This is a genomic window from Ruegeria sp. YKSD163, from assembly GCF_059612905.1.
On sequence record NZ_JBXWRM010000002.1, the window covers coordinates 166316 to 279691 of the forward strand.

105 protein-coding genes and 2 riboswitches (2 of these 107 only partly in view) are annotated in these 113376 nt (G+C 65.1%); of the genes, 64 read left to right on the forward strand and 41 right to left on the reverse strand.

Features of this window, described 5'->3' with window-relative positions:
- The 11 genes from AC2FNA_RS03635 to AC2FNA_RS03685 all read right to left on the reverse strand — a co-directional run.
- Positions 1-253, reverse strand: the beginning of a protein-coding gene (locus AC2FNA_RS03635) for an NADH-quinone oxidoreductase subunit D (RefSeq protein ID WP_234139054.1). The gene continues 962 nt to the left of window position 1, outside the view; the window shows 253 of its 1215 coding nt (coding positions 1-253); its start codon is at positions 251-253; its stop codon lies off the left edge, out of view.
- A gap of 78 nt (positions 254-331) precedes the next feature.
- Positions 332-469 carry a hypothetical protein gene (locus tag AC2FNA_RS03640; RefSeq protein ID WP_496824530.1) on the reverse strand — a complete coding sequence of 46 codons (138 nt, stop codon included), beginning with the start codon at positions 467-469 and terminating at the stop codon, positions 332-334.
- Position 470: 1 nt separating this feature from the next.
- Entirely contained in the window at positions 471-644 is a 174-nt protein-coding gene (locus tag AC2FNA_RS03645) for a hypothetical protein (RefSeq protein WP_496824532.1), read from the reverse strand.
- Between the two features lie 3 nt (positions 645-647).
- Positions 648-1250, reverse strand: coding sequence for an NADH-quinone oxidoreductase subunit C (locus tag AC2FNA_RS03650; protein ID WP_496824533.1), 603 nt, complete (start codon positions 1248-1250; stop codon positions 648-650).
- A 12-nt stretch (positions 1251-1262) separates the two neighbouring features.
- Positions 1263-1796, reverse strand: a complete 534-nt coding sequence (locus AC2FNA_RS03655) for a NuoB/complex I 20 kDa subunit family protein (protein WP_030003237.1) — start codon at positions 1794-1796, stop codon at positions 1263-1265.
- Entirely contained in the window at positions 1787-2152 is a 366-nt protein-coding gene (locus AC2FNA_RS03660; protein ID WP_011048485.1) for an NADH-quinone oxidoreductase subunit A, read from the reverse strand. Before AC2FNA_RS03660 ends, AC2FNA_RS03655 begins: the two co-directional genes overlap by 10 nt.
- 191 nt (positions 2153-2343) lie before the next feature.
- Positions 2344-3126, reverse strand: a complete 783-nt coding sequence (locus tag AC2FNA_RS03665; protein ID WP_496824535.1) for a crotonase/enoyl-CoA hydratase family protein — start codon at positions 3124-3126, stop codon at positions 2344-2346.
- Positions 3127-3192: 66 nt separating this feature from the next.
- On the reverse strand, positions 3193-4047 hold the full coding sequence (locus tag AC2FNA_RS03670; RefSeq protein WP_496824537.1) for a hydroxymethylglutaryl-CoA lyase: 855 nt from the start codon (positions 4045-4047) through the stop codon (positions 3193-3195).
- Between the two features lie 65 nt (positions 4048-4112).
- Complete coding sequence (locus tag AC2FNA_RS03675; RefSeq protein ID WP_496824539.1) at positions 4113-6050, reverse strand: acetyl/propionyl/methylcrotonyl-CoA carboxylase subunit alpha; 1938 nt, start codon at positions 6048-6050, stop codon at positions 4113-4115.
- 112 nt (positions 6051-6162) lie between these two features.
- Positions 6163-7767, reverse strand: coding sequence for a carboxyl transferase domain-containing protein (locus AC2FNA_RS03680; RefSeq protein WP_234183176.1), 1605 nt, complete (start codon positions 7765-7767; stop codon positions 6163-6165).
- A complete protein-coding gene (locus AC2FNA_RS03685) occupies positions 7764-9296 on the reverse strand; it encodes an AMP-binding protein (protein ID WP_496824541.1) in 1533 nt (510 codons plus the stop codon). Before AC2FNA_RS03685 ends, AC2FNA_RS03680 begins: the two co-directional genes overlap by 4 nt.
- Before the next feature lie 167 nt (positions 9297-9463).
- Here AC2FNA_RS03685 and AC2FNA_RS03690 point away from each other — a divergent pair, with 167 nt between their 5' ends.
- Positions 9464-10069, forward strand: coding sequence for an OmpW/AlkL family protein (locus AC2FNA_RS03690; RefSeq protein ID WP_496824543.1), 606 nt, complete (start codon positions 9464-9466; stop codon positions 10067-10069).
- A gap of 60 nt (positions 10070-10129) precedes the next feature.
- Here AC2FNA_RS03690 and AC2FNA_RS03695 read toward each other — a convergent pair whose 3' ends face one another.
- The 3 genes from AC2FNA_RS03695 to AC2FNA_RS03705 all read right to left on the reverse strand — a co-directional run bounded on the left by AC2FNA_RS03695 (position 10130) and on the right by AC2FNA_RS03705 (position 13374).
- The gene (locus AC2FNA_RS03695) at positions 10130-11293 is read right to left on the reverse strand and encodes an isovaleryl-CoA dehydrogenase (protein ID WP_496824544.1); all 1164 of its coding nucleotides are present in this window, start codon (positions 11291-11293) and stop codon (positions 10130-10132) included.
- A 154-nt stretch (positions 11294-11447) separates the two neighbouring features.
- On the reverse strand, positions 11448-12638 hold the full coding sequence (locus AC2FNA_RS03700) for a DegT/DnrJ/EryC1/StrS family aminotransferase (RefSeq protein ID WP_496824546.1): 1191 nt from the start codon (positions 12636-12638) through the stop codon (positions 11448-11450).
- A gap of 73 nt (positions 12639-12711) precedes the next feature.
- Positions 12712-13374, reverse strand: coding sequence for an HAD-IA family hydrolase (locus AC2FNA_RS03705; RefSeq protein WP_496824548.1), 663 nt, complete (start codon positions 13372-13374; stop codon positions 12712-12714).
- A 118-nt stretch (positions 13375-13492) separates the two neighbouring features.
- Between AC2FNA_RS03705 and glmU the strand changes: the two genes are divergently transcribed.
- A complete protein-coding gene (glmU, locus tag AC2FNA_RS03710) occupies positions 13493-14845 on the forward strand; it encodes a bifunctional UDP-N-acetylglucosamine diphosphorylase/glucosamine-1-phosphate N-acetyltransferase GlmU (protein ID WP_234169429.1) in 1353 nt (450 codons plus the stop codon).
- Between the two features lie 76 nt (positions 14846-14921).
- Positions 14922-15608: a DNA alkylation repair protein gene (locus AC2FNA_RS03715; RefSeq protein WP_496825039.1), complete on the forward strand. Its 687-nt coding sequence runs from the start codon at positions 14922-14924 to the stop codon at positions 15606-15608.
- On the opposite strand, the gene AC2FNA_RS03720 is transcribed toward AC2FNA_RS03715, so the two are convergent.
- Positions 15596-16048, reverse strand: a complete 453-nt coding sequence (locus AC2FNA_RS03720) for a hypothetical protein (protein ID WP_496824551.1) — start codon at positions 16046-16048, stop codon at positions 15596-15598. The two genes, AC2FNA_RS03715 and AC2FNA_RS03720, sit on opposite strands and share 13 nt — an antisense overlap.
- Positions 16049-16139: 91 nt before the next feature.
- On the opposite strand from AC2FNA_RS03720, the gene moaA reads away from it, so the two are divergent.
- The 8 genes from moaA (at position 16140) to AC2FNA_RS03760 (ending at position 25495) form a co-directional block, all read left to right on the forward strand.
- Positions 16140-17147 carry a GTP 3',8-cyclase MoaA gene (gene moaA, locus AC2FNA_RS03725; RefSeq protein ID WP_496824553.1) on the forward strand — a complete coding sequence of 336 codons (1008 nt, stop codon included), beginning with the start codon at positions 16140-16142 and terminating at the stop codon, positions 17145-17147.
- A 3-nt stretch (positions 17148-17150) separates the two neighbouring features.
- Positions 17151-18449, forward strand: a complete 1299-nt coding sequence (locus AC2FNA_RS03730) for a 3-deoxy-D-manno-octulosonic acid transferase (protein ID WP_496824554.1) — start codon at positions 17151-17153, stop codon at positions 18447-18449.
- Complete coding sequence (locus tag AC2FNA_RS03735; RefSeq protein WP_496824556.1) at positions 18449-19504, forward strand: glycosyltransferase family 4 protein; 1056 nt, start codon at positions 18449-18451, stop codon at positions 19502-19504. The genes AC2FNA_RS03730 and AC2FNA_RS03735 overlap by 1 nt, the downstream gene beginning before the upstream one ends.
- Positions 19505-19632: 128 nt before the next feature.
- The gene (locus AC2FNA_RS03740) at positions 19633-20622 is read left to right on the forward strand and encodes a BMP family protein (RefSeq protein WP_496824558.1); all 990 of its coding nucleotides are present in this window, start codon (positions 19633-19635) and stop codon (positions 20620-20622) included.
- A 42-nt stretch (positions 20623-20664) separates the two neighbouring features.
- Positions 20665-22182 carry an ABC transporter ATP-binding protein gene (locus AC2FNA_RS03745; RefSeq protein WP_496824559.1) on the forward strand — a complete coding sequence of 506 codons (1518 nt, stop codon included), beginning with the start codon at positions 20665-20667 and terminating at the stop codon, positions 22180-22182.
- Entirely contained in the window at positions 22182-23252 is a 1071-nt protein-coding gene (locus AC2FNA_RS03750) for an ABC transporter permease (RefSeq protein ID WP_496825040.1), read from the forward strand. The genes AC2FNA_RS03745 and AC2FNA_RS03750 overlap by 1 nt, the downstream gene beginning before the upstream one ends.
- Positions 23252-24193: an ABC transporter permease gene (locus AC2FNA_RS03755; RefSeq protein ID WP_234163107.1), complete on the forward strand. Its 942-nt coding sequence runs from the start codon at positions 23252-23254 to the stop codon at positions 24191-24193. The genes AC2FNA_RS03750 and AC2FNA_RS03755 overlap by 1 nt, the downstream gene beginning before the upstream one ends.
- Positions 24194-24202: 9 nt before the next feature.
- The gene (locus tag AC2FNA_RS03760; protein WP_496824561.1) at positions 24203-25495 is read left to right on the forward strand and encodes an amidohydrolase family protein; all 1293 of its coding nucleotides are present in this window, start codon (positions 24203-24205) and stop codon (positions 25493-25495) included.
- 63 nt (positions 25496-25558) lie between these two features.
- On the opposite strand, the gene AC2FNA_RS03765 is transcribed toward AC2FNA_RS03760, so the two are convergent.
- The 6 genes from AC2FNA_RS03765 to AC2FNA_RS03790 all read right to left on the reverse strand — a co-directional run bounded on the left by AC2FNA_RS03765 (position 25559) and on the right by AC2FNA_RS03790 (position 33505).
- Positions 25559-26722, reverse strand: coding sequence for a M20 aminoacylase family protein (locus AC2FNA_RS03765; protein ID WP_496824563.1), 1164 nt, complete (start codon positions 26720-26722; stop codon positions 25559-25561).
- A gap of 21 nt (positions 26723-26743) precedes the next feature.
- Positions 26744-27913 (reverse strand): M20 aminoacylase family protein, encoded by a 1170-nt coding sequence (locus AC2FNA_RS03770; protein WP_496824564.1) that lies wholly within the window; start codon positions 27911-27913, stop codon positions 26744-26746.
- A gap of 14 nt (positions 27914-27927) precedes the next feature.
- Positions 27928-29091 (reverse strand): M20 aminoacylase family protein, encoded by a 1164-nt coding sequence (locus tag AC2FNA_RS03775; protein ID WP_496824565.1) that lies wholly within the window; start codon positions 29089-29091, stop codon positions 27928-27930.
- 29 nt (positions 29092-29120) lie between these two features.
- Complete coding sequence (locus AC2FNA_RS03780) at positions 29121-30287, reverse strand: M20 aminoacylase family protein (RefSeq protein ID WP_496824567.1); 1167 nt, start codon at positions 30285-30287, stop codon at positions 29121-29123.
- Between the two features lie 164 nt (positions 30288-30451).
- The gene (argE, locus tag AC2FNA_RS03785; RefSeq protein ID WP_496824569.1) at positions 30452-31618 is read right to left on the reverse strand and encodes an acetylornithine deacetylase; all 1167 of its coding nucleotides are present in this window, start codon (positions 31616-31618) and stop codon (positions 30452-30454) included.
- Positions 31619-31621: 3 nt separating this feature from the next.
- Entirely contained in the window at positions 31622-33505 is a 1884-nt protein-coding gene (locus AC2FNA_RS03790; RefSeq protein WP_496824570.1) for an ABC transporter ATP-binding protein, read from the reverse strand.
- Positions 33506-33791: 286 nt separating this feature from the next.
- Here AC2FNA_RS03790 and AC2FNA_RS03795 point away from each other — a divergent pair, with 286 nt between their 5' ends.
- The 4 genes from AC2FNA_RS03795 to AC2FNA_RS03810 all read left to right on the forward strand — a co-directional run bounded on the left by AC2FNA_RS03795 (position 33792) and on the right by AC2FNA_RS03810 (position 38783).
- Positions 33792-35492 carry a peptide ABC transporter substrate-binding protein gene (locus AC2FNA_RS03795; protein WP_496824572.1) on the forward strand — a complete coding sequence of 567 codons (1701 nt, stop codon included), beginning with the start codon at positions 33792-33794 and terminating at the stop codon, positions 35490-35492.
- Between the two features lie 96 nt (positions 35493-35588).
- Positions 35589-36596, forward strand: a complete 1008-nt coding sequence (locus AC2FNA_RS03800; RefSeq protein ID WP_496824573.1) for an ABC transporter permease — start codon at positions 35589-35591, stop codon at positions 36594-36596.
- On the forward strand, positions 36589-37500 hold the full coding sequence (locus AC2FNA_RS03805) for an ABC transporter permease (RefSeq protein WP_496824575.1): 912 nt from the start codon (positions 36589-36591) through the stop codon (positions 37498-37500). The genes AC2FNA_RS03800 and AC2FNA_RS03805 overlap by 8 nt, the downstream gene beginning before the upstream one ends.
- Positions 37501-37709: 209 nt before the next feature.
- The gene (locus tag AC2FNA_RS03810) at positions 37710-38783 is read left to right on the forward strand and encodes a YeeE/YedE family protein (protein WP_496824577.1); all 1074 of its coding nucleotides are present in this window, start codon (positions 37710-37712) and stop codon (positions 38781-38783) included.
- Here the strand turns inward: AC2FNA_RS03810 and AC2FNA_RS03815 are convergent.
- From AC2FNA_RS03815 to AC2FNA_RS03835, 5 genes are all read right to left on the reverse strand, one after another.
- Positions 38719-39999 carry a DUF3422 family protein gene (locus AC2FNA_RS03815; protein ID WP_496824579.1) on the reverse strand — a complete coding sequence of 427 codons (1281 nt, stop codon included), beginning with the start codon at positions 39997-39999 and terminating at the stop codon, positions 38719-38721. The genes AC2FNA_RS03810 and AC2FNA_RS03815 overlap by 65 nt on opposite strands.
- Positions 40000-40188: 189 nt before the next feature.
- Positions 40189-41622 (reverse strand): NAD(P)(+) transhydrogenase (Re/Si-specific) subunit beta, encoded by a 1434-nt coding sequence (locus AC2FNA_RS03820; protein ID WP_234138934.1) that lies wholly within the window; start codon positions 41620-41622, stop codon positions 40189-40191.
- A gap of 14 nt (positions 41623-41636) precedes the next feature.
- Positions 41637-43208, reverse strand: a complete 1572-nt coding sequence (locus AC2FNA_RS03825) for a Re/Si-specific NAD(P)(+) transhydrogenase subunit alpha (RefSeq protein ID WP_496824581.1) — start codon at positions 43206-43208, stop codon at positions 41637-41639.
- Positions 43209-43338: 130 nt separating this feature from the next.
- Complete coding sequence (locus AC2FNA_RS03830; protein WP_496824583.1) at positions 43339-43788, reverse strand: methyltransferase family protein; 450 nt, start codon at positions 43786-43788, stop codon at positions 43339-43341.
- Positions 43789-43976: 188 nt separating this feature from the next.
- The gene (locus tag AC2FNA_RS03835; protein ID WP_496824585.1) at positions 43977-44924 is read right to left on the reverse strand and encodes an MBL fold metallo-hydrolase; all 948 of its coding nucleotides are present in this window, start codon (positions 44922-44924) and stop codon (positions 43977-43979) included.
- 120 nt (positions 44925-45044) lie between these two features.
- Here AC2FNA_RS03835 and AC2FNA_RS03840 point away from each other — a divergent pair, with 120 nt between their 5' ends.
- Together AC2FNA_RS03840 and kynU are read left to right on the forward strand one after the other, a co-directional pair.
- Entirely contained in the window at positions 45045-45797 is a 753-nt protein-coding gene (locus AC2FNA_RS03840) for an SDR family NAD(P)-dependent oxidoreductase (protein WP_496824587.1), read from the forward strand.
- Between the two features lie 227 nt (positions 45798-46024).
- Entirely contained in the window at positions 46025-47218 is a 1194-nt protein-coding gene (gene kynU / locus AC2FNA_RS03845; protein WP_496824589.1) for a kynureninase, read from the forward strand.
- Positions 47219-47225: 7 nt separating this feature from the next.
- Here kynU and AC2FNA_RS03850 read toward each other — a convergent pair whose 3' ends face one another.
- The gene (locus AC2FNA_RS03850) at positions 47226-47804 is read right to left on the reverse strand and encodes a TetR/AcrR family transcriptional regulator (protein WP_496824591.1); all 579 of its coding nucleotides are present in this window, start codon (positions 47802-47804) and stop codon (positions 47226-47228) included.
- Between the two features lie 112 nt (positions 47805-47916).
- On the opposite strand from AC2FNA_RS03850, the gene AC2FNA_RS03855 reads away from it, so the two are divergent.
- The 3 genes from AC2FNA_RS03855 (at position 47917) to AC2FNA_RS03865 (ending at position 52904) form a co-directional block, all read left to right on the forward strand.
- Positions 47917-48381 carry a (2Fe-2S)-binding protein gene (locus tag AC2FNA_RS03855; RefSeq protein WP_496824593.1) on the forward strand — a complete coding sequence of 155 codons (465 nt, stop codon included), beginning with the start codon at positions 47917-47919 and terminating at the stop codon, positions 48379-48381.
- A gap of 3 nt (positions 48382-48384) precedes the next feature.
- Complete coding sequence (locus tag AC2FNA_RS03860) at positions 48385-50625, forward strand: xanthine dehydrogenase family protein molybdopterin-binding subunit (protein WP_496824595.1); 2241 nt, start codon at positions 48385-48387, stop codon at positions 50623-50625.
- A 200-nt stretch (positions 50626-50825) separates the two neighbouring features.
- The gene (locus tag AC2FNA_RS03865; protein WP_496824597.1) at positions 50826-52904 is read left to right on the forward strand and encodes a Hint domain-containing protein; all 2079 of its coding nucleotides are present in this window, start codon (positions 50826-50828) and stop codon (positions 52902-52904) included.
- A 305-nt stretch (positions 52905-53209) separates the two neighbouring features.
- Here the strand turns inward: AC2FNA_RS03865 and AC2FNA_RS03870 are convergent, their stop codons facing one another.
- Entirely contained in the window at positions 53210-53851 is a 642-nt protein-coding gene (locus AC2FNA_RS03870; protein ID WP_496824599.1) for a TetR/AcrR family transcriptional regulator, read from the reverse strand.
- A 137-nt stretch (positions 53852-53988) separates the two neighbouring features.
- Between AC2FNA_RS03870 and dctP the strand changes: the two genes are divergently transcribed.
- From dctP to AC2FNA_RS03900, 6 genes are all read left to right on the forward strand, one after another.
- Positions 53989-54975 carry a TRAP transporter substrate-binding protein DctP gene (gene dctP / locus AC2FNA_RS03875; RefSeq protein WP_496824600.1) on the forward strand — a complete coding sequence of 329 codons (987 nt, stop codon included), beginning with the start codon at positions 53989-53991 and terminating at the stop codon, positions 54973-54975.
- A gap of 75 nt (positions 54976-55050) precedes the next feature.
- Positions 55051-55569, forward strand: a complete 519-nt coding sequence (locus tag AC2FNA_RS03880; RefSeq protein ID WP_496824602.1) for a TRAP transporter small permease — start codon at positions 55051-55053, stop codon at positions 55567-55569.
- Between the two features lie 3 nt (positions 55570-55572).
- On the forward strand, positions 55573-56877 hold the full coding sequence (locus AC2FNA_RS03885) for a TRAP transporter large permease (RefSeq protein WP_496824604.1): 1305 nt from the start codon (positions 55573-55575) through the stop codon (positions 56875-56877).
- 15 nt (positions 56878-56892) lie between these two features.
- Complete coding sequence (locus AC2FNA_RS03890) at positions 56893-57702, forward strand: nitrilase-related carbon-nitrogen hydrolase (protein WP_496824606.1); 810 nt, start codon at positions 56893-56895, stop codon at positions 57700-57702.
- A 251-nt stretch (positions 57703-57953) separates the two neighbouring features.
- The gene (locus AC2FNA_RS03895) at positions 57954-58241 is read left to right on the forward strand and encodes an FAD-dependent oxidoreductase (protein WP_496824608.1); all 288 of its coding nucleotides are present in this window, start codon (positions 57954-57956) and stop codon (positions 58239-58241) included.
- A gap of 12 nt (positions 58242-58253) precedes the next feature.
- Positions 58254-58439 (forward strand): hypothetical protein, encoded by a 186-nt coding sequence (locus AC2FNA_RS03900; protein WP_496824610.1) that lies wholly within the window; start codon positions 58254-58256, stop codon positions 58437-58439.
- A gap of 201 nt (positions 58440-58640) precedes the next feature.
- Here the strand turns inward: AC2FNA_RS03900 and AC2FNA_RS03905 are convergent, their stop codons facing one another.
- Together AC2FNA_RS03905 and AC2FNA_RS03910 are read right to left on the reverse strand one after the other, a co-directional pair.
- Positions 58641-59420 carry a gamma-glutamyl-gamma-aminobutyrate hydrolase family protein gene (locus tag AC2FNA_RS03905; RefSeq protein ID WP_496824612.1) on the reverse strand — a complete coding sequence of 260 codons (780 nt, stop codon included), beginning with the start codon at positions 59418-59420 and terminating at the stop codon, positions 58641-58643.
- Positions 59421-59554: 134 nt separating this feature from the next.
- Positions 59555-61702 carry a malate synthase G gene (locus AC2FNA_RS03910; protein WP_496824614.1) on the reverse strand — a complete coding sequence of 716 codons (2148 nt, stop codon included), beginning with the start codon at positions 61700-61702 and terminating at the stop codon, positions 59555-59557.
- 220 nt (positions 61703-61922) lie between these two features.
- On the opposite strand from AC2FNA_RS03910, the gene pepN reads away from it, so the two are divergent.
- From pepN to AC2FNA_RS03930, 4 genes are all read left to right on the forward strand, one after another.
- On the forward strand, positions 61923-64475 hold the full coding sequence (pepN, locus tag AC2FNA_RS03915; RefSeq protein WP_496824615.1) for an aminopeptidase N: 2553 nt from the start codon (positions 61923-61925) through the stop codon (positions 64473-64475).
- Between the two features lie 3 nt (positions 64476-64478).
- Positions 64479-65219: an SDR family oxidoreductase gene (locus AC2FNA_RS03920; RefSeq protein WP_496824617.1), complete on the forward strand. Its 741-nt coding sequence runs from the start codon at positions 64479-64481 to the stop codon at positions 65217-65219.
- Positions 65219-65659 (forward strand): hypothetical protein, encoded by a 441-nt coding sequence (locus tag AC2FNA_RS03925; RefSeq protein ID WP_496824619.1) that lies wholly within the window; start codon positions 65219-65221, stop codon positions 65657-65659. Before AC2FNA_RS03920 ends, AC2FNA_RS03925 begins: the two co-directional genes overlap by 1 nt.
- A 175-nt stretch (positions 65660-65834) precedes the next feature.
- On the forward strand, positions 65835-67067 hold the full coding sequence (locus AC2FNA_RS03930; protein WP_496824621.1) for a hypothetical protein: 1233 nt from the start codon (positions 65835-65837) through the stop codon (positions 67065-67067).
- Here the strand turns inward: AC2FNA_RS03930 and AC2FNA_RS03935 are convergent.
- On the reverse strand, positions 67049-67912 hold the full coding sequence (locus AC2FNA_RS03935) for an NAD-dependent epimerase/dehydratase family protein (RefSeq protein ID WP_496824622.1): 864 nt from the start codon (positions 67910-67912) through the stop codon (positions 67049-67051). The two genes, AC2FNA_RS03930 and AC2FNA_RS03935, sit on opposite strands and share 19 nt — an antisense overlap.
- Positions 67913-68053: 141 nt before the next feature.
- Here AC2FNA_RS03935 and gatB point away from each other — a divergent pair, with 141 nt between their 5' ends.
- Together gatB and AC2FNA_RS03945 are read left to right on the forward strand one after the other, a co-directional pair.
- Positions 68054-69565: an Asp-tRNA(Asn)/Glu-tRNA(Gln) amidotransferase subunit GatB gene (gatB, locus tag AC2FNA_RS03940; RefSeq protein ID WP_496824624.1), complete on the forward strand. Its 1512-nt coding sequence runs from the start codon at positions 68054-68056 to the stop codon at positions 69563-69565.
- Between the two features lie 221 nt (positions 69566-69786).
- Complete coding sequence (locus AC2FNA_RS03945) at positions 69787-70254, forward strand: DUF4177 domain-containing protein (protein WP_496824626.1); 468 nt, start codon at positions 69787-69789, stop codon at positions 70252-70254.
- Here AC2FNA_RS03945 and AC2FNA_RS03950 read toward each other — a convergent pair.
- On the reverse strand, positions 70251-70505 hold the full coding sequence (locus tag AC2FNA_RS03950) for a BolA family protein (RefSeq protein ID WP_496824628.1): 255 nt from the start codon (positions 70503-70505) through the stop codon (positions 70251-70253). The genes AC2FNA_RS03945 and AC2FNA_RS03950 overlap by 4 nt on opposite strands.
- A gap of 143 nt (positions 70506-70648) precedes the next feature.
- On the opposite strand from AC2FNA_RS03950, the gene AC2FNA_RS03955 reads away from it, so the two are divergent.
- From AC2FNA_RS03955 to cobT, 3 genes are all read left to right on the forward strand, one after another.
- On the forward strand, positions 70649-71269 hold the full coding sequence (locus AC2FNA_RS03955; protein WP_496824630.1) for a J domain-containing protein: 621 nt from the start codon (positions 70649-70651) through the stop codon (positions 71267-71269).
- A 255-nt stretch (positions 71270-71524) separates the two neighbouring features.
- On the forward strand, positions 71525-72511 hold the full coding sequence (cobS, locus tag AC2FNA_RS03960; RefSeq protein WP_234138904.1) for a cobaltochelatase subunit CobS: 987 nt from the start codon (positions 71525-71527) through the stop codon (positions 72509-72511).
- Positions 72512-72583: 72 nt separating this feature from the next.
- Positions 72584-74461: a cobaltochelatase subunit CobT gene (cobT, locus tag AC2FNA_RS03965; protein WP_496824632.1), complete on the forward strand. Its 1878-nt coding sequence runs from the start codon at positions 72584-72586 to the stop codon at positions 74459-74461.
- Positions 74462-74556: 95 nt separating this feature from the next.
- Here the strand turns inward: cobT and AC2FNA_RS03970 are convergent, their stop codons facing one another.
- A complete protein-coding gene (locus tag AC2FNA_RS03970; protein ID WP_496824634.1) occupies positions 74557-74733 on the reverse strand; it encodes a hypothetical protein in 177 nt (58 codons plus the stop codon).
- Positions 74734-74872: 139 nt separating this feature from the next.
- Here AC2FNA_RS03970 and AC2FNA_RS03975 point away from each other — a divergent pair, with 139 nt between their 5' ends.
- Positions 74873-76063, forward strand: a complete 1191-nt coding sequence (locus AC2FNA_RS03975) for an alpha/beta hydrolase (protein ID WP_496824636.1) — start codon at positions 74873-74875, stop codon at positions 76061-76063.
- Between the two features lie 6 nt (positions 76064-76069).
- Positions 76070-77257 carry an alpha/beta hydrolase gene (locus AC2FNA_RS03980; protein WP_496824638.1) on the forward strand — a complete coding sequence of 396 codons (1188 nt, stop codon included), beginning with the start codon at positions 76070-76072 and terminating at the stop codon, positions 77255-77257.
- A gap of 4 nt (positions 77258-77261) precedes the next feature.
- Here the strand turns inward: AC2FNA_RS03980 and AC2FNA_RS03985 are convergent, their stop codons facing one another.
- Positions 77262-77630 carry a hypothetical protein gene (locus tag AC2FNA_RS03985; protein ID WP_496824640.1) on the reverse strand — a complete coding sequence of 123 codons (369 nt, stop codon included), beginning with the start codon at positions 77628-77630 and terminating at the stop codon, positions 77262-77264.
- Between the two features lie 109 nt (positions 77631-77739).
- Here AC2FNA_RS03985 and AC2FNA_RS03990 point away from each other — a divergent pair, with 109 nt between their 5' ends.
- Positions 77740-79530 carry an aminopeptidase P family protein gene (locus tag AC2FNA_RS03990; protein WP_496824641.1) on the forward strand — a complete coding sequence of 597 codons (1791 nt, stop codon included), beginning with the start codon at positions 77740-77742 and terminating at the stop codon, positions 79528-79530.
- Between the two features lie 83 nt (positions 79531-79613).
- Positions 79614-79958, forward strand: coding sequence for a DUF427 domain-containing protein (locus AC2FNA_RS03995; protein ID WP_496824643.1), 345 nt, complete (start codon positions 79614-79616; stop codon positions 79956-79958).
- A gap of 36 nt (positions 79959-79994) precedes the next feature.
- On the opposite strand, the gene AC2FNA_RS04000 is transcribed toward AC2FNA_RS03995, so the two are convergent.
- A complete protein-coding gene (locus tag AC2FNA_RS04000; RefSeq protein ID WP_496824645.1) occupies positions 79995-80747 on the reverse strand; it encodes a class I SAM-dependent methyltransferase in 753 nt (250 codons plus the stop codon).
- 65 nt (positions 80748-80812) lie between these two features.
- On the reverse strand, positions 80813-81775 hold the full coding sequence (locus tag AC2FNA_RS04005; RefSeq protein WP_496824647.1) for an NAD(P)-dependent oxidoreductase: 963 nt from the start codon (positions 81773-81775) through the stop codon (positions 80813-80815).
- 218 nt (positions 81776-81993) lie between these two features.
- Here AC2FNA_RS04005 and AC2FNA_RS04010 point away from each other — a divergent pair, with 218 nt between their 5' ends.
- The 8 genes from AC2FNA_RS04010 to cobJ all read left to right on the forward strand — a co-directional run bounded on the left by AC2FNA_RS04010 (position 81994) and on the right by cobJ (position 91231).
- Positions 81994-82878 carry a LysR substrate-binding domain-containing protein gene (locus tag AC2FNA_RS04010; protein ID WP_496824649.1) on the forward strand — a complete coding sequence of 295 codons (885 nt, stop codon included), beginning with the start codon at positions 81994-81996 and terminating at the stop codon, positions 82876-82878.
- A gap of 72 nt (positions 82879-82950) precedes the next feature.
- A riboswitch (cobalamin riboswitch) is annotated at positions 82951-83173 on the forward strand.
- 94 nt (positions 83174-83267) lie between these two features.
- Positions 83268-83642 carry a DUF1636 family protein gene (locus AC2FNA_RS04015; RefSeq protein ID WP_496824650.1) on the forward strand — a complete coding sequence of 125 codons (375 nt, stop codon included), beginning with the start codon at positions 83268-83270 and terminating at the stop codon, positions 83640-83642.
- 3 nt (positions 83643-83645) lie between these two features.
- Entirely contained in the window at positions 83646-84701 is a 1056-nt protein-coding gene (cobW, locus tag AC2FNA_RS04020) for a cobalamin biosynthesis protein CobW (RefSeq protein ID WP_496824652.1), read from the forward strand.
- A gap of 9 nt (positions 84702-84710) precedes the next feature.
- Positions 84711-88004 carry a cobaltochelatase subunit CobN gene (cobN, locus tag AC2FNA_RS04025; RefSeq protein WP_496824654.1) on the forward strand — a complete coding sequence of 1098 codons (3294 nt, stop codon included), beginning with the start codon at positions 84711-84713 and terminating at the stop codon, positions 88002-88004.
- A complete protein-coding gene (locus AC2FNA_RS04030) occupies positions 88001-89128 on the forward strand; it encodes a ferredoxin-like domain-containing protein (RefSeq protein WP_496824656.1) in 1128 nt (375 codons plus the stop codon). Before cobN ends, AC2FNA_RS04030 begins: the two co-directional genes overlap by 4 nt.
- On the forward strand, positions 89128-89757 hold the full coding sequence (locus tag AC2FNA_RS04035; RefSeq protein ID WP_496824658.1) for a precorrin-8X methylmutase: 630 nt from the start codon (positions 89128-89130) through the stop codon (positions 89755-89757). The genes AC2FNA_RS04030 and AC2FNA_RS04035 overlap by 1 nt, the downstream gene beginning before the upstream one ends.
- The gene (locus AC2FNA_RS04040; protein WP_496824660.1) at positions 89754-90482 is read left to right on the forward strand and encodes a precorrin-2 C(20)-methyltransferase; all 729 of its coding nucleotides are present in this window, start codon (positions 89754-89756) and stop codon (positions 90480-90482) included. The genes AC2FNA_RS04035 and AC2FNA_RS04040 overlap by 4 nt, the downstream gene beginning before the upstream one ends.
- Entirely contained in the window at positions 90479-91231 is a 753-nt protein-coding gene (cobJ, locus tag AC2FNA_RS04045) for a precorrin-3B C(17)-methyltransferase (RefSeq protein WP_496824661.1), read from the forward strand. The genes AC2FNA_RS04040 and cobJ overlap by 4 nt, the downstream gene beginning before the upstream one ends.
- Here the strand turns inward: cobJ and AC2FNA_RS04050 are convergent.
- Complete coding sequence (locus AC2FNA_RS04050; RefSeq protein ID WP_496824662.1) at positions 91204-91956, reverse strand: cobalt-precorrin-6A reductase; 753 nt, start codon at positions 91954-91956, stop codon at positions 91204-91206. The two genes, cobJ and AC2FNA_RS04050, sit on opposite strands and share 28 nt — an antisense overlap.
- Here AC2FNA_RS04050 and cbiE point away from each other — a divergent pair.
- The 9 genes from cbiE (at position 91955) to AC2FNA_RS04095 (ending at position 98800) form a co-directional block, all read left to right on the forward strand.
- Positions 91955-93154 carry a precorrin-6y C5,15-methyltransferase (decarboxylating) subunit CbiE gene (gene cbiE / locus AC2FNA_RS04055; protein ID WP_496824664.1) on the forward strand — a complete coding sequence of 400 codons (1200 nt, stop codon included), beginning with the start codon at positions 91955-91957 and terminating at the stop codon, positions 93152-93154. The genes AC2FNA_RS04050 and cbiE overlap by 2 nt on opposite strands.
- Entirely contained in the window at positions 93151-93519 is a 369-nt protein-coding gene (locus AC2FNA_RS04060; protein ID WP_496824666.1) for a cobalamin biosynthesis protein, read from the forward strand. The genes cbiE and AC2FNA_RS04060 overlap by 4 nt, the downstream gene beginning before the upstream one ends.
- Positions 93516-94310: a precorrin-4 C(11)-methyltransferase gene (gene cobM, locus AC2FNA_RS04065; protein ID WP_496824668.1), complete on the forward strand. Its 795-nt coding sequence runs from the start codon at positions 93516-93518 to the stop codon at positions 94308-94310. The genes AC2FNA_RS04060 and cobM overlap by 4 nt, the downstream gene beginning before the upstream one ends.
- Positions 94297-95619 carry a cobyrinic acid a,c-diamide synthase CobB gene (locus AC2FNA_RS04070; RefSeq protein WP_496824669.1) on the forward strand — a complete coding sequence of 441 codons (1323 nt, stop codon included), beginning with the start codon at positions 94297-94299 and terminating at the stop codon, positions 95617-95619. The genes cobM and AC2FNA_RS04070 overlap by 14 nt, the downstream gene beginning before the upstream one ends.
- Positions 95616-96344 (forward strand): uroporphyrinogen-III C-methyltransferase, encoded by a 729-nt coding sequence (gene cobA / locus AC2FNA_RS04075; RefSeq protein ID WP_496824671.1) that lies wholly within the window; start codon positions 95616-95618, stop codon positions 96342-96344. The genes AC2FNA_RS04070 and cobA overlap by 4 nt, the downstream gene beginning before the upstream one ends.
- Positions 96337-97080: a precorrin-6A synthase (deacetylating) gene (gene cobF, locus AC2FNA_RS04080; protein ID WP_496824673.1), complete on the forward strand. Its 744-nt coding sequence runs from the start codon at positions 96337-96339 to the stop codon at positions 97078-97080. The genes cobA and cobF overlap by 8 nt, the downstream gene beginning before the upstream one ends.
- A gap of 43 nt (positions 97081-97123) precedes the next feature.
- A riboswitch (cobalamin riboswitch) is annotated at positions 97124-97334 on the forward strand.
- 35 nt (positions 97335-97369) lie between these two features.
- Positions 97370-97540, forward strand: a complete 171-nt coding sequence (locus AC2FNA_RS04085) for a CbtB domain-containing protein (protein ID WP_234138881.1) — start codon at positions 97370-97372, stop codon at positions 97538-97540.
- Positions 97541-97543: 3 nt separating this feature from the next.
- Positions 97544-98242 (forward strand): CbtA family protein, encoded by a 699-nt coding sequence (locus AC2FNA_RS04090; RefSeq protein ID WP_496824675.1) that lies wholly within the window; start codon positions 97544-97546, stop codon positions 98240-98242.
- Positions 98243-98305: 63 nt separating this feature from the next.
- Positions 98306-98800, forward strand: a complete 495-nt coding sequence (locus AC2FNA_RS04095) for a hypothetical protein (protein WP_496824677.1) — start codon at positions 98306-98308, stop codon at positions 98798-98800.
- On the opposite strand, the gene AC2FNA_RS04100 is transcribed toward AC2FNA_RS04095, so the two are convergent.
- The 3 genes from AC2FNA_RS04100 to AC2FNA_RS04110 are packed head-to-tail and all read right to left on the reverse strand — an operon-like array spanning position 98788 to position 101011.
- The gene (locus AC2FNA_RS04100; RefSeq protein WP_496824679.1) at positions 98788-99144 is read right to left on the reverse strand and encodes a DUF1636 family protein; all 357 of its coding nucleotides are present in this window, start codon (positions 99142-99144) and stop codon (positions 98788-98790) included. The two genes, AC2FNA_RS04095 and AC2FNA_RS04100, sit on opposite strands and share 13 nt — an antisense overlap.
- Positions 99145-99199: 55 nt before the next feature.
- A complete protein-coding gene (locus AC2FNA_RS04105) occupies positions 99200-100150 on the reverse strand; it encodes a LysR substrate-binding domain-containing protein (RefSeq protein WP_496824680.1) in 951 nt (316 codons plus the stop codon).
- A 33-nt stretch (positions 100151-100183) separates the two neighbouring features.
- The gene (locus AC2FNA_RS04110; RefSeq protein ID WP_496824682.1) at positions 100184-101011 is read right to left on the reverse strand and encodes an aspartate dehydrogenase; all 828 of its coding nucleotides are present in this window, start codon (positions 101009-101011) and stop codon (positions 100184-100186) included.
- Positions 101012-101124: 113 nt separating this feature from the next.
- Between AC2FNA_RS04110 and AC2FNA_RS04115 the strand changes: the two genes are divergently transcribed.
- On the forward strand, positions 101125-103224 hold the full coding sequence (locus tag AC2FNA_RS04115) for a xanthine dehydrogenase family protein molybdopterin-binding subunit (RefSeq protein WP_496824684.1): 2100 nt from the start codon (positions 101125-101127) through the stop codon (positions 103222-103224).
- Positions 103221-104174 carry a dihydrodipicolinate synthase family protein gene (locus AC2FNA_RS04120; RefSeq protein ID WP_496824685.1) on the forward strand — a complete coding sequence of 318 codons (954 nt, stop codon included), beginning with the start codon at positions 103221-103223 and terminating at the stop codon, positions 104172-104174. Before AC2FNA_RS04115 ends, AC2FNA_RS04120 begins: the two co-directional genes overlap by 4 nt.
- A gap of 75 nt (positions 104175-104249) precedes the next feature.
- On the opposite strand, the gene AC2FNA_RS04125 is transcribed toward AC2FNA_RS04120, so the two are convergent.
- Complete coding sequence (locus AC2FNA_RS04125) at positions 104250-105800, reverse strand: acetolactate synthase large subunit (RefSeq protein WP_496824687.1); 1551 nt, start codon at positions 105798-105800, stop codon at positions 104250-104252.
- A gap of 128 nt (positions 105801-105928) precedes the next feature.
- Here AC2FNA_RS04125 and AC2FNA_RS04130 point away from each other — a divergent pair, with 128 nt between their 5' ends.
- The 6 genes from AC2FNA_RS04130 to AC2FNA_RS04155 form a co-directional block, all read left to right on the forward strand.
- A complete protein-coding gene (locus AC2FNA_RS04130) occupies positions 105929-106402 on the forward strand; it encodes a DUF302 domain-containing protein (RefSeq protein WP_496824688.1) in 474 nt (157 codons plus the stop codon).
- Positions 106403-106475: 73 nt separating this feature from the next.
- Complete coding sequence (locus AC2FNA_RS04135; protein WP_496824689.1) at positions 106476-108095, forward strand: thiamine pyrophosphate-binding protein; 1620 nt, start codon at positions 106476-106478, stop codon at positions 108093-108095.
- Entirely contained in the window at positions 108082-109275 is a 1194-nt protein-coding gene (locus AC2FNA_RS04140; RefSeq protein ID WP_496824691.1) for a CaiB/BaiF CoA transferase family protein, read from the forward strand. Before AC2FNA_RS04135 ends, AC2FNA_RS04140 begins: the two co-directional genes overlap by 14 nt.
- 176 nt (positions 109276-109451) lie before the next feature.
- The gene (locus tag AC2FNA_RS04145; protein WP_496824693.1) at positions 109452-110822 is read left to right on the forward strand and encodes a tetratricopeptide repeat protein; all 1371 of its coding nucleotides are present in this window, start codon (positions 109452-109454) and stop codon (positions 110820-110822) included.
- A gap of 27 nt (positions 110823-110849) precedes the next feature.
- Positions 110850-112076: an OpgC family protein gene (locus AC2FNA_RS04150; RefSeq protein ID WP_496824695.1), complete on the forward strand. Its 1227-nt coding sequence runs from the start codon at positions 110850-110852 to the stop codon at positions 112074-112076.
- A protein-coding gene (locus AC2FNA_RS04155; protein WP_496824697.1) for an OpgD/OpgG family glucan biosynthesis protein crosses the window boundary here: on the forward strand, positions 112073-113376 show its 5' portion. It continues 196 nt past the right edge of the window; 1304 of the gene's 1500 nt are visible here — the first part of the coding sequence; it begins with the start codon at positions 112073-112075; its stop codon lies beyond the right edge, outside the window. Before AC2FNA_RS04150 ends, AC2FNA_RS04155 begins: the two co-directional genes overlap by 4 nt.

The following is a 113376-nucleotide window of genomic DNA, read 5'->3' on the forward strand; positions in this document are numbered from 1 at the left end:
TCGGCGCCACATAGTCGAGCCGGTCGAAATAGGGCAGGTTTTGCAGGTAGGTGCGGCTTTCCATCAGCTTTTCGGTGCCGCGATGCAAAAGGCCGATATGCGGATCGCAACGTTCGACGATCTCGCCGTCCAGTTCCAGCACCATCCGCAGCACGCCATGCGCCGCCGGGTGCTGGGGGCCGAAGTTGATGTTGAAGTTGCGGATCTTCTGCTCGCCTGTCAGCGCGTCCTCGAAGCCCTTGCCGCCATCCATCATCTGTCTCTCCTGTCCGGGCGCCCTGCCCGGCTTGTCGTGTCGTACCGGCCCCATCGGGCGCGGCCCATGCGGGCGTCAGCGACGCGCCCGCGAATTCCGTTTTGCCGTGGCCCGCACGCGGGCCCGTTTTGCCTGCGCCGCCTTGGCCGCAGCACCCGCCAGGGCCAGTCCCAGCGCCGCCAGCGCGGCCAGTTCCCCCAGGATCGTCAGCATGTCAGCGGCGCTCCATCTCTTGCAGCTTCATGGCCATGATCCAAAGCAGCACGATGACCACCGGTGAGATCACGCAGGCAAAGGCCCAGTTCCGGTTGATCCCGAAATGCGGCAGCAGCTTGATCATCGGGATGATCGTCGCGACCGCCAATGCAATCCAGATCAGGAACTCCATGGCTTAGCCCTCTTTCTTCTCGTCTCCCGGAAGGATGTAATCGGCGCCTTCCCACGGGGACATGAAATCGAACTGCCGATATTCCTGCACCAAGCTCACGGGTTCATAGACAACCCGCTTTTCCGCCTCGTCATAGCGGACCTCGGTATAGCCGGTGGTTGGGAAATCCTTGCGCAGCGGATAGCCCCGGAACCCGTAATCCGTCAGGATGCGACGCAGGTCCGGGTGGCCGGTGAACAGGATGCCGAACATGTCGAACACCTCGCGCTCGAACCAGTTGGCCGAGGGATGCACACCGGTGATCGAAGGCACCATATCCTCTTCGCGGATCGAGACTCGCAGGCGGATGCGCTGGTTCTGGTACATGCTGAGGAAGTGATAGACCACGTCGAAACGCTTGGCCCGTTCGGGATAGTCCACGGCGGTGATATCGACCAGCGTCGAGAAGCGGCAGCTGCTGTCCGAGCGCAGGAAATCCACGAAATCGACCAGGTTCGACGGCGCCACATCGACGTTCAACTCGTCATAGGTCACATCCCAGGACAGGATGCAGTCGGCGCGTTTCAGCTCCAGATGGGTGCCCAGTTCTCTGAGTGCGTCGCTCATTTGGCTCTCTCCTCAGCGCACGATGGTGCCGGTGCGGCGGATCTTGCGTTGCAGCTGCAACAGACCGTACAGCAGCGCCTCGGCGGTCGGCGGGCAGCCCGGCACGTAGATATCCACCGGCACGATCCGGTCGCAGCCACGCACCACGGAATAGCTGTAATGATAATAGCCACCGCCATTCGCGCAGGAGCCCATCGAGATCACGTAGCGCGGCTCGGGCATCTGGTCATAGACCTTGCGCAGCGCGGGCGCCATCTTGTTGGTCAGCGTGCCGGCTACGATCATTACGTCCGACTGGCGCGGCGACGCACGCGGCGCGATGCCGAACCGTTCGGCGTCATAGCGCGGCATCGAGGTATGCATCATCTCGACCGCGCAGCAGGCCAGACCAAAGGTCATCCAGTGCAGCGACCCGGTGCGCGCCCAATTGATGATGTCCTCGGTCGAGGTCAGCAGGAAACCCTTGTCCTGCAACTCGGCGTTCAGGGCCTGGGTGGCGACTTCCTTGTCGACGCCCGCGGTGTTGGCACCCGTCATCACTGCCATTCCAGCGCCCCTTTCTTCCATTCATAGGCAAAGCCGATGGTCAGCACGCCCAGGAACACCATCATCGACCAGAAGCCCACATCGCTCATGTCCTTGAAGCCGACGGCCCAGGGAAACAGGAAGGCGATTTCCAGGTCGAAGATGATGAACAGGATCGACACCAGATAGAACCGGACATCGAATTTCATCCGCGCGTCATCGAATGCGTTGAAGCCGCATTCATAGGCGCTGACCTTTTCGGGATCGGGATTGCGGACCGCCAGCACGACGGCGGCGAGAATCAGGACAAGTCCAAGGCCAGCGGCGACGGCCAGAAACACCAGGATCGGGAGGTATTCCCGCAACAGCTCTTCCACGAGTGGCTCCTTTCCTGCGCGCCCGGTCGGGGACGCGCCGTCAATTGGCGTGTTGACTGGACCTTCTCTACCCGTGCCCGCTCAGAGGGTCAACTGAACGAACGCGTCCTGCCGCGCATATTTCGACGCAGCAGGTATCGGTTTTCAGGCATATTTTCGGTCAGGCACTGGTGATCGACAGGAGATCAAACCTAAGTGTTCCATGCAGGTTTGCGCTTGTCGAAAAAGGCGCCGATTCCCTCGCGGGCCTCGTCGGTCTCCCAGCGGTCGACCAGCGCCCGGATGGTGCGGTCGATGACGGCATCGTCGACGCGCGGTCCCAGATCGCGGATCAGCGCCTTGGCCGAGGCGACGGCGCCGGGCGCGCAGGCCAGATAAGGCGTGACCTCGGCCTCGATCGCGGCGGCAAGATTTTCGGCAGGCACCGCGCGGGCGAGCAGACCCAGTTCCACCGCTTCGGCGGCCCCGAACAGGCGCCCCGACATGAAGACGCGGCGCGCGCGCGCCTCGCCCATGCGGGCGATGACATAAGGGCCGATGGTGGCGGGGATGATGCCTAGCCGGGTCTCGGTCAGGCCCATCTTGAGCGTGTCGACACCGATCGCGATATCGCAGACGCTGGCCATACCGACGCCGCCGCCAAAGGCATTGCCCTGCACCGCGCCGATCAGCGGCTTGGGCAGGCTGTTGAGCGACTGCAGCATCTCGGCCAGCTTGCGCGCCTCGACAAAGCGGGTTTCGGCATCGGCGGCCATCTGCGCCTGCATCCAGCCCAGATCGCCACCGGCGCAAAAGCTTTTGCCCGCGCCGGTCAGCACCACGACCCGTACCGCGTCGTCAGCGGCCAGTTGCGCTGCGGCGGCGCTGAGATCGGCCAGCATCTGCGCCGACATGGCATTGTGTTTCTCCGCCCGGTCGAGCGTCAGGGTGGCGACCCCGCGCGCGTCGGTGTCGATGGTGATGGTTTCGTACATGACCTCTCCTTCAGAACCGTTTTCCGGCACGGAAAACGGGCCGGAATTCTTGCAGAATTCCGGGTCTCACCCGGTGCGCATGGCGCGTGCCATCTCTGCCGCTTCGGCGATCACATCCATGTCGAGCCCGGTCTGGTAGCCCAGCCGCTCCAGATGCGCCGCGACCGCCTCGGTCGCCACATTGCCCGCCGCGCCCGGCGCATAGGGGCAGCCGCCCAAGCCGCCCACTGCAGCATCGAAAACCCGCACGCCCAGCGCCAGCGAGGCGTCGATATTGGCCAGCGCCCGTCCCGCCGTGTCGTGGTAATGCCCTGCCAGCCGCGAGACCGGCACCCGCTCGCGCACCGCCAGCAGCATGCGCGCGATCTTGTCCGGGGTCGCCTGCCCGATCGTGTCGCCCAGCGAGATCTCGTAACAACCCAACGCGAACAGCCGGTCGGCCACCTCGGCCACCTTCTCGGGCGCCACCGCGCCATCATAGGGGCAGTCGGTCACGCAGGACACATAGCCCCGCACCGGCAGGTCGATATGGCGCGCGGCCTCGAGAATCGGTTCGAACCGTGCGATGCTCTCTTCGATGGTGGCGTTGATATTGGCCTTGGAAAAGCCCTCGGATGCCGAGGCAAAGACCGCAATCTCGTCTGCACGCGCCGCCAGCGCATCTTCATATCCGTGCATGTTCGGGGTCAGCGCCGCATAGCGCACCCCCTCGGCGCGGGCGATCCCGGCCAGCACCTCGGCAGACCCGGCCATCTGCGGCACCCATTTGGGCGAGACGAAGCTGGCCACTTCGATCCGGCGGAACCCGGCCCGGCTGAGGCAATCGACCAGCGCCACCTTCTCGGCCACCGGAATCTCGCGTTTCTCGTTCTGAAGCCCGTCGCGCGGCCCCATCTCGAAGATTTCGACCCAATCGCCCATCGCCGCACTCCTGTCCCGTTGCGCTCAGTTCACCTGCCCCACCGCCGCATGTCCGCGGCGGCGCGTCAAGCCTCTTCCTCTTCCAGACGCACCAGCGCGGCACCGGCCTCGACCTGGGCGCCGGCCTCGGCCAGAACCTCGGCCACCACCCCGTCACGGGCAGCCAGCAGCGAATGTTCCATCTTCATCGCCTCCAGGATGGCGAGGCGGTCACCCTCCTTCACCGTCTGGCCGGCGCTGGCAAAGACCGCCTTGACCAGGCCCGGCATCGGCGCCAGCACCACGTTTGTATCACCACCGGCACTGCTGTCGCGCTCTAGCGGGTCGATGATGTCGAAGGGCAGGCCATAGCCGTCGAACACGGTGGCCACGCCCCCCGCGACCGACACATCGGGCATCGCCCGCCCGCCGATGCGCCAGCGCCCGTCGCGCCGTTCGGCCACCACCTGATCCGCGCCGATCTGCCAGAGCTGGCGGTAACGTCCCTCGACCTGCACATCGACGGCAATCTCCTCGCCCTGCCAGCCAAGCGTGATCGCCCGGTGCAGCGGCGCCCAGAGGGTAAAGCCCTGCTCGGCCTGATCCACGGCCAGGCCCAGCACCGCCATGGCGGCGGCGGCCACATGGCGCGGCTCGGGCGCGGGGGCCGCGACCAGCGCGTCGATATCGCGCCCGATCAGGCCCGTATCCACATCGCCAGCGGCAAAGCCCGCATGCCGGGTCAGCGCACCAAGAAAGGCCAGGTTGGTGACGGTGCCGCCCACCTGCGTCCCCGCCAGCGCCCGGTCCAGCCGTGACAGCGCCACCGCGCGGGTGGGCCCGTGCACGATCACCTTCGAGATCATCGGATCGTACCAGGGGCTGATGGTGTCGCCCGCGCGCACGCCGCTATCGGCGCGGCAGCCTTCGGGAAAGGCCAGATGGCTGAGCGTGCCGGTGGCGGGCAGAAAGCCCTTGGGCACATCCTCGGCATATAGCCGCGCCTCAAAGGCATGGCCGGTGATGCTCAACTCCTCCTGCCGGGCGGGCAGGCTCTCGCCCGCAGCGACACGCAGCTGCCATTCCACCAGATCGACGCCGGTGATCGCCTCGGTCACCGGATGTTCGACCTGCAGGCGGGTGTTCATCTCCATGAACCAGAACCGGTCGGCGCGCAGCCCGTCGGAGGCGTCGACGATGAATTCCACGGTCCCCGCGCCCTTGTAGCCGATGGCCTCGGCGGCGCGCACGCCCGCCTGCCCCATCGCGGCGCGCATGTCCTCGGTCATGCCGGGCGCGGGCGCCTCCTCGATCACCTTCTGGTGGCGGCGTTGCAGCGAGCAGTCGCGTTCGAACAGATGCACCGCATGGGTGCCGTCGCCGAATACCTGCACCTCGATATGGCGCGGCTTGGACACGAATTTCTCGACCAGCACCGCGTCATTGCCAAAGGCGGTTCTGGCCTCGCCCCGGGCGCTGTCGAGCGCGGCGGCGAAATCCTGCGGACGCTCGACCAGGCGCATGCCCTTGCCGCCACCGCCCGCGACCGCCTTGATCAGCACCGGATAGCCGATGGTATCGGCGGCGCCCGCCAGATGTTCGGGGTCCTGGTTGTCGCCGTGATAGCCGGGCACCACGGGCACGCCCGCCTCGTGCATAAGCGCCTTGGCGGCGTCTTTCAGGCCCATCGCCCGGATCGCGCTGGCCGAGGGACCGATGAAGGTAAGCCCCGCCGCCTCCACCGCGTCCACGAAATCGGGATTTTCTGACAGGAAGCCATAGCCGGGATGAATGGCCTGCGCACCGGTTTCCAGCGCGGCAGCGATGATCACATCGCCCTTGAGGTAACTGTCGGCGGGGGCCGGGCCGCCGATATGCACCGCCTCGTCGGCCATCGCCACATGTTTGGCGCCGGCATCGGCATCGGAATAGACCGCGACACAGGCGACGCCCATGCGCTGCGCGGTTTCCATCACGCGGCAGGCGATCTCGCCGCGATTGGCAATCAGGATCTTGTCGAACATGGGGTCGGTCCTTTTGACTCAAGGGTCGGTTCGGGGGCGATGTCCGTCGCCATTGGGATCGACCCAATGGTGCGGCTACTGCGCCCCCGGAATATTTCCTGCGAAACGAGGATCACATCCGGAACACGCCGAACCGCGTATCCTCGATTGGGGCATTCAGCGCAGCGCTGAGCGACAGCGCCAGCACATCGCGGGATTTGCGCGGGTCGATGATGCCGTCATCCCAAAGCCGGGCACTGGCATAGAGCGGATGCGACTGGCGCTCGAACATTTCCAGCGTCGGGCGCTTGAATTCAGCCTCTTCCTCGGCCGACCAGCTGCCGCCCTGCCGTTCGATCCCGTCGCGCTTGACGGTGGCGAGCACACCTGCCGCCTGCTCGCCGCCCATCACCGAAATGCGGCTGTTCGGCCAGGTCCACAGGAAGCGGGGCTGATAGGCCCGCCCCGCCATGCCATAGTTGCCCGCCCCGAACGAGCCGCCCACCAGCATGGTGATCTTGGGCACGCTGGTGGTGGCGACCGCCGTCACCATCTTGGCGCCGTGGCGCGCGATGCCTTCGTTTTCATATTTGCGGCCCACCATGAAACCGGTGATGTTCTGCAGGAACACCAGCGGGATCTTGCGCTGGCTGCACAGTTCCACGAAATGCGCGGCCTTCTGCGCCGCCTCGCTGAAGATCACGCCGTTATTGGCGATGATACCGATCGGGCAGCCCTTGAGATGGGCAAAGCCGCAGACAATGGTCTCGCCAAAGCGCGGCTTGAACTCGTCAAAGCGTGAGCCGTCGACAAGCCGCGCGATCACCTCGCGGATGTCATAGGGGGTTTTCAGATCGGCTGGCACCACGCCCAGGATCTCCTCGGGGTCATAAGCCGGTTCCTCGGGGCTGGCCCAGTCCACCGTCAGCGGCTTGCGGCGGTTGAGCGAGCGCACGGCGCGCCGCGCCAGCGCCAGCGCGTGGGCGTCATCCTCGGCCAGATAATCGGCCACGCCCGACAGGCGCGTGTGCACGTCGCCGCCCCCGAGGTCTTCGGCGCTGACCACCTCGCCCGTCGCGGCCTTGACCAGTGGCGGGCCGGCGAGAAAGATGGTGCCCTGTTCCTTGACGATGATGGTGACGTCCGACATCGCGGGAACATATGCGCCGCCTGCGGTACACGAACCCATCACAACCGCGATCTGCGGGATGCCCTTGGCGCTCATCCGCGCCTGGTTATAGAAGATGCGGCCAAAGTGGTCGCGATCCGGGAACACCTCGTCCTGGTTGGGCAGGTTGGCGCCGCCACTGTCCACCAGATAGATGCAGGGCAGGTTGTTTTCCTCGGCGATCTCCTGCGCGCGCAGGTGTTTCTTGACCGTCATCGGGTAATAGGTGCCGCCCTTTACGGTGGCGTCGTTGCAGACGACCATGACCTCCTGCCCCTCGACCCGGCCAATGCCCGCGACGACACCGGCGGCAGGGGCCGCGTTGTCATACATGTCATGGGCGGCGGTGGCGCCGATTTCGAGGAAGGGCGAGCCTGCGTCGAGCAGGTTGGCCACCCGGCGGCGCGGCAGCATCTTGCCCCGGCTTTCGTGGCGGGCCCGCGATTTCTCGCCGCCACCCAGGCGCGCGGCCTCGGCCGCCGCCCCGATCTGCGCCAGCGCATCCAGATGCGCGGCGCGGTTCGCCTTGAAGCCCTCGGAGGCGGGCATGGCCTTGGATGTGAGTTTCATGGATTGGCCTCCAGTTCTGCCGCTGCGCGGCGCTTCAATTCCTTGCGGATCACTTTGCCTGTCACCGTCATCGGCAGCGCCTCCAGAAACGCCACCTCGCGCGGGTATGAATATTGGGCAAGCCGGTCCTTGACCCAGGCTTGCAGCTCTTCGGCACTGGCCCGGGCGCCCGGTTTCAGCACCACATAGGCCTTGACGATCTCGGTCCTGAGCGGGTCGGGCTTGCCCACCACGCCCACGGTCGCGACGGACGGGTGGGTCAGCAGACAATCCTCGATCTCTGCCGGGCCGATGCGGTAGCCGGCCGAGGTGATCACATCATCCTCGCGCCCGACAAAGCGGAGGTAGTCGCCCTCCCACACGCCCCGGTCGCCGGTCACCAGCCAATCGCCCCGGAACTTCTCGGCGGTGGCCGCCGGGTTGCGCCAGTATTCCAGCAGCATCGAGGCCGAACCGCGCCGCACGGCGACATCGCCCTCGCCCGTTGTGGGTTGGCCCGTGTCGTCGATCACCGCCACCTCGTGCCCCGGCACCGGCTTGCCGATACAACCCGGACGCACCGGGAAATCAGCGGCGCAGGAAGACACGGTCATGTTGCATTCGGTCTGGCCGTAGAATTCGTTGATCGTCAGGCCAAAGGCACGCTCACCCCAGGCCAGCATCTCGGCCCCCAAGGGCTCGCCGCCCGAGGCGACCGAGCGCAGGCCGGGAAGTGCCTGATCCGCCGCCTTGAGCATGCGAAGCGCGGTGGGCGGAAAGAACACGTTCCTGACCCCGCCCCGCGTGATCACATCGGCGCAGGCCCCTGCGCTGAACTTGTCCAGCCGCGCCGCCACCACCGGAATGCCCAGCGCCAGCCCCGGCATCAGCACGTCAAAGAGACCGCCAATCCAGGCCCAGTCGGCAGGCGTCCACAGGCAATCGCCCGGGCGCAGGTGGTTGTGGCTGATCGAAACGCCCGGCAGGTGCCCGGTCAGCACCCGATGGCCATGCACCGCGCCCTTGGCCCGGCCCGTGGTGCCCGAAGTATAGATCAGCACCGCCGGATCATCGGGCCTTGTATCGGCCTGCGGCACCGGTTCGCCGGGCAGCCCGATCTCGGCCGCCATCAACGGGGTCGCCAGATCGCCCAGCAGGGCGGCGCCCTCGGCATCGGTCAGCACCAGACGGGCGCCGGAATCCTCCAGACGGCTGCGCAGCGCGTCCTGCTGGAACAGCTTAAACAGCGGCACCGAAATGGCACCGATATGCCAGAGCGCCAGATGCGCCGCCGCGCACCAGGGCGATTGGCTGAGCAGCACGCCGACCCGGTCGCCCGGCGCCACGCGCGGCAGCAGCGCCCGCGCCAGCCCCTGCACCATGCCCGTCAGATCACCATGGGTGATGTCGCGTCGCGCGGGTCCGGTCAGGTCGATGATGGCCAGCGCGTCGGCAGGTTGCGACAGGCATTGCCGCGCCATGTTCAGACGCTTGGGCAGGTCCCAGCCGCCATCAGGGCGCAGACCCGGTATGCGCACGGAGAATGTCATAGGAACCGACCCCACAAAATCCCTTCTAAAGAAGGGCTTTGAAACGTGCTTCTCAAATGAACGTAATTGGTTACGGGGTGAAATTCGCCTGTATCTTGATCCAGATCAGGGAATTTGCATATGTCCGTGCTCAAAATTGGAGCGTCACTTAAAACAAAGGTACCCACATGACACGTATCGCTGCTGCCTTGGCGCTTTCCACAGCTCTCGTCACCCTTGCCGGACCACTCGCGGCCCAATCTCAGGGCGATTGGACCGTAGGTGTCGGGGTGGGCTATGTGAACCCCAAATCCAACAACGGCACCCTGGCCGGTGGCGCGGCCACCGTCGACGACAACACCCAGGGGATCTTTACCGTCGAATACTTCATCCGTGACAATCTGGGTATCGAGTTGCTGGCAGCCACGCCCTTCAAGCATGACGTCTCGATCAGCGGTATCGGCTATGCCGGGACCGTCAAGCACCTTCCGCCCACCCTGTCGCTGAACTATCACTTCCCGACCAATTCGGCGTGGAAGCCCTATCTGGGTATTGGTGTGAACTACACCACCTTCTTCGAGGAAAGCTCGCCACTGGGCACGCTCAAACTGGATGACAGTTTCGGTGTCGCGATCAACGCGGGCCTCGATTATCAGATCAGCGACCGGGGCGCGCTGCGTCTGAACGCACGCTGGATCAACCTCGAAACCGACGCCACCCTGAACGGTGCCGCAATCGGCACGGCCGAGATCGACCCGCTGGTGATCGGCGTCCAGTACGTGCATCGGTTCTGATCCCTCCTCGGCAAGACAGGCGGCCCGCAAGTTCCCTCGGCTTGCGGGCCGTTTGTGTTCTCAGAGCACCGTGTTCATCAGTTCGCGGCCGATCAGCATGCGGCGGATCTCCGAGGTACCGGCGCCGATCTCCATCAGCTTGGCATCGCGGAAGATGCGGCTGACCGCGCTGTCCGACAGGAAGCCCGCGCCGCCCATGGCCTGCACCGCCTGATGCGCCTGCACCATTGCCTGTTCGCTGGCATAGAGACAGCAGGCAGCGGCGTCCTGACGGGTCACATCGCCCCGGTCACAGGCCTTGGCCACCTCGTAGATATAGGCACGGGCCGAATTCATCGCCGTGTACATGTCGGCGATCTTGCCCTGCATCAACTGGAACGAGCCGATCGGTTTGCCGAACTGCTTGCGCTCGGCCATATAGGGCATGATCTCGTCCAGACAGGCGGCCATGATGCCGGTGCCGATGCCAGCCAGCACCACGCGTTCGTAATCGAGACCCGACATCAGCACGGCAACGCCACGCCCCTCCTGGCCCAGCACGTTTTCAAACGGCACTTCGACATCCTCGAACACCAGCTCGGCGGTGTTCGAGCCGCGCATGCCCATCTTGTCGAAATGCTTGGAGGTCGAGAACCCCTTCATCGACTTTTCGATCAGAAAGGCGGTGATGCCCTTGCTGCCGGCCTCGGGGTCGGTCTTGGCATAGACCACCAGCGTATCGGCGTCTGGGCCGTTGGTGATCCAGTACTTGTTGCCGTTCAGACGGTAGTGGTCGTTGCGCTTTTCGGCGCGCAGCTTCATCGACACCACGTCCGACCCAGCGCCCGCCTCGGACATGGCCAGCGCGCCCACATGCTCGCCCGAGACCAGGCCCGGCAGGTATTTGCGCTTTTGCTCGTCATTGCCGTTCAGCTTGATCTGGTTGACGCAGAGGTTGGAATGCGCGCCATAGCTGAGGCTGACCGAGGCGCTGGCGCGCGCGATCTCTTCGACCGCGACCACATGCGCCAGGTACGACATGCCCGCGCCGCCGAACTCCTCGGGCACGGTGATACCCAACAGGCCCAGCTCGCCCATCTCGCGCCACAGCTCGTTGGGAAACTCGTTGGTCTGGTCGATCTCGGCGGCCATCGGGCGGACCCGCTCCTGCGCCCAGCGATGCACCATGTCGCGCAGCGCGTTCACGTCCTCGCCCAGATCGAATTGCATGGTAGCTGCGAACATCGCGCTCTCCTCTCCGCATTAATGAACAACTGTTCAATAAAGCCGATACCAGCGTTTTCCCCACCCGTCAACGATTCCTGCATATGAAGTAGAACAGCAAAGGCGCCGCCCCTTGTGGGACAGCGCCTTTACGGCTTTGCGGCGTTTCGCGACGTCAGGACTGGTGGACCGTCCCCACCTCGGCCCGGATGATGCGCGCGATGAGGTCGCAATCCTCGAGGCTGAAGGTCAGCGGCACCCGCATGTCGACGATCCCGGCCAGCACCCGGTCGCTGGCAGGCATCGGCGCACTCTCGGCATAGCGCCAGCTGTCATAGCGCGAAGTAAAGCCCACAGGCTCGGGCGTGCCGAACCATTTCAGCTCGACCCCGCGGCCAGCGCAACGGTGCAGCACCTCCTGCACCTTGTCCGCTGCCCAGTCGAGCAGCAGGAACTGGATGGACGAGCCGACATAGGTCTCGGCCTCGGGCCGCTCGATCACCGTGAGGCCAGGTGTGCCGCGCAGCCCCGCCTCGATCCGCTGATAGCGTTCGTTCCAGCGTGCCACCTGCGCATCCAGCGCACGCAACTGCGGCCGCAGGATGGCGGCGCGCAGATTGTCCATCCGGCCCGAGATATTGGGGGTGTGGTACTTGATGCGCTCGAACACCTCGGGCCCCGGCGCCGCCAGATGGCGCTCGTACAACATATAAGAGCCCGAAAGCATCACCGCCCGCGCCGCAATCTCTTCGTCATCAGTGACCAGCAGACCACCCTCGCCCGAGTTCACGTGCTTGTAGGTCTGGCAGGAATAGCAGCCGACCGCGCCCTGCCGGCCCGAAGGCACACCGTTCCACGCCGCGCCCATCGTATGGGCGCAATCCTCGATCACGGTGATCCCGGCATCGTCGCAGATCTGCATCAGCCGGTCCATGTCGCACAGATGCCCGCGCATGTGGCTCAGCATCAGCACCCGCGCCGCGCCTGCCTTGGCGGCCAGATCGTCAAGGTCGATGGTCAGGCTCTCGGTCACGCCCACAAACACGGGCCGCGCGCCCACCGAGGCGATGGCGCCGGGCACCGGCGCGAGCGTAAAGGCATTGGTCAGCACCGCATCGCCGGGCCCCACCCCCGCAGCGCGCAACGCGGTGGCCAGCGCATAGCCGCCCGAGGCCACCGCCAGGCAATAGCGCGCGCCGGTCTGGGCGGCGAATTCCTGCTCCAGCAGGGCGGTCTCGCCCAACTCGCCCTTGGCCAGATTGTACCGGTGCAACCGGCCATGACGCAGCACCGCCAGTGCCGCCTCGATCGCCTCGTCCGGAATGGGTTCCTGCTGGGTGAAACTACCCGAGAATATCTCTGTCATGGCTGGTATCTGAGGCGGCGCCCGACAGGTGGTCAAGAGCCGAGATGCAGTTTTGCAAAGGCCAAATCGGGTTTTATCCGATCAGCCGGCTCACCACCTGCGGCAGGTCCTCGAACCGGTCCAGCAGTGCCTCGGGTTCCAGCGCCGCCATATCGGCCCCCGAAGGGCCGAAGGTCACAAGGATCGAGGGTACACCTGCGGCGCGCGCGGTGTTGCGGTCGGTATCGCTGTCGCCCACCAGAACGCAGGCCGCCGGATCGCCCCCCGCCGCCCGCGCGGCGGCGCGCAGCGGTTCGGGATCGGGTTTGCGCACCGGCAGCGTATCGGCACCGATCAGCGCCGCAAAGGTCTCGCGCACCCCCAGCCGTTGCAACAGCAGATCGGCCAGCGCCTCGGGTTTGTTGGTGCAGATGCCGACGCCATATCCCCGCCTGCGCAGGTCCTCGACCGCCTCCATCGCGCCGGGATAGAGGAAACTGTGATGGTCGATCGCCGCGCGATAGGCCTCCAGCAGCACCGGGTAATAGCGGTCAACGGTGGCCGCGTCATAGACGCCCGCGCGCTCCAACCCGCGCGTCAGCATCATCCGCCCACCCCGGAGCGCGATACCCGCATCCTGCCCCGGCACCAGCACATCGCCCAGCCCCATGTCGCGAAAACAGTGATTGGCCGCGGCCAGCAGATCACCCGAGGTATCGGCCAGCGTGCCGTCCAGATCGAAGATCACCGTACGCATACCGCCCCTTTCCGGGCGGTGCTCCGCCCTGTCCATCTTTACCCGCCCGCACTATCGCTTGCGCCTGTGGTCCCAGCGGATAAAACGGGCGCCAGGAAAACTAAAGAGAAAACGCATTATGAGCACTGCATTGGTCATTCTCGCCGCAGGCAAGGGAACCCGGATGAAATCCGATCTTCCCAAGGTTCTGCACCCCATCGCCCACGCCCCTATGCTGGTTCATGCCATGCGCGCGGGCGCCGTGCTGGAGCCTGAGCGCACCGTGATCGTAGCCGGTCATGGCGCCGAAGCCGTGCGCGCCGCCGCTCTGGCCGAGGACGAGGGCGCAACGGTTGTCCTGCAAGAGGAGCAGCTGGGCACCGCCCACGCGGTCGATCAGGCCCGTGCCGCGCTCGAAGGGTTCGCGGGTGATGTGGTCGTGCTCTATGGCGACACGCCCTTTCTGCAACCCGACACGCTGGAGCGGATGCTGGCCGCCCGCAAGACCCACGACCTGGTCATCCTCGGGTTCGAGGCCGCCGACCCCGCCCGGTACGGTCGCCTCGTGATGCAGGGCGACAGCCTGGAGCGGATCGTCGAGTTCAAGGACGCCACCGAAACCGAGCGCGCGATCCGCTTCTGCAACTCGGGCCTTCTGGCGTGCAACGCGGAAACCCTGTTCGGCCTCATCGCTGCGGTGGGCAATGACAATGCCTCGGGCGAGTATTACCTGACCGACGTGGTCGAGATCGCGCGCAAACAGGGGCTGGCGGTGACCGCGGTGGCCTGTGACGAGGCGCAGACGCTGGGCGTCAACTCGCGCGCCGATCTGGCGGCGGCGGATGCCATCTTTCAGGAGCGCGCCCGGGCCGAGTTACTGGATCTGGGCGTTACGCTGATGGCGCCGGACACCGTTTATCTGGCCGCCGATACGGTTATCGGACGCGACACGGTGATCGAGCCCAACGTGGTGTTCGGCCCCGGCGTGACGGTGGAAAGCGGCGCCACCATCCGCGCCTTCTCGCATCTCGAGGGCTGCCATGTCAGCCAAGGCGCGGTGGTCGGCCCCTATGCCCGCCTGCGCCCCGGCGCCGAACTGGCCGAGAATGCCCGCATCGGCAATTTCGTCGAGATCAAGAATGCCGAGATCGGCGAGGGCGCCAAGGTCAACCACCTGACCTATATCGGCGATGCCAGCATCGGCGCGAACAGCAATATCGGTGCCGGGACCATCACCTGCAATTATGACGGCGTGATGAAGCACCGCACCACCATCGGCGCCAATGTCTTTATCGGCTCGAACACGATGCTGGTGGCGCCGGTCACCCTGGGCGACGGCGCGATGACCGCGACCGGCACCGTGGTCACCCGCGATGTGGAACCGGACGCGCTGGCCGTTGCCCGCACCAAGCAGGAGAACAAGCCCGACCGCGCGCGCAAGCTGTTCGACATGCTGCGCGCCAAGAAGGCCCGCAAGCAGAAAGACACCTGACGCGCCTCTGCCTGCGACAGGTTCACGACAACCGGCGCCCGCGCCGGTTGTCACTACCCCAGCCGTGGAGGACACCATGCTCAGCCCCTATCTCGACCGGATCCGCGCCCATGCCGACCCCGAACGCGCCGCCGAGATGGCCGCCTATCACAAGGCTCCGCGCGTCTATCTGGGGGTCGCCAACCCGGTGCTGAACGATCTAAGCCGGGACTGGCGGCAACAGTTGGCTGTTCCCGACCGGGTGGCGCTGGCCAAGGCGCTTTGGCAGACCGATATCCACGAGGCGCGGGTGGCCGCAGCCAAGCTTTTGACCCAGGCTCGCATCCGCCCCGACGACGCGGTCTGGGACCTGCTGCTGTCATGGCTGCCCGATTTCGATGCCTGGGCAATTGCCGATCATGCGGCGATGGCGATGCAGAAACGGCTGTTGGCCGATCCGGCGCGGCTGGACCAGGTCGAGGGCTGGATCCGCTCGGACCATATGTGGACCCGGCGCGCCGCGCTGGTGGCCACCCTGCCCTGGGCCAAGATGAGCAACCCCAAACCCGCCGATACCGCCGCGCGCGACCGTATCCTGGGATGGGCGGCGGGCTATGTGCCCGACCGAGACTGGTTCATCCAGAAATCCGTGGCCTGGTGGCTGCGCGACCATTCTAAGCACGATCCCGAAGCGGTGCGCGCCTTTCTGGCCGAACACGGCCCCGCCATGAAGGCATTTGCCCGCAAGGAGGCGGGCAAATACCTGAGGGCTCAGTTGGAATAGACGTCAAGCTCGACCAGTTCGTCGATCGGCGCCAAGAGCGCCCGCATCGCGTCAAGCGACAGGCGGCTGCCGCTGCCCGGATCGCCTCCTGCAGGAATCAGCGTGACATGGGCGGTGGCGCCGGTCTTTCGCACCACCACGCGGCCGTTGCGCTCCTGCTCGACCAGCGCGGTCTCCATCCAGCGGCCCGGAATCGTCGGATCGCCCAGACCGGCCACGGTCTGGCGCGCGCCCTCCCATCCGGGAAGGATGTCGGCAGGTGGCGCGGCGGTTTCGGCCTCGGGCGTTGCGGCCTCGACCGCCTCTTCAGGCGCGGTTTCGGCCTGCGGCGCGGCGGTGGTTTCCGGGGCCTTGTCGCCCCCGAACAGCTTGTCGGTGGTGGCGCGCACACGGTCACAGCCCGCCAGCGCCACGAGGGAAATCAGAACCAGGTATCTCATGGCCCGACCCTAGCGCCAGAGAGCGGGCCTGCGCCAGCCCAAACCCACATCGCCCTTGCCGCTGGCAGCGACCCGCTTTACCTATGTCGCCATGACAGCTCCACTGATCGACCCTTTCGCGCGCGCCATCACCTATCTGCGTGTTTCCGTCACGGACCGCTGCGATTTTCGCTGCGTCTATTGCATGTCGGAAAACATGACCTTTCTGCCCAAGAAAGAGCTGCTGACGCTTGAAGAGCTGGACCGCATGTGCTCGACCTTTGTGCGCATGGGAGTGGAGAAGCTGCGCATCACCGGAGGCGAGCCGCTGGTGCGTCGCGAGATCATGACCTTTTTCAACGGCATGACCCGGCATCTGGACAGCGGTGCGCTGAAAGAACTGACGCTGACCACCAATGGCTCGCAATTGGAACGCTTTGCCGATCAGCTTTATGCCGCAGGCGTGCGCCGGGTGAATGTCTCGCTTGATACGCTGGACGATCAGAAATTCGCCGACATCACCCGCTGGGGCCGCCTGCCGCAGGTGCTGCGCGGCATCGACGCGGCCCAGCGCGCGGGCCTCAGGATCAAGATCAACGCGGTCGCGCTCAAGGGCTTCAACGAGGAAGAACTGCCGCGCATCACCGAATGGTGCGCCGAGCGTGACATGGACCTGACCTGGATCGAGGTCATGCCGATGGGTGATATCGGCAACGAGAACAGGCTGGGCCAGTTCTGGTCGCTCAAGGACGTGCGCGCGGAGTATGAAAACCATTACCGCGTCACCGACCTGTCCGAACGCACCGGTGGCCCGGCGCGCTACGTGCGGCTGGAGGAGACCGGGCAAAAGATCGGCTTCATCACACCGCTCAGCCATAATTTCTGCGAAAGCTGCAACCGGGTGCGGCTGACCTGCACCGGTGAGCTGTATATGTGCCTCGGCCAAGAGGACATGGCCGATCTGCGCAAGCCTCTGCGCGACCACCCGGGCAGCGAGGAGCCGCTGGAACAGGCGATCCGTGCCGCCATCGGGCTGAAACCCAAGGGCCATGATTTCGACTATTCCCGCCAGCAGGTCGACGGCAGGATGTCCCGGCATATGAGCCACACGGGCGGCTGACGCATGTCCGGCCCCGGCCTGACGCCGACCCCGCTCTATCATCTGTACCGCGCGGCCTCGTCGGTGCTGGTTCCGTTTGCATGGCGCGCCGTCCGCAAAAAGCTGAGCCGCGCCGATGTGCCGCTGGAGCGTCAACACGAAAGGCTGGGCCATGCCAGCCTACCACGCCCGCCCGGGCAACTTGTGTGGTTCCATGCCGCCAGCGTCGGCGAAAGCCTGTCTGTGCTGCGACTGATCACCCGCATGGGCGAGCGCCTGCCAAACCTCGAATTCCTGATCACCTCGGGTACGCCCACCTCGGCCGATCTGATCGCGCGGCGGATGCCGCCGCGCTGCCGCCACCAGTTCGCGCCGCTCGATGGGCCCGGCCCGGTGGCGCGGTTCTATCGCCACTGGCGCCCCGACGCGGCGGTGTTCGTCGAAAGCGAGCTTTGGCCGCGCATGATCGTCGAGGGTGCCCGCGAGGGCGTGCCGCTGGCCCTCTTGAATGCCCGCCTGTCCGAGAAATCGGTACGCGGCTGGCAACGTTTCCCGGATACAGCGCGATTCCTGCTGGACCGTTTCCGCCTGTTCCTGACCCAGAACCAGCAGACCGCCGACAACCTGATCGCCATGGGCGCCGACCCGGCGCGGGTCACGCCCGGCACCAACCTCAAGGCTATGGCGGGGCCGCTGCCGGTCGATGCCGCCCTGCTGACAGAGATGCGTGCCGCCATCGGCCCCCGCCCGGTCTGGGTCGCCAGTTCCACCCATCAGGGTGAGGAGGAGGTGGTGCTGGAAGCACATCGCCAATTGCTGGCCGACCACCCTGAACTGTTGCTGCTGTTGATCCCGCGCCACCCCGAGCGCGGCACTGAAGTGTCGGCGCTGATAACAGGTGCCGGACTCACCTCCGCCCGCCGCAGCAGCGGCGAGCGGATCACCTCCACGACACAGATCTATCTGGCCGACACGCTGGGCGAGACCGGCACCTGGTACGCGCTTTGCCCGCTGGTCTTCCTCGGCGGCTCGCTGCGCGAGATCGGCGGCCACAACCCGTTCGAACCGGCCCAGGCGGGCGCGGCGGTGATCACCGGGCCGGGCTATTTCAACTTTGCCGAAACCTATCAACCATTGATTGCGAGCGGTGGCGCCATAGAGGTGACAGGCGCCGCTCCGCTGGCCCGAGCCGTCCGCCGCTGGCTTGACGATGCAGAGGCGTTTGACACCGCCCGCACCCAGGCCCGCGCGCTGGTCGCCGCGCAAGAAACCGCGCTTGAGGGTGTCATCGACACCCTGACAACCCGGCTGGGACTGGACTGATGCCCGATCTCTTCGTCACCAATTTCAACCGCAACTTCACCGGCGTCTCGGCCACGGCGGCAAATGTGATCCGCCAGCAGGTCCAAAGCCACGATCTGGCGCTGGTGGGCCACGCCCTGCCCGGCTGCCCCGCACCGATCAGCGCCCGCGCCGCGCGCGCGCTCTCACGCACGCCACCGCCGGGCAAGCCCTTTGCCATCTGGCATGTGCGCCGCAACCCCGAAATGCACACCGCGATCTGGGCGCGCGACGTGCTGCGCCTGCCGATCCGCATCGTCTTTACCTCGGCCGCGATCCGGCGGCATTCGGCCTTTCCGTGCTGGCTGATCAGCCGGATGGACGCGGTAGTGGCCACCTCGGACGCAGCGGCAAGCTTTGTCCCGCATGTGCGCGCAGTGGTGCCCCATGGCGTCGATACCGACCGCTTCACCCCCGCCCCCGACCGCCCCGCCGCCTGGGCGGCGCAGGGCTATGGCGGCGACTTCGGCATTGCCACCATCGGGCGGGTGCGCCCGGAGAAGGGCACCGACCTGTTTGTCGAAGCGATGCTGCGCCTTTTGCCTGATATGCCGGGCGCGGTGGCGCTGGTGGTGGGCCGCGCCACCAAGGAGCATCAGAAATTCGCCCTGACCCTCAAGGACAAGGTGCAGCGCGCCGGCATGATCGACCGCATCCGTTTCATCGACGAGGTGCCGCCCAACCGCCTGCCGGACCTGATGCGCGCCCTATCGCTGGTGGTGCAACTGCCGCGATACGAGGGATACGGCATGGTCCCGCTCGAAGCGATGGCCTCGGGCGTACCCTTTGTCGGCTCGGACACCGGATTCTTTCGCGAATTCTCGGCCCAGGGCCGTACCGGGCGGGTGGTACCGCTTGAAAACGCGGCCCAGGGGGCCGAGGCCGCCCGCGCCCTGCTGGCCGACGAGGATGTCCACGGTGCCGCCGCCCTTGCCGCCCGTGAAATCGCGGTCGAGAATTTCAGCGCCGCGCGCGAGGCCGCGGGGATCGAGGAAGTCTATCAACAGCTCTGGTCGCAGGCTGCCCCCAAGGCCTGACCCGGCCAGATGCGCAAACCGGAGGCAGGACGGCCGAATTCAAGCCCGGTTTACCAACGTGCCTGCGTGAAAAAATTGACTAATCGGTAAAATAATGCTCCGCTTCCTGAAAAAAGCAGGAGAGGATCATGAAGAACACATCAATCACGCGCAGGGTCATGCTTGCTGCGGCCGTCGCAGCCTCGGCGCTGATGACGGCGGGGGCCGCCGCCGCCGAAAAGGTCAAGGTCGCGGCCATCTACACGCTGCCGGTGGAACAGCAGTGGATCAGCCGCATTCACAAGGCGCTGAACACCGCCGCCGACCGCGGCGATATCGAATATGCCTTCTCGGAAAACGTCGCAAATACCGATTATGAAAGGGTAATGCGCGAATATGCCGAACAGGGTGCCCAACTGATCGTGGGCGAGGTGTTCGGTCTGGAACGCGCCGCGCGCAAGGTGGCCAAGGACTATCCCGACACCGCCTTTCTGATGGGATCGTCCTTCGGGCCGGTGGCACCGAATTTCTCGGTCTTCGACAACTGGATCCACGAACCCAGCTATCTGACCGGCATGGTGGCCGGGGCCGCCACCGAATCGAACGTGATCGGCATGGTCGGGGGCTATGCCATCCCCGAGGTGAACCGGCTGATGCATGCGTTCATGGACGGCGCGCGCTCGGTCAATCCCGATGTCAAGTTCATCGTCAATTTCATCGACAGCTGGTATGATCCGCCCAAGGCCAAGGAAAGCGCCTTTGCCATGATGGATGCGGGCGCGGATGTGATGTATGCCGAACGCTTCGGCGTCTCCGATGCCGCGGTCGAGCGCGGCGTTAAGGCGGTCGGCAACGTGATCGACACCTCGGGCGACTATCCCGGTACCATCATCGCCTCGGCGCTGTGGCACATGGAGGCCACCATCGACAAGGCGATCGAAAACGTCGCCGGAGGCAGTTTCGAGGCTGCCGATTACGGCCAGTACAGCTTCATGGCCTATGGCGGCGGCTCGCTGGTGATGGACGAGAGCCTGGTCGCGCCGGAAACCGTCACGGCGGTCAAGGCCAAGGAAGCCGAGATTCTGGATGGTCTGTTCCGTGTTAACGTGAACGATGACCGCCCGGTCTCGGACAACTGATGAAAGCAGGGCCGGCGGGCGCGACCGCCGACCCGTTTCCCCATGACAGATAGAACGGTTCTCAGGCTGAACGGGCTCAGCAAGCGCTTTGGCCCGGTGGTGGCCAATGACGATGTCAGCCTGTCGCTGGCGCGCGGCGAGGTGCTGGCGCTGCTGGGCGAAAACGGCGCGGGCAAGACCACGCTGATGAACATGCTGTTCGGGCATTACCTGCCCGACGCGGGAACGGTCGAGGTGGCGGACGAGGCCGGGCATCTTGCGCCCCTGCCGCTGGGCCATCCGCAGGCGGCGCTGGCCGCCGGCGTGGGCATGGTACACCAGCATTTCACCCTGGCCGAGAACCTGAACGCGCTCGACAACATCACGCTGGGCGCCGAGCCGCTGCGTGCGATCCGCCGCGACCGGCGCGGCGCGCGGACGCGGATCGAGGCGATCATGACCCATAGCGGGCTCAAGGCACCGCTGAACGTGCCGGTGGGCCGCCTTTCCGTGGGCGAGCGACAGCGGGTCGAGATCCTCAAGGCGCTTTATCGCGATGCCCGTATCCTGGTTCTGGACGAACCCACCGCGGTGCTGACCCCACAAGAGGCCGATACGCTGTTTGCCAGCATCAAGGCGATGACGGCCGAGGGCCTGTCGGTGATATTCATCTCGCACAAGCTGCGCGAGGTGCTGGCCTTTTCCGATCGGATCGCGGTGCTGCGCCATGGGCGCAAGGTGGGCGAGATGGCCACGTCCGAGGCCGACGAGGCGGCGATTGCCCGCATGATGGTGGGCGCAGACACGCCCCGCATCGCGCGCAGCGCCATGGCGCCGGGTGCCCCGGTGCTGCATTTGCAGGGGGTGTCGGTCGCGGGCCGGTCCCAGCGCGACAGCCTGAAACAGGCCGATCTGACCGTACATGCCCATGAAATCCTGGGTGTTGCCGGCATCTCGGGCAACGGGCAAAGCGCGCTGGCCAACGTGATATCGGGCCTTTCGGTCCCCACCGCAGGGCATATCCGGGTGGATGGGAGCGAGATCCCCCGCCCCTCTCCCGCCAGGATGGTGCGCGCCGGTGTCGGGCGCATCCCCGAGGACCGCCATCACGAGGGCATTGTCGGCGCAATGAGCGTGGCCGAGAACATGGTGATCGAACGGCTGGACGACCCGCAGGTGCAATCGCGCGGGCTGCTCCGGCGCGAGGCGATCGCGACCCATGCCGACGAACTGGCCCGTGCCTATGACGTGCGCGGTCCGGGCGTCACGGCACCTGCGCGGCTGCTCTCTGGTGGCAATATCCAGAAACTGATCCTGGCGCGGGTGTTCGAACGCGCGCCCCGCCTGATCCTGGCCAACCAGCCGACACGCGGTCTGGACATGGGGGCGGCGGCCGAGGTCGGGCGGCGCCTGCTCGAGGCGCGCGAACGCGGCGCCGGGATCGTGCTGATCTCGGAGGATCTGGACGAAATCCTGGGCCTAGCCGACCGGGTGGTGGTGATCCGCGACGGCCAGATCGTCGAGACCGGCAGCCATGACCGCGAGCGGATTGGATTGATGATGGCAGGAGAGGCGGCATGATCCGGATTGAACCGCGCCAAAACAGGTCGCGCACCATGGACCTGGGTATTCCGGTGCTTTCTGCCGTGATCGCGCTGGCCTTTGCGGCCATTCCGCTGATGGCGGCGGGCGCCAACCCGATCGCCGCCTATGGCGAGATGGTCAAGGGCGTCTTTGGCTCGGTCTTTGCCGTGTCCGAAATGCTGACCCGCGCGACACCGCTGATCTTTACCGGGCTGGCCGCCGCCCTGGCCTTTCGCGCCAAGCTCTGGAACATCGGGGCCGAGGGTCAGCTCTACCTCGGTGCGATGGCGGCGGTGGCGGTCGGCGCCGGCTGGCTCGACCTGCCGGGGCTGGTGCTGGTGCCGCTGATCGTGATCCTTGGCGCTGCGGCCGGGGCGGCGGGCATGGCGGTGCCGACCTACCTGAAATCGCGCTTTGGCGCCGACGAGGTGGTGACCACGCTTCTGTTGAACTTCATCATCCTGATTTTCCTGCAAATGATGCTTGAAGGACCGCTCAAGGATCCGATGGGGCTGGGCTGGCCGCAATCGGCGCCTATCCTCGACCAGGGCATGCTGCCGCCACTGATGGACCGGATGCGGGTGCATTCCGGGCTGATCCTGGCGCTGGTTCTGGCCGCGGTGGCGCAGTTCATGCTGGCGCGCTCGGTCTGGGGGTTCCGGCTGCGCGCGGTTGGCGAGAACGCTGCCGCCGCCCGCCATGCCGGGATCAACGTGAACCGTTCGCTGTTTGGCGTGGCGATCATCTCGGGCGGACTGGCCGGGCTGGCGGGCGTCAGCGAGGTCGCGGGCCTCAAGGGCTATCTGACCGCCGATCTGTCGCCCGGTTTCGGTTATACCGGCATCGTGGTGGCCATGCTGGCGGGCCTGTCGCCGGTGGGGGTTGTCATCGCCGCCCTCTTCATCGCCTCGGTCTTTGTCGGCGCCGACAGCATGAGCCGGGCAATGGGCGTATCCTCGTTCCTGGCCGATCTGGTGGTGTCGATGTCGCTGCTCTGCGTTCTGGTGGGCGGCTTCATCGCCCGCTACCGGATCATCCGCTCGGGCACGGGAAGGGCCGCGTCATGATGGACATCTTGAACATCCTGCTCAGCGAAAGCTTCTGGGCCGCAAGCCTGCGGATCGCGACCCCGTTGATATTCGGCGTGCTGGGCGCGCTGATCTGTGAACGCGCAGGCGTGCTGAACCTTGGTATCGAGGGGATATTCGTGGTCGGCGCCATGTGCGGCTGGATGGCAGTCTGGCTGGGCGCGGGCCTGTGGGGCGGCGTGTTGGTGGCGGCACTGGCCGGGGCCTTTTTTGGCCTGTTGCACGCGATCCTGACCGTTCCGCTGGGCCTGTCGCAACATGTCTCGGGCCTTGGCATCACCCTGTTTGCCACTTCGGTCAGCTATTTCACCTATCGCACCGCGCTGCCCAATGTCTCGTCGCCGCCCCGGATCGAGCCGTTTCAGCCGCTGGACCTGCCGGTGCTGTCCGATCTGCCCTTCCTCGGGCCGGTACTGTTTCAGCAGACCGCGCTGACCTGGCTGGCACTGATGATGGTGGGACTGGTCTGGTACGTGCTGAACCGCACCGCGCTGGGGGTGGCCATTCAGGCGGTGGGAGACAATCCCGACAGTGTCGATGCGCAGGGCCTGTCTGTCTATGGGCTGCGGATCGGTGCCATCGTGGCGGGCTCGGCGCTGATGGCGCTTGGCGGCGCCTTCCTGACGATGAGCGCGTTCGACGCCTTCTTTTTCGGCATGGTCAACGGGCGCGGCTGGGTCTGTATCGCGCTGGTGATCTTTGCCAGCTGGCGACCGGGCAAGGCGCTGTTCGGGGCGCTCCTGTTTGGCGCCTTCGATGCGCTTCAGGTCCGGTTGCAGACCGAGATGGGCGCGCTGGTGCCGGGACAGGTGTTCCTGATGGCCCCCTATATCCTTTCGATCATCGCCCTTGTCATCGCCGCGCGCTCTGCCGACTATCCGCGCGCATTGCTGCAACCCTGGTTCAAGGGCCAACGATAGGAGCCTGCCATGTTCGACCTGATCGTCAAGAACGCCAATCTGCCCGACGGGCAGAGCGGCGTCGATATCGCCTGCAAGGATGGCCTGATCGCCGCCGTCGAACCCGGTATCACCGCAGAGGCGGGCACGGTACTCGAGGCGGCCGGCAATCTGGTCTCGCCGCCCTTTGTCGATCCGCATTTTCACATGGACGCAACCCTGTCGCTGGGCACGCCGCGCATGAACATCTCGGGCACGCTGCTGGAGGGGATTGCGCTGTGGGGTGAGCTGAAGCCGATCCAGTCGATCGATGACATCATTGCCCGCGCCCTGCGCTATTGTGATCTGGCGGTGGCCAAGGGGATCGGCGCGATCCGCAGCCATGTGGACACCTGCGACGACGAATTGAAAGGCGTGCAGGCCCTGCTCGAGGTGCGCGAGCGGGTCAAGGACCGGCTCGACCTGCAACTGGTGGCCTTTCCCCAGGACGGGGTGCTGCGCGACCCGACCGCGATGGCCAACACCGTACGCGCGCTGGACATGGGCGTCGATGTGGTGGGTGGCATCCCGCATTTCGAGCGCACCATGGCCGATGGCGCCGAAAGCGTGCGCCTCTTGTGCGAGATTGCCGCCGAACGCGGGTTGATGGTCGACATGCATTGCGACGAGAGCGACGATCCCCTGAGCCGCCATGTCGAGACGCTGGCCTATGAGACCCGGCGTCTGGGCCTTCAGGGCCGTGTGGCGGGTTCGCACCTGACCTCGATGCATTCGATGGACAACTACTATGTGTCCAAGCTGATCCCGCTGATGGTCGAGGCAGGCGTTCATGCCATTCCCAATCCGCTGATCAACATCATGTTGCAGGGGCGGCATGACAGCTATCCCAAACGGCGCGGCCAGACCCGCGTGCGCGAGCTGCGCGATGCGGGCATCACCGTGGGCTTCGGCTCGGATTGCGTGATGGACCCGTGGTATTCGCTGGGCCGCGCCTGCATGCTCGACGTGGCCTTCATGGGGCTGCATGTGGGGCAATTGTCCAGCCGCGCCGACATGGATTGGTGCTTTGACGCGGTTACTGTCAACTCGGCCCGGATCATGGGTCTCGACGGTTATGGGCTGGCCAAGGGCTGTCATGCGAATTTCGTGCTGTTGCAGGCCCGCGACCGGATCGAGGCGATCCGCCTGCGCGCCCATCGCCTGGCCACCATCCGCAAGGGCGCGTTGATCTGCCGCTCGGCTCCGGTAACCCACGAACTGGCTGGAACGGATGGCTGGTCGGGACTGGACGAGACCGCATTCGCACCTCCGCAGACCGGGTAACGATCTGGGTGGCACGCGCCTTGCGAGGCTATGGGAGAGGCGGCGCCTCTCCCTGTTTCTTGCTCAGGCAGCGGGCATCCGCTGTTCGACGATCTCGGCCCACCAGCTGCATCCCGCCGGAATGGCCTCGTCGTTGAAGTTGTATTCGGGGTGATGCACCATCGCGGTGTCGCCGTTGCCGACCAGAATATAGGCGCCCGGGCGCTCTTCGAGCATATAGGCGAAATCCTCGCCGCCCATGACCAGCGCCGCCTCCTCGCAGCCGCCCGACACGTCGCGCGCCACCTTGGCGGCGAACTCGGTCTGCTCGTCCGAGTTCACCATCACCGGATAACCCCGGATATAGCGGATATCCGCGGTACCGCCGAAAGTGGCCGCAATGCCCGCGCAGATCTCGTGAATGCGCTTCTCGGCCAGATCGCGCATTTCCTTTGACATGGTGCGTACCGTGCCCTTGATCTGCACCCGCTGCGGGATCACGTTGAACGCCTTGGACGAGGTCTCGAACGAGGTGACCGAGACCACCACCTGATCGATCGGGTCGGCGTTGCGGCTGGCGATGGTTTGCAGCGCCAGCACCGCCTGAGCGGTCATCACCGTGGTGTCGATCGTGTCATGCGGCTTGGCCGCATGGCCACCGCGCCCCTCGAACGTAATGTCGAACTGATCGGTAGCGGCAAAGAAGGCACCGGGCCGGATTGCGAAACTGCCCACGGGGGCACCCGGCCAGTTGTGCATGCCGTAGACCTCCTGGATGTTCCAGCGGTCCATCATGCCATCCTCGCACATCTCGCGGCCACCGCCGCCGCCCTCTTCGGCGGGCTGAAAGATCACCACCACGGTGCCGTCGAAATTGCGGGTCTCGGCCAGGTATTTTGCCGCGCCCAACAGCATGGCGGTATGACCGTCATGGCCACAGGCATGCATGGCATTGGGCGTCTTCGAGGCATAGTCGAGCCCGGTCTGCTCATGGATCGGCAGCGCGTCCATATCCGCGCGCAACCCGATCACCTTGCCCTTGCTGTCGCTCTTGCCCTTGATGATGCCGACAACGCCGGTGCGGCCGATGCCGGTGACCACCTCGTCACAGCCGAACTCTTGCAGTTTTTCGGCAACCAGCGCGCTGGTCCGGTGGGTTTCGAACAGGATTTCCGGGTTTTCATGGATGTCCCGGCGCCATTCGGTGATCTCGGATTGCAATTCTGCAAAGCGGTTCTTGACGGGCATGGTGTTTCCTCTTGCGTCACATCAGGGGTTAAGCGGCATCCGCTGCTCGGCCAGCGTGGCGAACCAGCTGCATCCGGCGGGGATGGCCGCGTCGTTGAATTCGTAGGCGGGGTGGTGCAGATCGGCGCTATCGCCATTGCCCAGAAAAATGAAGGCGCCGGGGCGTTCGGCCAGCATGTCGGCAAAGTCCTCGCCCCCCATCACCGGGTCGATCTCCAGCGGCGCCTGGCCGGTCACCGCCCGGGCCGCCTCGGCGGCATGGGCTGTCCCGGCTGCTGGGTTGCTGGTGACCGGCACCAGCTGCATGTAATTCAGCTCGGCCGTTGCGCCATGCGCCTCGACCGTGGCGCGGGCCACCTCGGCGATGCGGGTGCGGATCAACGCTTGAACCTCGGGGTGCAGGTAGCGCACGGTGCCCTTGATCATCGCACTGTCGGCGATCACGTTATGGGCGTTGCTGTCGGTGCGCAGCGAACAGACCGACAGCACCGCCGGTTTCATCGGATCGACATTGCGCGCCACCACCTGTTGCAAGGCCACGGTCAGCTGCGCGGCGGCCAGCGTGGCATCGGCGGTCAAATGCGGCATCGCGCCGTGCCCGCCCCGGCCCTGCACCCGGATTTCAAAGAAATCCACTGCCCCCATCATCGGCCCTTCACGCAGGGCGAACTGGCCCGCCGGCAGGCCGGGCCAGTTGTGCAGGCCATAGACCTCGGTTACGCCGTGCTTGTCCATTACCCCGTCGGCGAGCATCGCCTTGGCGCCGCCGCCGCCCTCTTCGGCGGGCTGGAACAGCAGCACCACGGTACCGTCGAAATTGCGGGTCTCGGCCAGGTATTGCGCCGCGCCCAGCAGCATTGCGGTATGACCGTCATGGCCGCAGGCATGCATCTTGCCCGGATGGGTCGAGGCATGCGGCAGCCCGGTCGCCTCGGTAATCGGCAGCGCGTCCATATCGGCGCGGAACGCCATCACCCGGCCCGAGGTGCTTTGGCGCCCGCGTATGAGGCCAACAACCCCGGTCTGCCCGACGCCGGTTTCCACAGCATCGCAGCCAAAGGCGCGCAGACGATCGGCCACCAGCGCGGCGGTGCGGTGCTCTTCGAACCGGATCTCGGGATGGGCATGGATGTCACGGCGCCATTCGGCGATCTGATCCTGCAACTCGGCAAATCGGTTTCTGACCGGCATCGGCTGGGTCCTTCTCAGGCGGCGGGCATGCGACGTTCGACCATTTCGGCGAACCAGCTGCATCCGGCCGGGATGATCTCGTCGTTGAAATCGTATTCAGGGTGATGCAACCCGGCGCTGTCGCCATTGCCGATCATGATGAAGGCGCCGGGACGCGCCTCTAACATAAAGGAGAAATCCTCGCCCCCCATCACCATGCGCGCCTCGCCACAGCCGCCCGAGACCGCCGTGGCCACCTCGGCGGCAAAGCGGGTGGGCTCTTCGGCGTTCACCGTCACCGGCACGCCGCGTTCGTAGTTCACCTCGGCCTTGCCGCCAAAGGTGGCAGCCACGCCCTGCACCACCTCGCCCAGACGCCGTTCAATCAGGTCGCGCATCTCACCCGAATGGGTGCGCACCGTGCCCCGGAGGGCGGCGGCCTGCGGGATCACGTTGAAGGCCTTGGACGAGGTCTCGACCGAGGTGACTGACAGAACCGCCTGCAGGATCGGATCGATATTGCGCGACACCACGGTTTGCAGCGCCACGATCATCTGCGACAGCATCACCGTGGTATCGACAGTGTCATGCGGTTTGGCCGCATGGCCGCCGCGCCCTTCGAGATGGATTTCGAACGTGTCGGCAGCGGCCAGCAGCGGACCGGGCCTTATCTTGAACTGACCGGCAGCCAGGCCCGGATTGTTGTGCATGGCATAGACCTCCTGCACGCCGAACCGGTCCATCATGCCGTCCTTGACCATCGCCTCGGCGCCATTGCCGCCCTCTTCGGCGGGTTGGAAGATCACCACCACCGAGCCGTCGAAATTGCGCGTCTCGGCCAGGTATTTGGCCGCACCCAGCAACATCGCGGTATGGCCGTCATGGCCGCAGGCATGCATCGCACCGGGGATGGTCGAGGCATGCGCCAGCCCGGTCTGTTCCTGCATCGGCAGCGCATCCATATCGGCGCGCAGCCCCACAACCCGGCCCGCCGTATCCGCCTTGCCCCGGATCACGCCGACAACGCCGGTACGGCCGATTCCGGTGACCACCTCGTCACAGCCGAATTCGCGCAGCTTGTCTGCCACCAGCGCGCTGGTCCGGTGCGTTTCATACAGGATCTCGGGGTGCTGGTGGATGTCCTGCCGCCAGCCCGCGATTTCCTCATGCATCTCCGCCAGACGGTTCTTGATCGGCATCTTGTTCTCTTCCTTGTCTTTATTACCGCTCAGCGCGCGGGCATGCGGCGTTCGACCATCTCGGCATACCAGCTGCTGCCCGCCGGGATCGCCTCGTCATCGAAATTATAGGCCGGGTGATGGCATTGCGCCGTGTCCCCGTTGCCAAGGAAGATATAGGCGCCGGGCCGTTCTTCCAGCATATAGGCGAAATCTTCGCTGGGCATGATCGGGTCGACGGCATCATCGACCGCGCCTGAAACGGCAAGCGCCGCCTCGGCCGCATATTGCGTTTCGGTCTCGCTGTTGATGGTGGCGGGATAGCCGGGGGTCCAGACCACCTGCGCCGTGGCACCATAGGCCGAGGCGATATCCTCGGCCACGCGGCGCACCCGCGCCTCCGCCAGGGCACGGTATTCGGGATCAAGCGTGCGCACCGTCCCGCACAGCCGCGCGGTATGGGCGATGATGTTCGAGGCGACGCTGTCGGTTTCGAAGGTGCCGACGGTCAGCACCACACGCTTGATCGGGTCCACGTTGCGCGAGACGATGGAATGCAGCGAAACCACGATCTGCGAGGCCACCAGCGTGGTGTCGATGGCGTCATGCGGGGCGGCGGCATGGCCGCCCTTGCCGGTCACCACGATCTCGAACTCGTCGGACGAGGCCAGCAGCGCCCCGGGCCGGATCGCGAACTGCCCGACCGGCAGGCCCGGCGTGTTGTGCATGCCGTAGACCTCCTGGATGTTCCAGCGGTCCATCATGCCGTCCTCGCACATCTCGCGGCCCCCCGCGCCGCCCTCTTCGGCGGGCTGAAAGATCAACACCGCCGTGCCGTCGAAATTGCGGGTCTCGGCCAGGTATTTGGCGGCACCCAGCAGCATGGCGGTATGCCCGTCATGACCGCAGGCATGCATCTTGCCCGGCACGGTCGAGGCATAGTCAAGCCCGGTCGCCTCGGTAATCGGCAACGCGTCCATATCGGCGCGCAGGCCGATCACCTTGCCCGCCGTGTCGGTCTTGCCCCTGATGGTGGCGACAACCCCGGTGCGCCCGATGCCGGTGGTGATGTCATCCACACCGAATTCACGCAGACGCTCGGCCACAAATGCGGCGGTCTGATGCACATCGAACAACAGCTCGGGATGGGCATGCAGATGCCGGCGCCATCCGGTGATTTCTTCTTTCATGTCCGCAAGACGGTTCTTGATCGGCATTTATTGCTCTCCTTGCCGGATACATCCGGGCACCTGACACAAACGAAAACGCCGCGCCCCGGATATCCGGGGGCACGGCGCGTGAAAACGGGGCTTGGCGGCTGCGCCGGTGCGCCGACCTGTTGGGGTCCATCCTGTTGCGCCCGGTCGCACCTGCATCGCCGTTACTCCGACAATCGGTCGAGTAATCGCGCCATGAAACCATGACCCGCCTCGAACTGGGCGACGGTGATGAACTCGTTGGGCTGATGCGCCTGGGCGATGTCGCCGGGGCCGCAGATCACGGCGGAGTAACCCGCCTCCTGGAACTGTCCGGCCTCGGTGCCATAGCTGACGACATGACCCGCATTGTCGCCGGTCAGGGCGCGCACCAGCATCTCGGCCTCGCCCTCCGGTTCGGGGACCAGCGGCGGCACGTGGAACTGTTCGGAGAGATCAATCCGCGCCTCGGGATGCACCGCCTGCATCTGCGCCTCGACCTCGCGCACCGCCTCGAAATAGGCGTCGCGCCACCGCTCCTTTGCCTCGCCGGGCACGATGCGAAAATCCATCGCAAAGCGGCAGTCCTTGGCGGTGATGTTATGCGCGGTTCCACCCGAGATCATGCCCACATGGCAGGTGGTCCAGGGCGGATCGAACATCGCCGCCAGCGCCGAAGGCGTCGCCGCGCGGTTTTCGGCATTGCGGTGATTGGCCCAGTCGATCAGCGGCGCGGCGGCCATGATCGCGTTGACCCCGGTATGCATGATCGAGCTGTGCACCTCGAAGCCGACAACACGGGTGTCATAGCCAAAACCGCCCTTGTGCCCGGTCACCGCCTGCATCATCGACGGCTCGCCCACGATCACGGCGCTGCCCTTGGGCAGGTGGTTCTGCATCTCGACGATCATCGGCGGCGCGCCGGTACAGCCGACCTCCTCGTCAAAGCTGAGCGCCAGTTGCAGAGGGCGTTTCAGATCGCGATAGCGCCCCTCGACCAGCGCCCAGATCGCCAGCGCATCGAACCCCTTCATGTCGCAGGTGCCGCGCCCGAAATACTTGCCGTCGCGCTCGACCACGGTGAACGGATCGCTGTCCCAGGGCTGGCCATCGACCGGCACCACATCGGTATGGCCTGAGAGCACCACGGCTCCCTCTTCCCAAGGGCCGACATGGGCAAAGAGCGCCGCCTTGTGCGGCTGGTCGGGATCAACCCAGCGATGGGCGGTGATGCCGTGCCCGGCCAGATAGGTTTCGACCCAGCCCACCAGCGGCAGGTTGGTATCGCGGCTAACGGTCGGAAAGGCGACAAGCGCTCCCATGATCTCGACCGGCGACAGGCGTTCAGTCATGGGTCAGTGTCCGCCCTGCCCCGCATGCGACAGAGCGGCCGCATTGATCGAATCGCGGTCGACCGTATAGCCCGCCCATTCGCCATCCAGCACGTAATGGCCCGGCTCGACCTCGATATAGCGCGAGGGATCAGGGTCGTAGCCGATCGGATGGATCGGCGAGGGAATCGGTTTGAAGTTCAGGTCCTTCTCGGACTTGCGTCGGCGCGGGTCGGCGATCGGCACCGCCTTCATCAGGGCCTGGGTATAGGGATGCTGCGGGTTTTCGAACACGCGCACGCGCGGCCCGAGTTCGACAATCCGGCCCAGATACATGACGCCCACATGGTGGCTGACCCGTTCGACGACGGCCATGTCATGGCTGATGAACAGATAGCTGAGCCCCAGATCCGCCTGCAATTCCATCATCAGGTTCAGCACCTGCGCCTGCACCGACACGTCCAGCGCCGAGACCGCCTCGTCGGCGACGATCAGCTTGGGGTTCAGCGCCAGCGCGCGCGCAATCGCGATTCGTTGCCGCTGGCCGCCCGACATTTCATGCGGATAGCGGCGCATGAAGCTGCGCGGCAATTGCACCCGATCAAACAGCGACGCGACGCGGTCCACCAGTTCCGAGCCGCTGGCAACATCATAGTTGCGCATGGGTTCGGCTACCTGCTCCAGCAACTGCATCTGCGGGTTCAGCGAGGCGAACGGATCCTGAAAGATCATCTGCATGTCGAGCCGCGCCTTGCGCAGACCCGCCTGATCCAGCTGCATGATATCGACGCCGTCCAGATTGATCTGGCCCGCCATCGGTTCGACCAGGCGCAGGATCGAACGACCAGCCGAGGATTTGCCGCAACCGGATTCGCCCACCAGACTGAGGGTCTGCCCCTTGTTGAGAGTGAACGACACATCCTCGACCGCATGCACATTGGCCACCGTGCGGCGAAAGAAGCCGCCCTTGACCGGAAACCGCGTGGTCAGCCCCTTGACGGTCAACAACGGGGTTTCGGTGCCCATGATCGGCTCGATCTTCTGATCGGCGACCCCCATCAGCTTCATCGGTTCGGGCGCCACCTTGCCCCGCATCTCGCCCAACTTGGGCACCGCGGCCAGCAGTGCCTTGGTGTAGTCATGTTGCGGGTTCTCAAAGATCTCCTCGACCGTGCCCTCCTCGACCTTGTTGCCACGGAACATCACCACCACGCGGTCGGCCATCTGAGCCACCACCGCCATGTCGTGGGTGATGAACATCACCGCGGTGCCGGTCTCACGCTTCAACCGGTCCATCAACGCCAGGATCTCGGCCTGGATGGTCACGTCCAGCGCTGTCGTTGGTTCATCGGCGATCAGCAGGCGCGGCTCGCAGGCCATCGCCATGGCGATCACCACCCGCTGGCGCATGCCGCCACTGAGTTCGTGCGGATATTGCTTCAGCCGGCGCTCGGGTTCGGGAATGCGGACCTGCCGCAACAGCTCCAGCGCGCGCGCCTCGGCCTGAGACTGGCTCAGCCCGCGATGCACCCGCAACCCCTCGGTCAACTGGCGGCCAACGGTAAACACCGGGTTCAGCGCCGTCATCGGCTCCTGAAAGATCATGCCTATCTCGTTGCCGCGAATGTGGCGCATATAGTCCTGGTCGGCCGTGGCCAGATCCAGTTCGCCACCGTCGCGGCGGTCGAACAAAAGCTGGCCACCGGCGATGTCACCGCCGCCAAACTCCACCAATCGCATCAGCGACAATGAAGAAACAGACTTGCCAGAGCCTGATTCGCCGACAACACAGACCGTCTCGCCCGGATTGATATCGAACGAGACATCCTCGACCCCGACAACCGGTCCGTCCTTGGTCTGGAACTCGACTCTGAGCTTCTTGATCTGTGCAATAGGCTGATCCAGCACGCGCGCGCTCCCCTTGGTCGCCCTTTTTGGTTGTTGGCAAACGCTAAGGCCCTCTCGGGGGGGGAGTCAAACCCATTGACCGTTTTCCCGACGGCAAGGCTTGCAATTTTCCAAAACTCTGTTTCGATACGACCCGTAACCGTTCCTGGGGGAGCCTGGTTCCTTCGCGTAGCGCGAATGGAATAGGAATTTTCTTTCAAGGATTTACCCAACGGACGGCAACACCCAAGCCACGGTTAACCGTGGAAAAAATCACGACACATCCGTGTCCAACAAGGAGTGTAGTATGAAACTCAAGGCCCTTTTGATGGGTGCAATCGCCAGCACGGCCCTCGCCCCGGCAGCCTTTGCCGAGCGTGGTTCGGACGGCAATGTCAGCATCATCTACTGGCAGGCACCCTCGATCCTGAACCCGTTCCTGTCGGGCGGCACCAAGGACGTTGAATCCGCCTCGCTGATCATCGAACCGCTGGCCCGCTACGACGAAAACGGTGGCATGGTGCCCTTCCTGGCGGCAGAGATCCCGACCGTCGAGAATGGCGGCGTGAGTGAGGATCTGACCTCGATCACCTGGAAGATCGCACCCGGCATCAAGTGGTCGGATGGCAGCGCGTTTACCGCCCATGACGTGAAATTCACCGCCGATTACTGCATGCATCCCGAAGGTGGCTGCGCGCAGCTGACCAAGTTCGAAGGCGTGACCTCGGTCGAGGCGCTGGATGATATGACCGTCAAGGTCACCTTCGACAAGCCGACCCCGTTCCCCTATGGCCCCTTCGTGGGTGGCGAAAGCCCGATCATCCAGAAGGCGCAATTCGAGAACTGCATGGGCGCCAAGGCCCCCGAATGCACTACCGAGAACTTTGGTCCGATCGGCACCGGCCCCTTTGTCGTCACCGAGTTCAAGCCGAACGACGTGATCACGATGAAGGCCAACGACAATTATCGTGACCCGAACAAGCCGGCCTTTGCCACGCTGACCTTCAAGGGCGGCGGCGATGCCACCGCGGCCGGTCGTGCCGTGATGGAAACCGGCGAGTTCGACTATGCCTGGAACCTGCAGCTGGCGCCCGAGGTGATCCAGCAGATGCAGGCCGGCGGCAAGGGTACCCCGGTCGCGGGCTTTGGCCCGCTGGTCGAGCGTATCATGCTGAACCAGACCAACCCCTCGCCCGACCTGCCCGAAGGCGAGCGTTCGACCGCCAAGCATCCGCATCCCTTCCTGAAGGATCCGGCTGTCTACAAGGCGATGTCGATGGCCATCGACCGGCCGTTGCTGGTTGAGATCGGCTATGGCCAGGCCGGCAAGGTCACCTGCAACTGGGTTCCGGCGCCTGCTGCGGTGAACTCGGACACCTTCTCGTGCGACACCCAGGACATCGAAGGCGCCAAGAAGCTGCTGGATGATGCGGGCATCGTCGACACCAACGGCGACGGCGTGCGCGAAAAGGACGGCGTGCCGCTGAAAGTGGTCTACCAGACCTCGACCAACGCCGTGCGTCAGGACTTCCAGGCGCTGATCAAAGAGTGGTGGGCCGAGATCGGTATCGAAACCGAACTGCGCAACATCAACGCATCCGTGTTCTTCGGTGGTGACCCGGGCTCGCCCGACACCTTCCAGAAGTTCTATGCCGACGTTGAAATGTACGCCAACACCTTCAACGGCACCGACCCGCAGTCCTATCTGGCCAACGGCCTGTGCGACAAGGCGCCCAAGCCCGAAAGCCAGTGGCAGGGTGAGAACATCAGCCGCTTCTGCAACGAAGAGTTCGACGCGCTGCATGCGGAACTCACCAAAACGGCTGGTGCGGATGCGCGTGCGGAAATCGCCAAGCGTCTGAACGACATCATGGTCGAAAACGGCGGCATGATCCCGCTGGTGCACCGTGGTCGTCTGTCGGCCCATTCCAACACGCTGGGCGGCGTCGTCCTGAACGTGTGGGACAGCGAGCTGTGGAACGCAGCCGACTGGCACCGCATCAAGTAACGCCAACACCTTTCAGCCGCGTCCCGATCCATGATCGGGGCGCGGCGCCTTGGCATCCGTCCCAACAAAAAGACTCGTTAACAAAGGCGCACCCGAATGCTGACCTTCACCATCCGTCGTCTGGTCCTGGCCGTCCCGACGCTTTTGTTCATCAGTCTTGTCATTTTCCTGCTGCTAGAACTTGCCCCCGGTGACCCGATGGCGCAGGTACCACTGACGGTGCCCCCCGAGGTCAAGGAAAAGATGCGCGAGGCCCTGGGCCTGGGCCAACCGCTGCATATCCGCTTCTGGAAATGGATCGTGCAGTTCTTCTGGATCGAGCCGCAGGTGCTGATCGACCATTACTTTGGCACCGCCTTTTCCGAGGGCAAGCTGCGGGTGATCTCGTGGCAGACCCGCTCGCCGGTGATGGATATCGTGGTGCAGCGCGTCCCGCAGACCCTCTGGGTGGTCGGCACCGCCTATGTGGTCGCCATCATCATCGCCCTGCCCATCGGTATCTACTCCGCCTATCGGCAGTACAGCTGGTTTGACCAGCTTGGCACCTTTGTCTCGATGGTCGGTTTCTCGGTGCCCCCCTTCTTCTCGGGGGTGCTGGTGATCGTGATCTTCTCGGTGCAGCTGGGCTGGTTCCCGTCGATCTATGACACCACCCATGTGGTCAACAGCTGGGATAGTTTCGTCTATCAGCTCAAACAGATGATCATGCCGGTGATGGTGCTGGCGCTCCAGATCACCGCACAGCTTTCCCGCTTCATGCGGGCTTCGATGCTGGACAACCTGAATCAGGATTACGTCCGCACCGCCCGCGCCAAGGGTCTCAGCGAGTATGTCGTGGTCATGGTGCATGTGCTCAGGAACTCGATGATCCCGGTGGTGACGGTGATCGCGCTGGGCATCCCGTCGATCTTTGGCGGCGCCATCATCACCGAGCAGGTGTTCAAGGTGAATGGTATCGGCCAGCTGCTGATCGGTGCGCTTCAGGCCAATGACCTGCCGATGGTACAAACCCTGACCTTTATCTTTGCCGTGCTGATCGTCCTCTTCAACCTGATCGCCGACGTTCTTTACGGCATCCTTGACCCGCGGATCCGCTATGACTGAGTTGAGCCAACCCCAGCCCACCAAACCGCCGCGCAGCCAATGGTATGACGTGTGGGACCAGTTCCGTCAGCACAAGGGCGCGATGATGGGGGCGACCCTGTTCTTCCTGATCGTGGCCGCTGTCTATCTGGGTCCGTATCTTTGGGATATCGACCCGACCAAGACGGCGATCCGGGAACGCAACCAGGGGCCCAGCCTGGCCCATCCCTTTGGCACCGATCAGCTGGGTCGCGACCTGTTGGCCCGGATGATGGCGGGAGGTGCCACTTCTGTCTCGGTGGGGATCACCGCGATGCTGCTGGCGCTGTTTCTTGGCTCTTTCGTCGGCGTGCTGGCCGGGTTCTTCCGCAAGCTCGACGGGCCGCTGATGCGGCTCACCGACCTGTTCCTTGCCCTGCCCCTGCTGCCCCTGCTGCTGGTCATGATGCTGCTGTTCCGCGAGCCGCTGAACGCGGCATTCGGATTGGAACGGGGGATCTTCATCCTCATCGTGTCCGCCATCGGGATCACCTCGTGGATGCCCACCGCACGCATCGTGCGCGGCGACGTACTGGCCCTGAAAGAGCGGGAATTCGTGCTGGCAGCCCGCTCGATCGGGACCACGAACACGCGGCTGATCACCCGGCATATCCTGCCCAACGTGCTGTCGCCGATCATGGTTTCGGCCACGCTAGGCATCGCCACCGCGATCATCACCGAAAGCGCGCTCAGCTTCCTGGGCTTGGGCTTCCCGCCTGACTTTCCGACTTGGGGGCGGTTGTTGTTCGATGGCGTCGACTATCTGCAACAATTCCCCGAGCGGGTGATCTGGCCCGGGCTGGCGATCTCGCTGACGGTGCTGAGCGTCAACTATATGGGCGACGGCCTGCGCGACGCGCTCGACCCGCGCATCCGGGGCCGCTGAGGTCAAATAAGAACGAATGAGGGGCCGTCCCAAGCCGGGGCGGCCCCTTTGTCTTGCCGAAGCGACACGCACGGAACAGCATCCTGTCCATCTCGGGCAAACCGGAACTTCATCCCCAGTCGTCGCGCTGATACACATTCAGATACGCTTGATTGTTAAGAGAAACCGCTTCATTTGGGAAAATATTCTCAATTCCCCGTGAGGCTGCCATGTTCGAGTCCCTTGGTTTCGAAGAGACCACCGCAAAAGAGATCAGCGTTCTTCTGGGCCTGATCCTGGGCGTTCTGTTTGGCCTTCTGGCCGAGCGGACGCGGTTCTGTTTCCGCCGCGCCGTGGTGGGCGAGGACGCGCGTCAGGCCGCCGGTGTCTGGTTCACCGCGCTCGCCGTGGCGATCCTGGGCACTCAGGCCGCCGTGGCGTCCGGGCTGATCGGCTTTGCCGATCACCGGCTCCTGAGCTCGGACCTGCCGGTTCTGGCGGTGGTGCTGGGCGGGCTGATGTTCGGCGCCGGCATGGTGCTGACACGCGGCTGCATCTCGCGTCTGACCGTGCTGGGCGGCACCGGCAACCTGCGGGCGCTGACCGTGCTGCTGGTCTTTGCCGTCGTGGCCCATGCGATGCTCAAGGGCGTGCTGGCGCCGCTGCGTACCAGCCTTGGCGTGGTGACCATTGACCTGGGCGAGACCGTCTCGCTGGCCACCCTGCCCGGCGGCGCGGCGCTCTGGGCTGCCGTTCTGGCACTGGCCGCACTGCTGATCGCCGCGCGTTCGGGCAATCGGGCGCTCCCCTTGCTGGGCGCTGCCCTGATCGGGCTGCTGGTACCGCTGGGCTGGGTCGGTACCGGCTATGTCCTGTTTGACGAATTCGACCCCATCGCGATGGAGAGCCTCTCTTTCACCGCCCCTGCCGCCGATACACTGTTCTACACCATCGCCTCGACCTCGATCGCACCCGGTTTCGGCACCGGGCTGGTGGGCGGCGTGCTGCTGGGTTCGCTGGCGGCGGCGCTGCTCTTTGGCAGCTTCCGCTGGCAGAGCTTTGATAGCCCGCGGCAGACCGGCCGCTATCTGGCCGGGGCCGCGCTGATGGGCATGGGCGGCGTGCTGGCGGGTGGCTGCACCCTGGGTGCCGGTCTGGCAGGTGTCCCCATGCTCAGCCTTGCCGCGCTGCTGGCGCTCTCTGCCATCGCGCTGGGTGCAAAACTGACCGATGCGGTGCTTAATGCAGCTTCTTCCGGATCCTCTGGATACCCAGCCACACCAAGCCAACAACCGGCAGAGTGACCAGCGCGATCAACGTCTTCTTGTCGATCCCGTACCACTCTGACAGCGGCAACAGGAAGGCCGAGACCAAAGAGACAGCATAATAGCTGACCGCGACCACAGACAGCCCCTCGACCGTGTGTTGCAGGCGCAAGGCAAGGTCGGCGCGGCGGTCCATGCTCTCCAGCAGCGCCTGGTTCTGGGCGCTGCGTTCCACATCCACGCGGGTGCGCAGCAGGTCACCGGCGCGGATCGCCCGGTCTGACAAACGCTTCAACCGTTGTTCGGTGGATTTCACCGTCCGCATCGCCGGTTCATAGCGACGCAGCATGAAATCGCCAAAGGTCTGGCGCCCGCCGAACCGCTCCTCTCGCAAAGAGGTGATGCGCTGCCCCACGATGGCCTCATAAGCTCCGGTGGCGCCCAGACGGAATTCGGCCCGCGCGGCCATGGTCTCCAGTTCGGCAGATGTGGACAGCAATTGCGGCAGCAATTCCTCGGCCGGGTGGTCGCCATCGGTCATCTTGACCATCAGCGCGGTCAGCGCGGCATCCAGTTCACCCAGCTTCGGCCCCAGCGCCTTGACCCGGGCAAAGCCCAGCATCGACATCGCCTTGTAGGTCTCGATCTCGCACAGGCGCTGGATGATGCGACCGATCCTGCGCTCGCCGGTGTCCGGTGCGACAAAGACGGCAAAGCGCATGTGGCCCGCCGGGTCGATGCGGAAATCGCCCGCCGCCACCGCAGCCCGGTCTAGCACATGCGCCGCGGCCAGGCTTTCAGGCACGAACCAGTCGGCCAGCGCGGCGATGATATCCTCCTCGGGCGGCTGTTCCTCGACCCTCAGCAGGGCCGATGTCACCCTCTGGCCCGGCGCGGCGGCCAGCCAGTCGGGTGGAAAAACCTCGAAATCGACCGGGTCGAATGGTCGTGCACTGACACCCGTGGCAAAGGCCGTATAGGTCACGAACTCGGTATGGCTTTCCCATTTCAGCCAGTGGCGCCCGATCTGGCCCGCATAGTGGGTCGCCCCCGGCTGTGGATGCGCCGCGCCATGCCGGTCGAGCAGGTCGATCAGATGCGCCCGGTCCGCTTCGCGGTCGCGCCCCACCGCCGCATCCGGCTGTTTCACTGCCAGATAGGCCACCGTGCAGGGCGCACGCGAAATGGGAAAGGGGCGCGCGTGCAACTCGTTGGCCAGCGCAAAGCGCAAGGGGTGGTCCTGAATGGGCGTCATTGGGGGGCTCCGGTTTCCGCGCACTATATCCGCTTACCAGCCAGCGGCAAATATTTATTTATTTCAGTTGGTTACGGGATACATTCGCATACATCCCACCGCTTGAGTGCAAAACCCGCCGCGCGACGAGGCCCGGAAACGAAAAGGGGCGCCGCATGGACGCCCCTTTCCCCAACTGTTTCAGCCGGATCAGTCGATCATCGGCAGCAGCTTGTCCAGCGACTGCTTGGCGTCGCCATAGAACATGCGCGTGTTCTCCTTGTAGAACAGCGGGTTCTCGATGCCGGAATAGCCGGTGCCCTGCCCACGCTTGGAGACAAACACCTGTTTCGCCTTCCAGCATTCCAGCACCGGCATGCCGGCGATGGGGCTGTTGGGGTCTTCCTGCGCGGCCGGGTTCACGATGTCGTTCGAGCCGATCACGATGGCCACATCGGTATCGGGGAAGTCCTCGTTGATCTCGTCCATCTCCAGCACGATGTCATAGGGCACCTTGGCCTCGGCCAAGAGCACGTTCATGTGCCCGGGCAGACGGCCTGCCACCGGGTGGATGGCGAAACGCACGTTCTTGCCCTTGGCGCGCAGCTTGCGGGTCAGTTCGCTGACCGATTGCTGCGCCTGCGCCACCGCCATGCCATAGCCGGGGATGATGATGACCGAGTCGGCATCGTTCAGCGCCGCGGCCACGCCTTCGGCATCGATGGCGATCTGCTCGCCCTCGACCTCCATCGCCGGGCCCGAGGTGCCGCCAAAGCCGCCCAGGATCACCGAAATGAACGACCGGTTCATCGCCTTGCACATGATGTAGGACAGGATCGCACCGGACGAACCGACCAGCGCGCCGACGACGATCAACAGGTCATTGCCGAGGCTGAAACCGATGGCCGCCGCCGCCCAGCCCGAATAGCTGTTCAGCATCGACACCACCACCGGCATATCGGCGCCGCCGATACCCATGATCAGGTGATAGCCGATGAAAAGCGCCGCGATTGTCAGGATCAGAAGCGGGAAGAACCCACCCGAGTTCAGATACCAGATCAGGCAGATCAGCGACAGGATTGCCGCGCCAGCGTTCAGCGCGTGACCACCCGGTAGTTTGGTCGCCGCCGAGGTCACCTTGCCCGAGAGCTTGCCATAGGCGATCACAGACCCGGTAAAGGTCACCGCCCCGATCCAGATGCCCAGCGCCGCCTCGACCCGCAGGATGTTGATTTCGACGGCATCCTTCTTGGCAAGAAGCGCCGCAAAACCTTCCAGTGCCTTCTTTGCACTGTCATCCATGAGCAGAACGCGGCCCAGCTCGAAATGCGCATTGAAGCCCACGAACACGGCCGCCAAACCGACCAGGGCGTGCATGCCGGCCACAAGTTCCGGCATCTGGGTCATCTCGACCTTTGACGCCAGCTGAAAGCCGATCATGCCACCAAGCGCAACGAGGATGATCGACAACCACCACAGGCCCGCGCCAGGCCCGATCAGGGTGGCGAACACCGCCAGTCCCATACCGACAATGCCGTACCAGACAGCGCGTTTGGCGCTTTCCTGGCCCGACAGGCCACCCAGCGAAAGGATGAAGAGAACGGCCGCCACGACGTAGGCGGCAGTGGTAAATCCAAAGTCCATAGCCCTCTACTCCTTTAGGATTTCTGGAACATGGCGAGCATGCGCCGCGTCACGAGGAAGCCGCCGAAGATGTTGATCCCGGCCATGAAGACCGACAGACCGGCCAGCAGGATCACCAGGAACGACCCCGACCCGATCTGCATCAGCGCGCCCAGGATGATGATCGACGAAATGGCGTTGGTCACGGCCATCAGCGGCGTGTGCAGCGAATGCGAGACGTTCCAGATCACCTGGAAGCCCACGAACACCGCCAGCACGAAGACGATGAAATGCTGCATGAAGCTGGCCGGGGCCACCAGACCCACCAGCAGCAGCAACAGACCGCCCACGGTCAGCAGCGTCACCTGGTTCTTGGTCTGCGCCTTGAAGGCCGCAACCTCTTGCGCGCGCTTTTCCTCGGGGGTCAGCTCTTTCGGCTTTTCCTTGGACTTGGCCGCAATCGCCTGAACCTTGGGCGGCGGCGGCGGGAAGGTGATGTCCCCCTGATACGTCACCGTGGCGCCCCGGATCACGTCATCTTCCATGTTGTGGTTGATCTGGCCGTCCTTTTCGGGCGTCAGATCGGTCATCATGTGACGGATGTTGGTGGCATATAGCGTCGAAGCCTGCGCCGCCATGCGGCTGGGAAAGTCGGTGTAACCGATGATGGTGACGCCGTTTTCGGTGACGATCTTCTCGTCCTTGACGGTCAGCTTGCAGTTGCCGCCCTTTTCCGCCGCCAGGTCCACGATGACCGAGCCGGGCTTCATCGCCGCGACCATGTCCTCGGTCCACAGCTCCGGCGCCTCGCGGTTTGGGATCAGCGCGGTGGTGATGACGATGTCCATCTCGGGCGCCAGCTCGCGGAACTTGGCCAGCTGCGCGGCGGCGAATTCCGGGGACGAGACCGAGGCATAACCGCCGGTGGCCGCGCCATCCTGCTGTTCTTCCTCGAAGTCGAGATAGACGAACTCGGCGCCCATCGACTCGACCTGTTCGGCCACTTCGGGCCGCACATCAAAGGCATAGGTGATCGCGCCCAGCGAGGTCGAGGTGCCGATGGCGGCCAGACCTGCCACGCCGGCGCCGACGATCAGCACCTTGGCAGGGGGCACCTTGCCCGCCGCCGTCACCTGACCGGTGAAGAAGCGGCCAAAGTTGTTGCCCGCCTCGATCACCGCACGGTAGCCCGCGATATTGGCCATCGACGACAGCGCGTCCATCTTCTGGGCGCGGCTGATACGCGGCACCATTTCCATGGCAATCACATTGGCGCCCTTGGACTTGGCCGCTTCCATCCCCTCTTCGTTCCCCGCCGGGTTGAAGAAAGAGATCAGCGTCTTGCCCTTGCTCAGCCGCTTCAGCTCGGTCGCATCGGGCTGGCGCACCTTGGCGACGATATCGACCTCTTTCCACAGCGCCGCCGCGGTCTTGACGATCTGAACGCCCGCCGCCTCGTACAGCGCGTCCGAGAAGCCGGCGGCCGCACCGGCCCCGCTCTCGATCGCGCAGTCATAGCCAAGCTTCTGCAACTGCACAGCGGAATCCGGTGTCATCGCGACGCGGTTCTCGCCCTCGAAAATTTCCTTTGGTGTGCCTATTTTCACCAGTCAGGTCCCCCTATTCGGCCCGGAGATCGGACGCGCCACGGTTAGGTTTGCAAAGCAAAGATGTATCTTGCGCAATTTTATTTCGCAAGCGCAGCATGCGCGACGTTGGGTCCGAACCTGTCATGTCCTATATCCAACGCCGCGTTTTCTGTGCGTATCGGGCAAAATCCGCCCGGAATTGCCGTCGGAGGCGGTTCTCCTCGGGCACGATGAAGCGTTTTTCCAGCAGCCAGACAAAGACCGGAACCAGAACCAGCGACAGAACCGCGTCGAGATGCAGAATCACGCCGGTCAGAATCAGCACGTCACCCAGGTAGATCGGGTTACGGCTGCGCTTGTAGATGCCGCTCTGCACCATGCTGGACGGCGCACGGTGGGGAATGATGGTGGTGCGGTGGCGGCGAAACTCGAACGCTGCCAGCAACAAGAGCACCACCCCGCCCCCAATCAGCAGACCGGCGATCAAGTCGCTCAAACCGCTGTCGAGCGATAGGCCGAAAGAGAAGTAGCGCTGCTGAACCCAGGCCAAAGCAATGAAGGCCGCCAGCCATATCGGTGGCAGATCAATGCGGTGCATGGCCGTTCCTTTCCGGGCATCCGCCCGAATATCCCCAAGCGTTCATGGCGCACCTCTACCCCGTTGCGACAGGATTTGCAAAAAAACCGACCACCCTGCGACAATAAGGGAGACAGCGACGGCAGCCACGCCACAGCCCGGGTCATTGTTCCTGTTTTTGCGCTATATCGGAACGATTGTTCCGCCCCTTACTCCCATTCCATCTCGGCAAAGACACGGCCCGCATTCTTGGTCGCCAGTTCCTCGAACGTGTCCAGATTGCGCCAGCGCTCCTGATCCACGTAATAGGCGCCCGCCAGGTCGCCGCCCTCTTCGATATGGGCGCCGATCTTTTCGCGCAGGTCAGTCAGATAGTCATAGGTATAGCGCCGCACCTGATCCAGGTTGGTTGGATGGCCATGACCCGGGATCACATAGGTGGGGGCCAGCGGCTCCATCTTGGTCTCCCAGGTCTCCAGCCAGCAACTGGTGCAGGTATGTTCAAAGATCGGCAGCATCCGCTCGTGAAAGGCGATGTCGCCCGCGATCAGGATCTTCCATTCGGGGATCCAGACCTGGATATCGCCCGGATCATGCGCCGGGCCCATATGCATGACTTCAATCGCCACACCGCCCAGCGTCAGGTCGTACCGATCCTCGAAGGTCACATTGGCATGTTCCACCCGCGTGCCCTCGGCCCGGTCGCCATTGTACCGCTCCATCCCCATCAGGATGAAATCGCCGTTCTGGGTTGTTTCCTCTACCGCATCCACATGGGCCAGAACATCGACCCCAAGGTCGCGCCAATAGCTGTTGCCCAGCATGGCATGGCCCTGCCCGTTCTCGTTGATGACCAGAACCACGGGCTGGTCGGTGACCTGCTTGATCTCTTCATGAAGCGCAGCGGCCAGCCGGGCCGAGGCTCCGGCATTGATCACCACCACGCCCTCATCCGTCACGATGAAGGAGAGGTTGTTGTTATGTCCCGCATTTTCATAGGTGGGTGGCGCGGTCGCACCGATGGCCGAGAAGACATGCGGGATCACCTCGACCGGCTTGGAGTAGAGTTCGGACTGCGGATACTGGTCGGCGATGTCCTCGCTGGCCGCCGCCGCGGTGGCGGCAAAGATCAGTGTCGTGCCCAGAAATCGTATCATGTCACTCTCCTCCCAGTGAATCATTCATATGTTTGCATAAGACGGAACGGAACGATACGGAACCCCTTGTCACAGGGTGGCGCGCCGATAGGCTGACCCGGCGAACAGGGAGGACCCGCAATGCATCTGAACGGCAAACACGCACTGGTGACTGGTGGCGGCACCGGCATCGGTCTGGCGATTGCGCAAGCGTTGGCCGCCGAGGGCGCCCAGGTTACTATCACCGGGCGGCGGGCCGAGGTACTGGAGCAGGTGGCAACCGAGGGGCTGCATCCGCTGGCAATGGACGTGCGCCACGAAGAGGAGGTCGTCACCGGCATCGCCCGCGCGGTCGAGGCGCGCGGCCCGGTGCAGATCTGCGTCGCCAATGCCGGCATCGCCGTCGGCAAGACCCTGCAAAAGACCGACATGGCGTTCTGGCGCGATATCATGGCGACCAATCTCGATGGCGCCTTCCTGACCATCCGCGAAAGCCTGCGCTCGATGCTGGAAACCGACTGGGGCCGGGTGATCACCGTCGCCTCGATTGCCGGTTTGCGCGGCGCGCCTGGCGCGGGCGCCTATTCCGCCTCGAAACACGGCATGATCGGTCTGACCCGCACCTATTCGGAAGAGTTCATGGGCACGCCCTACACGTTCAACGCGCTTTGCCCCGGATATGTCGACACGCCGATCGTCGAACGCAACACAGCCTCGATCTCGCAACGCACCGGCATGGCGGCCGACGACGCGCTGCAACTGATGGTGAACCAGAACCGGCACAAGCGGCTGATTGCGCCCGAAGAGGTGGCCGCCGCCGCCCTGTGGCTGGTGCGCCCCGGCTCGCAAAGCATCAACGGCCAGTGCATCGAGATCGCCGGCGGTCAGACCTGAGCCGGTATCGCATTTTGGCGCGGGCGGTTGTGAAATTGGAATACCGCCCGCGCAGATCATTCTAACCGTTTGTTTTCAAAAACATCCCCCAGACGCAGGGCGGAACCGCCCCGCGCTCTCGCCCCCTTGCGCATGGCTTCATTCCCCAACAAAAGCTGGACAGACCGGGCGGCGATGCGTATCCCTGCCCTAGATGCTTTAGGCTTAAAATATCCATGCGAGGACTCATGACCGACTTTGCCGCCACCAAGGCCATGTTCGACCTGCCCCAGGGGGTGCTCTATCTCGACGGCAACTCGCTGGGGCCGCTGCCGCGGGCCGCGGCGGCGCGGGTCCAGCAGGCGGTGACCGACGAATGGGGCCAGATGCTGATCACCGGTTGGAACAAGGCCGGATGGATGGCGCAGCCCAGCGAACTGGGCGATCGCATCGGCCGGCTGATCGGGGCCGAGCCGGGCCATGTGGTCACCGGCGATACCCTGTCGATCAAGGTCTATCAGGCGGTTGCCTCGGCGCTGGAGCTGACCCCGGACCGCAAGGTGGTGCTGTCGGACAACGGCAACTTCCCCACCGACCTTTACATGGTCGAGGGGCTGCTGCGCTCGATGGGGCCGGGATACGAGCTGCGCGTCGTCGCCCCCGACGCGGTCGAGGCGGCGATCACCGACGAAGTCGCGGTGCTGATGCTGACCGAGGTCGATTACCGCACCGGGCGCAAGCACGACATGGCGGCGCTGACCGCGCGCGCCCATGCGGCGGGCGCGTTGACGGTCTGGGATCTGGCCCATTCCGCCGGGGCGCTGCCGGTCGATCTGGCCGGATGCGGTGCCGATTTCGCGGTGGGCTGCACTTATAAATATCTTAACGGCGGCCCCGGCGCGCCCGCCTTCATCTATGTCGCCCCCCGCCATGCGGAGCAGGTGCGCCCGGCGCTGTCGGGCTGGCTGGGTCATCAGGCGCCGTTTGCCTTTGACCTCGACTATCGCCCCGGCGCCGGGATCGAGCGGATGCGCGTCGGCACCCCGCCGGTGATCCAGATGGCGGCGCTTTCGGCGGCGCTGGATGTCTGGGACATGGCCGACATGGCCGACGTGCGCGCCAAATCCATTGAACTGACCGAGATGTTCATCGCCGGGGTCGAGGCCGCCTGCCCCGACCTGGAGCTGGCCAGCCCGCGCGACCCCGCCCAGCGCGGCAGCCAGGTCTCGTTCCGCTTTGCCGATGGCTATGCCGCCATGCAGGCGCTGATCGCGCGTGGTGTGATCGGCGATTTCCGGGCGCCCGACATCATGCGGTTTGGCTTTACCCCGCTGTTCATCGACGAAGGCGATGTCGAGGCCGCCGTGGCGATCATCGCCGATGTGATGCAGAACCGGCTGTGGGACAAACCGGAATACAAGACCCGCGCCCGTGTGACCTGAGCGCGGATTACCCGCGCATCAGCCCGGCGCCGAGGATCTGCGCCAGTTGCGCGATGCGGGTCTGATAGGTCGCAAAATCGGGGGTCGTCATCTTGACCCCTTTCAGCGCGGCGGCGATGGTCGCCGCCACCTCGGGCGCCGGCCCCGACAGCATGACCCGCCCGGCGGTCGCCTCGCGCGACAGCCAGTCGGCATAAAGCGCGCAAAGCCCGGCCTCGCCCGCCTCGACGATATCGGGTGCGGTCGAACTGCCGGCATCCAGCAACTCCACCCCATGCGGGGAGTCGAGCAAGGCCATCACCGTTTGCCCATGGGCGGCAAAGGCACGTTCCAGCACCTCGGACACAGCGCCGCCTGCGCCCAGCGCGGCAGCCACCGCCTCGGCGGTCAGGTCATAGCAATACTGGACCACGGCGCGAAAAATCGCCTCTTTGTTCTTGTAATACAGATAGACCGCAGGCCGCGACATGCGGGCGCCGCGGGCTATGTCGTCCATCGATGTCTTGCGGAACCCATAGGCGGCAAAGACCTGCCAGGCAGAGTCGAGGATCGCTTGTTGCTTGGGGTCGATAACGTCGTCTTTCATGTCAGACCTCTGACAGTTTTTCGCGATTTTGTCAATTGACACTCTGACAAATGGCACTAATTTTGTCAGAAGCTCATCTGACAGCCATCAGCACAGCAAAGCGAGGACCGACATGGCCACTTCCCTGACCGTCAACGGAGAAACGCATCGGGTCGACTTGCCCGATGACGTACCGCTCTTGTGGGTGCTGCGCGACGAGATCGGACTGACCGGTACCAAGTTCGGCTGTGGTGTCGCCGCCTGTGGCGCCTGTACCGTGCATATCGACGGCGAGGCGGTGCGCAGTTGCCAGGTATCGCTGGGCGATGTCTGGGGTCAGGTCACCACGATCGAAGGCACCGGCACGCCCGAGGCACTCTCGATCCTGCAACAATCCTGGGTCGAGCATCAGGTGGCGCAATGCGGCTATTGCCAGTCGGGCCAGATCATGCAGGCCGCCGCGCTGCTGGCAGAGACCCCCACCCCCAGCGACGCCGAGATCGACGAAGCGATGCAGGGCAACCTGTGCCGCTGCGGCACCTATCCCCGCATTCGCGCCGCCATCCACGGCGCCGCCTCCAAGCTGCAGGAGGTCTGATCCATGGCCCGTCTTGGCAAGATTGTTCGCCGTACCTTTCTGATCGGCTCCGCCGCTATCGTCGGCGGCGTGGCTTTTGGTGTCTACAAGGTCCGACAGCCCGCTCCCAACCCGCTGAAGCCCGGCCCGGGAGAGGCCGCGCTCAACCCCTTTGTGCTGATCGACCAGCAGGGCGTGACCCTGTTTGCGCCACGCGCCGAGATGGGACAGGGCGTGATGACCACCTGGGCCGCGCTGATCGCCGAGGAACTGGACGTGATCCCCGATCAGGTGCAGGTGCTGCATGGCCCGGCGGCAGCGGCCTATTACAACAGCGCCCTGATGGGTGACGCCCTGCCCGGCAAGGGCTATGACACCTCGAATTTCCAGCACAGCCTGGGCGAGGCGCTGGGGGTGATCGGCAAGGTGCTGAGCCTTCAGGTCACCGGCGGTTCGACTTCGATGAAAGACGGGTTCGTGCGGATGCGCGAGGCCGGCGCCAGCGCCCGCGAGACCCTGAAACAGGCCGCTGCCAACCGTCTGGGCGTGGCGCGCGATACTCTGCGGACCGAGGCGGGCGCGGTGATCGCCCCCGATGGCCGCCGCATCCCCTACCCTGACCTTGCCGAAGAGGCCGCTAAGCTCGACCCGGTCGAGGCGCCGCTGCGCGACCCGTCGGAATGGCGCTATCTGGGCCGCACCCTGCCCCGGCTCGACATGGTGGCCAAATCCACCGGCACCGCCGAATTCGGGGTCGATGTGCGACTGCCGGGGATGAAATTCGCCAGTGTCCGGATGAATCCCCATCTGGGCGGCGCCATGAAAGGTTTTGACGACAGCGCCGCCCGCGCAATGCCCGGCGTGGAAAAGGTGGTCGATCTGGGCAGCGGTGTGGCGGTCATCGCCTCTAACACCTGGCTGGCGATGCAGGCGGTCGAGGCGATCGCGGTCGAGTGGGAGGCCGCGCCCTATCCGCCCGAAACCGACGCGATCTTTGCACAGATTGCCCGCGCCTTTGACGACAGCCCAAACTCGACCATGCGCGACGACGGCGATGTCACCACCCTGCCCGAGGGCGCGACGGTGATCGAGGCCGAGTACAGCGCCCCCTATCTGGCCCATGCCACGATGGAGCCGATGAACGGCACCGCGCTTTACACCGGTGAGCGGCTGGAATTCTGGGGCGGTAACCAGGCGCCGACGATCATGCAGAGCAAGATCGCCGAGACTGCGGGCCTTGAGACCGAGGCGGTCGAGGTGCACACCACCTATCTGGGCGGCGGTTTTGGCCGCAGGGCCGAGTTCGATTTCGGCGTGATCGCCACCCGTGTGGCGATGGCCCTGCCCGGCGTACCCGTGCAGACCACCTGGAGCCGTGAAGAGGACATGCGCCACGATTTCTACCGCCCCGGCGCGCTGGCCCGGATGCGCGGCGCGGTCAAGGACGGCAAGGCGGTGATGATCGACGGGCGGCTGGCCACGCAATCCCCCTCGCGCCAGGCGATGGAGCGGATCACCGGTCTGCCCGGCGCCGGCCCCGACAAGGTGCTGGTCGAGGGGTTCTTCAACCAGCCCTATGCGGTACCCAATTACCGTATCAGCGGTCACATCGCCGATCTGACGGTTCCTGTCGGCTTCTGGCGCTCGGTCGGGAACAGTCATAACGGTTTTTTCCACGAGACCTTTGTCGACGAGATGGCCCATGCGGCCGGGCGCGACCCGCTGGAGTTCCGGCTGGAGCTGATGCGCGCCGAACACGCGCCCTCGGCCGGGTGTCTTGAGGCGGTGCGCGAGATTTCGGGCTGGACCGGCAAGACGCCCGAGGGCGTCGGGCGCGGCGTGGCCTTTACCTATAGTTTCGGAACATCGGTGGCGCAGGTTATCGAAGTGGTGGACGAAGGCGGCACCATCCGCATCGCGCGCGCCTGGATCGCCTGCGATATCGGTCTGGCGCTCGACCCTGAAACGGTGAAAGCGCAGATGTTCGGCGGCATGGTCTATGGCCTGTCGGCGGCGGCCCATGGCAAGATCACCTTTGCCGGCGGCGCGGTGGAACAGGGCAATTTCCCCGATTACGACGCCCTGCGCATGCACAACACGCCGCAGGTCGAGGTTCGCGTTCTGGAAACAAACCGCCATATGGGGGGCGCGGGCGAACCCGGCACGCCCCCCGCGATGCCCGCCCTGGGCAATGCCTTGTTCGATCTGACCGGGAAACGGGTGCGCAGCATGCCCTTTGCCGAGCATTTCAACTTGCTGGTCTGATCCGGCGGGCGGCCCGCATCCAGACGGATGTGGGCCGAACCCAACACAATTTTACCCAAATTTGTTTCCAGATCCGACAAAATCCGACCCCGGATTTGCCACGCCCCCTCTCTATTCCTGACCGTGGCGGCAAAGGTTTCGACCCAGCCGCAGCATGAACAAGGAACAGGCGGCCCCAGGGCCGCGATAGAGGTGAACCCATGCCCAGCGGCTATCTCGTCACGCTCGGAGCCGATCAGGACCTGTCGCTTGCCGCCAGCATCGGCGGTGCGCTGGTCAACTTCACCACCGCCCAACTGATCGGCACCGGCGAATGGGCCTGGACGGGGTCAGTCGGCAGCACCTCGTACAACAACGAACTGGAAACCGGCCAGTACTACCTCGCCACGGACGGAAATCTGTACTTCGTGCCCGATCTGGGGCCGGTCGGCACGTTGTCCAGCGCCGAGCCGGTGGCAGCACCCTATTTCTCGCCCTTCAACAAGGTTCAGGGCACGACCAACGACGACCTGATCGACGATACTTATGTCGATAACAACGGCAACTCGGTCGACAGCGGTGAGGGTACCGGCCCTGACGGCAATGGCGATCAGGTCTTTGCCTCCAAGGGTAACGACACCGTCGATGCGGGCCTCGGGAACGATATCGTCTATGGCGGCAGCGGCGATGATGAGATCCAGGGCGGCGACGGCGATGACCTGCTTTATGGTGACGGTCAGGCTGGCAGCACCGAATCCCTGAACTGGTTCGCCGAAGGCACCGACGGCAGCGACCTTTCGGCCGGTTTCACGCAGGCGACCGGGCGTATGAACGTGTCGGTCAGCTTTACCGATGATGGTAACAACAGCCCGGTTTTCGAGGTCGATACCGGTGAGGAAAGCTATGTCCGCAGCGGCGAGACGCAGTCCGAGTTCTCTTCTCTCTATCTTGCCGGACAAGGCCGCGGAGCAACCGCGACGGCCCGGATAGAGTTTGCGGCCCGTACCGATTTCGATGTCGAAAACGAAGTCGAGAACGTGATGTTCCGCATCAACGATATTGACTGGGCCAACCGCAATCACCGCGACATTCTCGAGGTCAATGCATATGACGCCAACGGCAATCCGGTTGCCGTCACCCTTACCCCTACCGGCGCGGGCACCAGCCCCGACACTGTCTCGGGCAATACGATTACTGCCGGAAGCCAGTCCGACAGCGCCCTGGACGAATCCGGGTCCGTCCTCGTCGAGATTGCCGGACCGGTTCAAGCGATCGAGATCGTCTACTCAAACACACTCAACGGAACTCAGGCCGTTTGGGTCAGTGACGTCTACTTCGACACGCGCGTCCCACAGGACGGCAACGACACGATCGACGGCGGCAGCGGCGATGATACACTTTCGGGCCAGGGTGGTGACGATCTTCTGCTTGGCAATACCGGTGCCGATCAGGTGTTCGGCGGCGATGGCAACGATACCATCGAAGCCGCACAAGGAGACGCAGCCGAAGGCGGTGCGGGCGATGACCTTTTCATCCTTACCGAGCTTGGCGAAGCGGGCAGCGGCACCATCTCGATCATCGGGAACGAGGAGGACGAGATCAATGGCGACACGCTTGACCTTGGAGGCGTCGCCGACCGTAACACCCTGAACCTGACCACCAACCTGCCCGGCGAACTGGCCGGCACGGTTGAACTGACCGACGGCACGCTGGTCACCTTCTCGAACATCGAGAATATCATCTGCTTTACTCCCGGAACGCTGATCGCCACCGCCCATGGCCCGCGCGCGATCGAAACGCTGCGTCCGGGTGACCTGATCGTCACCCGCGACAACGGCCTGCAACCGCTGCGCTGGGCCGGCAGCCGCACCGTGGCCGCCAAGGGCAAACACGCCCCGATCCAACTGGACCCGACCCTGTTGCAGGGCGCCAGCGCCCCCCTGCTGGTGTCGCCCCAGCACCGGATGCTGTGGACGGGATCGCGGGCCCAGATGTATTTCGGCGAGAACGAGGTTCTGGTGGCCGCAACCCACCTGCTGAGCAGCCCGGCAGCACGCCGGATCGAAGGCGGCAACGTCACCTATATGCATCTGATGCTGGACCGGCACGAGGTGATCTATGCCAACGATGCCGCGACCGAGAGCTTCTTTCCCGGCGACGAGGGTCTGGGCGCGCTCAGCGACCGGTCCCGGCAGGAAGTGTTCGACCTGTTCCCCGAACTCCGCAGCCACGCCGGTGCCTTTGGCGATACCGCGCGGCTCTGCCTCAAGGCGCATGAGGCGCGCATTCTGGCGGCGTGAGCGGCGATGCGCTGCGCAATCCGGCAAACAAAGTTCAGAGCAGCAGCCAACCGCAGGGCGTGCACTCTATCAGCTTCGCAAACGGGCTGAGGCTGCCGTCCGGCGGTGGTTGTTCTTGCTGCGGGTGACGCCATAACCGAACGACAGTGCCGACAACCTGACAATACCAGCCGAGCTACAGGCATTGGCACCTACGGACCTCTCGGTGCCTTTGGCGGGTGGATTGCTCGGGTGCTGTCGCTAGCCACACCCACACGGCGGGCCCATTACGTCCTTTTGCGCTGCGAAACCGAAATGCCTGGCGCTCAGGTTTCGCTGTCCCTGGCTGCAAAATGTTTTGAAACGGCCTCAGCTGTCTGCAAGCCAAGAAGGTCGGCCCTGTCGGCCAGGACCTCGGCATAGTAGGGAATGTTCAATAGCCGTTCTTCCCTTGGCTCAGACACCTGCATCGCATTGTAGCCGGTCTGATGGAAATAGGTGACATAGGCTCGAACCTGCGCGGCCCGACCAGTGAATCCCATTGCCAGAAATACCTGATGCAGTTGCTGGATCCTGAGCGTCTCGATTTCTTTCAGTACTTCGGCCGTCCGCTTTGAGCTATGTGCCCAGTCCCGGATCGCGTTGTCATACTGGGGTATGTATTCCTCCTCTTTCAGCAACACGCCGACATAAGCGAGGTACTGCTCCCAACCGTCATCGCCCGCGGCCTCGATCGCTCTTGTGAACGGTGCAGTATTGCGTTGTGCCCAGTCCTGCCGAACGTCTTCCAGAAGCTCTTCGAGGTTGGCGAATTGCCAATAGAAGGCCCCGGTTGTTGCGCCCAACTCTTCTGCAAGTTGGCGCAGACTGATACCGGCGATGCCCTTTTCTATCAGCATCTTGCGCGCAGCCGCGATCCAGCTTGCCTTGTCTAGGTTCCTGTCTTTCCTGGGTTTTCGCTCCGCCATGCCAGCTCCTGTTGCCGGACCTGGGGGCGCCCGGAGAAATTCATTGACTCAACTACAGGACATAACGCATGTTATGCAACATACGTAACACTTGTTATGTAGAAGCGCAGTAGAACAACCCAACAAGGAGGATTGAGATGTTTCGAAGCTTTTTTTCGGCTGTCGTGTTCGGAACGGCGCTGGCCGCAACGGCCGCCTCGGCGGAAATCGAACTGAAATTTGCTACCGATTCCGGAGACCGCGGATCTCCCTCGGGCGTCGCTCTTGCCGCCTGGGCGAATGCCGTCAAGGAAGGTTCCAACGGTGAGATCGACGTCAAGATCTTCTACCAGAATGAACTCGGCGGCCAGCTTGAGGTGTTCGATCTGTTCGTCGCCGGCGAAGTCAATGCCATGATTTCATGGCCCTCGACCTCATATGACAAGCGGATCGGTATCCTGAACACCCCTTACATGGTCACCTCTTGGGAAGAGGCGCTGGACGCCTACAAGCCCGGCGGTTGGGCCAATGGCGTGCTGAACACGGTGTTCAACGACATCGGGCTGAAGTATTTCGGCGCCTGGCCCGAAGGTTTCAGCGGTGTCGCAACCCGCGGCGCCTATGCCACCGATGTCGCCGGTGCGGCGAACATCAAGGTGCGGACGCCGCCGCTGTTCCCCTTCCCGCAGATTCTGGAATCGATGGGCTACCAGACCGCCGCGATCGACTGGGGCGAAGTATACACCTCGATCCAGACCGGTGTGGTCGACGGTGACGCAGGCAACGTGATCTACTGGGACTACGAATATTTCCGCGACGTGCTGGACTACTATGTCCGCACGAAACACACCTTTGTCACCGGAAACCTGCTGGTCAACCTCGAGACCTACGAGGGCCTCTCGGACGAACACAAGAAGCTGATCGAAGACGCCGCTGTCGCCGTTATGGAGGCGCGTTTCAAGGCCGCCCGTGACGAAGACCAGCACTATGTCGATCTGGCCGTCCAGTCGGGCATGGAATACTTCGAACTCACGGACGAGCAGATTGCGCCGCTCGCCGAGAAGGTTCGTGCCGAAGTCTGGCCGCAAATGGAACCCGATGTCGGCAAGGATATCATGGACCTGATCCGCGCCCAGGTGAACTGACCTGCACCGTGGCCGGGATCTGACGGTTCCGGCCCCCCTCCTATCAAACATGCTGCGAACCGGGAGTAACGCGACATGGTCGACCTTCTCAGAAAGCTCGATGCCGGGCTGATCGGCATTCTCAATCTCATCGTGATCGTGACAAGTCTCGCGATCACCGGGCTGATCCTGTTTCTTGTTCTCGCCCGTTTCGTGCTTGGCTGGTCGGTCGTGGGCGTGCTGGAGCTCGCCACCCTGTCGGCAATGTGGCTTTACATGTGCGGGGCCGTCGTCGCGGCCCGCAATCACGAACATCTGGTGGTCGATTTCCTTGCCCTGTCTTTGAAAACTCCAAAGCACAAGGCCCTGCACACCTTTGCCGTATCCGTGATCATGGTCGTGTTGAGCCTGTTCTTTCTCAGCCTGGCCAATGATATGGTCGCCTGGTCGATCAAGCGGCCGCAAACCACCGCCGCTCTCAGCATTCCTCTCATCGTTCCACAGTCTGCGGTCGTCCTCGCTGCCGTACTCTGTGCTGTCTATGCCGTCCGGGACGCCATCGTCGCCGCTGCTGCCGTTTTTGGCAAAACCGATCAAGAAACAGGAGAGGTCTGAACCATGGAAGCTCTTTTTGGTATCTTGCTTCTGATGGCCCTGATGATCTTCGGGGTACCGGTTGCCTGGTCTTTCGCGGGTGTCCTGATGTTTCTGGTCTGGGCCTATGACGTCAGCACGTCGACATTGCTTTTGCAGGGGTTCCGGTCGCTCGACTCGGTCATCCTGCTGGCTCTCCCTCTATTTGTTCTGGCTGGCTATCTGATGCAAAGCGGCGGGGTTGCCGCACGGTTGATCAGCTTCATGTCCATGGCGATGCGGGGCCGCAAGGGGGGCCTGGGTGCAGCCCTGATCGGATCCTCCGGAGTATTCGGTGCGATTTCAGGAACGGCGACCGCCGCCGTTGCCTCGATCGGCACCATCATGGGAGATCCGCTGGCAGCTCGCGGCTATCCCCGTGGTTACACCAGCGCCCTGCTTGGCGTGTCCTCGCTTCTGGGCATCCTGATCCCGCCGTCGATCACCCTCATCCTTTTCGGCGTTGTCACCCGACAGTCCATCACCGCCCTCTTTGCGGCGACGATTGTGCCAGGTCTGCTGCTGATGTTCGGCCTGATGCTCTTCAACAAGATCCTGACCGCACGAATGCTGGTCGACACGCCTGAACGCATGGCAGCGATTTCGGCTCAGAAGTCACCCCATGGCCCGCTGCGCGCCACACTTCAGGCTCTTCCGGCCCTGATGATGCCGGTGGTCATTCTGGGCGGCATCTATGGCGGCGTGTTCACCCCGACTGAAGCCGCAGCGGTTGCCTTGTTCATGGCGATCCTGATCGGCTTCTTCATCTACCGCGATCTTACCTTGTCGCGCTTCCGTCAAAGCCTGGTCGAAGCCGGCGAAACGACGGGCACGATCATTCTTATCCTGCTGTTTTCCTTCATGATCGGACGCATCATGGTGGCCGAAAGCGTGCCGCAGGAACTGACCGAAGCCGTCACACACCTGACAGAGAACAAGATCCTGATCCTCTTGCTGGTCAACGCATTCCTGATCTTCGTCGGCATGATCATGGACGACCTGTCGGTGACCGTGGTGATCGCGCCGCTGATGATGCCCCTGATGGTGCATCATGGTGTCGACCCGGTCCACTATGCCTCTATCGTGGCCTGTTCGGTCGTGATCGGTGCCAACAGCCCGCCGGTCGCGCCGATCCTTTACATGGCCTGCCGCATCGGCAAGGTTTCGATTCATGAAGCGGTCAAGCCAGCCTTGCAAATCATCTTCTACGTGGCACTTCCCGTGATGCTTCTGGTTACGTTTTTTCCAGAGTTGTCGCTTTTTGTCCCGCGACTGTTGGGCTTGCACTGAGAACAGAGAACCAAAATGCCACTGCTCACTCTTGCCCTTTTTCAAGCTCGCCCAGCTTTTCGTTCCGCTGACGATGCTCTCACCGATCTAGATCTGGCAATGTCGCGTGCCGCAGCAGCAGGCGCCGACATGCTGATCACACCAGAGTTGTACCTTTCAGGCTATGGCTCTGCTGGCGCCGTGCGAGCAGCGGCCCAGGTTCAGGGATCGCTGTTTCTACGCGCTGCCGGACAGCTTGCAGCACGGCATCGCGTCGGGCTGGTTCTCGGATACCCGGAACAAAGCGGCTGCGCGCTCTATAACAGCGCCGCCGTCTTTGACCGGACCGGGCACCTGATCAGCAACTATCGCAAGGTCGCGTTGCCGAACGACTTTGAAAGGGACTGTTTCACGCCGGGGGCCGGACCGGAAGCGTTCGACTTTCAAGGCATCCGCTGTTCGGTCCTGATCTGCTATGACATCGAATTCCCTGAACTGGCGCGGCGGGCTGCGCTGTTGGGAACTGAACTCTTGCTCGTGCCGACAGCGCTTCGGGCCAAGTGGCGCTTTGTCTCGGATGCCATCGTGCCGTCGCGGGCGTATGAAAACGCCATGTTCATCGGCTATTGCGATTTCGCGGCCGACGAAGCCAATTCACAATTCAGTGGAACCAGTTCGATCTGCGCCCCGGATGGCCAGCACCTTTGTCGTGCGTCCGGTCGGGAGGACATGGTGTTGGCGACAATCGACACCTCCGCCGTTCATCTGCGCAAGTCCGACTTCGATTTCTTGCAGGAACTAGAGCGGTTTGACCTGGCAACACCGCTGATCCCGAAGATCGCTTGAACACCCGGCTAGATAGAAAGCATCGCGTTGGCCTATGCAAGCCACACTCCGGTAATTCCGCCACTTGACCGACCGAGCGGCTGGCGCCCGGCAGATGAAATCGTCCCGATCGACGAGGCTTCCGAAGTCGGCGAACTATGACTGGCTCATCGTTGGCACCGGTATCACCGGGCTGTCCGCGGCGCATCGGTTGGACGAGCTTGTGCCGCAGGACACTGACATCCGCTGAACGCAAGCGCTACACCGGCAAGATGAACTGGGGACTGACTCCGGCTGATGCGGGCGGAACCACGCTCAGGATGACATCGGACGGACGGCTCCTGATCCGGAACCATTTTGGCTTTGCGCCAAATTACAAGGCGTCTTCTCGCGACCTCGGCAAGGTGGCCGAAGCGCACCGGGAGGGGCTCGACAATCGGTTCCCGGCCTTGGCCGACGCCCCCATCACCTCGACATGGGGCGGGGTCGTCAGCCTGTCGCGGAACCATGCGACATTTTTTGGCGAAATGGTTCCAGGCGTTTATTCGGCGAACTGTTAAAATGGTGTCGGCATGACGCGCGGCACCAGTTCCGGTCGCCTTCTGGTCGAACTCGCGCTCGGGAAATCCTCTCAGGCGCTCGAAGACATCATCGCCGTCAGTGGCCAGCCTTCCACGATTCCGCCGGATCCATTCCGTTCGCTTGGAGTCAGCAGTCGCATGAAACTGGCCGAGTGGGAAAGCCGCTCCGAGATCTGATATTTGGCAAATTTGAAAGAAAACGAAATGAATGCAGTCCGTCACAAGATTGGTCCGCGTATGAGTCAGGCCGTGCGCGGGCGACATGGTATACTTTGCCGGACGGATTCCCGACGATCGTACGGCCGACATCATGGGCCAAACGGCCCATGTGCCCGCCAGGTGGCTTCCAATTGGGCGGGTTGCACCAAGTGAAGAACTCTAGCCCGTTTTCTGCAAAACGGGCCCCGTTCCGCGCGCGGCCCAGGCGCGCACCGCGTCGCCAAAGGCGGTGAACAGCGGCCGCGAGACCGGATCGCTGGCCGCGTCCCATTCCGGATGCCATTGCACCGACAGGGTAAAGCCCGGCGCGTCGCGCACATAGATCGCCTCGGGGGTGCCGTCAGGGGCATGGCCGTCGATCTCGATGCGGGCGCCCGCGGTCTTGATCCCCTGCCCGTGCAGCGTGTTGGTCATTACCTCGCGGGCGCCAAAAACACGGTGAAACACGCCGCCTTCGGTCACGCTGACGATATGGCGCAGCGCGAACTTCTCTTCCAGCGTGCCATCCGGCGGCATCCGGTGGTTCATCCGGCCCGGCAGGTCGCGAATCTCGGGGTAGAGCGTGCCGCCCATCGCCACGTTCACCTCTTGAAAGCCGCGGCAGATGCCCAGAAAGGGCTGGCCCCGCTCGACACAGGCGCGCACCAGCGGCAGGGTGATGGCATCGCGAGCACGGTCGAAATCGCCGTGCGCGGCGGTCTCGCTCTCGCCATATTCCTCGGGATGGACATTGGGGCGACCGCCGGTCAGCAGGAACCCATCGCAGACATCAAGCAGCTCGGCCACCGAGACATAGCGCGGGTCGGCCGGGATCAGCAGCGGCAGGCAACCCGAGACATTGGCCACCGCGTCCGAATTCATCGTCCCGCCCGCATGGGTCGGATACTGATCGTTCAGCAGATACGAGTTGCCGATGATCCCTACGACTGGCCGCGTCATCCCGTCCCCTTGCACTTGCCTCTTTCGACGCAGCCTAGCCGCGCCTCACAAGCGCTGCAACAGCGGCCGCATCGCAGCAAGCGCGCAGGCGCGTGTTCACCTGCGCACACAGGGGCGTGACCGGCTCCGCGGGATCAGGCGCCAAGGCTCGCCTTCAGTTCCAACCGCCGGGCATGCAGAACTGGCTCGGTATAGCCCGAAGGCTGCACCCGTCCCTTGAACACCAGATCGCAGGCGGCCTGAAACGCGATCCCGTCAAAACCGGGCGCCATCGGGCGATAGGCCGGATCGTCGGCGTTCTGGCCATCCACGACCGCCGCCATCTTGCGCATGGCCGCCATCACCTCCTGCGCGTCCACGACACCATGGTGCAGCCAGTTGGCGATATGCTGTGCCGAGATGCGGCAGGTGGCGCGATCCTCCATCAGGCCCACGTTGTTGATGTCGGGCACCTTGGAGCAACCAACGCCCTGATCGACCCAGCGCACGACATAGCCGAGAATGCCCTGGGCATTGTTCTCGACCTCGCGGCGGATCTGATCGGACGACCACTTGCGAAAGCTGGCCAGCGGGATTTCCAGGATCCCGTCCACATGCGCCCGCCGCCCGCCCGCGCGCAGCGCCGCCTGCACCGCAAACACGTCGACCTTGTGATAATGCAGCGCATGCAGGGTGGCCGCCGTCGGGCTGGGCACCCAGGCGCAATTGGCGCCCGCCTTGGGATGCTCGATCTTGGTCTCGATCATGGCCGCCATCCGGTCCGGCATCGCCCACATGCCCTTGCCGATCTGCGCCTTGCCCGACAGCCCGCATTCGAGCCCGATATCGACGTTCAGATTCTCGTAGGCCGTGATCCAGGATTTGCGCTTGATGAAATCCTTGCGGCTGAACGGCCCCGCCTCCATCGAGGTATGGATCTCGTCGCCGGTCCGGTCGAGAAAGCCTGTGTTGATGAAACAGACCCGCGATTTGGCGGCGCGGATGCATTCCTTGAGATTGACGCTGGTGCGCCGCTCCTCGTCCATGATGCCGATCTTGACCGTGTTGCGCGGCAGGCCGAGGATATCCTCGACCATGTCAAAGGTCTGAACGGCAAAAGCCACCTCTTCCGGCCCGTGCATCTTGGGCTTGACCACATAGACCGACCCGGCAAGCGAATTGCCGCCCGCCCGGTTCAGGTCATGCATCGCGATGGCGACGGTGACCAAGGCGTCCATCAACCCTTCGAAGATTTCCGCCCCATCCGCATCCAGAACCGCCGGGTTCGTCATCAGGTGGCCGACATTGCGCACCAGCATCAGCGCCCGGCCTTTGACCGCCATCGGGCTGCCATCGGGGGCCAGGTAGTCCAGATCACCGGCCAGCGTCCGGGTAAAGGTGGCACCGCCCTTGGTCACCTCCTCGCTCAGATCGCCGCGCATCAGGCCCAGCCAGTTGGAATAGGCCTTCACCTTGTCCTCGGCATCGACACAGGCGACCGAATCCTCGCAATCCATGATCGCCGATATCGCGCTTTCCAGCCGCACATCGGCCAGCCCCGCCTGATCGTGGCAGCCCACCGGATGGGTACGGTCGAACACCAGCTCCACATGCAGGCCGTTGTTGCGCAACAACACCGCGTCGGGCGCCTTGGGATGGCCGCGATAGCCTGCGAATTTCGCCGGGTCGATCAGTGGCTGACCATCGACCAGCAGCGCGCCGTCGCGGATGTGATAGCGGCGAGCATCGGCATGGCTGACGCCCTGCACTGGAAATGCCTCGTCCAGGAACACCCGCGCACGCGCCACCACCCGGGCGCCGCGGCCCCGGTCGTAGCCACCCGCCGGTATCGGCCCGGCCATGGCATCGGTGCCGTAAAGCGCATCATACAGGCTGCCCCAACGGGCATTGGCGGCGTTGAGCGCATAGCGGGCATTGGTGATCGGCACCACCAGTTGCGGCCCCGGCACCGATGCGATCTCGGGGTCGGTCCCTTCGGTCTCGATCTCGAACGCCGCACCTTCGGGCAGCAGATAACCGATCTCGGCCAGAAAAGCCTTGTACGCTTCGTGATCATGCGGCCGGTCGCGATGGGCGACATGCCAGGCGTCGATCTGTTCCTGAAGCGCCGCGCGCTGCGCCAGCAATGCGCGATTTACCGGCCCCAGTTCAGCCGCCATCCGCGCCATCCCGGCCCAGAAATCGGCGGGTTCCACCCCGGTACCGGGCAAGGCGCGCGTCTCGATGAAATCTGCCAGCTCTCTGGCGACTTTCAGCCCGTTCCGTTCCACTCTGCCGCTCATCATCGCGCCTCCGCCTTGCCACCTGTGTACAATCGCATACTCCAGTTATCGTGAATGCAGCGGTCAAACAACAAAATGGCACGCCGGATTTACCAATGAAGCCGAAGGCAGTTTCCACCATTCCCGAACAGCGCAGACCATGAACGGCAAAGGAGCGCCGCTTGCACCCCCGGCGTGTTCTACCTAACGTCTCGCCAAACCGACAGCAGCCGAGGTTCCCATGCGCGACGCCGCCCCCAAAACCATCCACCTCAAGGATTACACCCCGTTCGGATACCTGGTGGACGAGGTGCGCCTGACCTTTGACCTGGCGCCCGACGCAACCCGCGTCACCTCGCGCATCGCCTTTCGCCCCAATCCCGAGACTGCCGACCGCCGGTTCTTTCTGCATGGCGAGGATCTGCGCCTGATCCGCGCCGCCATCAACGGTGCCGAGATCGCCCCCGAGATCACCGACGAAGGTCTGACCTGCCCTGTGCCCGACGCGCCCTTTGTCTGGGAGGCCGAGGTCGAGATCGCCCCCGCCGCCAACACCGCGCTCGAAGGGCTTTATCTTTCCAACGGCATGTATTGCACCCAATGCGAGGCCGAAGGGTTCCGCAAGATCACCTATTACCCTGACCGCCCTGATGTGATGAGCACCTTCACCGTGCGCATCAACGGCACGCATCCGGTGCTCTTGTCCAATGGCAACCCGGTCGACAGCGGCGAGGGTTTTGCAGAATGGCATGACCCATGGCCCAAACCAGCCTATCTCTTTGCGCTGGTGGCCGGAGACCTGGTGGCTCATTCCGATACGTTCACCACCGTTTCGGGCCGCGAAGTGGAGCTGAACCTCTGGGTCCGTCCGGGAGACGAGGGCAAATGCGCCTTTGGCATGGAGGCGCTGAAGAAATCCATGCGCTGGGATGAAGAGGTCTATGGCCGCGAATACGATCTGGACGTGTTCAACATCGTCGCGGTGGACGATTTCAACATGGGCGCGATGGAGAACAAGGGTCTGAATATCTTCAACTCGGCCGCCGTGCTGGCCAGCCCCGAGACCTCGACCGATGACAATTTCGAACGGATCGAGGCGATCATCGCGCATGAGTATTTCCACAACTGGACCGGCAACCGCATCACCTGCCGCGACTGGTTCCAGCTCTGCCTCAAGGAAGGGCTGACCGTGTTCCGCGACGCCCAGTTCACCTCGGACCTGCGCAGCGCCCCCGTCAAACGCATCCGCGACGTGATCGACCTGCGCGCCCGCCAGTTCCCCGAGGATCAGGGCCCGCTCAGCCACCCGGTGCGGCCGGAGAGCTTTCAGGAGATCAACAATTTCTACACGGCCACCGTCTATGAAAAGGGCGCCGAGGTGATCGGCATGCTCAAACGGCTGGTGGGCGATGCCGCCTACGCCGAGGCGCTGGACCTCTATTTCGCGCGCCATGACGGGCAGGCCTGCACGATCGAGGACTGGCTCAAGGTTTTCGAGGATGTCACGGGGCGTGACCTGTCGCAGTTCAAGCGCTGGTACAGCCAGGCCGGCACCCCGCGCCTGACGGTCGAGGAGGCGTGGCAGGACGGCACCTTTACCCTGACCCTGACGCAGGACACGCCCGCCACCCCCGGCCAGCCCGACAAGCTGCCACAAGTGATCCCGGTTGCCGTGGGCCTGCTGAACCCCAATGGCGACGAGGTGCATGCAACCGAGGTGCTGGAACTGACGCAGGCGCGGCAGAGCTTCTCCTTTGACGGGCTGGCGGCGCGGCCCGTTGCCTCGGTGCTGCGCGATTTCTCGGCGCCGGTGGTGCTGGACCATGACCTCTCGCCCGAGCAGCGCGCCTTTTTGCTGGCCCATGACACCGATCCCTTCAACCGGTGGGAGGCGGGCCGGTCGCTGGCCGGGCAATGCCTGCTCGACATGATCATCGAGGGCACCGCCCCCGATACCGCCTATCTGGACGGGTTGGTGGCGGTGTTGCGCGATGATGGGCTGGATCCGGCCTATCGCGCGCTGATGCTGGGCCTGCCCAGCCAGTCGGAACTGGCCGCCAGCCTGCAGCAGCGCGGGATGACCCCCGATCCGCAGGCGATCTGGGATGCAACAGAGACCCTGCGCCAGGCCACCGCCCAGCATATGCAGGATCTGCTGCCCCGGCTCAGGGCCGAGGCCCAGGTCGACGCGCCCTTCCGCCCCGATGCAGACCAGGCGGGCAAGCGCACACTGGGCAGCGCGACACTGGCACTGCTGTCGCGGCTTGATGGCGGCGCACAGGCGGCGGCGGATTATGCCTGCGCCGACAACATGTCGCTGCAACTCTCGTCGCTGTCCTGCCTGCTCAAGGCCGGCAAGGGCGAGGTCGAACTGGCGGCCTTCTACGATCAATGGCGCGGCGACCGGCTGGTGATCGACAAGTGGTTCGGCCTTCAGGTGGCGATGGCCGCGCCCGAGCAGACGGCCGAGACCGCCCGACGTCTCAGCGAGCATGCCGAGTTCAACTGGCGCAATCCGAACCGGTTCCGCGCCGTGTTCGGCGCGCTGGCCATGCATCACGCGGGGTTCCACCATGTCTCGGGCGCGGCTTATCAGCTGCTGGCCGACTGGCTGATCCGCCTTGATCCCGTCAATCCGCAGACCACGGCACGCATGTGCGCGGCCTTCCAGACCTGGCGGCGCTATGACGAGGCGCGGCAGGCGCTGATCGGCGCCCAGCTGGACCGCATTCTGGCACAACCAAACCTCAGCCGCGACACGACCGAGATGCTGACCCGCATCCGGGGCCGCTGAGCCATGCGCCGGACCCTGCTCATCACCGGGGCCAGCGCCGGGATCGGCGCCGCCATCGCCCGCCTCGCCGCCATGCGCGGCTATGATCTTGCGCTCAACTACCGGCAGGACCGGGCCGGGGCCGAGGCGGTGGCCGAAGCCGCCCGCGATGCGGGGGCAACTGTGATCCTGTGCCCCGGCGACGTGGCCGACCCCGAAGACATCCGGCACATCTATGCGCGGGTGGATGAGGGTTTTGCCCGGCTCGACGGACTGGTCAACAATGCCGGCATCGTCGACCGCGCGGCCCGTGTCACCGACCTCACTCATGACCGCCTGCGGCGCATGTTCGATGTCAACGTGATCGGCGCCATTCTGGTCGCCAAAGAGGCGGTGCTCCGCATGCAGGCCCATGGCCAGGGCGGCGGCATCGTCAACATCTCCTCAGCCGCCGCCCGGCTCGGCTCGGCCAATCAATATGTGGACTATGCCGCCAGCAAGGCCGCGATCGACACCTTTACCAAGGGGCTGGCTGACGAGGTCGCGGCAGAGGGGATCCGCGTCAACGCGCTCCGCCCCGGTCTGATCGAGACCGGGATCCACGCCAAGGGTGGCGAACCGGATCGGGCGCAACGGTTGGCGCCGGGTGTCCCGATGCAGCGGACCGGCACCGTGACCGAGGTGGCCGAAGTGGCGCTTTTCCTGCTCTCGGACGCGGCGTCTTACATCACCGGCACCACGCTTGACGTCAGCGGCGGGCGGTAATGCCAGAGGGTTCGGGACCGCTCCGCTATGTCCGCCATGCCCGCAGCCCGCGCAACATCGTGCTGCTGATGGCAGTCTGGACAGGGCTGGCGACGGTGATGGTGCTGTTTCAAGCGGCCTGGTGGCTGATCGCGCTTTGCGCGCTGCCGACCCTGCCGCTCCTGTTCGAGATCATCACCGACCGCCGCGCGGGTCTCGATCTGGGCAACACCCGGCTCAGCTGGTTCTCGGGGCGCCTCGACGGGTCTGTCGCGCTGAACGAGATCGCTCAGGTGCGACTGGATACACGATGGGATTTCAGCGTCCGCGCCACGCTGTGCCTGCATTCAGGTAAAGAGATACGGCTGCCACAAGAGTCTCTGCCCCCGCATCGTGAGTTCGAAGAGATCCTGACCGCGCGCGGACTGACCGTGGTTCGGCATCATTTCGCCGGTCGTTAGCGGATTGATGCCAGTCCGGGCTCAATCCCCCGAGCCCGCCGCAAAACCTGTCCTGAAACACCCTGCTCCGGCCTTTTTTGTGCCGCAAATCAGCGTCAGCCTGAAGCCAATACGACACCACACAGGCCAAGCGTTAATCAGTATGCTGAAAAGATCCCGCAACGTTCTGAGTTCTTTGCCTGATCTGACCGCGCGGCTTTTCGGTCGCGCGGTCAACTTCTCGGCTCAGACAGAACCGGGCCCTCCGATCCGGCTCGAAGATTTCCTGTCGATCCCGATAGCCGAGCATGGGCAGGACGAAGCCATCCGCGCCAGGCTGCGCAGCCATGGTCAGTTTCTGGCCCGGCAAGAGCGCTGGCAGGACCTGTCGGATGAAATCCGCGCCGCAGATGCCACTCGCGAAACCACCCCAGGCGGGACCCCGATTGCCGACCTGCTGGCCTTTGGTGCCCGGTCAGACGTGGTGTTGGCCGTCGAAGAGGCCCTGCTGGACAGTCATCGTACCAATCAGGCACCGTTGATCGACGGGATCCGGGCGCTGGAATTCATGCGCCGGGACCATGCCGATGATCCCTATATCGCGCTGATCGTGGCGCTGACCCATATCGACTTGGCCTGGGCCTGGCGCGGGACCGGCTGGGACACAATCGTGCCCCGGCTCCACCGCGAGAAATGCGCCGCCCATTTCGACCGCGCCATCGAAATCCTGTCTCCCTGGTGCGGCGTCAGGATGGACAGCCCGGTTCTGCAATCGGCCTGCTGCGCCCTGCTGGCCGGTCGCCGGATGCCACAGCGCCGTGTCGCGGATTGCTACGAGGCGCTGATCGACCTCGACCCGCACAATCCCCGCCACATGCGCGCGCTGGGCAACCACCTGTTGCCGCGCTGGTTCGGCTCATACGCAGAACTGGAACTGGAGGCCCGCCGGAGCGCCGCGCGGACGCAGGATATCTGGGGCGCCGGTGGCTATACCTGGGTCTGTTTCGACGCCATAGCCCAGGATGAAGAGGCTTGTGCGCGCGTCGATGTCGATTTCTTTATAGACGGGCTGCGCGATATCGTGGGCGCCCGCCCCGAGCAAGAGACGATCAACCTGCTGGCATCTTATTGCGCGGTGACCCTGCGCAGCAATCTCGGACTGCATGAAGAGGCGGATCTGAACCGCATGCGCATCTGCGATGCCGCCGATTGGCTGATCCGCGACCACCTGACCGAAGTGCATCCGATGATCTGGGCGCATGCCGCCGATGGCTTCGATAACAACATGCGCGTCAGTTCACCCAGCCGGTTCGCCGCGCGCGGTCGGGCGGATGCCCTTCAGGTCATAGCCAACCTGTTTCGTGACGAGATCCGCGACGGCAACCGGGTCGTTTTCACTCCCGAGGGGCCTCAGTTGCATGGCGCCTGAGGTTCCCCGCTTCGGGTGACATCGTCGAACCGGGGACGCCAGCCCAGCGCGGTCAGGCGCGGGGCGGCCAGTCTTTGATCCAGCATCGGCCCCAAGGCGCTGTCGCCGTAGCGCGCCAAGGCCTCGGCCCGGTCCAGCACCCTGATGGACGCATCGGGCCCGGCGACGGCGCGCGCGATCTCGCCCACCGGGCGGCCCGGTTCGGCGGTGGCGAGGAAATCTCCGCCCTGCCCCGGCAGCCCCGCCAGCAGCAGATAGGCCTGTGCCAGATCCGCGGCATGGACCAGTGGCCAGCGGATCGCCGGATCGCCCAATATCTCGACCTCGGGTGCGAGGAACCGCGCCAGCATGCCACCCGCGTTGCTATCATAGACCGCGCCGGGATGCAGCACCGCCAGATCGACGGCATTGCTGGCCTTGAGCATCGCCACGGTATCAAGCATCCAGCCCCAGGGCGTGGCAGGGTCAAAGGGCGCGGTTTCATCCCTGACCTGCCCGCCGGTATCGCCGTAAAGCCATATGCCGCCCGTATAAATCAGGCGCGGATGGTCCCCGGCCCGGCGCGCTGCCGTCACCAGTGCCTCCATCGCGGCGCGGTCGACGTCGCCCATATCCGGGCCGAATGTGGCCGCGGCATGGATGATGGCATCCGCCGCCGCCGCCTCTGCCGCCCAGACCTCGGGTTGACGCAGATCGCCGCGACAGACCTGCCCTCCGTCACCCTCGACCTGCGCGGCCGCTTGGTCTGACCGGGCCAGCCCGGTCATCTGATACCCTGCCGCGACGCCCGCGCGCAGGACCGCCCCGCCGACCAACCCGCTGGCCCCAGTCACAAACAGCCTCATTTCCGTGCCTCCCTTCTGGATTCGTCCCAACCTGCCGCCTCAACCATGGTTGAGATCAAGCCCCTTTCCCCGTGCCCCCTTGCCCAACGCCGCGCACGCGCCTAGAAGGCGGTTTGAACCAAGCGGACAAGAGGCACACCCATGCTGGACCTGACCTTCGAGACCCCCAAACCCAAGACCATCGCCGGTGCCAAGCACGACTGGGAACTGGTGATCGGCATGGAGGTGCACGCTCAGGTCGCGTCGCAGGCGAAACTGTTCTCGGGCGCCTCGACCGCCTTTGGCGCCGAGCCCAATTCCAACGTCTCTTTCGTGGATGCGGCGATGCCGGGCATGCTGCCTGTCATCAACGAGTTCTGCGTCGAACAGGCGGTGCGCACCGGGCTGGGGCTGAAGGCCGAGATCAACCTGAAATCGGCCTTTGACCGCAAGAACTATTTCTACCCAGACCTGCCGCAGGGATACCAGATTTCCCAGCTTTATCATCCCATTGTGGGCGAAGGCGAAGTGCTGGTCGAGATGGGCGACGGTACGGCGCGCCGGGTCCGGATCGAACGTATCCACATGGAGCAGGACGCGGGCAAGTCGATCCATGACATGGACCCGAACATGTCCTTTGTCGACCTGAACCGGACCGGCGTCTGCCTGATGGAGATCGTCAGCCGCCCCGATATCCGCGGCCCCGAAGAGGCCGCCGCCTATATCGCCAAGCTGCGCCAGATCCTGCGCTATCTGGGCACCTGCGACGGCAACATGCAGAACGGCAACCTGCGGGCTGACGTGAACGTGTCGATCTGCCGTCCGGGCGCCTATGAGAAGTATCAGGAAACACAGGACTTTTCACATCTGGGCACGCGTTGCGAGATCAAGAACATGAACTCGATGCGGTTCATCCAGGCGGCCATCGAATACGAGGCGCGCCGCCAGATCGCCATTGTCGAGGCGGGCGGCAAGGTGGATCAGGAAACCCGGCTCTATGACCCGGACAAGAACGAGACCCGTTCGATGCGGTCCAAGGAAGAGGCGCATGATTACCGCTACTTCCCCGATCCCGACCTGTTGCCGTTGGAAATCGAGCAGGCCTGGGTCGATGATATCGCAGCCAACCTGCCCGAACTGCCGGACGACAAAAAGGCGCGTTTCATCAAGGATTTCGGCCTGACCGACTATGACGCCTCGGTGCTGACCGCCGAGGTGGAATCGGCCTCTTATTTCGAGGAAGTGGCCAAGGGCCGCAACGGCAAGCTGGCGGCCAACTGGGTCATCAACGAGCTGTTCGGACGGCTGAAGAAAGAGGACCACGACATCACCGACAGCCCGGTCAGCCCAGGCCAGCTGGGCGGCATCATCGACCTGATCGCATCCGACGCAATCTCGGGCAAGATCGCCAAGGACCTGTTCGAGATCGTCTATACCGAAGGCGGCGACCCGGCCGAGATCGTCGAGGCGCGCGGCATGAAACAGGTCACCGACACCGGCGCCATCGAGGCCGCGCTGGACGAGATCATCGCCGCCAACCCGGCGCAGGTGGAAAAGGCCAAGGTGAACCCGAAACTGGCTGGCTGGTTCGTCGGTCAGGTGATGAAGGCCACCGGCGGCAAGGCCAATCCCAAGGCGGTCAACGATTTGGTCAGCAAGAAACTGTCTGACTGACAGATCAGAAAGAGGAAGCTGACGGCGCGCGCAGCGAACCGCGTTCCGGCATCATTGGCAATGGAGCGCTCACGCTCGGGAACACGGATCAAAGCGCGTCCAATGTCGCCTTTGAGCCGTCCCAGGTGGGGGCCGGCGGGACATCGCTCTGCCTGTCGCCGCCTCTGGCCTTTTTGCATCTGCCTGGAGTAGTCTGCGCGCGATCCAAAGAGGCTCTGAGCATGATCCGCTACGAATACAAGGTTGTCCCCGCCCCGGAGAAGGGCATCAAGGCCAAGGGCGTCAAAACCGCGCCGGCGCGGTTCGCGCTGTCGGTGGAGCAGGCGCTGAACCAGCTGGCCGCCGAGGGCTGGGAATATCAGCGCGCCGAACTGCTGCCCAGCGAGGAACGCTCGGGCCTGACCGGCTCGACCACCAACTGGCGCAACCTGCTGGTGTTCCGCCGCCCCCTGCCCGCAGGTCCCGAAGTATTGCCCGAGGCCGAGGCCGCGGCAGAGCCCGTGGCCGAGGCGACTGCGCCCCTCAGCGCCGACAGCGCGCCGCTGGCCCGGCCCGTACCCGGCCCGTCCGAGGCAGATCGCCGCGCGCCCGCGCCCATCGCAGCCCCGGTCAACGATCCACCGATGCATGGTGCCAAGGCCACGGACGCCGCCAGCACAGAACCCGAGGTCAAGGCCGACAAGGACTAGGTGCCGATATCCAGTGCCAGCGCATGGATGCGCGGCACGATATCGCCCAGCGCCTGATGCACCGCGCGGTGCCGCGCCACCCGGCTTTGCCCGGCAAAGGCAGCAGCACGGATGCGGATATTGAAATGGCTCTGCCCGCCCTCGCGAAACCCGGCGTGACCGCGGTGGCTCTCGCTGTCGTCGACCACCTCCAACTCGGTCGGCGCAAATGCCGCCTGCAACCTCATGCGCATTTCCTCTGCGATCGTCATGCCCGTCTGCCCTCACGTTCCCGCGCAATCTGCGCTCTTTTCCGCGCGGCCGCGATTTTCTTGCCGCCGCCCTCTTCTATCTGGCGTCACTTAGACTAAACTCCTGCCTCCGAGTCGAGAAGCCGCAACCGAAAGGGCCCGTCATGAGCAAATCAGATCCGTTCGGATTCGATATGTCCGTCTCTTCCGCCAAGAAAAAGAACCCGCGCGGGCGGCGGGGCATGTCGGGCGCGTCCGAAACCTCGGTCCGGGTCTGCGAGCACGAGGGCTGCACCGAGGCGGGCAAGTTCCGCGCGCCCAAGGCCCCCGATGTGCTGGACGACTATTTCTGGTTCTGCCAACAGCATGTGCGCGAATATAACCAGAAATGGAACTTCTTCGACGGCACCACCGAGGCCGAGATGAACGCGCAAATGTCCAAGGACAAGGTCTGGGAGCGCAAGACGCGGCCGATGACCGACCCCGAGGCCCGTGCCTGGGCACGGCTGGGCATCGAAGACCCGCATCAGGTTCTGGGGACCAACGCCACCCAGAATCCGGGCCGCGTCAATACCGGCCGCCGCCTGCCGCCGACCGAGCGCCGCGCCATCGAGATTCTCGAAGCCAAGGACAGCTGGACCAAGGCCGAGGTGCGCGCGGCCTACAAGAAGCTCATCAAGGTGCTGCACCCCGACATGAACGGCGGCGACCGCAGCCAGGAAGAGCAGTTGCAAGAGGTGGTCTGGGCCTGGGACCAGATCAAGGACAGCCGGAACTTCAAATAGGCGCCAGCTCCGGCGCCGACCTCCCCCATCAGCACCTGTCCGCGCGTTGGGGGCGTGATACGGCCGTGACAATCCGACGATAGGGCTCATTCGGACGCGCGCGGCACTGCTCGACTGGTACCCCCGATATCGTGACGGCAAAAAGCGCCCACCCGGCGCTTTTCGCCTTTTCCTTGCGGCTGGGGGCGATATGGTGCACCCCGACAAGATTGGCCCGCCCTGACGAGGCGCGGCAAGGCGATAAGGACGATTGGTATGGCTGACGGAACGATCCCGATGAACGCAAAACCCACCGAGGAGATTTCCGTCCGCGAAGTCTTTGGCATCGACACGCCGATGGTGGTCAAGGGCTTTGCCGAGCGCAGCGACCGGGTGCCCGAGATCGATCAGACCTACAAGTTCGATCCCGATACCACGCTGGCCATTCTGGCGGGCTTCAGCCACAACCGCCGCGTCATGGTGCAGGGCTATCACGGCACCGGCAAATCGACCCATATCGAACAGGTCGCCGCGCGGCTGAACTGGCCCTGCGTGCGCGTCAACCTCGACAGCCATATCAGCCGGATCGACCTGATCGGCAAGGACGCCATCAAGCTGCGCGACGGCAAACAGGTGACCGAGTTCCACGAGGGCATCCTGCCCTGGGCGCTGCGCAACCCCGTTGCCATCGTGTTCGACGAATATGACGCGGGGCGCGCCGATGTGATGTTCGTGATCCAGCGGGTGCTGGAACATGACGGCAAGCTGACCCTGCTGGACCAGAACGAGATCATCACGCCCAACCCCTGTTTCCGTCTGTTCGCCACCGCCAACACGGTGGGTCTGGGCGACACGACCGGCCTCTATCACGGCACTCAGCAGATCAACCAGGCCCAGATGGACCGCTGGTCGCTGGTGGCGACGCTGAACTATCTCAGCCATGACGCCGAGACGATGATCGTGCTCAGCAAGGCGCCGCATTACAACACCGAGAAGGGCCGCAAGCAGGTCAGCCAGATGGTGACCGTGGCCGACCTGACCCGGACTGCGTTCATGAACGGGGATCTCTCGACCGTGATGTCGCCCCGGACCGTGATCAACTGGGCGCAGAACGCCGAGATCTTCCGCGATGTGGGCTATGCCTTCCGGCTGACCTTCCTCAACAAATGCGACGAGTTGGAGCGCCAGACGGTGGCCGAGTTCTATCAGCGCTGTTTCGACGAGGAACTGCCCGAAAGCGCGGCCAGCACGAGCCTGGGGTGATCCGGGCGGCCGCCATATCCGCCTCGCGGCCCACCATGGGCCGCGACCGCCTGTTTGCAGGACCGAAGTGACATGAGCAAACCGACCGACAACCCCGCCGATCCGTTCAAGAAGGCGCTGGCCGAGGCGACCAAGGTGATGGCCGACGACCCGGATCTGTCGGTCAGCTATACGGTCGATCCCTCGGGCGTCAGCGGCGATGCGATGCGCCTGCCCCAGGTCAGCCGCCGGATGACCCGCGACGAGGTGCTGCTTGCGCGGGGCACGGCGGATGCGCTGGCGCTCTATCGGCGCTATCACGACGACGCCACCCACAGCCGCTATGCTCCTCCGGGCGACATGGCGCGCGACCTCTACGAGGCGATGGAAACCGCCCGTTGCGAGGCGATGGGCGCCCGCGACATGCCCGGCACCGCGTCCAATATCGACGTGAAGATCACGCATGAGGCGCTGCGGCGCGGCTATGACCAGTGCAAGCAGCCCTCGGAAGCGCCGCTGCCAGTGGCGGCGGGCTATCTGGTGCGGCATCTGGCCACCGGGCGCGACCTGCCCGCGGCGGCCGCCAATGTGATGAACCTGTGGCGCGGCTTTATCGAGGAACAGGCCGGCGGCACGCTCGAGAACCTGAACGATATCCTGTCCAATCAGGCCGAATTCGCCAAGTTCGCCCGCCAGGTGATCAAGGACCTCGGCTATGGCGACCAGCTGGGCGATGACCCGGACGAGATGGACGAGGATCAGGAGGATCAGGCCGAGGACGACGCCGACGAGCAGCCCGATCCCGACAGCACCGGCCAGGATGATCAGGACGATCAGGACGCCGACGCCGATCCCGAGCAGAGCCAGGAACAGCAGCAGGACGAAAGCCAGGCCCAGGTCTCGATGGACGAACTGGCCGACGAGGAACTGGCCGAAGAAACCGAGATGCCAGATGGCGAGGCGCCGCTGGAGCCGCCGCCGCCACCGCCCGCCTCGGAGGCCGATCCGAACTACAAGGTCTATCTGGATACCCATGACGAGGAGATCGCCGCCGAGGAGCTGGCTGAACCCGCAGAGCTGGAGCGGCTGCGCGCCTATCTCGATCAGCAGCTCGAGCCGCTGAAAGGCGCGGTGAGCCGCCTTGCCAACAAGCTGCAACGCCGCCTTCAGGCGCAGCAGAACCGCAGCTGGGAGTTCGACCGCGAAGAAGGCATTCTGGACGCCGGCCGTCTGGCGCGGGTTGTGGCCAACCCGACCACGCCGCTCAGCTTCAAGGTGGAGAAGGATACCGAGTTCCGCGACACGGTGGTGACGTTGCTGCTGGATAACTCAGGCTCTATGCGGGGCCGCCCGATCTCGATCGCGGCGATCTGCGCCGATGTGCTGGCGCGCACGCTGGAACGCTGCAACGTCAAGGTCGAGATCCTGGGCTTTACCACCCGCGCCTGGAAGGGCGGACTGGCGCGCGAGGCCTGGTTGAACGAGGGTCGCCCGCAGCAGCCCGGCCGCCTGAACGACCTGCGCCACATCATCTACAAGGCCGCCGACGCGCCGATGCGGCGCACAAGGCAGAACCTGGGCCTGATGATGAAAGAGGGCCTCTTGAAGGAAAACATCGACGGCGAGGCGTTGGAATGGGCGCATCGCCGGATGCTGGGCCGCCGCGAACAGCGCAAGATCCTGATGGTGATCTCGGACGGTGCGCCGGTGGACGATTCCACCCTCAGCGTGAACCCGGCCAATTACCTGGAAAAACACCTGCGCGACGTGATCGCCATGGTGGAAAAGCGCAAGCAGGTGGAATTGCTGGCCATCGGCATCGGCCATGACGTGACCCGCTATTACCAGCGCGCGGTGACGATCACAGATGTCGAGCAGCTGGCGGGTGCCATGACCGAGCAGCTGGCGGCGCTCTTTGACAGCGACCCGCGCGCCCGCGCACGGGTGATGGGCATGAAACGCGCCAGCTGACCGCGATCGTCGGCGCCTACCGCTCTTGCAGGCGCCTCCGGCGGGAGTATTTGCGACCAGAAAGAAGCGCAGGTCTCGTCTCCCCGCTCAGCCCGTCAAGACAGGCTGACAAGTCGCCGAAAGGCGAACAGTCGGGCGATCCGCCCTGCCAGCCAAGCTCTCGCAGTCCGGCGCGGTGTCACATATCGGGCGGCCATCCTTTCTTCCTCACTCGGCAGTTGCAGGTGGACGGGGCGATGGGTGAGAAGCGCGGTATCGGTATGCAGGATCATGTCAGGTCTCCTTGTTGTGTTCCCAGCATGGCAGCGTCGGGCACGCAGCGCTTTCAGACAGCCTTGGGAAACCCCTGCCTGAATCCTTATTTTTTGCTTGGGGCTTGCCGAAACACCTAAAGCGGGGTGTTAATTCATCATGCGCTATGTGTTTTGCGATTGCGTTCTGGATACCGGGCGGCATGTCTTGATGCGGGGCGATGCGCCGGTTGCCGTCGAGCCGCAGGTATTCGACCTGCTGCACCTGCTGGCACGCAATGCCGGGCAGCTGGTAACCCGTGACGAAATCCTGGCCGAGGTCTGGAACGGGCGCATCGTCTCGGAGAGCGCCATCAGCGCCCGCATCGCGGCCGCGCGCAAGGCCGTAGGCGACGACGGCAAGGCACAGCGGGTCATCCGTACAATCGCCCGGCGCGGGTTGCAGATGGTGACCGAGGTCACGGAACGAACCGACGACACCGCCCCCGTGGCGACCGGGGACAGAACAGACGAGCCACGCATTCGTTACATCATCCTGCCCACCGGACATTCCATGGCCTATTCGGTTTCGGGTGCCGGCCCTCCTGTGATCCTGCTCGGCCAAACACGTTCGGATATTGCAGCTGAGTGGCGGCTGCCTTTCGAACGTCACCGCTTCGAAGCCTTGTCACGCCAGAACTCGCTGATCCGGTTCGACGCCATTGGTTCGGGACAATCCGACCCCCGGTCCGATCGTTCCACCATTGATGAGCAGGCCGAAGATGTTCTGTGTCTTGCCGACGCGCTGGGGCTCGACCGGTTTGCGCTCTATTCCCAATCCGGTGGTTGTTCTCAGGGCCTTTACATTGCAGCGCATCACCCTGAACGCGTAACTCGTCTGGCCATGATGGGCGCCTATGCCGAAGGGCGCGCGGTGCGCGACAATGCGGATGGCAAGGAGGCCGAACCCTTGCAAGCCATGTTGCAAACCGCGCGGTCGCGGTCGGATAGCACCTTTTTCGAAGCCTTCCTGCTGGCATATCAGCCCGAAGGGCCACTGGACTCCGTCCGGGCCTATGCCCGGATGATGCTGGACGCGGCGACCAGGGAACATGACTTGCGCCACCGCGACGTGATCAATCATCATTCAAGTCTGGAGTTCCTGCCACGGATCACTTGCCCGACGCTGATCCTGCATTCCCGCCACGATGCGGTTCATCCGCTGTCCGAGGCCCGCAAGCTGGCCGCTGGCATCGCGGATGCGGAAATGGTGGTGCTCGAGTGCGCCAATCACATTCCCTGGCAGGGCAATGCGGCCTATGACACCTACCTGGAAACGCTGACCCGGTTCCTTGCGGCGGGGGTGGGCTAGACCGCCATGCGCTATGCTTTCGCCAACTGCCTGCTGGATACCGACGAGTTGACGCTTGTTAGGGACGCCGAAGAGATTGCCGTTGAACCGCAGGTCTTTGACCTCTTGCACCTGTTGGCGCGCAATCCCGGTCGTGTGGTGACCCGAGACGAGATCCTGGCCGAGGTCTGGGACGGGCGGATCGTGTCAGAGAGCGCGATCAGCGCCCGTATCGCGGCCGCGCGCAAGGCGGTGGGTGATGACGGCAAGGCGCAGCGCATCATTCAGACGGTCACCCGTCGGGGGTTGAAATTCGTGGCCGAGGTGGCGGCGGACACCCCCTCAGCTGTCTCGCCCCGGCCTGCCCCCACGGTCCAGCGCATCCGTTATACGCGCACGGCGGAGGGGAAATCGCTGGCCTATACGGTCACCGGGGCTGGCCCGCCGGTGGTGCGCGGCGGCTACAACACGACCGATCTGGAGGCTGAGTGGAACACGCCCTCGGAACGGGCGATGTTCGATGCGATCTCGGAGCGCCACAGCCTGCTGCGCTTCGATCCGATCGGGTTCGGGCGGTCGGACCGGGCTCTGGAGGAATTCTCGTTCGATAGCCTGGCCGAGAACCTGAAGCTGGCAGCGGATGCGGCGGGGTTCGAGCGGTTCGCGCTGTACAGCGAATCCGGCGGTGTTCTGTCGGTGCTGCGCTTTGCGGTCAAGTACCCCGAGCGGGTCAGCAGGCTGGCCATTGTCGGAGGCTATGCCGAGGGGCGCGGGCGGCGAAACCCTGAGCTGAAATCCGACGTGATGCAATCGCTGGTTACCGAGGGCTGGACCGCGCAGGAGATCAGTTTCGTCTCGGCGATGATGCTGAGCTATTTTCCCGAAGGTCCGCTGGAGGCGATCCACGACATGGCGCGCAACATGATCAATGCCTCGTCGCGAGAAACCATGCTGAAGGTGCGGGCGGCGATCCACGATGTCTCTTTGTTGCCGCTGTTGCCGCAGGTGCGATGCCCGACCCTGATCATCCATGCCCGGCATGACAATGTGCATCCGCTGTCCGAGGCACAGAAACTGGCGGCCGGAATTCCAGGGGCCGAACTGATGGTGCTGGAAACCGCCAATCATATCCCGATACCGGGCAACACGGTCTGGAACGAATATCAATCGACCTTGTTGAACTTCCTGGGTGAGCGTGAGCGGTTGCCCGAATAGGGGATCACTCGCCCAGCATTTCCCTGAAGGGTTTGTAATCCGCGCCGTAACAGTGAGACAACAGGCCGGTAACGTTCCGGGTCCTCAATACGGTCTCGCCATCCGCGCTGAGCGTGACCTCCCAATAGTCGCGACCGATATAGGTGCCGCGGGCATTGCGGGCATCCGACGTGGCGCACAGCTTGATCGTTTCACCTTGCTTGACAAGCCGCGAGACCCGCGCTTGTCCGGGATTTGCCGGATCTGCGAGCTTCTTTCCGATCGCGTCGGCGGCATTGCGACGGGCGATCTCGGGTGTGGGCCGCTTTTCCTCCTGCGCGGCAAGCGGCAGGGCAAGGCTGGCAAGGACAATCAGGGCAGGCAAACGGATCATGCCGGCATGATAGGCCAAGTCGCGCGCATCACAAGAGCGTCGCGGAGGTGCTGGACATTTCCGGTTCCACGCCGCACCTTTCGCGGCAACAACGACACGGAGGCGCAGCATGTACCAGAGCTTCGAGGTGACCGCCCGCCCGGAACAGGGGCCACCGCGGCTGGAGCGCCTGCGCGCCGAGATCGAGGCCGAAGGTCTGAGCGGGTTCCTGGTGCCGCGCGCGGATGCGCATCAGGGCGAATATGTCGCCGCCCATGACGAGCGTCTGGCCTGGCTCACCGGCTTTACCGGCTCGGCCGGGTTCTGCGCCGCGCTCAAGGATGCGGCGGGCGTGTTCATCGACGGGCGCTATCGCACTCAGGTCAAGGCGCAGGTGGCTGATGTCTTCACACCCGTTCCCTGGCCCGATGTGAGCCTGACCGACTGGCTCAAGAAGCAGTTGCCGCAGGGCGGGCGTGTGGGCTTCGATCCCTGGCTGCATGCAGCCGGTCAGATCCGCACCGCGGTGAGCGAGTTGAAGGGCAGCGGGATCGAACTGGTGCGCTGCGACAACCTGGTGGATCGGATCTGGCCGGATCAGCCCTGCCCTCCGATGGAACCGGTCAAGGTGCATCCGCTGGAATTCGCGGGTGAAACCGCCGTCGACAAGGCGGCGCGACTGGCCGAGGACCTGCGCAACGCCGGCCAAAAGGCGGCGGTGATCACCCTGCCGGATTCGATCATGTGGCTGTTGAACATTCGCGGCGCGGATATTCCGCGCAACCCGGTGGCACATGGTTTTGCCATCCTGCATGACGATGGTCGGGTCGACCTGTTCATGGCAGCAGCCAAGCTGACCGGTCTGGAGGAGCATCTGGGGCCGTTGGTGACGCAGCACGAACCGGATGCGTTCCTCGATGCGGTAGAGGCACTGGCAGGTCCGGTGCGGGTGGACCTGACCACGGTACCGCAGATTGTCGCAGATCGGCTGGGACACCAGCTGACCAAGGGGGGTGACCCCTGCGCTCTGCCCAAGGCCCGCAAGAACGCCGCCGAGATCGCGGGTGCTGCCGAGGCACATCTGCGCGACGGCGCCGCGATGGTGGAACTGCTGGCCTGGCTGGATGGGCAAGAGCCCGGCAGCCTGACCGAAACGCAGGTGGTTCGCCAGTTGGAGACCTGTCGCCGCCGCGATAACGGCTTACAGGATATCAGCTTTGAGACCATCGCGGGCACCGGGCCCAATGGTGCGATCATGCATTACCGAGTGACCGAGGAGACCAACAGCCGTCTGGAGGACGGGCATCTTCTGGTGCTGGACAGCGGCGGCCAGTATCTGGACGGGACCACCGACATCACCCGCACCATCGCCATCGGCACCGTGGGGGACGAGGAGAAAGCCTGTTTCACGCGGGTCCTGAAAGGCATGATCGCCATGTCCATGCTGCGCTGGCCCGTGGGGCTGGCGGGGCGCGATATCGAATGCGTGGCGCGCCTGCCGCTGTGGCTGGCGGGGCAGGATTTCAACCACGGGGTCGGGCACGGCGTCGGTGCGTATCTGAGCGTGCATGAGGGACCGCAGCGGCTGGCGCGGGTCAGCCACGTGCCGCTGGAACCGGGCATGATCCTGTCGAACGAGCCGGGATACTATCGCGAGGGCGCATTCGGCATCCGCATCGAGAACCTGGTGGTGGTGCAAGAGGCCGCCCCCCTGCCCGGTGGCGACGCAGAGCGCGCCATGTTGGATTGGCGCACTCTGACCTATGTCCCGATTGATCGGCGGCTGATCGTCGCGGAGATGCTGACGGTTGAGGAACGCGATTGGCTGAACGCCTATCATGCCGACGTCGCGGCAAAGATCGGTCCACGTCTGGGCGCCGAGACGCGGATGTGGTTGGATGCCGCAACCGCGCCGCTTTGACACGCGGCTGTTACACCGGCGGGGCAACACTCGCCGCCGGACCGAAGAATACGAGATACGAGATACGGGGAAGGAAACGGAACATGAGCGATCACATCACCATCCGCAAGGCGCCGGGCAAATGGAGCGTCCGGTCGGGCGGTGCCATCCTGGGCGAAAGCAGCAACGCGCTGGAACTGAGCGAGGGCGAACTGCCTCCGGTGATCTATTTCCCGCGCGCCGATATCGCCATGGCCTTCCTGGACCGCAGCGACAAGACCACCCATTGCCCGCACAAGGGCGACGCCAGCTATTACTCCATCGTCAACCGCTCGTCTGTGACCAAGGACGCGGTCTGGACCTATGAGGACCCGCTGCCAGCGATGGAGCGGATCAAGGGCTATCTGGCCTTTGTGCTAAGCGACAGCGTCAAGGTGGAACAGATCTGATCGGGACAGGGGGCGGCGCGACGCGCCGCCTGCCGCTCAGGGCAGTTTCTGCGCGATATAGAAACCATAGCTGACATGCGCCGAATGCGCGCGATAGAGCACGATCTCTGCGCGTTCGGCTGCAACGATCTCTTTTGCTTCGGCCGAGTCTGCGTGCCGCTTCAGAAAACCGGCAAACCGCGCCTCCATAGGCTCGTAATAGGCCGCGAGCCAACAGGCGGGCGGAAGCGGAAAATAGCCTCGCAACCCGTATCCCGCTGCCTCGATCTGCGCTATTTTCTCGCCAGCGGTGGCAACCTGCGGATATTCCCGCGCCCAATGCGCACTCAGATCGGCGGGACGGTCGTTGGTCAGCCAGGTCAGTTCCGACACCGCCAGAATGCCGCCCGGGCGCAAGAAGCGCCGCCAGGCAAGCAACCCAGCCTCGAACCCGACGTTGTAGATCGCCCCCTCGGACCAGATCACATCCAACGACGCATTGGCAAAGGGCAGCTCCTCCATCGACGCGGCAAGCGTGTCGATGCGGTCCATCAGGCCTGCGCGAGCAGCGCGCCGATCTAGCTCGGCCAGAAAGGCAGGCAGCAGATCCACCGCAGTGATCCGCGCATCCAGTTCTTCGGCCAACACCAAGCTGGCAGCACCTGTGCCACAACCAATATCGGCGATGTCCAGACCCGTGCGCCCGGCCAGCCCGGCCAAGCGCAGGGCCAGACGAGTATGGTCGACATCACCTGGCCCCTGCCGCTCTGCCTCCAGATGCAGGTCGGTCAGCAATTGCAACATGTCCATGCATCACCTCCTGCCGCGCAGGATAGCCGAACCAAAAGCGGCCACTGCGCGGCGGGCTGTCGCGCCTAGCCTGACGCGCGCACGAGCCCCTGCGGAACCACCTCGTAACCGGGCTCTTCGGGTTCGTCATCCACCATCTCGGGCGGAAAGCCCGGCGCGGTGATGTCAAGCCCGGTCGCCTCTTCCAGGCGGCGGATGATGTCGTCGGACTGGGCCCGCATGCCATAGCGGGCGATCCCGTCCTCGAAGATGCTGATCATCAGCGGCGAGATCTCCAGCGGCACGCCGGTGCGGTCGGCTATCGACTGGAACAGGCCGATATCCTTTTTCACCAAGTCCATTGTGAAGTTGATGTCGCGGCTGCCATTCAGGATCACCTGGCTTTCGGTCTCGTGCACAAAAGAGGTGCCCGAACTGATCTTGATTGCCTCGTAGGTGGTGTTCAGATCCATGCCGGCGGCCTTCATCGTCACCAGCGCCTCGCAGCAGGTCAGCAGGTTTGCGGTGGCCAGATAGTTGGTCATCACCTTCAGAACCGAGGCGCTGCCCAGCGGGCCAGTATGCAGGATACGCCGCCCCATCACGGTCAGGAAGGGCAGGATGCGCTCGAACGTGGCCCGGTCGCAGCCCGCGAAAATCGAGATATTGCCGGTATCGGCCCGGTGACAGCCACCCGAAACCGGGCAGTCGACAGCGGCACCGCCGCGCGCGATCACCTGTTCGCCCAGTCGTTTGACCTCGGCCTCGTCGGTGGTGGACATTTCCATCCAGATCTTGCCGGGTCCGACCTCGGGCAGCATCTCCGCCATCACCGCGGCGCTGGCGGCGGGCGAAGGCAGACAGGTGATCACCGCGTCGCAATCGCGCATCATCTGCGCCGGCCCTTCGGCCGCCTTGGCGCCGCGCGAGACGAAACCCGCCACCAGATCGGGGTTGAGATCATGCACCGTCAAATCGATGCCATTGCGCAGCAGCGAGCCCGAGAGCTTGCCACCCACATTGCCCAGTCCGATAAAGCCTACTTTCATTGCGTCCTCCCTTGCCGGTCCTGCCGGGGTCATGGTTCGCGCGCAGTATGAAAGCTGGATTTAACCAAGAGAAACGAATAAAGAATGTCAAAATGCCATGATTTTTTTGTGATACATGTCGAACCCGCGCAACCGACAAAATTTCCACGGAAATTTTGTCCCAGAAAATTTGAATTTTCTGGGCCCCGCCCCGGTCCTCGGCCCGGATCTTTTCTGAGATGGCCCGCCTGCCCAACCCGGTCTGGCTGCGGACGTTCGAGGCCGCCGCCCGTCATCTGAACTTCACCGAAGCCGCGCGCGAACTGGGGCTGACCCAGACCGCCGTATCCCTGCATATCCGCTCGCTAGAAGCCGAGTTGGGAGAGCCCCTTTTTACCCGTGCGGCCCGGCGGCTGGGGTTGACCGAGTTGGGGCGCAGCTATGCGCTGTCGGTGCGGCAGGCGCTGGCGGATGTGGCGCTGTCGACCTCTAGCCTATTCGGTCCGGCCCGGCGCGGCATCCTGCGGCTGCGTGCGCCGATTTCCTCGGCCGCCTACTGGCTCGCCGCCATCCTGCCGGATTTTGCCGCCGACCATCCCGGTATTCCCGTGCGACTGGTCTCGAACATCTGGGATGACGGCCCGGCGGTGGGCAGCGTGGATGTGGACATCAGGCTGGGGCGTGGCGATTGGGCAGGGTTGGTGACCGAAAAGCTCTGCGATGAGACCATCGTGCCGGTTGCGCGGGCCGGAGAACCGGTGCAGCCACCGTCGGCGCTTCAGGCGCATCAGCTGATCCACATCCTGGGATACGAGGACAACTGGCCACGCTGGTTCGCGGCGCAGGACCTGTCCGCTCCAACCGGCGGCAGCCTTTATTCGGTCGATACCACCGTCGCGGCGCTGCAACTGGTGATGGCGGGGGCCGGGCTGGCGATCGTGCTGACGCGCTTTGCCCAGGGCGCCATCGCCCAGGGCGCACCACTGCGGCTGGCGGGACCTCCGATTCCCTTTTCGCAGGCGCATTATCTGGTCCGCCCCGAACGTGCCGCCCCGCCCGGTGCCCCGGCGCAGCTCTACCTCGACTGGCTGCGTGCGCGGCTGGCGGCGGATGCCGCTGGCTGAACGTCAGAGGTCGCTTTTCCCCTGCCCCCTCAGACGCACCGCCAAGCGCGCTTGACAAGGCCCCTGCCCATGCCGCATGTCCGCCCTGTTGGTGTCCGGGAAACCGGATGAAAAGGGAATGCGCCAGCGGTTCCGGGAACTGGTCCCGGGCAGCCGTCAAGCGCAGCCGCCCCCGCGACCGTGACCGGAGAGGGTGCCCAAGCCACTGGCCAATTGGCCGGGAAGGCGGGACGCCCGACAGGGCAAGACCCTGACATCCGCAAGCCGGGAGACCTGCCAGCACACGAACTGCAACCGGACGGGGTGTTTCCGGTGACGGGTCTGGGGCCAGAAGGGCCGACCCGTGCATGCCCCGTCCCCCATGACTGGACCCTGGGGGGATGAGAGAGATGAGCGAACACGCTCCGGTCGAGCTGTTGGTCTGTACCACCTGCCGCCGTGGATTACCGGTCGAAGACGATGCCCAGCGCCCTGGCGCGCTGCTCCACCGCGCGCTGAGCGCCGCCGCGCTGCCCGAAGGGGTCATCGTGAGGCCGGTCGAATGCCTGTCCAATTGCGATCAGGGTTGCTCGATCGTGTTGCGCGGCGGCCCGACGCGCTGGACCTTTGTTTATGAGAACCTCAACGAGGCCGATGACGTGGCCACCATCGTCGAGGGCGTCACCAAATATCACGCCACCGCTGACGGGCTTGTCCCCTGGCGCGAGCGTCCCGTCCATTTCCGCAAGAACTGCGCCGCGCGCATCCCCCCGATCGGAGCCTGAGCCATGAGCACCCTTGAAAAACTCCCCGTTACCGTGATCACCGGCTTTCTCGGTTCGGGCAAGACCACGCTGATCCGCCACCTGATGCAGAACCCGCAAGGCAAGCGGCTGGCCGTGGTCGTCAACGAATTCGGCGATGTGGGGGTCGATGGCGAGATCCTGAAAAGCTGCGCCATCCCGGAATGCCCGGCGGAAAACATCATGGAACTGGCCAATGGCTGCATCTGCTGCACCGTGGCCGATGATTTCATCCCCACCATCGAGGCGCTGATGGCGCTGGAGCCGCGCCCCGATCACATCCTGATCGAAACCTCGGGCCTGGCGCTACCGAAGCCGCTCTTGAAGGCGTTCGACTGGCCCGATATCCGGTCCAAGATCACCGTGGATGGCGTCATCGCGCTGGCCGATGCCGAGGCGGTTGCGGCGGGCCGCTTCGCGCCCAATGTGGCGGCGGTGGATGCCCAGCGGCTGGCCGACGACTCGATCGACCATGAAACGCCCCTGTCCGAGGTGTTCGAGGATCAGATCAGCTGCGCCGACATCATCCTGCTGACCAAGCCCGATCTGGCCGGCCCCGAGGGCGTGGCACGCGCGCGCGAGGTGATCGCCGCCGAGGCGCCCCGCCCGCTGCCGGTGGTCGAGGTGGCCGAGGGCGCGGTGGATGTGCGCGTCATCCTGGGCCTTGGCGCCGCCGCCGAGGACGACATGGACGCTCGTCCCAGCCATCATGACGGCCATGACGACCACGAGCACGACGATTTCGAAAGCATCGTGGTGGAACTGCCCGAACAATCCGACCCGGCCGAACTGGTCGCGCGGATCGAGCGGCTGGCCAACGAGTTGAACATCCTGCGCGTCAAGGGCTATGCCGCCGTTTCGGGCAAGCCCATGCGCCTCTTGGTGCAGGCGGTGGGTGCGCGGGTGCGTCACCAATATGACCGCCCGTGGCAGCCGGGCGAGGAGCGCCGCTCGCGCATGGTGGTGATCGCCGAGCATCACGACATCGACGAGGCCGCGATCCGTGCCATCCTGACCGGCGTTTCCGAGCCTGCGGAGTAAGCGCGCGCCATGCATGTCGTTTTCCGCGAAAGCCACGGGCTGGAAGAGACCGAGACCCCGACCGACCTGGGCCAGAGCCCGGCGGATCTGGTGGTGCTGTCGTTCTCGGACAGTGACCTGGGTGCTTTTGCGGCGGGCTGGCATCGCGGCGGCGGGGCGGTGGGCAGAATGCCCACCCTACGCCTGGCCAACCTGACGGCGCTGAAACATCCCCTATCCGTCGATACCTATGTCGAGAATACCCTGTCAGGGGCCAAGGGCATCCTGATCCGGCTGATCGGCGGCGTGCCTTATTGGGCCTATGGGCTGCAACAGGTGCTGGCGCTGGCGCAGGAGAAGGGGCTCGCGCTGGCGGTTCTGCCGGCGGACGGGCGCGAGGATACGCGCCTTGACGCCTATTCCACCCTGCCCGTCTCGACCCTGCGGCGGTTGCAACATCTCTGCGACACCGGCGGCGAGGTGGCGGCGCAGGCCGCGCTGGCGCAAATGGCGCTGGCGACCGGGCTTTATGCCGGGCCGGTGATCGGGTCAAAGGTGCTGCCCGAATGCGGGTTCTGGTGCCCCGAGCGCGGCGTGATCGCGCCCGAGACTGCGTTCGAGGGCGACGCCCCGCGCATACTGGTCACCTTTTACCGAGCCTATCTGACTTCGGCCGACACGGCCTCGGTCGCGGCGCTGATCCAGGCCTTTCGCGCGCGCGGATTTCAGGCGATGGGCATGTTCGCGCCTTCGCTGAAGGTGCCCGCCGCTGCCGATTGGATCGCCGGACAGATGCCGGGGCTGGCCCCGGCGGCCATCGTCAATGCCACCTCGTTTTCCGGCAAGGGCGCCAATGGCGCCTCGCCGCTCGACGCCGCCGGCGTACCGGTATTCCAGGTGGCGCTGGCCACCTCTCGCCGCAAGGCCTGGGCCGAGGCCGAGCGCGGGCTGTCGCCCGCCGATCTGGCCATGCATGTGGTGCTGCCCGAGGTCGACGGGCGCATCGACGCCGGGCTTATCTCGTTCAAGGAGCCGGGCAAGCGCGACCCGGCGCTGGAATATTCCCGTTTCGCGCACCGCCCAGAACCCGACCGGATCGAGGCGGTGGTAAACCGGGTGTCGGGCTGGCTGCGGCTGGCGGCCAAACCCGCTGCCGAGCGCTCGGTTGCATTGGTTCTGTCCACCTATCCCGGCAAGGACTGGCAGATGGCCCATGCGGTTGGTTTGGACGCGCTGGCCTCGGTCGAGGCGATACTGTGCGATTTGCAGGATGAGGGGTATGACATCGCATCCGGGCAGCCGATTGCGGAAGAGCTGCAAAATGTGTCGATTTCGTGGCCAATCGCTGATTACCGCAAAGCTTTGGCCAGCATTCCGCCACAATTGCGCCAGGATTTGCAAAGCGCTTGGGGTGACCCTGAGAGTGATCCGGCATTTTCGCAAGGCAATTTGCAGTTTCGCGCGATCCGGCGCGGCAAGGCGCTGGTGGCCCTGCAACCGGAACGGGGCACGCCCGAGGCGCGCGATGACGACTATCACGACCTCTCCCGCACTCCGCGCCACGGCTATGTGGCCTTCTATCTCTGGCTGCGGCAGGCGCTGGGAGCCGACGCCCTGATCCATATCGGCGCCCATGGCACGCTGGAATGGCTGCCGGGCAAGGCGGTGGCGCTGTCGGGGCAATGCTGGCCCGAGGTTCTGATCGGCGATCTGCCGGTGATTTACCCCTTTATCGTCAACGATCCGGGCGAGGCCGCGCAGGCCAAGCGCCGCATCGGCGCGGTGACGCTGGGCCATATCCCCCCGGCCCTGCGCGTCAGCGGCACGCCGGACCGGATGGTACAACTCGAGGCACTGCTTGACGAGTTTTCCAATGCCGACGGGCTGGACCCCAAACGCCGCGACCGCTTGCAGGGCGATATCCGGGCCGAGGCGCAGGCGCTGGGGCTGGAGGATGATCTGGGCCTTGATCGCGCCACCTCGACCGCCGAGGCGATCACCCGCATCGACCGCTTTGTCTGCGACGTGAAGGAAAGCCAGTATGGCGACGGGCTGCATGTCTATGGGCGTGTGCCCGAGGTGACCGGCCCGTTCGATCCCACCCCTTCGGCACAGGGCGAGGCGCGCGCGCTGATTGATGCGTTGGCGGGCAAGCGGATCGCGGCGGGGCCGTCGGGCTCGCCCTACCGTGGGCGGACCGATGTGCTGCCCACCGGGCGCAACCTTTATACCACCGACCCCCGCTCGGTCCCGACGCGCGCGGCCTATACCCAGGGCGTGAAACTGGCCGAAGAACTGGTGCGCCGGCATTTGCAGGAAGAGGGCGATTACCCCAAGGGGCTGATTGTCGATCTCTGGGGCTCGGCCACCATGCGCACGGCGGGCGAGGAATTCGCCATGGCGCTGCATCTGTTGGGGGTCAAACCGGTCTGGGATCAGGGGTCCGAGAGGGTTTCGGGGATCGAGGTTCTGCCGATCACCGATCTGGACCGGCCCCGGCTGGACGTCACGCTGCGTGTCTCGGGCCTGTTCCGCGATGTGTTCCCGACCCTTTCGGCGCTGTTCGGTCAGGCGGTGCGCGCGCTTTGCGCGCGTGACGAGGCGCCCGACTGGAACCCCTATGCCGGGCACGCGCCCGCGGCGCGCGTCTATGGCCCGGCACCGGGCAGCTACGGGCTGGGCATGGGGCACCTGCCCGAGACCTATACCGACGAGGCCCGGCAGAGCGCGGGCGAGGCCTGGCTGGCCGCCAGTTCCTTTGCGCTCGAAGGTGAGAGCATCGCCCGCGACGCCGATGGCATCCGCGACCGCGTCGCCAAGGCCGACGGGTTCGTGCATTTGCAGGATCTGGCCGAGACCGATCTGCTGCTGGCCGCCGACTATGCCACGCACGAGGCAGGCTTTGCCGCCGCCAAGCGGGTGACAGGGGGCAAGGCGCAGCTCTATCACCTCGACAACACCAACCCCGACACCCCGCGCGCGCGCACCCTGCCCGAGGAAATCGCCCGCGTGGTGCGGGCCCGCGCCGCCCATCCCGGCTGGATCGCGGGCATGATGCGGCACGGGTTCCGGGGTGCGGCCGAGATCGCGGCGACGCTCGACCACATGGCCTCGTTCGCGCATCTGGCCGACAGCGTGGCCCCGCATCTCTTTGACCTCTACCACGATGCCACGCTGGGCGACGCGCAGGTCGCGGCCTTCCTGCATGAGGCCAATCCGCAGGCCTATCAGGCCATGCTGGACCGGTTCCGCGCGCTTTACGAGGCGGGGCTGTGGCAGACCCGGCGCAACTCGATCCGGGCCGATCTGGAGGGGCTGGCATGAGCGCGCCCATCGTCCAGGGCTGGTGCCCCGGCGCGCATCGCCCGATGATGTCGGGCGACGGGCTGGTGGTGCGGGTGCGCCCGCGCCTCGCCCGGCTGAGCGCGTCGCAGGCGCTGGGTCTTTGCGCGCTGGCCGACCGGGTCGGCAATGGCACCATCGACCTGACCAACCGTGCCAATCTGCAACTGCGTGGGGTGGCCGAGAAGGATCATCAACCGCTCTTGGCCGAACTGGCTGCGCTTGACCTGTTGGACCGCGAACCGGGCCTCGAGGTGCGGCGCAATATCCTGTTCTCACCGCTTTACCGCGACGGCGGCTTGACCGAGCGGCTGGGGCGAGAGTTGACGGAGCGACTGGGCGAACTGCCTGTGCTGCCGGCGAAATTCGGCTTTGCCATCGACACCGGGGCGGGTCGTCTGCTGAGCGCGGATTCGGCGGATATCCGGCTGGAACAGAGCGCAAACGGCCTGATCCTGCGCGCCGACGGCATGGCCTCGGGGCGCGAAGTGACCGAGGGCGAGGCGATCGACCGCCTGATCGAGCTGGCGCGCTGGTTTGCCGACCGATATGCCCCGGATACCCGCCGCATGGCGCGGCTGGTGCGAGCGGAATCCCTGCCCCCGATCTGGCAGGGCACGGAACCGGTGCCGGTTGGTGAACCGTTGACCCCCGGTGAGACAGCCCTTGGCCCGCTTTATGGCGCGGCTTTTGGCCAGCTGCCCGCGCAGGCGCTGGCCGCGCTGCTGCGCGACAGCGGCGCCGTCGCTTTGCGGGTCACCCCCTGGCGGCTGATCCTTCTGGAAGGGGCGCAGGCCATCCCCGCCCCCGATTTCGTCACCCGCACAGGCGATCCCATTCTAACTACCGATGCCTGCCCCGGTGCGCCCTATTGCCCGCAGGCGCAGGCCGAAACGCGGGATCTGGCCCACGCGCTGGCCGAGCGCGTGAATGGCAGCCTGCATGTCTCGGGCTGTGCCAAGGGCTGCGCCCGGATGCGCCCCGCCGATATAACGCTGGTCGGTCGCGATGGGCGGTTTGACCTTGTAAAACGGGGCCGCGCGGGGGATGAGCCCTGCCAGCGCGACCTGACACCCGAAACACTGAAGACGATGGACCTGACCTGATGCCCTATGAATACGAAACCGATGGCGCGGCGATCTACAAACAGTCCTTTGCCACCATCCGGGCCGAGGCCGATCTGGCTCGCTTCGACGCGGACGAGGAGCAGGTCGCGGTCCGCATGATCCATGCCGCCGGCATGGTCGGGCTGGAGGAGTTCGTTCATTTCTCGCCCGACTTCGTCACCGCCGCGCGCGGCGCTCTGGAGGCGGGCGCGCCTATCCTCTGCGATGCGCGCATGGTCAGCGAGGGCGTGACCCGGTTCCGCCTGCCGGCCGATAACGAGGTGATCTGCACCCTGCATGACGAGCGTGTGCGCCCGCTGGCCGCCGAAATGGGCAATACCCGCTCGGCCGCCGCGCTGGAACTGTGGCGCCCACACTTGGCGGGCGCAGTGGTGGCGATCGGCAATGCGCCCACCGCCCTGTTTCACCTGCTGAACATGCTCGAAGATCCCGATTGCCCGCGCCCCGCCGCGATCATCGGCTGCCCGGTGGGCTTTGTCGGCGCGGTCGAGTCGAAAGACGCCCTGTGGGAGGCACAGCCGGTGCCCTGCTGCATCGTCAAGGGCCGCCTGGGCGGCAGCGCCATCACTGTCGCCGCCATCAACGCCATCGCGAGCCGCGCCGAATGAGCGCGGGCACCATATACGGTCTGGGCCTTGGCCCCGGCGATCCCGACCTGATGAGCGTCAAGGCCGACCGGCTGCTGCGCGGCGCCCGCCATGTGGCCTATTTCCGCAAGCCCGGCCGCAGCGGCCAGGCCCGCAAGATTGTCAACGGGATGGTCCCCGAGGGCGCGGTCGAGTTTCCGATGGAATACCCGGTCACCACCGAGATTCCGGTGACCGATCCGCGCTATAACCAGCTGCTGTCCGAGTTCTACGAGGCTGCCGCCGCCCATCTGCGTACGCTGGCTGATGCGGGCGAGGATGTGGTTGTCCTGTGCGAGGGTGACCCGTTCTTCTACGGCTCGTTCATGCATCTTTATACCCGCCTGCGCGATCTGGTCCCGGTCGAGGTGATCCCCGCCATCACCGGCATGTCCGGCGCCTGGACCGCCACCGGCACCCCGATCACCTGGGGCGACGATGTGCTGACCGTGCTGCCCGGCACCCTGTCCGAGGATGTGCTGGCCGCCCGCATGGCCGAAACCGACGCGTTGGTGGTGATGAAGCTGGGCCGCAACCTCGACAAGGTGGTGCGCGCGCTCAAGACCGCCGGCCTGTTCGAACGCGCCTGGATCGTCGAATATGCCCAGATGGCCAATCAGCAGGTCTCGCGCCTGTCCGAGAAATGCACCGGCATCACGCCCTATTTCTCGATCATCATCGTGCATGGTCAGGGGCGGCGGCCATGAGCGGCTGGCTGCGGATCGTGGGCCTTGGCCCGGGCTCGGAGGCGCTGGTCACCCCCGAGGTGACGGCAGTGTTGGCCGAGGCCACCGATGTGGTGGGCTACATCCCTTACGTCGCGCGGGTGGCCGAGCGGCCCGGCCTGACGCTGCATGCCAGCGACAACCGGGTCGAGATCGACAGGTCTCGCCACGCACTCGAGATGGCCGCCGACGGACACCGGGTGGTCGTGGTCTCGTCGGGCGATCCCGGCGTGTTCGCCATGGCCTCGGCAGTGTTCGAAGCGCTGGAAGCCGGGCCGCGCGCATGGCGCGATCTGGACATTCAGGTGCTGCCCGGCATCACCGCGATGCTCGCCGCCGCTGCGCGAGCAGGCGCGCCGCTGGGCCATGATTTCTGTTGCATCAACCTCAGCGACAACCTGAAGCCATGGCCGCTTATCGAACGCCGGTTGCGGCTGGCCGCGCAGGCGGATTTCGCGATGGCCTTCTACAATCCACGCTCGAAATCCCGCCCCGAGGGGTTTGAAAAAACGTTGCAAATCCTGCGTGAGGAATGCGAGCCTGAGCGGTTGATCCTGTTTGCCCGCGCGGTCTCGCGCCCGGACGAGGCCTTGCGCATCGCACATCTGGCAGAGGCGACCCCCGAGATGGCGGATATGCAGACCGTGGTCCTGGTCGGTTCGTCCCGCACCCGTGTCATCGAAAGAGACGGTACCCCAATCGTTTACACGCCGAGGTTCACGCCGGAATGACGCAACCAGCGCAGCACATCGGTGGGGGTGGCAAGCTCGGTCCGGGGCGGCAGAACGGGGCGGTCGATCATCAGCACCGGCAAACCCAGGTCGCGCGCCGCGTCCAGCTTGGCCCGCGCCCCGGTGCCGCCGGCGTTCTTGCTGACCACAAGCTGCGTTTTATGCTGTTGCATCAGGGCCTTGTCCCCCTCTCTTGTGAAAGGCCCCCGCGATACCACGACCTGTGCCTTGGGCAAGGGCAGCGGTTCAGTGGGCGCATCGACAAGGCGCAAGAGATAGTCGTGCTGCGGCTGGGCCGCGAAGTCGTCCAGATGCATCCGGCCAACCGCAAGGAAGACACGTTGTGGCGCCCCTGCGAGTGTGGCCACAGCGGCGGCGATATCGGGAACATGGCTCCAGTTGTCTCCCTCAACGGGTTGCCAGGCGGGCCGTGTCAGCGCGGCCAGCGGCACACCCGTCTGGGCGCAGGCAGCGCAGGCATTCATGCTCATCTGCGCGGCAAAAGGATGTGTTGCATCAATAAGGTGCGTGACGGTGTTGCTGTGGATAAAATCCACCAGACCGGGCACGCCGCCAAAGCCACCAACCCGCACCGGGATCGGCTGCTCGCGTGGCGCCTCGACCCGACCCGCATAGGAATAGGTGGCGCGCAGCCCGGTTTCGGCCACGGCGCGCGCCAAAGCGTTGGCTTCGGTGGTACCGCCCAGGATCAGGAGGTGCGACATGTCTGATGCTCCGTGGCTGAGCGTGATCGGCATGGGCGAGGATGGACTGGATGGCCTGCCGCCCGCAAGCCGTCAAGCCCTGGACGCGGCCGAGGTGATCATGGCGCCGCCCCGGCATCTGTCGCTGCTGCCCGAGGGGCCGCAGGAGCGCATCGCATGGCCTGTCCCCTATGCCGATGGGCTGGAGGTTCTGGCCGGGCTACGCGGGCGCCGCGTGGCGGTGCTGGCCTCGGGCGATCCGTTCTGGTTTGGCGCGGGTGCGGTCATTGCCCGGCATTTCGATGCGGGCGAGTGGCGCGCGCTGTCGGGAGTTTCGACCTTTTCGCTGGCGGCGGCACAGCTTGGCTGGCCGCTGGAGAAGACCCTCACCCTGGGCCTGCATGCTGTCCCGCTGACCCGGCTGCGGCCCTATCTGGCATCCGGCCTGCGCGCGCTGGTCCTGCTGCGTGACGGTGCGGCAGTATCCGAACTGGCGCGGTATCTGAGCGAGACCGGCTTTACCACCAGCCGCCTGCACGTGATGGAGGCGCTGGGGGGCCCGCGCGAGCGCTTGCAAACCCTGTCGCTGGCCGAGGCGCAAGTGGGCGATTTCGCCCACCCGGTCTGTGTCGGCGTCGAAGTGGCGGGCGATGGCCCAGCGATCCCCAAGGCCAGCGGCAGGCCGGATGCGATCTTTGACACCGACGGGCAGATCACCAAGCGCCCGGTGCGGGCGCTGACCCTGTCGGCACTTGCACCGCAGCGGGGCGAACATCTGTGGGATATCGGCGGCGGCAGCGGCTCGATCGGGATCGAGTGGCTGATGAGCGATCTGACGCTGAGCGCCACCACCATTGAGCCCCGCGCCGACCGCGCCGCGCGTATCCGCGCCAATGCCGACGCCCTGGGGCAAGACCACCTGCGCGTGGTCGAAGGCAGCGCGCCCGAGGTGCTGGGCAGCCTTGCGCGGCCCCATGCGGTGTTCATCGGCGGCGGTCTCAGCGTGGCGCTGCTGGAATGGCTCTTTGCCGAACTGCCCGCCGGCACCCGGCTTGTCGCCAATGCGGTGACGCTGGAAAGCGAGGCTTTGCTGGCCCTCTGGCAGGTCGACAAGGGCGGCGAGCTGCTGCGGATCGAACTGGCGCAAGCGGCCCCACTGGGGCCGCGCCGGGGCTGGAAATCGGCCTATCCGGTGGTGCAGTGGAGCGTGACGCTATGATCGTCGCGGGACTGGGCTTTACCACCACGGCAGAGGCGGCCAGCCTGCGCGCAGCCTATGACAAGGCCGCCGCCGGACAGGCGGTGGCCGCGCTCGCCACCGTTGCCGACAAGGCCGGGCACCCGGCGCTGGAGGCGCTAGCGGCAGAGCTGGCGCTGCCCTTGCACCTTATTCCGGCGAGCGAGCTTGCCGGGCAGCGCACCCTCACCTGCTCGCCGCAAAGCCGCGCCAGCTATGGCACCGGCAGCGTGGCCGAGGCCGCGGCGCTGGTCGCCGCCGGGCCGGGCGCGCGGCTGATCACCCCAAGACAGATATCGGACGACCGGCGCGCCACCTGCGCCCTCGCCATCGGAGACCAGACATGACCGTACATTTCATCGGCGCCGGACCGGGCGCTGCCGACCTGCTCACCCTGCGTGGCCGCGATATCATCGCCTCCTGCCCGGTCTGCCTTTATGCCGGGTCGCTGGTGCCCGAGGAGATCCTGAGCCATTGCCCCGAGGGGGCAAGGATCGTCAACACCGCGCCGATGGATCTGGATCAGATCATGGCCGAGATCGAGGCCGCGCATAAGGCCGGGCAGGATGTGGCGCGGCTGCATTCGGGTGATCTGTCGGTCTGGTCGGCCATGGGCGAGCAGATCCGGCGGCTGAAACAGATGGGCATCCCGGTCAGCGTTACACCCGGCGTACCGTCGTTCGCGGCCGCTGCTGCCGCGCTGGGGACCGAGCTGACCCTGCCGGGTCTGGGGCAATCGGTGGTGCTGACCCGCACGCCCGGTCGCGCCTCGTCGATGCCCGAGGGCGAGAGCCTGGAGAACTTCGCCCGCACCGGTGCCACGCTGGCCATCCACCTGTCGATCGGCAATCTGGACAAGGTGGTCGCCGATTTGACCCCGCACTACGGCGCCGATTGCCCGGTGGCGGTGGTCTATCGCGCCAGCTGGCCCGACGAACGGATCATCCGCGTCACGCTGGAGACGCTGAAAGAGGCGCTGGACGAAAGCATCTCGCGCACCGCGCTGATCCTGGTGGGACCGGTTCTGAAGGGTGAGGGGTTTGACGAAAGCTGCCTCTATTCCCGCGAATACGACCGCCGTTACCGGCCGCAAAGCGCCGACAGCCCGTGGTCGAGCTGGAGCCATGGCGATGACTAACCCCCCCGGCCTGATGATCTCGGCCCCGGCCTCGGGCACCGGCAAGACCACTGTCATGCTGGGGCTGTTGCGCGCGCTGGCCGAAGACGGGCTGGTGGTGCAGCCCTTCAAGAGCGGACCCGATTATATCGACCCTGCCTTTCACCTAGCGGCGGCGGGGCGGGCCTCGTTCAACCTCGACAGCTGGGCGATGGGCGCGCGGCTGCTGAACGCCGTGGCCGCGCAGGCCGCGGGTGCCGATATCGTGGTAGCCGAAGGGTCGATGGGCCTGTTCGACGGTGTCGCCAAACCCGGCGAGACCGGCCACGGTTCGAGCGCCGAGACCGCGCTCAGGATGGGCTGGCCGGTGGTGCTGGTCCTCGATGTGGGTGGACAGGCGCAATCGGCGGCGGCCACGGCGCTGGGATTCCGGATGTACAATCCCGACCTGCCCTTTGCCGGAGTGATCCTGAACCGCTGTGCCAGCCCCCGGCACGAGCGGCTGACCCGGCTGGGCATGGAGCGCGCGGGCCTGCCGGTGCTGGGCGTGCTGCCCCGGCGCGGCGATCTGACCCTGCCCGAGCGGCATCTGGGCCTCATTCAGGCGGTGGAACATCCCGACCTGGAGGCCGCCATCGCGGGCTATGCCGCATTCCTGCGCGAACATGTCGACCTGGACGCGATCCGGGCCGCCGCCTCTTCAAGCCCTGCAGGGCTTTCCTCGGCACCGCTGCCGCCGCCCCCGGCCCAGCGCATCGCATTGGCGCGAGATGCGGCGTTTTCCTTCACCTATCCGCATCTCCTGGAAGGCTGGCGCGCGGGTGGCGCCGAGATCCTGCCGTTTTCACCGCTGGCCGACGAGGCCCCCGCGCCCGATGCCGATCTGGTCTGGCTGCCCGGCGGCTATCCCGAACTGCATGCGGGCACACTCGCCGCCGCCAATACCTTTCGCGCGGGGCTGAGACGACATGCCGAAACCCGGCCCGTGCATGGCGAATGCGGCGGCTACATGGCATTGGGTGAGGCGCTGATCGACAAGGACGGCACCCGCCACCGGATGGCGGGTCTGTTGGGCCTCGTCACCTCGTATGACAAGCGCAAGTTCAACCTGGGCTATCGCCGGGCCGAATTGCTGGGGCCCCTGCCCGGCTATGGTACCGGTGCCACCCTGCGCGGGCACGAGTTCCACTATTCCTCGATCCTGGAACAGCCCGACGCGCCGCTGGCCCGTGTTTTCGATGCCGAAGGCGTCGAGGGGCCGCAAACCGGGTCCGTGCGCGGGAATGTCACCGGCACCTTCTTTCACCTGATCGCAGAGGCGGGATCATGAGCGGTTTTGTCTCCTTCGTCGGCTCGGGGCCGGGCGACCCGGACCTGTTGACGCTGAAAGCTGTGGACCGGCTGGGCAAGGCAGACGCGGTGCTGTTCGACGATCTGTCGAGCGGGCCGATCCTGGCCCATGCGCGCGCGGATGCCGATCTGGTGGGGGTGGGCAAGCGGGCGGGCCGCGCCTCGCCCAAGCAGGACCACGTGAGCCGCCTGCTGGTGGATTATGCCCAGACCGGCGCCCACGTCGTGCGGCTGAAATCCGGCGATGGCGGTCTCTTTGGCCGGCTGGAGGAGGAACTGGTCGCGCTGCGCGCGGCCGGGATCGGATACGAGATCATCCCCGGCATCCCCTCGGCGGTGGCGGCGGCGGCGGCGGCGGGCATCCCGCTGACCCGACGGCTGACCGCGCGGCGGGTGCAATTCGTTACCGGCCATGACGTCAGCGGCCAATTGCCCCCCGACCTGAACCTGCCCGCACTGGCAGACCCGCAGGCCACCACGGTCGTGTTCATGGGCAAGCGCACTTTTCCGTTGCTGCTGGATGCGCTTGAGGCGCATGGCCTGCCACGTTCGACGCCTGCGTTGATGGCCGAAAGCGTCTCGACCCCTGAACAGCGCCTGACAAGCGCCACCATGGGCGAACTGGCCGAACGGCTGGCAGAGGAGGTGGGCACCGCCCCTGCCCTGATCCTGTATGGTCCGCTGGCGGAGTTCGGCGATGGTTGAGCTACTCCTGATCGGAATCGGCACTGGCAATCCCGACCATGTCACCCGCGAAGGCATCGCCGCCATTCGCGCCGCCGATCTGATCCTGATCCCGCGCAAGGGGGCGGGGAAATCCGATCTGGCCGGGCTGCGCGAGCGTATCATCACTGACGCCACCGACACCCCGCCGCAGATCGCCTATTTCGACATCCCCGCGCGCCGGGCTGACGACGGGTATCTGAAGGGCGTCGACGACTGGCACGATGCAATCGCCCTGCGCTGGCAGGCGGCGATGGAGGACCACCCCGGCGCGGCGCGGGTGGCGTTGCTGATCTGGGGAGACCCGTCGCTCTATGACAGTTCGCTGCGAATCGCGGCACGGCTCGATCCGCAACCCAAGGTGCGGGTGATTCCCGGCATCACGGCGCTTCAGGCCCTGACGGCGGCACATGGCATTCCGATCAACGAATTAGGCGCACCGTTTCTGGTCACAACCGGGCGGCGCCTGCGCGACGAAGGCTGGCCGCCCGCCGTGGATACCGCGGCCGTGATGCTGGACGGCGAATGCTCGTTCCAGGCCTTGGATATGTCCGATTACCACATCTGGTGGGGCGCCTATGTGGGTATGGAGGAACAGATTCTGGTGGCGGGTCCATTGGCCGCGGTGGCGGGAGAAATCGTCGAAACCCGTGCCCGCGCGCGGGCCGATCATGGCTGGATCATGGATATCTATCTTTTGAAAAAGCGCGGAAACTGACCGGAAAGGTCGCAAATGACGATTGCGCCGGGCGCGCGTTCGCGGCTAAATGGAGGGGTCTGGTCCTGCCGGAGCAATCCGGATGCTAAGAGGGAATTTGGTGCGACCGCCCGTCGGTTCAAGCCAAAGCCGCCCCCGCGACTGTAAGCGGTGAGCCGCTGTTCAACCAGCCACTCCCGGGTTCGCTCCGGGGGGAAGGCGAACAGAGGCACCGACCCGCGAGCCAGGAGACCTGCCAGACAGGTAATGAAACACCGGCCGTCGGGTGCGGCGGCAAGGAGGAAATGACATGACGACCAAAACACTCAAGGCATCGGCCACCGGTTCCGCGATCCTTCCGGCCCTGTTCGCCGTAATCCTGGGCCTGGGCATCGTGACCCTGGCGGGCCATGTGCAGGCATCCGCACTGCATGACGCCGCCCACGACGTGCGCCACGCAACCGGCTTTCCCTGCCACTGAACCATGTTCAGTCGCATTCTGACCAGCGCGTTGTTCGCTGGCGCTGCAGCAGGGCTGATTGCCGCCTTGCTGCAGTTTCTGTTCGTGCAGCCCGTGTTGCTGCATGCCGAGTTGTATGAATCCGGCGAACTGGTGCATTTCGGCGCCGAGGCGGTAAGCGCCCAGCCCGACCTGCCCGGTATGTTCGCCGATCCGATGCGCGATGCGCTCACGGTCGTTTTTGCGATGCTGACCTATACCGGCTATGCAGTTGTCATGGTTGCCCTGATGTCGGTGGCCGAGGGGATGGGCCATGCGGTGACCGCGCGCGCCGGTCTGCTTTGGGGGCTGGCCGGGTTCATCACCTTTCACTTCGCGCCCGGCCTGTCGCTGGCGCCCGAGGTGCCCGGTGTATCCTATACAGATATCACCGCCCGCCAGATCTGGTGGACCGCGACCGTGGCCGCGGCGGGTATCGCCATGTGGCTGATCGCCTTTGGCGGCAACCTGATGGCCTATGGCGCCGCCGCGCTGCTGTTGATGGCGCCGCATCTGATCGGCGCGCCCGAACCTGACAGCTTTGCCGGCCCGGTCCCCACCGAGCTGGGCGCGCTGTTTGCCGCCCGCGCCTTTGGTGTCGGGATGGCGGCCTGGGTGCTGCTGGGTGGCTTCGCGGGTTACTTCTGGCAGACCGAGAGCAAGCGCGCCGAAGCGCACGCCTGATCCGTCGACTTATATGCCCCGCCGGACCCATCCGGCGGGGTTTTTCTTTGCTAGGAGACTGATATGTCCCGCTCTCTCGCTCTGTTCGCCATCGGCCTTGTCTTTGGTGGCGGTGCCGGTTTCGTAACCGCGGCGGCCTATGGCGTTACCTTTGACGGTCATGATCATGGCGACGCGGCCCAGCATGGCGCCCATGACGTGGCGCAAGGCGGCCACGACCACGCCCAGGCCACCCATCTGCCCGCTGGCCCCGACGCACCCGGTGTGTCCGTAGCACTGACCCGTGATCCGATGTCGGGCTGGAACCTGCATGTAAGCCCGCAGAATTTCCGCTTTGCCCCCGAAAATGCCTCGGCCAGTGACGTGCCGGGCGAAGGCCATGCTCATGTTTATGTCAACGGCGTGAAACTGGCCCGGCTCTATGGCGAATGGATGTATATCCCCGACCTGCCCAAAGGCGCGGTCGAGGTGAAGGTCTCGCTGAACGCCAACAGCCACAGCCCGCTGATGGTCGATGGCACCCCGGTCGAGGCCGTGGTCACGGTTCAGGTGGAATAGGCCGGAATCCGCGCCAGCAGGCATTCCCGCAACCGTCCGCAGGGACGGGCATCGGAAATCCAGCCGCCGGGGCTGTCCAGATAGACACGGCAGGTGGCGGCAATATCGTCGGCATCCGCCACCACGTCGAGATCCGAGAACACATAGCTGGCCCGCCCCGGCCCCTGAAGGGCCAGCGCCACCGGGGTGGCGCAGGCGCCGAAACAGGCATGCTCTACCAGCTCCACCCGCCCGATCAGCCCGGCGCGCTTTAACGCCTCGGCCACGGCGGCCCGCTCGGCCCCGTGCTCACGGTCCCGCTCGCCCTGACAGCTGGAGCAAAGGGAAAGGCGCATGTCGCTCATGGTGACTCCTTGATCGGTGCCGAAGATGTGGCGCATCGGGTGCGCCGGGGCAAGCTCAACGCGTCATTTGCGCGGCCTCAACCCGCAGCGCATCCAGCACGCCGGCGACCGAGGGCGACAGGCTGGCGGATTTGCGCATCGAGACGCCCACCGGCCCGATCGGGATCGGCACCGCCCAGTCGACCCGCGCCAGCGCCCCCGCGCTGATATCGTGGCGCGGCACATGCGCGGGCATCACCGCCAGCATGTCCGACCCCAGCAACAGACCCCGGTTGGCCAGGTAAGAGACCGATTCCACCGCATAGGGTGGCGCGCCACCACCCAGATCGACAAACACCTGATCCAGCTGACGGCGCAACGTGGTTTCCGCCGGTGGCAGAATCCAGGGGTATTCCATCAGATCGGTCAGCGCGGGCGCGGCATGGCGATGCACGGGATGGCCGGTGCGGGCGACACAGATCACCTCTTCGTCAAACAGCCGCTCTTGCACGATCTCGGCCCGGTGCCGGTGCATCGGCAAGCGCCCGACCACCAGATCGACATCGCCCGAGCGCAGCGCCGGCATCAGCACCTCGTTGGTGCCCTCGACCAGTTTCACCACCAGCCCGGGCTTCTCGGCCAATAGCCGGGTCAGCACGCGGGGCAGAAACTCGGCCGAGGCGGCCAGCAGCGTGCCCACCACCACGCGCCCGCCATTGCCTTCGTTCAGATCGTCTAGCTCTTGGGCCGCATGGGAAATCTGCGCCAGGATCAGCTTGCCATGCCGGATCAGGGCCGCCCCGAACACGGTGGGCACCATGCCGCGATTGGTGCGGTCGAACAGCTGCACGTCGAAATCCAGTTCCAGATCCTTGATCAGCTTGGTGGCGGCGGGCTGGGACATGTTCAGCGCCTGCGCCGCGTGCAGGATCGAATGCCGCTCGCCCACGGCGACCAGCAGGCGCAGCTGTTTCAGCTTGAGCCGGGTCAACACGCGCTCGACGATGCGGATCTGGGTGCGGTTCATGGGTTTCGCGATATCACGAAGCTTGGCTATCGGTCAAAACGATAGCCGGATCGCCGCGCCGCGCTGTCGCAGCGCCGCCAGCAGGCTGAGCGCAGTCAGCGCCGAGGAACGCGGATTGCCCGGCAGCGGCAACCCCTCGATCTGAAACCGGAACCGGCCAAAGGCGCCCTCGGCCGCGATCTCGTGGATATTGGCGGTAGCGCCCGGATCGGCGATCAGCTCGGCCCGGGTGGCGTCCAGCCCAGCCCCGGCCAGTGCCACTGCGGCGGCCACGTTGGCGTTCTTGGGATAGGCCTGCGCCGCCGCGCGCGCGGTGCCAGTGAAATGGGTGACAGGACCGGTAAGCGCGTCCAGATCCAGCACCTTTTCGGCACGACTGCCGCGCCAGCCCTGCGGGGGCTTGCGCCCGGTATAGGTGACCTGCAAGCCCGTCCCCATCGCCGCCGCCGCCAGCGCATCCAGCGCCCCGATCGCGCCCGACGCAAGGCACAGCCTTGTCCCACCAGCGCGGGCGGCAGCCTCCAGCTCGGCACAGAACACCGCATCGGCCAGCGCACCGACCGAGACGGTCAGCACCTCGACCCCCGCGCCCAGCGCCGCCACCCCATGGGCACGCAGCCCGGAATGACCGGCGCAATCGACCAGCAGATCAGGCCGCTCGGGCAGGCCCTGCAAGGCTTGCGCCACCGGCACGCCCAGCGCCGCGCGCGCGGCCTGATCCCGCCCGGGCCGGCAAAGCGCTCCGGTCAGCTGCACGCCGACAGGCAGATGCGCCGCCACATGGGCGGCAATGGGCCCGTGCCCGATCAGTGCTATTCTCACCCTGTCCCCCTTTGGCCAACTGCCCCATAGTTTCCACATATCAGAACGATTGTGATATGCCGATTGCGGATAGCAGGATGCAATTTCGCGATTTGTGCCCACCCGGTCAGGCTTGCAGGATCGTGGCACCCGCCACCGTAGCCGAGAGCCCCGTGACCCGATCCGCGCCCTATACCGGACAAGCGCTGCCCAGGCGCGAAGACCCCCGCCTGCTGCGGGGCGAAGGGCGCTATGCGGGCGATATCCACCTGCCGGGGGCGCTGCATCTGGCCTTTCTACGCAGCCCCTATGCCAGCGGGCGGCTCGTTGCCTGCGATACCTCTGTCGCGCGGGTGATGCCGGGCGTGGCGGCGGTGCTGACCGCCGCCGACCTGGGCACGCTGGGCGGGCTCGAGGTCAACCCGGTGCTGCCGCTCGACCATGCCACACCTTACCCGATCCTGGCCGGCGACACGGTATCGGCGGTGGGCCAGCCGATCGCGGCGGTGCTGGCCGAAACGCCGGGACAGGCGCTGGACGCGGTCGAGGAGATCTCGGCAGAGATCGACGAGACCCCCGCCCCGCCCCCCGAACTGTTGGCCATGCAACATTGGCAGAGCGGCGATACGGCCGCCGCGTTCGCCCGCGCCACGCATGTGGTCGCGGTCCGAGTCGCCCATCCCCGCCTTGCCCCCAGCCCGATGGAGCCGCGCGCCATCGCCGTCCTGCCCGAGGGCGGCGGCCTGACCGTCTGGCTCTCCACCCAGACACCGCACCGGGCGCGGGCCGACCTTGCGCGCATTCTGTCCCTCGACCCGGCCCAATTGCGGGTGATCGCCCGCGATGTGGGTGGCGCCTTTGGCATGAAGGCCTCGCTTTACCCCGAAGAGGTGCTGGCGGTCTGGGCCGCGCATCATCTGGGCCGCCCGGTGCGCTGGACCGCCACCCGCAGCGAAGAGTTCCTGTCGGCCACCCATGGCCGGGGGCTGACAAGCGAAGGCCAGCTTGCCATCGACGGTGACGGGCGGTTTCTGGCGCTCAAGGCCCGTGTCGAGGCGCCGCTGGGCCATTGGCTGCCCAATTCGGCGCTGATCCCGGCCTGGAACGCCGCCCGCATTCTGCCCGGCCCCTATGACATCCCTGCCACCGATCTGGGCACCAGCGCCCGACGCGCCCATACCGCGCCCACCGGCATCTATCGCGGCGCGGGCCGCCCCGAGGCCTGCGCGCTGATGGAGCGTATGGCCGATGCCGCCGCCCGCGCCACCGGCCTTGATCCCGCCGAGATCCGCCGCCGTAACCTGCACCGCGCAAGCGGCCCGCGCGACCTGCCCGCAGGCCGGGTCGAGGGGGCCGATTATGCCACAGCCCTCGACCATTTCCTGACGCTGGCGGATTACCCCGCCTGGCGCGCCCGGCGCGACGCAAGACGCGCAAAGGGGGCCTTGGCCGGGATCGGCCTCGGCTTTTACGTCGAACCCTCGGGCAAGGGGTGGGAAAGCGCCCGTGTCACCCTTGAGGCGGGCCGCGCCACGGTGGAATTTGGCGGCAGCAGCCAGGGCCACGGGCGCGAAACCGCGCTGGCCCAGATTGCCGCCGACGCGCTGGAGCTTTCGCCCTCCGATATCACCGTGCTGCATGGCGACACCGCCACCTGCCCGGCGGGCATCGGCGCGCTGGCCAGCCGCAGCACCCCCATCGGCGCCAGCGCCGTACTCGAGGCCTGCCGCGAGATCATCCGCCGCCGTGACGCGGGCGAAGGTGAACCGATCACCGCCGACACCGTCTATACCGCCCCTGGCGAGGCCTGGGGTCATGGCTGCTACCTCGCCGCGATCGAGATCGACCGCGACACCGGTGCCCCGCGCCTGACGCATATGGCCTGCCTCGACGATGCCGGGCGGCTGATCAACCCGCTGCTGGCCGAGGGACAGGTGATGGGCGGCTTTGCCCAGGGCCTGGGCGAGGCGATGATGGAGGCCCTGCATTTCGACGACGGGCAGCTGCTCACCGGCTCGTTCATGGATTACGCGATGCCGCGCGCGGGTGACCTGCCGCCACTCACCATCCACAAGACCGAGACGCTCGCCACCACCAACGCGCTCGGCGCCAAGGGGATCGGCGAGGCCGGCACCATCGGCGCCCCGGCGGCGATCCTGAACGCCGCGCTCGATGCGCTGGCGCCGCTGGGTGTGACCGATCTGCAAATGCCGCTTACTAGCCTGTCGCTCTGGCAGGCGATCACCGATGCAAGCAAGGGACGTGAGACATGAAATACGCGAAAAGCGAGGCCAAGGACCATGCCCGCGAACATATGCGCGGCATCTGGGCCGCCGCCCTCAACCCCTTTGCCGAGGATCTGTCGTTTGACGAGGCCGGTTTTCGCCGCAACATCCGCCACTGGGTCGATGATCTGGGGATAGAGGGCCTCTTTGTCTGCGGCAAACAGGGCGAGTTCTTCTCGATGTCGCTGGAGGAGCGCAAGCGCAACCTCGAGGTTGCGGTCGAGGAATGCGCCGGACGCGCGGGCACCATGATGTCGGTCTCGGACCAGAATTTCGACACTGTGCTGGAACTGGCACACCATGCCCAGGACGTGGGCGCCGATTACATCGTGGTGCACGCGCCCTTGCTGCATTTCGTGCATGATCGCGACGCGCTGCTTTACGAATACTACAAGGCGATCAGCGAGGCGGTCGATATCGGCATCGCCATGTGGAGCCACCCCGACAGCGGTTACCTGATGAGCCCCGAATTGTGCGCGCGCATTGCCGATCTGCCGAATGTGGTGGCGATCAAATACTCGGTCCCGCGCGAGATGTATGCTCGCCTGACCGAACTGGCGGGCGACCGGATCCAGGTCTCCACCGCGTCCGAGGAGGAATGGTTCGACAATATCGTGGAACTGGGCTGGCGGCTTTACCTCTGCTCCTCGCCGCCCTACCAGCTGCAAACCGCAAACGACCGGCGCATGCATGACTATACCCAACTGGCCTTTGCCGGCCGCATCGACGAGGCCCGCGCCATCCGCGACAGCCTCGACCCGGTGCGCCAGGCGATCAAATCCACCAAACCGGGCGGCAAGCCGCAGGCGCATGGCAAATACTGGCAAGAGCTTCTGGGACAGACCGGCGGGCGGGTGCGCTTTCCCATGCAGGAACTGACCGAGGCTGAAAAATCCGCCACGCGTGCTGCCTTTGAGGCCTGCGGCCTGCGACTCTGACCCTTCATTTCGCCCAAAATACTCCGGGGGAGTCGCGCAAGGCGCGACGGGGGCAGCGCCCCCTCCCCGGCCCCGCTAAAGCAGAACCTCGATCAGCTTCGGCCCCGCCTCGGCAAATCCCCGCTCCAGCGCCAGCGCAAACTCTTCGGCCCGCTCGACCCGGACAGCAGGCACACCAAGGCTTTGCGCCTGCCCGATCCAATCGATGGCGGGCCGCTCCAGGCTCAGCATGTCGAGCGCGCGCGGGCCGGGGTTCATCACTCCTACCCCCGACAATTCGCCCAGCAGGATGCGATAGCTGCGATTGGCCCAGATCACCACGGTGATATCCAGACCTTCACGCGCCATGGTCCACAGCGCCTGTGGCATGTACATGGCCGAGCCATCACCGGTCAGCGTCATCACCTTGCGGTCGGGGCAGGCGATGGCCGCGCCGATGGCGGCGGCAAGGCTATAGCCGATGGAGCCGCCGCAATTGTTGATCCATGTATGCGGCGCAGCGCCCAGCGTGGCGCCGTGAAAGGCGCGTCCCGTGGTCACCGACTCGTCCAGCACGATGGCGTCTTCGGGGATGTGTTGGCCCAGCACGGCGGCAACGCTCTCGGGCGTGCAGGGGCCGCTGACCGATCCCTGCACGACAGGCGGCGCGTGCACCGGCGCGGCACCCGCAGCGCCCACCGCCTGTTCCAACCCTGCCAGCGCGCCGTCCAGATCGGCGGCCCAATCGGCCAGCGCGATGATCTCGGCCTCTGGATGGGTCAGCACGGCGGGTTTGCCCGGATAAGCGAAAAAGCCGATGGGTGGCCGCGCACCCAGCAAGACGATGCGCCGAAACCGCGACAGCGCCTCCACTGCCATATCGATCGGATAGGGCACGCGCGCCACCGGCACCCGGCCCGCGCCGCGCTCCATCCGCGCATTGGCCCATTCCGACAGCAACGCGCAGCCAGTCGCCGCCGCGATACGGCCCGCGCGTTCGAGATTTTCGGCGCTCAAAGCCTCACCCCCGAGCAGCAACAGGCTGTCCGGCCCTCTCAGCGCGGCGGCGGCCTGTTCCAACGTCTCGGCCTCAACCGGCGCCCGCGCAGGCACCGGTCGGGCGGGCGCGACCTGCCCACCCGAGGTCCAGGCCGTGTCAGACGGCAGGATTAGCGTTGCCACCTGCCCCGGCGCGCTGCGCGCAGCCTGCACCGCGCGGGCGGCATCGCGCCCCACATCCGCCGCCGAAAGCGAGGTTTCGACCCAATGCGAGACCGGCCACGCCAGCCCCTCGATATCCGCCGTCAGTGGCGCGTCCAGCTCGAGATGGCTGGCTGCGTGCTGACCCACGATATTGACCACGCCCGACCCGGCCTTCTTGGCGTTGTGCAGGTTCGAGATCCCGTTGGCCAGGCCCGGCCCCAAATGCAGCAAGGTCGCCGCCGGTTTGCGCGCCATCCGGTAATATCCATCCGCCGCCCCGGTCGCGACCCCCTCGAACAGCGCCAGCACCGAGCGCATGCCCGGCACCTGATCGAGCGCCGCCACAAAATGCATCTCAGACGTGCCGGGATTGGTGAAACAAGTATCGACCCCGCTTTGCAGCAGGCTGCGCACCAGGCTTTCGGCGCCGTTCATTTCGCTCATCACCCTCGCTCCTCGCAATTGGGGCGAGCCTAGGCGCAGAGCCGCGCGGCGTAAACTGTGCACGATATCGTGAGCACCGGGGGGCGGTGAAATCTGGCATCAAGGGACAAGCAAAGGAGAGATCCACCATGCGCCTTGCCATCCTCGCCCTGATCACCTGTCTTGCCCTGCCCGCGCTCGCCGCCGATCTGACGCCGCGCCCGGGCTGGGCGGTGCACGCCACGACCAAGACCCATGCGCAACTGGTCGAGGATACCCGCGCCGCGATCACCGCAAACGGGTTGGGCATCGTCACCCAGGCGGGCCCGACCGAGGCCGCCGCCCGGCGCGGTATCACCATTCCCGGCAACCGGGTCATTGGCGCCTTCAACAACGATTTCGCGGTCCGGATACTGGCCCTGTCCACCGCCGCGATGATCGAGGCGCCGATCCGATTCTACGTCACCGAGAACGCCGACGGCTCTGCCACGCTGGGCTACAAGCTGCCCTCGCAGGTGTTTGCCCCCTATCTGGACGAGGGCGGCGACGAACTGGCCGCCATTGCCGCCGAGCTGGACGCGCGGTTTGCAGCGGTGGCGGCGCAGGCAATCGCCTCACAGTGACGTGACCCCCCTTGCCTTCGGACGCAGGCTCCGCAATCTCGGCCAGAACCGATGCCTGTAACGGAGCCCCACCATGTCAGACCCCCTTCCCCGCGCTGCCGACCTGCTGGCCCGGCGGCTGTACGAGGCGGGCTGCCGCCATGCCTTTGGCATGCCCGGCGGCGAGGTGCTGACGCTGGTCGATGCGTTGGACAAGGCCGGGATCGCCTTTCATCTGGCCAAGCATGAAAATGCCGCAGGCTTCATGGCCGAGGCGGTGCATCACCGCGATGGCGCACCCGCCATCCTGCTGGCAACGCTGGGACCGGGGGCGATGAACGGGGTCAACGTTGTGGCCAACGCGTTGCAGGACCGGGTACCGATGATCGTGCTTACCGGCTGTGTCGATGCCGACGAGGCGCTGACCTATACCCATCAGGTGATGGACCATGCCCAAGTGTTCCGCCCGATCACCAAGGGCAGTTTCCGCCTGACCGCCGAAGGCTCGGATATCATCGCCGACAAGGCGGTGTCGCTGGCGATGCAGCCCCGGCCCGGCCCGGTTCACATCGACGTGCCGATCGGCGTGGCTGATACCCCGGTACGCGAGACAAGGCGGCGGCGGCTGACCCCGGCGGCTCCGGTGGCGCCCGGCGGCACCTGTCTGGAAACCGCCCGCCGATGGGTCGCCGAAGCGCGGCGCCCGCTGGCGGTGATCGGCCTCGACGTGCTGGCAGACAACTCGAAATGTGTCCTGCAAGCCTTTCTGGAACATTTCGAAATTCCCTTTGTCACCACCTACAAGGCCAAGGGCATCCTTCCCGAGGATCACCGCCTTTGCCTGGGCGGCGCGGGTCTGTCACCACTGGCAGACAGCCACCTTTTGCCGCTGGTCAAGGCCGCCGATCTGATCCTGTGCCTGGGATATGACCCGATCGAGATGCGCCCCGGCTGGCGTGAGGTCTGGGACCCCGAACGCCAGCGGGTGATCGACATCTCGGCGGTGGTCAACGACCACTACATGCATCAAGCCGGGATCAATATCGTCGCCGATACCGGCGCCACGCTGGAGGCCATCGCCAAAGGCACACCGGGGCACCCTACCTGGCCCGGGGGCCAACCACAGGCGGCCCGCGCCGCTCTGGCCCGCGCCTTTCCCGAAGACGAAGAGTGGGGGCCCGCCGCGATCATCGCCGAGACCCGCGCCACCCTGCCCGAAGGCACATTGGCCACCGCCGATAGCGGCGCCCATCGCATCCTGCTCAGCCAGATGTGGCGCTGTGACGAGCCGCGCGGGCTGATCCAGTCCTCGGGCCTGTGTACCATGGGCTGTGCCCTGCCGATGGCAATCGGCCTCAAACTGGCCGAACCCGACCGCCCGGTTATCAGTTTCTCGGGCGACGCCGGATTCCTGATGGTCGCCGGAGAGCTGTCGACCGCCGCCGAGAAGGGCGGCAACCCGATCTTTCTGGTCTTTGTCGATGCCAGCCTGTCGCTGATCGAGCTGAAACAACGCGGCCGCCAGTTGCCCAATCGGGGCGTCGATTTCGGGCATCACGACTTTGCCGCCATCGGCCGCGCCTTTGGCGGGCATGGACACACCGTGCGCTCGCGGGCAGAGTTGCGCGCGGCGCTGGAAGCGGCGCAGGTCGCGGACCGGTTCACGGTGATCGCCGCCGAAATTGCACGAGGGGATTACGATGGCCGGATCTGAACAACCCAAAGGGCCGCTCGACGGGGTGCGCGTGCTGGACCTCAGCCGCATTCTGGCGGGGCCGACCTGTACCCAGCTCTTGGGTGATCTGGGCGCCAATGTGATCAAGATCGAGAACCCCGGCTCGGGCGGTGACGACACCCGGCAATGGGGGCCGCCCTATGTGACCGACTCCGAGGGCAACCCCAGCGACCTGAGCGCCTATTTCATGGCCGCCAACCGCAACAAGAAATCAGTGGCGCTGGATATCTCGACGCCCCAGGGGCAGGCACAAATCCGGCGTCTGGCGGCCCATGCCGATATCCTGATCGAGAATTTCAAACCCGGCGGGCTGGCCAAGTACGGGCTGGATTATGCCAGCCTCGGCCCCGAGTTTCCCGGCCTCGTCTATTGCTCGATCTCGGGCTTTGGCCAGACCGGCCCCAATGCCTCGAAACCCGGTTATGACCTGATGGCGCAGGGGTTCGGCGGCGTGATGTCCCTGACCGGTGACCCCGAGGGCGCCCCGATGAAAGTGGGCGTGGGCATCGCCGACGTGATGTGCGGCATGTATGCAACCGTGGGGATCCTCGCCGCGCTGCATCACCGCCAGCGCACCGGCGAGGGCCAGCATATCGACCTGGCGCTGGTCGATGCGCAGGTGGCCTGGATGATCAACGAGGGCGTCAACTATCTGACCAGCGGCGCCCTGCCCCAGCGGCGGGGCAATGCTCATCCCAACATCATGCCCTATGACGTCTATGCCACCTCGGACGGGCATGTGGTGCTGGCGGTGGGCAATGACAGCCAGTTCCGCCGGTTCTGCGGCTTTCTCGACCTTGGCGCGCTGGCGGACAACCCGCGCTTTGCCACCAACCAGGCGCGGTTGCAAAACCGCGCCGAACTGGATGCGCTGCTGCGTCCGGCGCTGGCGGCGCGCAGCATGGCCGAGGTGATTGCCGGGCTCGAGGCGCTCAAGGTCACGGTGGGGCCGGTCCAGACCATCGACCAGGTCTTTGCCAGTGATCAGGTCGCGGCCCGGCAGATGCAGATCGACATGGAGGCCGAGCCCGGCCCGGTGCACCTGATCGGCAATCCGCTGAAACTGTCGCGCACCCCTGTCACCTATCGCAGGGCGCCGCCGCGCTGCGGGCAGGACACCGAATCCGTGCTCTCCTCGGACGATCCGTTCGCAGACTGAAACATCGCCTGTCCCTGGGCGGCAAATTGCTGAAACAACAGGGGCATTCGGCGGCTTTTCCCCCATTTTCCGCACACGCGCTTTCACCAATTCGCGAGCGGCGTCGATCCTGATACGGGGCTCCAATAGACTTGGCAAAGGCGCGAACTGCCCCCTTTGCAAGGAACGGACCCGGTATGAGAGACGATGTTTTTGGACAGACCAACAGCCTGACCCGCGCGGACAGCGCCGAGGCGTGGGATGGCGTTCTGCTGGGCTTCATGGCCCATGCGTCAGTTACCCCGCAGCATCTGGCGCGGGTGTTGGAACTGGAACCCGATTTTGCCCTGGGCCATGCCATCAAGGGCCTGTTCATGCTGCTTTTGGGCCGGCGCGAGATGACGCCGGTCGCGGTCGACGCGATGGCCGCCGCCGAGCGCACGGCCGATGCGCACCCGGTGACGCCGCGCGAGGCGCATTACCTGGCCGCGCTGCGCCACTGGCTGGCAGGCAGCCCCAGCCGCGCGGTTCAGGAATTCGAGGCGATCCTGCGCACCCATCCCGAGGACACGCTGGCGATGAAGCTGAGCCATGCGACCCGATTCGTACTGGGCGATCCCGACGGAATGCGCCGCTCGATCGAGCGGGTGATGCCCGCCTATGCCCCCGATCACGCCGGGCGCGGATACCTGCTGGGCTGCCATGCCTTCGCGCTGGAGGAAACCGGCGCCTACGACAAGGCAGAGATCGCCGGACGGCAGGCGCTGTGGATGGTTTCGGACGACGCCTGGGGCCTGCATGCGGTAGCGCATGTCCATGAAATGAAAGGACAATCCGAACAAGGCCTGGAATGGCTGGCCGGGCGCGAGTCGGCCTGGTCCCATTGCAACAATTTTCGTTACCACGTCTGGTGGCACAAGGCACTTATGCATCTGGACCAAGGCCAGATTGATCAGGTATTCGATCTCTACGATTCAGCGATTCGCAAGGATAAGACAGACGACTATCGGGACATATCGAACGCCACCTCGCTGCTGTCGCGGCTCGAGCTCGAAGGCGTAAATGTCGGAGACCGCTGGGAAGAACTGGCCGATCTGAGTGCCGCGCGCACCGAGGATGGATGCCTGATCTTCGCAGACCTGCATTACCTGCTGGCCCTGACCGGGGATACCCGAGAAGACGCCATCTCGCGAATGCTGCACCGGATCAAGCGCGATGCAGACATGGCCCAGTGCGACACCACGCGCCGCATGGCCGACCCCGGACTGGCCGCAGCACAAGGGCTCGAAGCCTTTGGCGAGGGGCAGTATGGCCAAGCCTTCGACCACCTGCTGGCCGCGCGCGGCAGCATGCAGCTGGCCGGTGGCAGTCACGCCCAGCGCGACGTTTTCGAACGCATCACCATCGACGCGGGCCTTCGGGCGGGGCGTCTGGACGCAGTCGAGCGGGTGCTGGACGACCGTCGCGCCAAACGCGGCGGTCATGAAGATAGCTATGCCCTCGCCCGCCGGGCCTTGATCGAGGCGGGCCGCGACGACCGCAATTTTCACAGCGTCCCCGCGGAATGACGAGTGACACAGAAGGACCAAGGACGTATGGCGACGATTTCGCCCGCCTCTGATTTCGCCCCCACAGCCACGGCGCACCGCGCTGTGGCCACGGCCGCCAGAACCCGCGACCTGCGGCTGGATTTCTTTCGCGGCATCGCGATGTTCATCATTCTGGTGGCCCATATTCCCAGCAACCCCTGGGCCGGCTGGATCCCGGCGCGGTTCGGCTTTTCCGACGCGACCGAAATATTTGTCTTCTGCTCGGGCATGGCCTCGGCCATCGCCTTTGGCGGCGCCTTTCTGAAACGGGGCTGGTGGATGGGCACCGCGCGTATCGCGTTCCGGGTCTGGCAGGTCTATTGGGCGCATATCGGCCTGTTCTTTTTCACCGCCATGTGCATGGCAGCGCTGGACCTCTCGGGCCTGTTTGAAAAGAGCTATGTAGACGGGCTGAACCTGCAGCATTTCTTTGGCGATCCGATGTCGCAGATCGTGGGCTTGTTTACGCTCACCTACGTCCCCAACTACTTCGACATTCTGCCGATGTATCTGGTGGTTCTGGCAATGATGCCGCTGATGATGGGGCTGAAACAGGTCGGGTTCTGGGCGATGGCGCTGGCCTCGGTGCTGATCTGGGCGGTGGCCCAGACCGGTGCGCTGGCGCTGCCGGCGGAACCCTGGTCCGAGCGGCAATGGTTCTTCAACCCGTTCGGCTGGCAATTGCTGTTCTTTACCGGCTTTGCCTTCATGCGCGGCTGGATCCCGGCTCCCCCCGTCCACAAGGCGCTGATCTGGGCGGCGGCGCTGTTTGTGGTACTGTCGGCCCCGTTCGGCTCCTGGAAGGTGTTTCTTTGGGTCGATGCCTGGAACTCCACCGTCAGCGAGCCGATCCGCGAGACCTGGAAAGTGACCGGAGAGCTGCGCGACAAGACCGATTTCGCGCTGCTGCGCTATGTCCATTTCCTGTCGCTGGCCTATCTAGGCTGGGTCGTCGCAGGCGACAAGGGCGCGCGGTTACTGCCGCAGGGCGATGGCACAGTGGCGCGGGCCTGGCAGATGGTGCTGAACGTCATCCTCAAGGTCGGCCAACAATCGCTGGCGGTCTTCGTCTTCTCTATGGCCGCCGCTCGACTGCTGGGCGTGCTGCTCGACATCGCCGGGCGCGATGCGCTCAGCGTTCTTGCCGTCAACCTGTTCGGCTTCGCCCTGATTGCAGCGGTTGCCTATGGCGCCGCCTGGTTCAAATCGCATCCCTGGAAATCCCGCACATGATGCTGTCTCGCCGTTTCTTTCTGGCCTCTGTCTCCTCTCTGGCGCTGGTGCCGCGCGCCTTTGCCGCTGCACCTGCCGAGCCTTTCGAGCGCGAGATGGTGACCGCCATGGCGCGCGATCTGGCAACGCGCGCTTACGCGCCACGCCCTAGCGTGCCCGAGCCCTGGCAGGCGCTGACCTATGAGCAATACCGCTCGATCCGGTTCCGCATCGACCACGGGCTGTGGGCCGGGACCGAGACCCCGTTCAGCGTCGATTTCTTCGCGCCCGGTCTCTATTTCCCGCGCGCCGTTCAGGTCGAGTCGGTCGAGAGTGGCATGACCCGCCCGGTGGCCTTTGAAATGGACATGTTCGATACCGGACCCGAGGTGCCGCCGCTGCCTGCCGACGAGGCATTGGGCTTCTCCGGCCTGCGTCTGCGCACCGAGATGCACCGCCCCGGCGAGACCGATGAATTCTGTGTCTTTCAGGGGGCCAGCTATTTTCGGGCCATCGGCCTGGGCGAGGCCTATGGCCTGTCGGCGCGCGGTCTCGCGCTCAAGACCGGCGATCCGATGGGCGAGGAATTTCCCGATTTCATCCGCTTCTGGCTGGAACGTCCCGAACCGGGCCAGCGCGCCATGGTGGTGCATGCGCTGATGGACAGCCCCTCGGTCACCGGTGCCTACCGGTTCGAGGTCACCGCCGGCGAGGATACCGTGATGGAGGTCGAGGCGACGCTGTTTGCCCGCGAGGACGTCGACCATGTGGGCCTCGGCCCGCTCACATCAATGTTCCTTTTCGACGCCACCGATCGCACCCGGTTCGACGACTTCCGCCCCGCCGTGCATGACAGCAACGGGTTGATGATCCGAAACGGCGCGGGCGAGGTGATCTGGCGGCCGCTGGCCAATCCGCGCGCATTGCAGATCTCGTCGTTTGTCGACGAGAACCCGCGCGGGTTCGGCCTGATGCAGCGGGCACGCGACTTTGCCGATTTTGCCGATCTCGAGGCGCATTACCACCGCCGCCCCGGCCTGTGGGTCAAACCGCATGGCGATTGGGGCAAGGGCGCGGTGACCCTGGTCGAGATCCCCGCCGATCAGGAGATTTATGACAATATCGTCGCCTATTGGCGCCCCGCGACCCCCTATGCCGCCGGCAGCGAGATTTCGCTGTCCTATCGTCTGACTTGGGGCGAGGAACCGCACCGCACGCCGCTGCCACGGGTGATCCGCACCGCCATGGGCGAAAAGACCTTTGGCGAGGGGCGTCTGGTCGTCATCGACTTCGAAGCCAGCCCGCTGTTCGACGATGTCGA

Bases quoted from the DNA above. Each gene is read 5' to 3' on its own strand.
- AC2FNA_RS03640 (WP_496824530.1), bottom strand. From the start codon at position 469: ATGCTGACGATCCTGGGGGAACTGGCCGCGCTGGCGGCGCTGGGACTG.
- AC2FNA_RS03645 (WP_496824532.1), bottom strand. From the start codon at position 644: ATGGAGTTCCTGATCTGGATTGCATTGGCGGTCGCGACGATCATCCCG.
- AC2FNA_RS03650 (WP_496824533.1), bottom strand. From the start codon at position 1,250: ATGAGCGACGCACTCAGAGAACTGGGCACCCATCTGGAGCTGAAACGC.
- AC2FNA_RS03655 (WP_030003237.1), bottom strand. From the start codon at position 1,796: ATGGCAGTGATGACGGGTGCCAACACCGCGGGCGTCGACAAGGAAGTC.
- AC2FNA_RS03665 (WP_496824535.1), bottom strand. From the start codon at position 3,126: ATGTACGAAACCATCACCATCGACACCGACGCGCGCGGGGTCGCCACC.
- AC2FNA_RS03670 (WP_496824537.1), bottom strand. From the start codon at position 4,047: ATGGGCGATTGGGTCGAAATCTTCGAGATGGGGCCGCGCGACGGGCTT.
- AC2FNA_RS03675 (WP_496824539.1), bottom strand. From the start codon at position 6,050: ATGTTCGACAAGATCCTGATTGCCAATCGCGGCGAGATCGCCTGCCGC.
- AC2FNA_RS03680 (WP_234183176.1), bottom strand. From the start codon at position 7,767: ATGAAACTCACATCCAAGGCCATGCCCGCCTCCGAGGGCTTCAAGGCG.
- AC2FNA_RS03685 (WP_496824541.1), bottom strand. From the start codon at position 9,296: ATGACATTCTCCGTGCGCATACCGGGTCTGCGCCCTGATGGCGGCTGG.
- AC2FNA_RS03690 (WP_496824543.1), top strand. From the start codon at position 9,464: ATGACACGTATCGCTGCTGCCTTGGCGCTTTCCACAGCTCTCGTCACC.
- AC2FNA_RS03695 (WP_496824544.1), bottom strand. From the start codon at position 11,293: ATGTTCGCAGCTACCATGCAATTCGATCTGGGCGAGGACGTGAACGCG.
- AC2FNA_RS03700 (WP_496824546.1), bottom strand. From the start codon at position 12,638: ATGACAGAGATATTCTCGGGTAGTTTCACCCAGCAGGAACCCATTCCG.
- AC2FNA_RS03705 (WP_496824548.1), bottom strand. From the start codon at position 13,374: ATGCGTACGGTGATCTTCGATCTGGACGGCACGCTGGCCGATACCTCG.
- glmU (WP_234169429.1), top strand. From the start codon at position 13,493: ATGAGCACTGCATTGGTCATTCTCGCCGCAGGCAAGGGAACCCGGATG.
- AC2FNA_RS03715 (WP_496825039.1), top strand. From the start codon at position 14,922: ATGCTCAGCCCCTATCTCGACCGGATCCGCGCCCATGCCGACCCCGAA.
- AC2FNA_RS03720 (WP_496824551.1), bottom strand. From the start codon at position 16,048: ATGAGATACCTGGTTCTGATTTCCCTCGTGGCGCTGGCGGGCTGTGAC.
- moaA (WP_496824553.1), top strand. From the start codon at position 16,140: ATGACAGCTCCACTGATCGACCCTTTCGCGCGCGCCATCACCTATCTG.
- AC2FNA_RS03730 (WP_496824554.1), top strand. From the start codon at position 17,151: ATGTCCGGCCCCGGCCTGACGCCGACCCCGCTCTATCATCTGTACCGC.
- AC2FNA_RS03735 (WP_496824556.1), top strand. From the start codon at position 18,449: ATGCCCGATCTCTTCGTCACCAATTTCAACCGCAACTTCACCGGCGTC.
- AC2FNA_RS03740 (WP_496824558.1), top strand. From the start codon at position 19,633: ATGAAGAACACATCAATCACGCGCAGGGTCATGCTTGCTGCGGCCGTC.
- AC2FNA_RS03745 (WP_496824559.1), top strand. From the start codon at position 20,665: ATGACAGATAGAACGGTTCTCAGGCTGAACGGGCTCAGCAAGCGCTTT.
- AC2FNA_RS03755 (WP_234163107.1), top strand. From the start codon at position 23,252: ATGGACATCTTGAACATCCTGCTCAGCGAAAGCTTCTGGGCCGCAAGC.
- AC2FNA_RS03760 (WP_496824561.1), top strand. From the start codon at position 24,203: ATGTTCGACCTGATCGTCAAGAACGCCAATCTGCCCGACGGGCAGAGC.
- AC2FNA_RS03765 (WP_496824563.1), bottom strand. From the start codon at position 26,722: ATGCCCGTCAAGAACCGCTTTGCAGAATTGCAATCCGAGATCACCGAA.
- AC2FNA_RS03770 (WP_496824564.1), bottom strand. From the start codon at position 27,913: ATGCCGGTCAGAAACCGATTTGCCGAGTTGCAGGATCAGATCGCCGAA.
- AC2FNA_RS03775 (WP_496824565.1), bottom strand. From the start codon at position 29,091: ATGCCGATCAAGAACCGTCTGGCGGAGATGCATGAGGAAATCGCGGGC.
- AC2FNA_RS03780 (WP_496824567.1), bottom strand. From the start codon at position 30,287: ATGCCGATCAAGAACCGTCTTGCGGACATGAAAGAAGAAATCACCGGA.
- argE (WP_496824569.1), bottom strand. From the start codon at position 31,618: ATGACTGAACGCCTGTCGCCGGTCGAGATCATGGGAGCGCTTGTCGCC.
- AC2FNA_RS03795 (WP_496824572.1), top strand. From the start codon at position 33,792: ATGAAACTCAAGGCCCTTTTGATGGGTGCAATCGCCAGCACGGCCCTC.
- AC2FNA_RS03800 (WP_496824573.1), top strand. From the start codon at position 35,589: ATGCTGACCTTCACCATCCGTCGTCTGGTCCTGGCCGTCCCGACGCTT.
- AC2FNA_RS03805 (WP_496824575.1), top strand. From the start codon at position 36,589: ATGACTGAGTTGAGCCAACCCCAGCCCACCAAACCGCCGCGCAGCCAA.
- AC2FNA_RS03810 (WP_496824577.1), top strand. From the start codon at position 37,710: ATGTTCGAGTCCCTTGGTTTCGAAGAGACCACCGCAAAAGAGATCAGC.
- AC2FNA_RS03815 (WP_496824579.1), bottom strand. From the start codon at position 39,999: ATGACGCCCATTCAGGACCACCCCTTGCGCTTTGCGCTGGCCAACGAG.
- AC2FNA_RS03820 (WP_234138934.1), bottom strand. From the start codon at position 41,622: ATGGACTTTGGATTTACCACTGCCGCCTACGTCGTGGCGGCCGTTCTC.
- AC2FNA_RS03830 (WP_496824583.1), bottom strand. From the start codon at position 43,788: ATGCACCGCATTGATCTGCCACCGATATGGCTGGCGGCCTTCATTGCT.
- AC2FNA_RS03835 (WP_496824585.1), bottom strand. From the start codon at position 44,924: ATGATACGATTTCTGGGCACGACACTGATCTTTGCCGCCACCGCGGCG.
- AC2FNA_RS03840 (WP_496824587.1), top strand. From the start codon at position 45,045: ATGCATCTGAACGGCAAACACGCACTGGTGACTGGTGGCGGCACCGGC.
- kynU (WP_496824589.1), top strand. From the start codon at position 46,025: ATGACCGACTTTGCCGCCACCAAGGCCATGTTCGACCTGCCCCAGGGG.
- AC2FNA_RS03850 (WP_496824591.1), bottom strand. From the start codon at position 47,804: ATGAAAGACGACGTTATCGACCCCAAGCAACAAGCGATCCTCGACTCT.
- AC2FNA_RS03855 (WP_496824593.1), top strand. From the start codon at position 47,917: ATGGCCACTTCCCTGACCGTCAACGGAGAAACGCATCGGGTCGACTTG.
- AC2FNA_RS03860 (WP_496824595.1), top strand. From the start codon at position 48,385: ATGGCCCGTCTTGGCAAGATTGTTCGCCGTACCTTTCTGATCGGCTCC.
- AC2FNA_RS03865 (WP_496824597.1), top strand. From the start codon at position 50,826: ATGCCCAGCGGCTATCTCGTCACGCTCGGAGCCGATCAGGACCTGTCG.
- AC2FNA_RS03870 (WP_496824599.1), bottom strand. From the start codon at position 53,851: ATGGCGGAGCGAAAACCCAGGAAAGACAGGAACCTAGACAAGGCAAGC.
- dctP (WP_496824600.1), top strand. From the start codon at position 53,989: ATGTTTCGAAGCTTTTTTTCGGCTGTCGTGTTCGGAACGGCGCTGGCC.
- AC2FNA_RS03880 (WP_496824602.1), top strand. From the start codon at position 55,051: ATGGTCGACCTTCTCAGAAAGCTCGATGCCGGGCTGATCGGCATTCTC.
- AC2FNA_RS03885 (WP_496824604.1), top strand. From the start codon at position 55,573: ATGGAAGCTCTTTTTGGTATCTTGCTTCTGATGGCCCTGATGATCTTC.
- AC2FNA_RS03890 (WP_496824606.1), top strand. From the start codon at position 56,893: ATGCCACTGCTCACTCTTGCCCTTTTTCAAGCTCGCCCAGCTTTTCGT.
- AC2FNA_RS03895 (WP_496824608.1), top strand. From the start codon at position 57,954: ATGAACTGGGGACTGACTCCGGCTGATGCGGGCGGAACCACGCTCAGG.
- AC2FNA_RS03900 (WP_496824610.1), top strand. From the start codon at position 58,254: ATGACGCGCGGCACCAGTTCCGGTCGCCTTCTGGTCGAACTCGCGCTC.
- AC2FNA_RS03905 (WP_496824612.1), bottom strand. From the start codon at position 59,420: ATGACGCGGCCAGTCGTAGGGATCATCGGCAACTCGTATCTGCTGAAC.
- AC2FNA_RS03910 (WP_496824614.1), bottom strand. From the start codon at position 61,702: ATGAGCGGCAGAGTGGAACGGAACGGGCTGAAAGTCGCCAGAGAGCTG.
- pepN (WP_496824615.1), top strand. From the start codon at position 61,923: ATGCGCGACGCCGCCCCCAAAACCATCCACCTCAAGGATTACACCCCG.
- AC2FNA_RS03920 (WP_496824617.1), top strand. From the start codon at position 64,479: ATGCGCCGGACCCTGCTCATCACCGGGGCCAGCGCCGGGATCGGCGCC.
- AC2FNA_RS03925 (WP_496824619.1), top strand. From the start codon at position 65,219: ATGCCAGAGGGTTCGGGACCGCTCCGCTATGTCCGCCATGCCCGCAGC.
- AC2FNA_RS03935 (WP_496824622.1), bottom strand. From the start codon at position 67,912: ATGAGGCTGTTTGTGACTGGGGCCAGCGGGTTGGTCGGCGGGGCGGTC.
- gatB (WP_496824624.1), top strand. From the start codon at position 68,054: ATGCTGGACCTGACCTTCGAGACCCCCAAACCCAAGACCATCGCCGGT.
- AC2FNA_RS03945 (WP_496824626.1), top strand. From the start codon at position 69,787: ATGATCCGCTACGAATACAAGGTTGTCCCCGCCCCGGAGAAGGGCATC.
- AC2FNA_RS03950 (WP_496824628.1), bottom strand. From the start codon at position 70,505: ATGACGATCGCAGAGGAAATGCGCATGAGGTTGCAGGCGGCATTTGCG.
- AC2FNA_RS03955 (WP_496824630.1), top strand. From the start codon at position 70,649: ATGAGCAAATCAGATCCGTTCGGATTCGATATGTCCGTCTCTTCCGCC.
- cobS (WP_234138904.1), top strand. From the start codon at position 71,525: ATGGCTGACGGAACGATCCCGATGAACGCAAAACCCACCGAGGAGATT.
- cobT (WP_496824632.1), top strand. From the start codon at position 72,584: ATGAGCAAACCGACCGACAACCCCGCCGATCCGTTCAAGAAGGCGCTG.
- AC2FNA_RS03970 (WP_496824634.1), bottom strand. From the start codon at position 74,733: ATGATCCTGCATACCGATACCGCGCTTCTCACCCATCGCCCCGTCCAC.
- AC2FNA_RS03975 (WP_496824636.1), top strand. From the start codon at position 74,873: ATGCGCTATGTGTTTTGCGATTGCGTTCTGGATACCGGGCGGCATGTC.
- AC2FNA_RS03980 (WP_496824638.1), top strand. From the start codon at position 76,070: ATGCGCTATGCTTTCGCCAACTGCCTGCTGGATACCGACGAGTTGACG.
- AC2FNA_RS03985 (WP_496824640.1), bottom strand. From the start codon at position 77,630: ATGATCCGTTTGCCTGCCCTGATTGTCCTTGCCAGCCTTGCCCTGCCG.
- AC2FNA_RS03990 (WP_496824641.1), top strand. From the start codon at position 77,740: ATGTACCAGAGCTTCGAGGTGACCGCCCGCCCGGAACAGGGGCCACCG.
- AC2FNA_RS03995 (WP_496824643.1), top strand. From the start codon at position 79,614: ATGAGCGATCACATCACCATCCGCAAGGCGCCGGGCAAATGGAGCGTC.
- AC2FNA_RS04000 (WP_496824645.1), bottom strand. From the start codon at position 80,747: ATGGACATGTTGCAATTGCTGACCGACCTGCATCTGGAGGCAGAGCGG.
- AC2FNA_RS04005 (WP_496824647.1), bottom strand. From the start codon at position 81,775: ATGAAAGTAGGCTTTATCGGACTGGGCAATGTGGGTGGCAAGCTCTCG.
- AC2FNA_RS04010 (WP_496824649.1), top strand. From the start codon at position 81,994: ATGGCCCGCCTGCCCAACCCGGTCTGGCTGCGGACGTTCGAGGCCGCC.
- AC2FNA_RS04015 (WP_496824650.1), top strand. From the start codon at position 83,268: ATGAGCGAACACGCTCCGGTCGAGCTGTTGGTCTGTACCACCTGCCGC.
- cobW (WP_496824652.1), top strand. From the start codon at position 83,646: ATGAGCACCCTTGAAAAACTCCCCGTTACCGTGATCACCGGCTTTCTC.
- cobN (WP_496824654.1), top strand. From the start codon at position 84,711: ATGCATGTCGTTTTCCGCGAAAGCCACGGGCTGGAAGAGACCGAGACC.
- AC2FNA_RS04030 (WP_496824656.1), top strand. From the start codon at position 88,001: ATGAGCGCGCCCATCGTCCAGGGCTGGTGCCCCGGCGCGCATCGCCCG.
- AC2FNA_RS04035 (WP_496824658.1), top strand. From the start codon at position 89,128: ATGCCCTATGAATACGAAACCGATGGCGCGGCGATCTACAAACAGTCC.
- AC2FNA_RS04040 (WP_496824660.1), top strand. From the start codon at position 89,754: ATGAGCGCGGGCACCATATACGGTCTGGGCCTTGGCCCCGGCGATCCC.
- cobJ (WP_496824661.1), top strand. From the start codon at position 90,479: ATGAGCGGCTGGCTGCGGATCGTGGGCCTTGGCCCGGGCTCGGAGGCG.
- cbiE (WP_496824664.1), top strand. From the start codon at position 91,955: ATGTCTGATGCTCCGTGGCTGAGCGTGATCGGCATGGGCGAGGATGGA.
- AC2FNA_RS04050 (WP_496824662.1), bottom strand. From the start codon at position 91,956: ATGTCGCACCTCCTGATCCTGGGCGGTACCACCGAAGCCAACGCTTTG.
- AC2FNA_RS04060 (WP_496824666.1), top strand. From the start codon at position 93,151: ATGATCGTCGCGGGACTGGGCTTTACCACCACGGCAGAGGCGGCCAGC.
- cobM (WP_496824668.1), top strand. From the start codon at position 93,516: ATGACCGTACATTTCATCGGCGCCGGACCGGGCGCTGCCGACCTGCTC.
- AC2FNA_RS04070 (WP_496824669.1), top strand. From the start codon at position 94,297: ATGGCGATGACTAACCCCCCCGGCCTGATGATCTCGGCCCCGGCCTCG.
- cobA (WP_496824671.1), top strand. From the start codon at position 95,616: ATGAGCGGTTTTGTCTCCTTCGTCGGCTCGGGGCCGGGCGACCCGGAC.
- cobF (WP_496824673.1), top strand. From the start codon at position 96,337: ATGGTTGAGCTACTCCTGATCGGAATCGGCACTGGCAATCCCGACCAT.
- AC2FNA_RS04085 (WP_234138881.1), top strand. From the start codon at position 97,370: ATGACGACCAAAACACTCAAGGCATCGGCCACCGGTTCCGCGATCCTT.
- AC2FNA_RS04090 (WP_496824675.1), top strand. From the start codon at position 97,544: ATGTTCAGTCGCATTCTGACCAGCGCGTTGTTCGCTGGCGCTGCAGCA.
- AC2FNA_RS04095 (WP_496824677.1), top strand. From the start codon at position 98,306: ATGTCCCGCTCTCTCGCTCTGTTCGCCATCGGCCTTGTCTTTGGTGGC.
- AC2FNA_RS04100 (WP_496824679.1), bottom strand. From the start codon at position 99,144: ATGAGCGACATGCGCCTTTCCCTTTGCTCCAGCTGTCAGGGCGAGCGG.
- AC2FNA_RS04105 (WP_496824680.1), bottom strand. From the start codon at position 100,150: ATGAACCGCACCCAGATCCGCATCGTCGAGCGCGTGTTGACCCGGCTC.
- AC2FNA_RS04110 (WP_496824682.1), bottom strand. From the start codon at position 101,011: ATGTGGAAACTATGGGGCAGTTGGCCAAAGGGGGACAGGGTGAGAATA.
- AC2FNA_RS04120 (WP_496824685.1), top strand. From the start codon at position 103,221: ATGAAATACGCGAAAAGCGAGGCCAAGGACCATGCCCGCGAACATATG.
- AC2FNA_RS04125 (WP_496824687.1), bottom strand. From the start codon at position 105,800: ATGAGCGAAATGAACGGCGCCGAAAGCCTGGTGCGCAGCCTGCTGCAA.
- AC2FNA_RS04130 (WP_496824688.1), top strand. From the start codon at position 105,929: ATGCGCCTTGCCATCCTCGCCCTGATCACCTGTCTTGCCCTGCCCGCG.
- AC2FNA_RS04135 (WP_496824689.1), top strand. From the start codon at position 106,476: ATGTCAGACCCCCTTCCCCGCGCTGCCGACCTGCTGGCCCGGCGGCTG.
- AC2FNA_RS04140 (WP_496824691.1), top strand. From the start codon at position 108,082: ATGGCCGGATCTGAACAACCCAAAGGGCCGCTCGACGGGGTGCGCGTG.
- AC2FNA_RS04145 (WP_496824693.1), top strand. From the start codon at position 109,452: ATGAGAGACGATGTTTTTGGACAGACCAACAGCCTGACCCGCGCGGAC.
- AC2FNA_RS04150 (WP_496824695.1), top strand. From the start codon at position 110,850: ATGGCGACGATTTCGCCCGCCTCTGATTTCGCCCCCACAGCCACGGCG.